Source organism: Sanguibacteroides sp. AM78-02pH3A (assembly GCF_027666085.1).
Lineage (GTDB): Bacteria > Bacteroidota > Bacteroidia > Bacteroidales > Marinifilaceae > Gabonibacter > Gabonibacter massiliensis.
Map to the genome: position 1 here is coordinate 230,839 of NZ_JAQEHX010000001.1, position 115,343 is coordinate 346,181.

The following is a 115,343-nucleotide window of genomic DNA, read 5'->3' on the forward strand; positions in this document are numbered from 1 at the left end:
AATCATTAACTATTCCCTCAAATTGAGCATCATAATTACTCTTAGCTCTAATATACGTTTCCTTTTCCTGCTGAACTTGTGCCTGGGTTATTGAGTTCATATTTTCTTTATCGGCTGGCAATTTTTGATAAAGAGATTTGTAAGTTTTCTCTTTATTCCGCAACTCAATCGTAAGTGTATCAAACGTTGATTTATCATTCCTAAGAGATTCAATTAAATCAATATACTCTTTCTGAATGTCAAATTCCGTTGCGAAAGAATCGACTTTATCATCACTGTCATAATAAAAATTCAAATCGTAACTATATGACTGATTGATTGCAAACAGTTGAGCAATATCTGACAGTAACGTAGCATCGTTTTCGATACTGCTTAATAATTCTTCGGCTTTCTTGACTTTTGCAGGTAACTTTTCGAGAACTGACTTACTTTCATTTTGTGCATCAATAGCCTCTTTATATTTTTGTTGGGCTTGTTTGTATTCCCTTTCAATGGCATCTTTCCGTTTCAAACAATCCAAGTAAGATTGAAATTTTTCCACGCTTATATCCAGCAACTTCACTTCTTTGTAATTTGTCAATTCTTTTTTTCTCTGATATACCTCAATAGCATTGGCAGCATTGTTTAGTTCTAAAAAAATATCATTTAGGCAATTAAGTTGCTTCCGTTCATCTAGCAGTTGCTTTTTCTGTTGTTCAATATTTTGCGATTGTAATTCGAAGTACTTATTTATTACATCTTGGTCAATCGTGTTAAATCGCTGTTCGGAAACATATTCAACGTATTCCCAAACTCCATTTAAGTCAATCCAGAATCCGTTCTTTTTTTCTTCAACTTTAGGCTTGTCAAATAATGCGGAAGGTAAAGGTAAATAGCGTTCTCGTTTAATCGGATTTTCCGGTTGATTACGTTTTAATGTTTGAAAATGTAACATCAAACTTTCCTCTATTTTCGTCAACGGACGATTGAGTGAAATAGCCCATCGTACCAATGAATCGGGATTATTGATATCGGTGTATTCCGACAAAAGTTCAAGATTTTCCAAACTTGACTTTATCTCATCGATTCGCTTTGCAAAATACTCATTACCAATCTTTAATCCTTTCATCCATTCAGATTGCTCGAAGAATGATTGTATATTTTTATTTGATAGTTTTGATATGAATTCTTGAAGAATAGTATTCCGCTCTTTCAATCTTTGGTAGTCCTGATAAACTATTTCAAGAGTTTTCTCATCAATTCTTAAATCATCAATCAATTTTCGAGCATCATTCAATGTAGTATATCGCTGCTTAGTAGAAAAATGAATATCAGACCTTCTTTGTACATCTTCATCAATACTACTTTTTGTTTTTTGCATTTGAATAATATCCTTCGTTGCGGCATTTATCAACTGTTTTAAGCAGTAAGAGGCTATCAGTATTTTTTCTGAATTTGTTGATATTTTATCTGATAAACGTTTATACTCTTCACGATGGAATAACAATTCTGAGGTAAGATATTCTTGTTCCTTGTTGTTTTTAGTTTCTAACAATGATTTTAAAGAACATATCCGCTGATATTTTCTTGTCAATAGATTAATGGCATCCAAATTCTGCCCATAAGAAAGGATAGTACTTTCAAGATCTTTGACTATCTGAACATATTTATTGTGTAATTCTTTTCTTTTTTCCTGCCCGAATAAAAAATCTAGAAGGCTGTTGCTTTCTTTTGTGTTTAAGTTTTTTCCGCGAGAAAAAGACTGAATAATTTTTGCGTAATCACTCAACGACTTATCATTAGCGGACAAATCCAAAGGAAGGATATTATTGTTGTATAAAATACGATGGTATGCACTAATTCGTTCCCATTTTTTGAATACCAGTTGTTTTTCCTCCATTGCTTCTATTAATTCATCTAAATCCAAAATCGTATCCCCATTTTTAAAGTCAGATGCTTTCAAAGGAACGTGCATCGAAACCAATTTCTCGTTTTCAATTTCCGTACTCGATTGTATGATAAATGGCTTTGTATGTTTGCTTGTACTTTCAAAATAGACTCCAATAACAACAAATTGTTCACTGGCGGTTTCAATGTTCAGAAATGCATAAGCTATATTTGTTCCTTTTCCCGAAGTCGTTAAAACCAATCCATCCGGGTCGCGTCTTTCTTTCAACGTGGCTGTTGCCGATTTGAAAGCTGTCGAGCCAACAAATATCAATTGGAGTAAATCGGCAATAATGCTTTTGCCCGAAGCACTATCTCCCATGAAGTCAGTTCGTGTCGGATGAAACTCATAATCGTTCTCCTGATGATGAATGAGTCCTATAGTGGATAAACTATGAATTCGCGGGTAATTTTTCATCCTGACTTTCTTTTAATATTTCGTCGATATTGTTAATATAGGGGGCAAACTCACGTGTTAGCCTGCGAAATGAAGGTAATATCTCAAAACTATCGCCATCCATTTCAATCCATTTTATTTTGCTGAATTCATCAAAGGCATTTTTGATACAAGCATCTATTTTTTCGTCATTAAATTGTGTTGCCTTTTCTTTCTTTGCTTTGGCCAAAGTTTTTATTATGCCAGGCTTCAAATCGGGGTAATCGAGTTTTATTATTCGTTGAAACTTACTCAACGAGTTAAGCTCAATATTGCAATCATTATAGTAAACCTTGTATAGAAGTAAGCCGACAATGATATTTTCTTTTGACATGAGATGTTTGTGGTTTGTCGGAATTCCATTCTTCAAATCAGGACAAAATTTGAGATAAAAATATGTTTCGGAATCATTGCCTCCTTGTTCGAGTTCAAGTCCCCAAAACTCACGATAATATTGTGCCAATGTCGGATAAAACCGTCGTAAGTATGAGCACAGCTCTTTCTGTTTCCCGTACTCCTGAATATGCACTCCGTCTTTTAATGCAAAATCAAGCAATGCAAAAAGTTCTTTACCTTGCTTACAATCCAAAAAATCGTATGGATTTTTTATTTCTGTTTCATCCAAATATCCCATATCGCGTATTTATATTTTTCTTCCTGAATCATTTTTTCCGGGTTAATCTCAACCTGCCATCTGTCATGCTTATCATAATAGTCGATTGCCTGATATATAATGCTGACAGCCAGTTGCAAATCTTCATTATGAAATTCCAGTATTTTGAAAAAAATATCAGACAGATGATATTCTTTGGTATGCCGGGATTCTCGTTTTATCCTTTCCAACCATTGGTTAATATGGCTTTGCCTAACCAGAATCATGTTACTTTGTTGATGTGCAGCAGCTTCCTTTATCGGGTCATTGATATATAAAGGGGATTGGTTCCGCTTTCCGGTAAAGAGTTCATCTCGTCGTTCAACTATTGTAAAATTCGAAGGTGAAAAACGGGTAACAAAACTTTCGCTCGCAACAGGAAGTATTAATTCTCCAAGAACAACCTGACTTTTATCTAGTAAATAGGTTAGAAATTTTTCAACTTTTGTGTCAAATAAATGGCGGTTCAACGAACCAAAGAATTGTTGTATTTTAGGTTGTATTTTATCAATCCGGGAATCAACCATGTTAAGCAGAGTCCTGACGCTCTCAAAGTAATTGATTACATCGGATACTTTGTCATCAATTTCGGCATTTTCTCTTGCTGGATGTGCCATTAAGATTGATTTTATACGGTCTATTTCACGAAATGCACCACGTAATTCCCCATTTTGCTTGCGTATTTCATCCAGTTTATTCTCAATATCTCGTAGAGCGACAACCAAAGAATCATTATTGTTCAGTTTGGCTTTTTCGCTTAGTTCTGCAACCGACTTGTCAATTTGTTGATTTAAATAATCAATCTGCTCTTTGAGATGCGATTTGGCTTTGTCAAAATGTGCTTCTAGCCAAATAGTCAGGTCTTTTTCTTCAGTGATATCTTTTAGGTTTGTATACAAGTCTGTGCAAGTAATTTCAATTACAGTAGGATTAAATCTGTCGGAAAGCATCTTAAATACTTTGTCGCATAGGTAAGAGGCATATTCTTTAAACGTGTAAGTCTGGTTTTCTTCATCGTACAACAGGAAAAATTCCTGCAAAGCCATGATTTGAGAATTGTAATATTCCCACTGTTGCCGTTCTCTTTTTTCCTTGTTTATTGTACTTGCTTCGTCAAATGCATTTCGGATATCTTTTTCCTTAAATACTCCTTTGTCAAAATATCCGTTTTGCACTCTCTCATACAACCATATAATAGCCAACCCTTGCTCTTTCTTGGGGAAGAACAGCTCATAGGTATTCTCTATTGCTATATGGTCGAAGATTGATGACATAAACTATTTGCTCTTATGTCACCAAAGTTACAACTTTTATTAATATTTACGCTAAATTAGTGATGATTTATACAAAACCGGCAGATTTCATCAAGCGGTTAAAAGCATAAACGGGGCATTTACATGTATTGTCTAATTTTTAATATGCAAAGGGTACCTTTAGATTGACGGAAGTTATTCTTATGCTCTGGATATTCTCGCTGAATTTCATCTTCACAAACGGCTGGGAAGCGATGAGTGCGAAATAACCGGAAAGGCATGGGAAATACTTGTAGAACTTTAAATATATTTGTAGTAATCTTCCTTAGTATTAATGTTGCAATATTTTTCACATGTTTTTGCATGATTAATTATATATCCGCTATATCCGACATATTTTAGAATTAATGAACTTATGAGAGTGTATAGTTTGCCCGACGCATACATCATGTAGTTATTAATGTCACATGTTTCAGTTCTAGTGCTATTAGCCAAGTGTGTATTTCCATGTAATAAATCATTTCGATGCTCAATCATAGCAATATCCTCCGGTGTTAGCTCAATACCCAATTGTTCAAATGGCTGAATCAGTTTTTCTATATTACTTAATTGCTTCATATTCTTTATAGGCTTATTTAGCTCGGATAATCGCCTTCTAAGTTTCAGAACATCATCATCGGATTCAAATTCTGTAGAGTACGAATCAATTATGCTTTCCAGCTCTTTCAAGATTTTTTGGAATAATTTCTTGTTTTTAATTGGCTTTTTTTCTTCCACTATAGGAGTACATACTATTTTTGAAAGTGATTCCAATATAATTGCGTAGATGCTAGGTATTAACAGCAAAGAACGGATGCTCTCACTCTCAATCATCATTGTTACAACAGACGAAAAACGCTCATTAGAATAAATCAATGACACCAGATTTGAAAAACATTTTGCTGACATAACGTTCAATTTGTCTAAATAATTCTCAGCAGGGGTTTTTCGAAATTGTATGAAGTTGTATGGATTTGTATGTATCGGATAATACAATGATGTCATTGCCAGTCTAACGTGATTCGTGTAATAATAATCTTTATTGCCTGAGAAATAGAAGATTTCACCACCCGGCATATATCCCATTACAAATCCTAATGCTTGTTGAATCGCATAACAATAATTGGCAAAATCATCAAAGGACATATCCTGAAAAGCCTCGATAACATAGTACCCTTCATTTTTCTGCTTAATTTGTAGTACATTAAATTGAAGGTCTTTAAAATTTATACGAACACACTGAGCACTATATATTTTCTCAGAATCACTATACCTTATCGTTTCTAACTGGAAACGATAAGTATTCAATTTTGAAAGACTTGTTGGTATGAAACATCGGAACTGCGAGGTAAAATCAGGAGAGAATGTATCTTCTCTCAAATATCGAATCGAACATAAAGTATTAGAAAAAATACCATCTTTTCCAACCTTCATATCTCGCATATCCACATATAAAGTGGTAAAAATACGTTGTCCTAATTCAGTTTCTATTATAACGTTCTCAAGACAATCTTTTTCAATGCGAATAGGCAATTTCAAAGACAATTTATTTCCCTCTTTAAGTAAAATTCCCTCCGACAGAAATTTATCCCCTTCAAATACGGAAACAGATTTTGATATTAGCACATCCAAATCGTTTATTATTTCTAGTTCATTAGCAAAGTCTTTTATGTTATCCTTGTTATCTTTCATAATAATTCAAGACTAAATATTTTTAGCAAAGATACATATAGATATGTCCGCAATCTTTTTGCATAACTAGAATTATTTATGAAAGTCTTGGTTCTTGTTTCTTCTTTTTCTTGGGTTTCAGTGGTTGTTGCTCATCCATTGGACTGACATCCGTAGCTGATGAAAGTATAGAAAACAAAGAAGATAACCACTTTCACTTGTTTGTTGGTGTATTCATTGATTTACAGACGTACTAATTTGTTGTTGTATTGAAGCATCTGAAAACGTTTTTAAATTTGTGTTTGTTTGCATTTTTACATTTTCATCTGTTTGCATATCAATAATCGTTTCTTTTCATTGGCAAAAAAACTCATTTTTTTGAATTCTTATTTGCTTATTTCATTAGCCTATGTCGATTTTCAGATAGATAAGTGTGGACACTGTAAATTTGTTATTTGTGGTTCTTGTTGTCATATTTTGTTTACTATTTTGCAAGACGGGGTAAATTTATTTGTTGTCATGTTTTGGTTAGAAGGAAATTTTGTAGCTGAAATTCGGTACGATTGCTTTTACGGATAATTTTTCGACAGCTTGTAATTTTTCGTTGTAGATATACCCGTGTTGGCCGGTGTTGCCGCTGATATTGAGGATTTTTAATGAAAACTCGTGGGAGGTTTTGCGCTTGTTTATTTTGTAGCTGATTGTAATGTCCGAGGTTAAAGCTGAAGGGAATTGTTTGCTGAAAGCTTTTGTTTCATCGAAGACAATATCATGTTTGTTTTCCGAAGCGTTTATATCGATAGGGGTAAAACGGTCTCCTCCCTGGTAGCTGAAGCGGATGTTGCCGCTAAATATGTTTTGTTTGAACTTACCGATCATCCATTCTTTACCGATCAAACCGTTGAAAATGTATCCCCGATTGAATCTCGTGTTGCGCCATTTTCCATCGCCACCCGTGTATTTGGAGTCGAAAACAGAACCGGATACTAACCAATAGTATCCTTTATCCAAATAGCGTTCCAAGGTGATATCTATCCCGTAGTTTTTACCTTTCCCTTTATTAACCAATGCTTTGTCTAAATAGTAATCGTCGTAATTGATAATGGAAAACGATGTGCCGTTTTCTACTGGAACGTGGAACAAAAATTGATAATAAGGTTCGATTTTCAGGTGAATGTTGCTTGATATTTGCCAATCATAGGATAACACAAAATGGTGAGCTTTGGCAAGATCCAAATCCGTATTCACTGATTTATCGTCGATTTTCACGTAGTAGTAATCTAATTTTTCTCGACGACTATGTAAACCGTATGCGGCCGATAATACATGTTCGGGAGCCACTTTGTATTTGAATCCGATTCTGGGTTCTACGGACCAGTTTTGATTAAGCGTAAATAGTTGAACCGTAAATCCCACGTTTGCCGTTAACTTGTCGGAAAGGTTAAAGACGGAGTTACTGTACGCTGAAATCATCGCGCTTGAACCGTTGCCTTTTACAATTTGCCGTATGGGAGAAACCGGAACTAAAGAGTCGCTAAGCTTGAAATCTAAATCGTAAAAAAGTCCGGAAACCGTAATCCCTGTCCGGTTTGTATGACGATTTCCGAATTTCTTGTTTATGTAAGAGCTAAATACCAGGTTCCAATCTCCATTCTGTATATCGACAATAGGGGTAGCGGGTGTGTTGACACTATTGTCGAAAATCGTAACGTGTTGCTTGATTTTAGAATAAGTGATTGCCAATGAATTTTTTAAATAGGTACCTTTCCCGAGAGAAATTCGGTGATTGATTCCTCCTACTAATTTTGCCAAATTGGTTTCTATATTTTGTCTGTCCGAAACACTTTTCCATTTGTCTTTTTCTAAAGAAGCTTTAACATGATTATTGTCCAATAACCCGAGTCCCCAGATCGAAAATGTACCTGATTTACGAGTCGGGAAATTGAGTTTAAAAGATAAATCTTGGTATTTCAGGTTTAAATCACCGATAAAACCACTAATTAATCCTGTTGCGGAGTAACGATAATTGACAATATAGGAGCTTCTTTTTTGACGGTTTATCGGGCCTTCCGAGGCTAAGTCGAGTCCTAATAGCCCTAATTGAACCGTGTGTTCATATTTTTGATTGTTGCCGTTACGGATTGACATATCAAATACTCCGGATAAGGCATTACTGTATTCAGCCGGAAAGGCCCCGTTAAAAAAATCGGAATTTCCCATCACCTGACTGCTTAACGCGGTAAAAATACCACCGCCTAGTCCGGTCATGTCTGCAAAATGAGTGGGATTGGGAATCTCGACTCCCTCTAAACGCCATTGCAGAAATTGAGGAGAATTACCGTGAATGGAGATACTATTAGTTGCTAAATTCCCCGCTATACCAGCGAAGGAAGAGACTAATCGGGCCGGGTCGTCAAAACCTCCGGCGAAACGGTTGGTTTCTTCTACGCTGAACATTCTTGCCCCGGCAAGAGCCATCGGGTTAAGCGGTTGTTCTTTATTGATAGTCGGACTGACAACCACTTCCTCTAATTTTAAAACCTTTTCTTGCAAAGTGATCTCGTTGAAGCTCTCTTTTGCCGAGGTAAGTAACTGTTCCCTGATCACAAATGTCTCGTATCCTAAAAATGAAGCTTTTAAATCGTACCTTCCTATCGGAACATTTTTTATACTGAAACATCCGGTGGAATCGGTTGTCGTGCCTTGATTCGTGTTGCTTATTATAACGGTTACGTGTAGAAGAGGTTCTCCGGAATTGGCATCCTTGACAATCCCGCGTACCGTTTGTGTCGGTTTCCCGTTCGTCGTTTCTTTTTTTTCTTTGATTTGGGGAATGATTATAACGTGGTATTCGTTTATTTTGTACGTGAATCCGCTTCCTTTCAGCAATATGTTCAATACCTTTCTTAGTGGTTCGTTTTTTATATTTATCGTGATTTTACGTTTCGCATCGAATGTTGTAGAGTTGTATGCGACGGTATATCTACTTTGTGTTTCAATCTGTTCGAAGGCTTTTTTAAAGGTTATGTTATCTCCTTTAATCGTTACTTTCTCCTCTTGTGCCATTATCGTGACCGAAATAAATAGTAGTGCCATTAAGCTTAAATAGTTCTTCAAATTCTTCATTTTATGATTATCGTTATTGTTTTACCGTTAGTCGTGTAGGTGAAATTTCCTGTTACTTCCTGTAACACACTCAAAATTTGGTTTAATCCTTCTTTGTTGTTGAATTTTATCGAATACCTGTCCCCGGATAATATCGTTTGTGAAAGGGTGAACTTCACGTCGAACCGACGTTCTAATTCTGTTAAAATCTCACGCAGGGTAAGTTCGTTAAATAGTAGTGAACCGTCCCGCCAATAAGCGGGATTATTTGAAACCTCTTGTATGGAGGTATTTTTATCGACAGTGTTATAAACCAATTTTTGATTCGGTCGTAACATGTATTTTTCCTCGGGTAACGATACCGCTACCTTTCCGCTTATCAGGGTTGTCGTTATGGATGTGTCTTCGGGATAGGCTTTTACGTTGAATTGTGTTCCCAAAACTTCGACACTAATGTCTTTAGTGGAAACCTCGAAACGTTTGTATTCACTTCGTACCACGGAGAAATAGGCTTCTCCGGTTAACGTTACACGACGAAGTGTATCGTTGAATTTTTCAGGATAACTGATTTTACCGCATGCATTCAACCATACGGTCGAACCGTCGGGCAGTTTGATCTCTTTTTGTTCCCCGGCAAGAGTTATGACCTCAATCGTTTTTATTTGCGATGATTGATAGATCAATATGCCTGTTAAAACAAATAGAGGAACAAGTACGGCCGCGACACGCCGGGTGAGGTGTCTTAACGACCGACCTCGGGAACTTCTCATCCCGATTTTTGTATTTACCTCTTTCAGCGATTGATAAACCGCGGCATTCGCCTTGCCGTCGATTTGTTCCCAGATATGGGACAACACTCTGTTTTTTGGCCGTGTATGTTCACCTTCGATCAACCACCGCTGAATCTTCGTCTCGATATCGGGATCATGCCGTTTGTTGAAAAATTTCGTTATGAGTTCATAAATATAATTCTTCATGATTTTAAAATTTTACGGAGACGTTTCCTCCTGATTGATAGCTCCATTTCTCTTTTTTGTTATCATATAGGTATTGGGATCCGATCCCGATTTGTGAACCGCCGCCGAGGTTCAATATTATCGAAGTTTCTATTCCGCTTCGTGGAAAAAGAAAATCCACGGGAGTATTTAAAGCAGAACCGATAAAATATTGTCCCCGGATTCTGCATTCCAATCGGTCGGTTATGGAATAATCGAGATTAAATCTTATGCCCGAACGGTCGGCTCCATAAAGGGAGGCGTTTGTAAATTGTTTTATCGCGAGCACCCCGCCCGTCAGGCTTAATTTATTGTTGAGTCGCCATCCTAAAGCCATATAGGCCAGATTATAACTTGCGAGATTTAAATATTGCTTTTGCTCTCCCGCCAAAAAAACAAACAGTCGCTTGTTGAACGAGTATAAACCTGCATGTCTATAGTTTACCGGGAAAAGTCGAATATCCTCTTTTCCGGTAGCTCTATTGTAGAAAATTGTTTTGAGGCCTTTGTGATCAGTCGGGAATAATTTATGACTGCTTTTAATTAATGAAATAGGCTTGTTCATCGTCGTTTTTTTCTCTATCGAGAGAATCTCTTTCTTTTTTTCATTTTGTGCCATTGCCTGAATTGTCATCAACACACACGCTATTATAAAAAGTATTTTTCGTTTCATATTGCACTGTTTTGTCTGTATTACAATTTACAGAGGCAATACTCCCGACCTGTTTAGAGAAAAAATAAGAGAAATAAAGAAATTATTTTACGGAGTTCTTGTAATGCCAGACTGAGTTGATTCTCTACCGTCTTTTTGGTTATTCCTAATTTTGCTGCAATATCGCTATTCGACATCCCTTTCTCCCTGCTCAGGATGTAAATCCTGCGTCGTTGTATAGGCATTTCGTTTATTGTCATTTCAATAAGCAGACTTATTTCCCGTGCAAAAAGTTCATCTTCCGGAGTGGAGACTTTGCTTCTCGCCGGAAAATTATCTGCGTATGTCTGTTTGACTAATTTATGTTTAAGAAAATTGAAGGCCGTATTTTTCGCGATAGTATAAAGGTATGCGCCGAGAGGTTTCTCGACATTTAAAGTTTCACGGTTCGTCCATAGCTTGACAAACACATCCTGGGCCAATTCTTCCGCATCTGCTTCCGATTTGATAATTCCACCGATAAAGAGTTTCACTCTTTTAAAATAATCGATGAATATGTCCTCGAAAGCCTTGTGGTTGCCATCACGCAACGCTTCAACTTTTGCTTTTTCCATCTTTTGTAATATAATACAACTAAGTAAGGAAACACACCCGGTCTGATTTGTAAAATTCTTCTTTATTTTTTCAGATCACTTACTGATAGCTCTATTTTTTATTTGCGAAACAACTAATATTGTAATGTAAGGAGTAATATAAGCAGATTTATTTGATTGTTTCTGAATAAACGTGAAATAATAAAGGTTTGATCGTTTCTTTTGTTTTCGGGTGAAGATGTGTTAATAAATGAAAATTCATGACCCGAAAATTCTCAATTTCTAAATTCTAAAATCGTAGAATCTATAATCAGAAATCTACATAGAAATAACCCATTGCACCCGTCCCTGTGGGTTACCTTAAATTCAGCACAAGGGAATAGACTACATTGATAACAATGTGTTATCTCTTTCTCTATGCAACAGAGATGAAATGTGCTACATTTATCACATCGCACTCTATTCAATTCTGCCCCCTTACAAGGCTTTTTCTCGCGTGTGTAGGTTGGGCAGCCACCGCAAAATACTCCACAAGCAGGAACCCGACCATCATATGGTTTTTATTATTCTCATCTCTTTTGCCATCCAGAAGTTGGTCAAACAGAGTTTATTTGCTTGTCGCTTTTGCTCTGTCGTTACAATATAGCCTTGTTTCTCGAAGAATGGACGTGCGGTCAAACTTACTTCTGATGTTATTTTTGTGATTCCATTCTCTTTGACAAATTGTTCTATATCATTTAATAACAAAGTAGCTATTCCTTTGCCTTGAAAGTCTTTGTGAACAAACATCGAGTGTAAATAACCTTGCGATGTAACGGATGAGAAGCCTACAATTTGTGATGATCGATTGATAGCTACAATAAAATAGTGAGACTCTATCATCTCGCTTATTTTGGAAATATCTTCTCCGCAGGATGCCCAATCTTCCACCTCCTCTTGGGAGTAATCACGTCCGTTAATGGTCAATACGGTACTTTTAAATAATTCCTTTATTTCTTCAATATCGTCGTGCGTGGCTTGACGAATGGAAAATGGACACAGCTTCATTCTAAGTATCGGAAACGGATTTCCTTGTTCATCCAACTCGGTGCGTTCAAACACTTTAAATCCGATATGGCTGTAAAACCCGGTGGCTTGCGGATTTTGTTCGTTTACATCAACGTACCGTACTTTATATTTGGCAATGGCAAACTCGATCAACTCCCTGCCGATTCCCTTGCCGAAGCAGTCCGGTGAGACAAAAAGCATTTCTATTTTGCTGCCTTGAATGCCCATAAATGCAACCTGATTCTGGCCGTCAGAGACTATGATGAGATTTTCAATTCCATTTAACCCCATCTTTACCTGACGTAAGTTTTTTAATATCCTCTTCTGTCAGAAAATGGTGTGTAGCACGTACGGATGCCTGCCACAAAGCGGTCAAGGCATCAATTAATATGTCTGTTCTGGTTGGATTTACGGTAATCATTTTTTATCCTTTCAAAATTTCAAATAAAACATTTTCAAAGATATTGTTTACAGGCTTCTTTCGTGCTGGAATTCATTCTTTATAATCGCTTTGGAATGCTTGAATAACTCTTTACCTCCATATTTGCCGTGTCCGGGAATTACATATTTCACATCGGGAAACCGTTGTTCAACCCTGCTTATCGTTTGTAACCATTCATCAAAAGGAGCCGCATCCGAAGTATTACCGATGTTCTGAGATGTTATATCTTTAAGTATACATCCGGCAAACAAAATCTTTTCAGATGGAATCCATACCACAATATTATCGGTAGAGTGCCCTCCTCCCAAATAATACGCCTCTACCTTTATGTTGCCTACTTTAAAAGATAACGAATCCGAGAAACTCACGATTGATTGTTCAAATCCTTTGGATGCTAATATTTCATTGGTCAGATGATTCGCGTACGTCTTTATCCCATTTCGATTCAGCCAGGCTAATCCGCCTACACAGTCGCTATGCCAATGTCCGGGAATAAATGATTCGAATTTTACGTCTAAATTTTTATCAAACCACCACGCTAATTCTACCGTTTGCGATTCAAGAGTGGGAGAGTCTATCAAAAGTGCTTTCCCGTTACGAACCACGATCAACCCATTAGAACCGACACGCCCCCCACGTCCCATATCAGCCCAAGCCGTGTACAAGAAACAGTTTCGTGTAAGTTTGACTAATTCCAAATCACTATTTATCTGAATATACTTTTGGTTAGTTATGTCCGAGTATCTTGTTACAAAGCCATTCGCGTAATGGGCTATTATTTTATTATCCTTATCGGTAACAAATCCATTAGCATAATGATAAATTGCATCTGTTTGGAATTTCTTTAGGGTCGTACAGCCTGTTAGCATTCCAAACATCAGGAATAATCCTACCTGCTTTAATATTTTTTTTAATAGCATATCATTCAAAGTTTGTATATGAATCACAAAATAATAGCAAAAGTAGCTTATAGTGATAAAAAAAGCCTTGAATCAATTCAAGAGTTTCAGTTTTGCCGCAATTTTCTACGTATATGACTAATGGTTTCAGGAGTAACACCAAGAAAGGAAGCTATTTCTTTTAGCGTTATATATTGAGGTAAATTTGGACAGCGTTGTAATAATGTAATGTAACGTTGTTCCACCGTGTCGCAGTAGAAATCAAGTAGTCGTCCATATAGCTCTATAAAAATCTCTTCTGCGACTAATCTCCCGAAGCGTTGTGTAACCATATTTGTTTCCCAGAAATCATTCAACTCTTTCATAGATAGTATATATACAGAACAGGCTGTTACAGCTTGAATATGGGTTAATGATCCTGTACGTTTAATCAGCGATGGGTAATCACATACAAAATCCTCCGTAAAACTATAACCGACAACATGTTCGTTACCATTATTATTGATACGAGTATATCTAAAAATACCACTTTCAACAAATCCCACAAACTTACACGGCTCATTTTGTCTAACAAAATAATCTTTCTTTTTAAATTCAATAGATTTTCCTTTTTCTAAAAAAAACTTTTTGAACCCTGAAAAATCGATCTCATTCATGTATTCATTGAAATTTATCATATCACGTTATATTATATTAGGAAATCATACAATATTATATTAATTATAGGAGATGTACAAGTCTATATCTCAATAATAGGCTTCAATATTCGGTATCAGCCTATTTACTGAAGTTTATAACATATTCAGGGAAACCGTTTCTCGGATATATTGCTTCATTATTTTGGCTTGTTTCTGTTCTATGTTATCCATTATTCGAAGCTCTTTTGCTGAAGGTTGATGCGGGAATATCACTTAATATCATTTGGACTTATAACTTTAAACCATTCACGTATTAGTTCCGTTTCATGAGTGAGTTTCTTTCCAATTTTTCCTAATAATCCGGAATAATATTTTGTATGTATTTTTAACCAGTTTTCTAAATTACCGTCTTCTTCTTCTTCTATGGCAAATGTTTCTGTTATATTTTGAAATTGTATGATTTTAATTTTTTCTATTCTTATAATACATATTTCGTTTCCGAGTGAATCCAGTACGGAGGCGTAGTCATTTACTTTTGATATCTTTTTCAGATTTAGACAATAGTGATAATATAGGGATGAAGTTGCGGTCTTTATTTCGAATAATACTTTTTGAGCTAATTTATCCGTTTGATCTCCGAATTGAATTTTAGGTTTTATTTCTATAATATGAATTTTAGGTTTGATTAAATAGAACGGATGGTTTTGTTACCCTTAAATAACATTTGTACAATAAAAAAGAGAATCACTTTCGTGACTCTCTTTTTGCGTGGTGCCACCAGGAATCGAACCGGGGACACAAGGATTTTCAGTCCTTTGCTCTACCGACTGAGCTATGGCACCAGCTTTCATTGCGGGTGCAAATATAGAGGTTTTATTTGAATTTGCAAGGGTGTTTTAAGAAAATTTCATTCTGGGTCTAAGATAGCGGGTGTAGATTGTCAAATAGATCATCCAGATAATGATAAACAGTGTCGAAGGTAAAACAGCCGGAGTCAGAAAGAACCAGCTGATCAGTCCGATGATAAGGAACCCTAAGTAAATCAATAGGTAGTTGCCAATTAACGGGGGAGTGTGTTTCCGGGCAATAAAAAAGGCTGCAATCAGGTTGAGAGGGTTCGCCCATAGGATATTGAAGTTCGGGAATGTGGTAGGATGTTTCGTGAAAAAGCCTAAAAAAACGATCAGGCATCCGATTAATCCGGTTACCGCGAAAAAGAGTACGGACAAGCTTCCGAGGAGGCGAGTTCTTTTGGCTTTTTGGTAGATGAAAATCAATACTCCCATGCCGATGAAAAAGACGAAGAAAGGAGATAGAAACCAAGGGGTCGCATGATCCTGTTCCGGTGCCTGGTAAAGGATTTCTATCGGCTGGGCCAAACGGGTCCCGTCGGGATAATATGCCGAGTCGAGGGCATACATCAGGTAGTCGGGCAAAAACATCTGCTCCCGGTTCGTGGCGTCGGCATTGGCCGGGGAACCGAGGATGGTATGGATTCCCCATTGGGTCCAGGGCGAACGTTGCAGGTATTCGTCCAAAAGATTCCAGAAACTTTTGTCCTGTTCCAGTGTTTTCCACGTGATCTCGTTGTCCAAACTTTTTTCAATGATATCCCGGACCCGGGTAGAGCAATTGTCATACAGGAAATTATACAGGTAAGAGCGGTTTTGCGGCTCGTAATTTTCTAACAGAAGATTCATCAACTCTTGTTTCTGTATGGAATCGAGGTTAAGGGTTTGAGAATAGATGCTTCTTTTCTGTTTGTCGTATGCACTAAGGAAACCGTAAGGTCCGTAATAGTTGCTGATGGAAAGTTGATAGGGAAGTAATCCCCGGGCGAATTTCAGATAGAAACCCTGGGTATCGAAGTCGAATGTCCCGTAGTTGAACACGACGTCGATCCGGTTGGTTGGATCTGTTACCCGTATACCCGTATGTCCGAACAGGGAGTAGAGTTCATTTCCCGGAGCACAGGTCAATATGCTGATGGTAGCCTTTTCGGAGAGCGTGATTTTCTCTTCTGAAGCTGTGGCCGGAAAGGAAAAACATAGGATCAACCATAAGGTCCGATAGAGTGTCAGGATATTTTTCATAAAGTCTTGTTTAGCGTTTTAAAAGATCGGGGTACTCGATGCCACAAAGGAAAAGAGCGTTTCCCGGAACGGATGTTCCGGCATTTCCCCTGTTCCGGGATTCGATGATCCGGCGAAATTGTTCCGGTGTAATTTTATGTTGTCCTACTTGCAATAAAGTACCGACAATGGCACGTACCATGTTGCGAAGAAAGCGGTCGGCTTTTATGGTAAATACCAATTGACCGTTCTCTTCTTTCCAATGAGCTTCCATGATTCGGCAATTATTGGTCTTCACGTCCGTATGGAGTTTCGAAAAACTGGTAAAATCATCGTATTCGAACAGTATCCGGCAAGCTTCGTTCATGCGGTCTATATCCGGTAAAGGACGAATGCGAAACGTGAACGGATAGGTAAATGGATCTTTTGCCTTGTCGATATAATATTTGTAAGTACGGGAGAGGGCGGAGAAGCGGGCATGAGCCTCCTCTTTTACCGGATAAATTCGTTTGATGGCAATGTTTTTATTTAGAAAACGGTTCAATTTATCGGTAAGAACCGATACCTCTTCGATCGGGGTACGACTGTCGAAGTGAGCCACGAAAAAAGAGGCATGTACTCCGGTATCCGTTCTTCCGGCTCCAGTAACGTTAACCTCTTGTCCGAGAAGGAGAGAGAGGGCCCGGTTTAGATCTTCCTGGACAGAAGGGGCGTTCGGTTGTATTTGCCAGCCGTTGTACTCTCTCCCGTTGTAAGCTAATTCAATAAAATACCTGCACATACTCAGCTCCTGTTTTTGGATTTGTGTTTCAAAAGTAGTACAAATCCCTGAAATAATCCGAATGCCTTTTATATTTTGTCGATAGTCGATAACAAATTATGATCTTTTTACGCTATATTTGTGAATTCATAGTTCGTTTGGAATGTATAATTGAAATGAGATGAGCGATATTAGTGAGCATTTGAAGCAGGTATTGAATAATTTACCTTCGCGGGTGAAATTGATTGCGGTTTCCAAAACAAAACCGGTAGAAGCGATCGAAGAGGCTTATAAGGTAGGACAAAGAGTATTCGGAGAAAACCGGGTGCAGGAGTTAGTCGAGAAGTACGAGGCGCTTCCCAAAGATATAGAGTGGCATTTGATCGGTCATTTGCAGACCAATAAGGTGAAGTACGTGGCTCCTTTCGTTGCCATGATTCATGGAGTGGAGAGTTTAAGGTTACTGGATACGATCAATAAGGAGGGAGAGAAGAACGGACGGGTGATTCCCTGTTTATTGCAGTTCCACATCGCGGAAGAGGAGACTAAATTCGGTTTGGATGAGGCGGAGGCTAAAGAGTTGTTGGAGAGTGAAAACTATGGCCGGATGAAGAATATACATATCGTGGGTGTGATGGGAATGGCTACTTTCACGGAGGACAGGAAACAGATTCGGAAAGAGTTTCATCATTTGAAAACGATTTTCGATGATTTGAAACAAAACTATTTCTCCCATGATCCGGCATTTAAAGAGTTGTCCATGGGAATGTCCGGGGACTATCCGATTGCCGTGGAAGAGGGTAGTACCATGGTCAGAGTAGGGAGTTCCATTTTCGGGTATCGGAATTGAAAGAAGTAACATACATTATTAATTAAATATTGTTCATATGGCAAATTTAAAGACGAAATACATGGGGTTGGATTTGGTAAGCCCTATTGTCGCCGGTAGTTGCGGTTTGACCTCGGATATAGAAAAAATGGTAGAGATGGAAAAAGCGGGAGTCGGAGCTGTTGTTTTGAAGTCCATTTTTGAGGAGCAAATCAACGAGGAGAGCGTGGGAATATTTAAGTCCGGTTACGGTATGGGAGATGCCTATCCTGAAGCGGAAGATTATATTAAAGCCTATATTCGTTCCAACACGATTCAAAAGTATGTAGAGTTGGTCCGTACGGCTAAAAGTCGTTTGACCATTCCGGTAATAGCGAGTGTCAATTGTTTTAGCGGGGGAGAGTGGGTTACTTTTGCCCATCAATTAGAGTTGGCCGGTGCGGATGCCTTGGAATTGAATGTCTTTATTTTGCCTGTCAATGAGTTTACGGAGAGTGCCGAGGTCGAAAATATTTATTTCGATATAGTGAAATCCATTAAGAAACAGATAAAGATTCCGGTATCGGTGAAGATCAGTCATTATTTTACTAATCTTTCGGCTTTCGTGGATAAGCTTAAGGCATATGGTGCGAATGCCGTAACGATGTTCAATCGTTTTTACGAACCGGATATCAATATAAACACGATGACAATGGGAGCGGCTTCCGTATTCAGTACGGCGAACGAGCTGAGAACGACTTTAAGATGGACCGGAATCTTGGCCGGGAAAGATAAACAATTGGAGATTTCGGCTTCCACGGGAGTGCATAGCGGAGAAGCTGTGGTTAAGATGTTACTGGCCGGGGCTACTACCGTGCAACTTTGTTCCGTGCTTTACGAAAAAGGCCTTCCGGTGATCGGGGAGATCAATCAATTCGTATCGGAATGGATGGAATCCAAAGGTTTCCATTCGGTAGAGGAGTACAGGGGACAGCTATCTTATTCCTCCATTGAGAATCCGGATTTATACGAGCGGGCTCAATTCATGAAATACTTTAGCAACAAGCAGTATTGAGATGAAAAGGATCTGCTGGATCGTGTTTTGTTGTATCTGCATGGCTTGCAGCAAGTATGACGGTGTACCTGAAAAATATCACGCTTTGTTGGACGAGGCTTTGGCGAAGGCCGATTCGAATCGGAGCGAATTGGCTTGGGCATTGAAGCAGGCTTCCCCGGAGATGAAGGAGGGAGTGGCGTTTTTAATCGCGTATATGCCGAAACGGGATCTACTCTCCATGAAAGGAAAATTCCTTTTGGATAATGTGGAGTCAGCTTATAAGGCAAGGAATCGTTTCGAATGGGCGAAGAGCGTACCTGATTCTATTTTTTTGAACGAGGTATTGCCTTATGCTTGCTTGAACGAGGAACGCGATGATTGGCGTTCCGATTTTTACAATCGTTTTACTCCCTACGTGGAGAATTGTAAGACCTTGAAAGAGGCCGTATGGGCTGTTAATAAACATATACGGGATGAGGTGAGGGTCGATTACAATACGAACCGGGAAAAACCGGACCAGAGTCCTTCCGAATCCATGCGTCAGGGAATGGCTTCCTGCAGCGGTTTGTCGATCTTGTTGACAGATGCTTTTCGTGCGGTCGGTATCCCTTCCCGTATTGCCGGAACTCCTAATTGGCATGATAATCGCGGTAATCACAATTGGTGTGAGGTTTGGGTAGACGGAGAGTGGTATTTCACGGAGTATTATCCGAACGAACTGAATCGCTCGTGGTTTTTAGCGGATGCGGGTAAAGCCGATCCGGAAGACCGGGAGCATGCTATTTTTGCTTCTTCCTTTAAGTCCACGGGAGAGAGTTTTCCGTTGGTTTGGGATGAGAATATTACCTATGTTCCGGCATGGAACGTGACTCAGCGTTATATAGATCTCTACAAAAAAGTAGCTGATAAACAATTATCGGACGGTAACCACGTGGCGATGCGGGTCATGATGTTTAAAAATGCCGGATGTTCGCAAAAATCGGAAGACAGAATTGCCGGCAATATCGATATTTTTTGCGGTTCCGATCAGGTCGGCGGAGGACGAACGGCCGGTCCGACTCGGGATATGAATGATGTTTTGGAGTTTATCGTCGAAAAGAATAAAGGATACACGTTGAAATATTGGGATGATGAGGGGAAGGAATACGAAAAAAGGGTAGAGGTGAAGGACGATCCCGTGGAGGTGAGGTTATTCCGGTAACATATGAAACGAAACCCGCCATCGTTTCAGAACAATGGCGGGTACAAAACAAAGAAATAACGAAATACCTTAATCTACTTTTGCAAAAGTAAGGGGATAGGGAGGTAGTAGCAATCCCTATTTGTGGGGATATTTTATGTTGTACTCCTCATCGGTAGGGATAGGTTTTTATGGAAATGCAGGTTGACGATTGCAGATAGTGAATGATAGGGTGAAATTAAAATACTCCGCCGAATTTCGGCGGAGTATTTTGATTCATGAATACATTAATTACAATATATTTCCCTCGGAGTCCACCACGACTTGAAGCTCTTCTTTTCCTTTTTCCAGTTCGAAAAGATAAACGTTCGTGCCGTTTGCTTTCTCTTCGTAATCGATATCATCTATAAGATAATCGGCATAGCGGGAACGGATCAGGTTTAATATATCTGCCGGTACTTCATTTTCCCGAATTTCCCAGGTCGTGAGTTGCCATTTGTTGTCTTTGGCCGCGAATATTACCTCTTTTTTCCGATTGTTATCCCATATTTCTACTTCGATAAAACCGAGCTCGATTTCCATATCGATGATAGGTGCGTTATCGTAGGTTTGATTGATAAAGTTTTTTATCTCTTCGGGGAGAGAGGTAGGCAGGTAATTATCGGAATCGTTATCCGGTACGGCTTTGAATAAGTTCCCGTCTTCCGTGTAATAGAGATCCATCTCCTGATTTCCTTGTTCTACCTCTATTACGTAAATGGTTTCCATGTCCGCTCTTTCCACTTTATCCACATCTTCTTTTCTCCATTGGGCGTATTCGCTGGCGTTGAAACTCGTCTTCACTGCTTCCGGTAAACTCTCAAACGGAATATCGCTTTCGGTCATGTACCATATTCCGGATGAATTGATCCAAGTTTCGGTTTTGATTCCGTTATTCCGGAATTCGGCTACATTGTAATTGTTTTTTATCTCCCATTCGACGTGTTGAGCATCGGGATACTTAGAGTTGAACGTACCGATAACTTTTTCATTCGGCCGGTAGTTGTTATCGTCATCCTTGTCACAACTCGTGGCGGTTAATGTTGTAGCCAACAATAGAATTAAAATAGTGAATCTTGTTTTCATAATGTTATTATTTTAGTGATTTGCTTATTTAATCATCGAAACGCAGAAACTTTTCATTTTTGTCGAATTTCAGTTCCGACCCATTGAGTAATTGGATTTCATAACCTTTATCCTCTTTTTTTATGGAAACGATTGTTTGGTCTTTAAAATTTGTTTTTACATACTGGTAAATCTTTTTCGGAATGATATCGACAGGAACGGGTTGTCTTTGACAATCCACCTCCGTCCATCTTCCTTTGTAATCGAATTCCAGATCGAAACCATCCGTTAAAATAACTTCGTATTTTTTCCATAACCAGATTCCGTCCTCTTCTTCCATGTGCGAAATATCGGACCGGGGGAAATGTTTCTTTATGAAATTTCGAGCTTTTACCGGCAGAGCATTCGTGTCGTTTACTATTTTATCATTGTAAGCATAGGTTCCGGTAAACCATAGGATACAGATGAGAAATACAATAATTTTTTTCATATCTTTTGCTTTTAATTTTGATACAAAAAAACAATTGAATTTGGGAAAGATTTGGGAAAAACGTGTTTTTCCAATTTTTTTTGAGGACAAACGGTAATTTATTATTTCAACTACAATTTCGGCGAGGCCATTGCAATTTGAAATGGTGTTTACCGTCGTATCGGTACGAAACTTGAATCCGGTACAGGGTAGCGATGGATTTAATAATGGATAGCCCTAATCCTGTAGATCCTGTTTTTTTACGTCCGGAATAAAACCGCGTGAAAATTTTTTCCCGGTCTAAAGGTCCGTCCGTATCTTCATTGGTGAACCGTATGCTGTTATCGGTTACGGAGATTATTATCTCACTTTTTTCGGGAGAATGAAGAAAGGCGTTTTTTAGCAAATTGGTGATGAGTGTGGTGGCCAATGATTCGTTCATGGGACGGATTAGTTCTGCCTCTTCGTTTACGTTTGTCCGGATAGATTTATTCGCGTAGATTTCGGAAAAATCTTCTATCGTATCTCGAATCAAGGTATTGAAACAAACCTCTTTCTCTTCATGGAATTGCCCGTTTTCGATACGTGAAAGTAATAAAAGCGATTTATTCAATTTTACACTTCGTCCGATATTCTTTTGTATCTCCTCTATTTCTTGCAGCATCTCTTCGTTGCCTTCTGTTTTTTCTGCCAACATCTCTAATTTGTTCTGACATATGGCCAATGGGGTTTGTAGCTCATGAGAGGCATTTTCAATGAACTGTCTTTGTTGTGCATAAAGTTCTTCATTTCGGCGGGTCATCTTTTCGATGGTGGTGTTCAGTTGTTTGAACTCTTTGATTTTAGTCTGATTGTCTAAAGGTTTGCAGTTCGTTCCCAAGGTGAAGGAATCCAGCCACTTCAATAATTTGTGGAGAGGGCGTAGGCTCTTGCGAAAAACGATCTCCGTAACGATAAGGATCGTAATCAATAGAGAGACGTATAAAATAATGATCCATTGAATCATGGCTTCGATCATGTCGTCCTGCTCCAAAGTCGAGATCATGATTGTCAGTTCATAATAACGGTTTTCTTTGGATTTGAAAGAAGTTTTGAGTACCCTTACCGGATCGTCTTCGAGTTCTACTTCGTAAAAGCGGGTGGAATTGAAATAGTGTTCCTTGTAGTTTTCGGCCTCTTGCGGGGATATTTCCCTGATGGAATAATGTGTCATCACGTCCTTATGCTCGCCGGTCACGACTCCGTTTCGGAGGGATTGTTTAATGATCAGTTCCTTTGTGTTTTCGAGGGTATCGTCTGTTTCATCCATTATTTCATCTAAAATATTCAGATAGAACAGGTAAGCCCATACGGAAAGGATTACAATCAATAGGACAGAAAGACGGGCAAGCGTGTGGTGAAGTAATTTCATAGTTCTTCCGGGTGAGTGGTTAGTTTGTAGCCGAATCCGTAAATAGCTTTTATTTCGGGTATCGCTCCGGCATGTTTCATTTTCTTGCGTAGGTTTTTCACCTGTGAATAGATAAAATCCAAGCTGTCCGCCTGATCGATACGATCGCCCCATACGGATTCGGCTAAGGTGGTCTTGTTGATCAACCGATCGGGGTTGGTTACGAAATAGTAGAGCAGATCGAACTCTTTCCGGTTTAAAGTCAGCTCCGAACCGTTGACCTGAACGGTATGCCGATCGGGGTACACGTTTAAATTTGCCAGTTCTATGCCTATATTCCCGTCTTGTTGATTGCGACGGATGACCGATTTAACCCGCGCATTGAGTTCTGCCAGATGAAAAGGTTTGGCTAAATAGTCGTCTGCGCCGAGATCCAATCCGGTAACTTTGTCTTCTATGGAATCCTTGGCCGATATGATAATAACGCTTTCTCTTTTCTTGTTTTTCTTTAGTTCTTCGAGTAAAGTAAGTCCGTTTCCATCCGGTAGCATAATATCTAACAATATGCAGTCGTAATCGTAATCATTGATTTTTAATAATGCGGAATGGTAATCGGGAGCCTGTTCCACGACAAAACGCTCTTTTTCCAACGATTTTGTCATGACTTCCCGTAAATTCTCTTCATCTTCAATAATTAAGATTTTCATGGTATACGATATATTATTCAAACAAAAATAGTGAAATATTTTGGAAAGAAACTGGAAAAGAAGAGTCGTAAATCAAAAAAGATTCTGTGAGTGTGACGAATAATCATTCATATTACATCACTTAATCACAGAATCCTCTAATCACCGGGTTTCCTAACCGGATGAATTTATTTTACGATTTCGTAATCAATACCTTGGAGGTAGTAGATGGAGTAAAAATCTTTATTGTTTTTTTTCATCCATTCCCTCATTTGGGTAATGTTATTGCTTTCAGAATCACAATGTTCTCCCTCTTCCTCTTTTTCCTTGATCTTTTTTTCCCAATTGTCTATGTATTCCTGGGAGAGACGTTGTTCTTTCACGATTCCGGTGACTTGTATCTCCGAACCTACCAACTCTTTGTTAAAGCCTTTGATATTACCGGAGGCTTCTACCCGGAGGGTGGTTTCTCCGCTCGGGTTGGTAATGAAGCAACGGCGTCCTGAATTGCTGCAGGTATGTTTTACCTTTCCCTGTAAAACGATCGTGTCGTTTACTTTCTGTTTTGCCACTTGTAGTAAACTATCTACATTCAAGCTCGTTTGGGTTTGTACGCTTGTTGTTGCTTGTTTAGTCTTTTGACTTTCTTTGCAGGAGGTTAGAGAATAAGAAAGAGTTCCTGCCAAAATTAAAATAGCGATTGTTTTTACCATAGTATGATTTATTAGATGAAACATTATTTTTTTCGTTATTTAATAAGGTTATCGTGATGAATCTGACGATTCCCGTGAAGAGAACGATTCCGGGTCTTGGGCGAATAGAAGTCCTCGAGCGACCAGAGAACTTTGTCCGCATGACATATGTAATATTTTTGCATTCGATTACTTTTTCCATGTATAATATTTTAAAAAGTGAGTCCTCCCTTTATCTGTACACCGTCGTTGTGGATGGAATTAGCGTGGAAGTGCTTGCTGTATTGCAGAGAAATAAATATACCTTTATCTCCGGCAATGGGATGATCCCAACGTATGGAGGTCGAACCGTTTTTTCCATTACCTGACAGATTGGAATGGTTGATTTGTAGTGGGTAAAGCATTTTTTGTTTTTCTTCAATCTCCGTCAGTTGCAGATCGGAGTTATAGGTGTAATTGTATTCTCCTTCCAAATGAAATTGGAAGATGGATTTTTTGTATAGGGCAGATAACCGGAATTCCACTCCTCCCGAGAGGAGACAGAGTCTCATCAGGCGATGCGGATCCGCGTATTTCATCTCCGTGTTATTCATCCCCAAACGGGGTAAGATAAACCATTGGTACCGCTTGCTTTGAGAAAGTTTGCCGTATGTCGCTTCCAGTGCTACATGATAGTTTTGGAGGGTGAATTGTTTGGCTTCTCCGATTTGAGGATAGATATTACTGGCTGCATCTCCGAATAAGTTCTCAATCCCTTTTTTCGATAATAGCTTCCCTTGGAGTTTGACACCCCATTCCCGGTTTCCCCGTTTGAACCGATAACCCATTTCGATATCTCCTTTATTTTCGTTCAATTGATTGAGAGGTAGTTCATTCAGGTCCGAGATAATTTTTTCGAAGGTAAAATAATCGTAGGAGGCCGTGATAAAGATTCCTTGTTTTGTTTTGGGAAACAGAGAGAGACTGCTACCGTATCCCCAGCCTTTATAATAAGAGTTGGTATTGTTGCCAGAGAAACGATTGTAATCCATACCTAAACCACTGGCATGAAATATTTTAATACCTCCTAATTCGCTAAAGAACTTAATAAGATTCGTTTGTTTGTACTTCCTTACATGCAGTGCGATTCCCCCGGAATAACGGGATTTTGTTTTTAAGGTGATACCGACGGAAACGTTCAGATCCGAAGTCGTGTTTTTCGGTCGCGGATCTACCCGGCGATACTCCATCAGAGCTCGGTAGTTTGCATAGATACCCCATACTATTTTTCGAATTTCCTGGGCATAGCCTCCCGCAAAGAAATACTCTTCGTAAGTGAGATTTCCTCCTAACGTATCGGCTGAAATATAAGGGTATGTAATGTCTATATCAGAGCTCTCGTTGTAAGTGATGTCTTTTTTCTTACCGGTATAGAAATGGGCTTTTCCCCACACCTTGCTGTTCTTTTTTAAGGAGAGATAGGAAAAGGCGTTAAACATGAAGCTTTCATCTCCATTCCCCTTTTGAAGTATAAGCGGTTTATTGGCTTTTTCGTGTTTCCATCCCAAGCTGAGTTCAGAAAAGGTTATATCCCTGAAATAATAATTTGTGGCCGGATTACGATATATTTGCGATGCAAAGTCCTCTCCCGGAGAGAAATATATTCGAATCCGTTCAGTCGGGGGAATAGAATCTTTTGCCCATCCTGTAAGATAGCAAGTGAGTAAGATCAGAATAAAACTTAAACGAGAGCTCATGTTCATCTGTTAATTCCTTTTTAAGGTCGGTGTAGCTTTGGCTTCGAAATCGTTGGTCGAATTATTCGTGTCTTTTAGAATCTTTCTTCCGTCCGAGGTTGTACTTAATGTCTTTCGTTTGATACTTTTTCCGTATCTGTCATTGTCGTTTTTGATTTCGGCACAATAGGTCCATCCCGTATCCAAAGTCGGGGCCGTGACATTCCATACGTATTGGGACACGTTACTTACGTTAACGGCGTCAATGATCCATTCGTTCGGAATTTTATAGGCGCTGTTACTCATGGGATAGGTTCCGCCGGGCAATACCATCGTGTAGTTGTAATCATATTTATAACCTTGCAGGAAAGTCTCCTTGTCTACACCTAACCGACCGATGGCATATGCCTTCAGACCTTGTTTATGCATGGTCCAGATGGTTTTCGAGGAGCAATAGATCTTTTCCATATTCGGTACGGGAGTATCCACATCGTTTGTGCCCTCGTCAAACCATTCGAAATCGGCGTTGCTCAGGTCGAATGAATTGGGGTTCGTTTGTGAATGATTTTTACCGATATCGCAGATCAGGATCGATTCTCCTGGATTTACGGGATGTTCGTTCCCGTTTCCCGGAATTTTATAGACTGCCGTGACGGCAAAATGGGTAGACATAATGTCCGGATCGTATTCGTATTTCGTCGAGGTCAGGAATGCCGATTCCAGGATAACCAGACCGTCGGCATAGAGAATAGTATCGGAGTTATTATAAATCTTGAGGTATTGATCCCCGTCGTATACATCTCCTTCCGGTGTAATATTTCCAACGAAGAAAACCTCTTCTATCACGAAGTTTGCTTTCGCATCGTGCAGGAATAGAGGAAGAGTAGCTTGATTCGTCTCTCCGGCGATATAAACCGATTCTTTGTATCCTTTTACCGTACCTTCCATTACTTTCTGATCCATCGTATATTGGATTTTACCTTCAACGGAAACGGTATATAATCCTTCCGGTAATGAAAGGGTGATTTTATTTTCTGTAAAATCACCGCTTGTTATCGTTCTGGTCGTGTTCGTGTTTTTAAACGAGACGTTGAGATCCGATAACAGGGCGTCGTTTAATCCGTCAGGGGCGGTTAAACTTAAGGTATATACAGTCGTTTTTATATTATCGTCCTTATCGCACGCGTGGAGTCCGAAAATACAGCTTAAAAGTAAGAGATAATAGAATGTTTTGTTTTTCATGATTTTATCGATTGTTGGTTATTGTTTCAAAGAAGGGGTTGTTCCGTGTATAAAATCGGCACTGGAATTATTGGTATCCTGTAGAATTTGCCGTCCATCTTTTTGGGTTGCGGAGACTTTCCGTCGGACGCTTTTCCCGTAGCGATCGTTATTACTTGCGTTTTCGGAAACATAGGTATATCCCATGTCTACGGAGGGGGCGGTCACGAGCCATTCGTACTCTTTGGAGGGACAAAGATTGACGGCATCGACTATCCATTCGTTAGGGACTTGATAAGCACTGTAATTGTTTACTAAGGTCCCTCCGGGATAGACATAGGTCCAAGTATAATCGTGTTTATTTTTTTCCAGGAAGGTTTCGGCGGATACGGGTAAGCGGACTATGGCGTAAGTCTGATTCCCTTGGTTGTTGAGCATGAAGAAGCCGTAAATATTGATCATGTTGGGAACGCCGGGGTTATCGACATCCCCGTCGTAACTTCCGTCCTGGTAAAATTCAAAATCGGCATGACTCAGGTCGAACGAATTGCCGGTTGCTTGGCTATGGTCGATGCCGTCGGTTGCAAGAATTATTGACTCACCAGGTTCAACCGGATATTGTTTGCCGTTTCCCGGAATAACGGCAAGACACTCGACGGCTAAACCCGTGGAGCGAATATCCGGTGAAATATCCTGTTTCATGTTGTTGTAAAACGTGGAGGCAACGACGGCCAATCCGTCTGCGTATAAGATTTCATCCGAGTTATTATATATTTTGATATACTGATCTCCGTAGTATTGTTTGCCTTCATTGGTTAATGTTCCGGAAAAGAAGATTTCAGAAATCACAAAATCGGCTTTTGAGGTGTGAAGAAAAAGCGGGATAGTCTCGACTTTCTTTTCACCCACGATACTTACGGATTCCTGATACCCTTTGATGTCGGAAGTTAACGATTGATCTTCCCATGTATAACTTACTTTTCCTTCTATAGTCACGTGATACAAACCTTCGGGAAGATCAACGTTTATTTGATTGTTATTATAGACGCCTCCCGTGATTTTTTTACCGGTATTTACGTTTTCAAAGGTAGAAGTAATACCGGACAGGGTCGCTTCTCCCAGGTTTTCGGGAGTGCTTAGGCTGATTGTAAAGCTCGTGATTCGGGCATTATCGTCTTTCTGGCAGGAAGATACTCCATAGATGATGATAATAAGTAATAGATTGATAAATTGTCTCATAATTTATTATTTAAAGTTTAAGATTTAATTCCATTCCGAAATAGGGGGTAACATTTCGACGGACTTTAATTCCGTTGGAGGTATAATCCGGGGTATAGTCCAACATCTTGTTCACGAAAAGGGCCAACCTTACTCTTTCCTTGAACGTTTTGGTCGCTTTGAAATTGACGTAAAAATAGAGCGGTTCCGTCTGTTTTTTCCACAAGATGTCGTTATAGTTGACGGCCAGCCATTGACGTTCGGCGTGAGTTTTGTCGGCTTCGGTATAGTCGTGTTCTATACCTTGTATATCGATGTATTTTATAGGAATCCCGTTTTGTTTCATATTCCGTTGATTAGAAAACCACATACATTGTACGGAGGTGGCAAAACTGAGTCCCAACGAAGGTAAATAGGTGTCGAAAGTAAAATTGGTATTCAGTTGTTGTTTGTTATATCCGCTGTCGTCTTTATAGAGTCCGACGTAGGGAAGTTCTTTTCCCCCGAGGATGACCGACGGTTTGCTGTATATGGGCTGGCTATTTCGGTAGATGGATTTGAACCAGGCTCCGTTTATCGTTATTTTGGTTTGGATAAAAGGGATTCGTTGGGAAGAGTATTGAAACTCGATACCCTCTTTGCGTATGGTACTTCCGTTTGTTGTAATAGTGTAAGACGATATAACGGTATCAAGTATATAACTTACTTTATTCAAATCCGGGGGGCCTTGTAACTGGGAGGCATCGACCGAGTTGTTATCGTATTTTTTATATTCGAATGTACGAAACCGGGATGAATTCCGGAAGCCTGAATTTAATTGTTCATGAAAATAGGTGACGGATAACAAGTGTTGTCGGTAGGAGAGGTCTGCCCGTAATTCTATCTTTTTATTTCGGGCGGGTTCCAGCTCGTAATTCGTGGGATCTATTTTGTAAGTCCGGATGTTTATTCGTCTGAAAGTTTCATTCGTGTGGTAATAGTTGAATTGGACGAAGTCCCTGTAAATCAGGTTAGGGTAAAGGTCAGCCAGTACCGGAACTTTAGTATGCCATCCGATACCTCCGGCTATTTGTACCTTTAAGGCATCTCCTTTAATAAAGAGGGAGGGAAGGCTCCATAAAATATTGATTCTCGGATCCCAGTATAATTTTCCGTGCATTCTATAGGTACTTTTCAAGTTTAATGAGGAGAGGGAACGAATACCGGCCGAGATCGTCAAATCATGGTTCTTGATGGGCATGTATAGAACATCCTCAACAAAGAAAGAGAGTTCGTGACCAGCCGGGATATCCTTATAGGGACGAGGTCTTGCACTCATCGAAGGATAGAGAGGTTGTGCAAGGTCATATACTTGTCCTCGACCCAGATTTTTGTCCATACTCCACTCGATACCGGCCTTTATGTTATGGGTAATCTGATAAGTAGAGAGTTGAAAATTACTTGTTGCTTTGGCATACGCATTTATCGGTTGTCCATCTACCAATAAGTTGGCTGTGTATTGATAGGGGAGGAATACCCCGTCGTATTCACCTTCTTCGTCATGGGTAGGAATAGGAGTATCCCGGTTTAAGGAGACGAATTTGGTTTGTTTTATTTGATCTTTTTGATAATTCACGGCTGTCAGCAGGGAAAATGAACGAATAAAAAGTTCTTTTTTTGTCTTCCATTCTACCTGGTTGGAGATAGCCATGCGATTATAGGTAGATTTATACCGATCTACTTTTTGATAACTGATATCCGGATCACTTTTCTGATTATCGAAAGATCCTCCATAGTCCAGATTTAAGTTATAATTGACCTCGTGAGAAGAGGTTTTCCATTGTTTATAGATTCGCAAAGATGTGGTGAATCTCTTGTAATTTTCCAGGTTATTCCGGGGATCGGGTTTGGCGTTCAGGTAATCGATTCCTATATTGAAATTCCAGTTATTCGAAGTAGAAAATCCTTTCCCGACATAAAATAGTTTACTGCCCGGATCTGCTTTAAAGCGAGCTTCCCATTCGGTATATCCTGTTTTACGTTTTATTTTAATCAATCCACTGGTCAGATCTCCGAACTCTACGGAAGGAATACCCCGAATGATTTGCACCGTTTCAATATCGTCGGTGGGAATGGTTCGCATATCGACACCTTTTCCCGTGATGTTGAGACTATGACTCTTTTCACTTTGTGAGCTTCCTAACACGTATTGCATATTGGCATCCGTGCTGATGGGAACCCCGTCGATCATAAAAGAAGTTCCCAACGAAGAGGTATTGTATTGTTCGGAAGAAGTGCCTACTTCCCTGAGTCCGATTAGGTTTACTTTTCCCAGGGCCGGATCTTGGGACATATGTCCGGGTATCAATGACAGAATATCCGAGAAACTGGAAGGTTGTAACAGTTCCATGGCTTTGCGATCTATTCTGGAAGAGCTTGTCAATCCCCTCGATTCGGAAGCCGTGACTATGATATCTTTTAATTGTGTTGCGGTGGGTGTCAGGAAGAGGGTCAGGGATGTGTCTCTGTCCAGCACAAGAGAAAGGAGCAGCTTTTGATAACCTATGAACGAGATGTGAAGTTGGTATTCGCCTTGTGGGATGTTTTTTAACCGGGACATACCTTTGGTATCCGTAATCGTGGAAAATTGTCTTTTACGAATTGAGTCCCGAAGGGATACCGTGGCAAATTCCAATTTTTCGTTTGTCCGCGCATCTGTTACCGTCAGTTGCAAACTAAACTCACCACTGTCTTTTTGTGCGAAAGACAGCAGTGAGAAAAAATGTACATGCAGAAGTAACAAAAACACCTTAATAAACCATAATCTATGAATCATCCTATGTACTATTTTTAGTATGGACAAAAATAGACCGGATCTAAGAGGCGGGCAATCGCTATTTGTGGGGATTATGATAGATACGAATCCCTATTTATCGGGATAAAAAATATTCCGGAAGATATGTTGTCATCCCCCGGAATACATGAAAGGTTTTTTACTAAAGTCAGTAGTATTTGAATTTATCGTTTAGGTATATTTGAAATAACTTCGCCATTTGCCGCGTTGAGCGTGAGCTTAATTTCATTATTCCCTTTTTCCAGCTCGAATATATAAACTTCAGAACCGTTATTTCTCTGTTGAAAGTAGATGTCGTCTATCCGGTAATCTTTATAACCCATTTTTTGCAGGGTATTCATGACAGATGCGGGGACGCTGTTTTTACGAACCTCCCAGGTTGTGGTTTGCCATTGATCCTGAACATTGAACACTACCTCTTTTTTTATGTTGCTGTCAAATATTTCCACCTCGAGCATGCCTTTTTCCCGGTCTATTTCAACGATCGTCGCTTGAGGATATTTTTGTTGTATAAAAGTTAAAACGGCTTGTGGGAGAGTATCCGGTAAATGCTCCTTCATGCTGTGGGACATTCTCTTCAAAAGTATTCCGTTTTCAGTATAATAAAGATCGATCTCTTCTTCTCCTTTTTCAATTTCCAAAATATAGATTGTCTCCATGCCCGCTCTTTCGATCTTTTTTACATCCTCTGTTTTCCAGGTAGCGTATTCGCTTGTAACGAAATTGGTTTTAATTATTTCCGGCAATAAGTTATAAGAAAGTTCGCTTTGGGTCATTTGCCACACTCCTTCTTGAGTAAACCAGGCTTCGGTCTCAATATTCCCTAAGTTAAACTCGGCGATATAGTAGTTGTATTTCGTTTCCCATTCCACGTGTATAGCATCGGGATATTTTGCATTGAATGCTTTAACTATTTTCGGGTCAGGTACACGGTGTTTATCGTATGTGGTATTTGCCGCGGCTATCATGGTAGCCATAAAAACGATTATAAGCGATAATGTTGTTTTCATATTTTTTTCTGTTTATGTTTTTATATGTTTTACTGTAATGGTTGTAAAAAGTTGCTTTTTCTGCTTTTTTTAAGAAGGATTAATTTATAGTGATGGGTTAAGACACGCGGACTTACCCTGAACATTTTTCTGTTTTGCTTTTTTGACCTTCGACAATCAATTGGATTGCTTTTGTTCTTCGAGACATAAATTATATTTTTGTCTCGTTAATAACGAATGGTTGTATGAAAAGAGAGATTCATTTTATTCCTTCAGCTGAGGTTTGTTCGAAGGAGATTCTTATTGAATTGGAAGATGATAGAATTATTCGCGTGTGTTTTACCGGAGGATGCCATGGAAACACACAGGGAATAGCTGCTTTGTTGTGCGGAATGCAGAGGGAGGAAGCTATTCGGAGGTTGCGGGGAATATGTTGTAAGCAGAAAACGACATCCTGTCCGGATCAATTGGCAAAGGCTTTGCAGGAGATAAATCCGATAAATGGTATTTAACAGTTTTAAGATATTTCCAAGAAATAATTTGGATAAATAAAAATATTGTTATATATTTACTGGAAAGAAAGGATCGGAGCGAGAGATGGATATTTGATATACTTAATTCGAAAGGACTATGAAATTAAAAGGAAATCAAATGTTTATCGTGATCTTTTTGCTGATCGTCATTACGGGTATCGTTGTTTACACTTGGATGGGATGGGCGGAGATGGTTTGCGGGTTTTGTCACGCGGTACGGGAAGTTTTGGCATCCGGTAAAATGATTGGTTTATAACATCGAAGTGAAGAGAGACTTCTACCGGATAAGTCGGGTTGAGGAGTCAAACAGGAAAAAGTTCATCGTATTTCCTGAAAAATAACAATTGTGATCTCCTTTTTTCATGCTCTGTTTTATTGACCTAAACGGTTTTCTGAACAGTAAATTTTAGTTGGCCTGTTTTTTGTTTGGATAATTTTATATATTTGCAACGCTTATCCATGTGTTTATTGCATAGGTAATTGATATTCAAAATAATAAACCAAACAAATTATTAGAAAATGAAAAAATTAGTATTGATGTTGGTGGTAGCGGTTATGTTGTGTGGTACAGTAAACGCTCAAAGTATGTTTAAGTCAAGAGTGGAAGGTGTTACAGGAACTGAATTCTATTTCGGACCGAAATTCGGCTTTAATCTGTCTAATGTCCATAATTCTGAAATGGATAATAAATTCAGTTTTCATGTAGGTGCGTTTGCGGAGTTTAAATTCAATGACTTTTTCGGTTTACAACCCGAGTTATTGTACTCCAGGCAAGGAGCTCGCGATAAGGTTGGGGGAGTGAAAATAAAATCAAGATTAAATTATTTGAATATCCCGGTGTTAGCAAAATTCTACGTGTTGGAAGCTCTCAGTATCGATTGCGGTCCTCAATTGGATCTCGTGTTGAACGGGAAGCATGTGGCTAAGCAGGGAGGAACTACCGTGAAAGAGAAAATCCGGAAATTAAATACGGTCGGACTGACTTTTGCTCTCGGAGCTACTTACCATTTCGATATGGGATTGATGGTATCGGCCCGTTATAATTTAGGGTTGAGCAACGCGATGGACAAAGATACGTTTGGAGATAACAACCAGAATAGATTGTTTCAACTCTCTGCCGGTTGGAGATTTTAATCGGGAACGAGATAAACAGGAAAACCGATCCGTCGAGATCGGTTTTTTTATTGCCTCAGATTTCTTCGGGTCAATATTTCCGGAGTGTGCAAATACGAGGGAAGATACTCTTTTCTATTGGCCCGGGAGGGACATATGTCTATGCCTCCGCGACGAGTATATAAACAACTGACGGAAAGTATTTCCGGATGAAACAGGTCCCACAGGCGTTTATAGGTCATCTCGCATATCTCTTCGTGAAAATGGTTCTCGTTTCGTAAAGAGACGATGTATTTCAACAGGGAAACGGGAGAGGGCAGTTGTTGCGCCTTTATCCAGACGTACAAGGTTCCCCAGTCCGGTTGTTTGGTAATCTTACAATTGCTTCTTAACAGATTGCTATATACTTTTATCTCTCCCCCGGGTTGGATTGTCTGTCGAAGTAAGGCAGGAGCCTCGTTGTATTCCGTAAACTCTGTCTCCTGATTTAACGGAATTTCTTCCAGTAGAGTATAACCTTCAAAATCAAACGGTATGCGATCAGGAAGTTTTTCATGAAAACAGACTTGAACGGAGGTGTTCAACAATTCTTGCAGGTCGGATTGAACGGTTTGAGTAAATAACCTGATCCCCTCGGAAACGTTCTCTCCCAAACGAGCCATATTAAAGGAGTTCAAGTAGAGCTTCAGGGACTTGCTCTCCACCAATTTTTTGCTGGTGGAAGGGTATACGATTTTAAGCACGCCACAAACGGGAAGTCCTTTTCGGGTGATGAAACCTGCTTCATAAGCATGCCAGGTATCGTAACCGCAAAAAAGTTCTTCCGGTTGACGAATGTCATACATTTCCCGGTTTAAGCTACGAGGAACAGGGACGAGTATCGACGGACAGTAATCCGTGGGATAAGCGACCTGTTGCCCCAGTACTTTGGCTTCAATTTCCATGATCAGAAATTTTGCATGTTGTATAGTTTGGCGTATACGCCGTTTAGGGCGAGCAATTCTTCATGGCGTCCCCGCTCTACGATCTCTCCCTCATGGAATACGCAGATCAGATCTGCATTTCTGATCGTGGAGAGCCTGTGGGCAATAACAATAGATGTTCTGTTCTTCATCAGGTTATCTAACGCATCCTGAACCAATTTCTCCGATTCCGTGTCTAAAGCCGAAGTCGCTTCGTCCAAAATCATGATCGGAGGATTTTTCAGAACGGCTCGCGCAATGCTTAACCGTTGCCGTTGACCTCCGCTTAGTTTACATCCCCGATCCCCGATTACGGTTTGATAACCTTGTTCGGTTTGTAGGATGAAATCGTGAGCATTGGCTATACGGGCGGCGTTTTCTATCTCCTCTCGCGTAGCCTGTTCCACCCCGAAAGCGATATTATTGTATATCGTATCGTTAAACAGAATAGGGTCTTGGTTGACATTTCCCATTAATTCCCTCAGGTTGTGAAATGTCAGATTGCGAATATCGATGCCGTCGATAGTTATGGCTCCGTTATTGACATCATAGAATCGGGGCAATAAATCCACGAATGTACTTTTCCCCGAACCGGATTGACCGACGAGGGCAACCGTTTTGCCTTTGGGGATGCAGACATTGATATTTTTCAGTACCTGTTTGCTGTCATTGTAAGAAAAACGGACCTGTTTATATTCTATGCTCGTTTGAAACTCTTCGAGTCGTTGCGGTTCTGCCGGTTCTTGAATAGAGGGTTGAGTGTCCAGGATCATATCGATTCGGTCCATGGCGGCCAAACCTTTTTGTACGCTGTAATAGGCGTTCGTTAAATTTTTAGCCGGATTTATGATGGAGTAGAATAAGGCGATATAGGCGATAAAGGCTTCTGCATCTAAGGCTCCCCGGTGCTCTAATACCAATGATCCACCGAACCAAAGGACGATAACAATGACGATGGTACCTAAAAATTCGCTGACCGGATGGGCTAATGACCGACGGCGCATCAGCCGGTTTTGGATACGACGGTAGGACTCGTTCTCTTCCGAGAATTTGCTTTTCATTTTTTTCTCCGCACTGAAGGCCTTGATGATACGTAATCCCGATAAGGTCTCTTCCATTAATGATAATATTTCTCCCATTTTGTTTTGTCCTTCCCAGGAGTGACGCTTGAGATTCTTACCGATTTTACCGATCAATCCTCCCATGATAGGGAGTAAGACAAAGACAAACAGGGTCAATTGCCAACTCATGATCAGCATGGTTGTTAAGTATACTATGATTAGAATTGGACTTTGAAATAGCATATCCAAGGAGCTCATTACGGAAGCTTCCACCTCTTGCACGTCTCCCGTCATACGGGAGATGATATCCCCTTTGCGTTCTTCCGAGAAAAAAGGCAGAGGCAGGGATAATATTTTGCTGTAAATTTTACGGCGAATGTCTCTCACGACGCCGTTTCGGATATAGATCAATTCGTAGGCTGCCAAATAAGCAAATCCGGTTTTTAGAGCAGTCGCTATTACGGCGAGAAGACCGACAAAAATCAAGGTCGTCGAAGGGCCGAAGGCGTGTTTGATTTGCGTGATGTAATAATAGAAATTATTACTGACGGCCTCCTTGGTGAGCGCATACGGAACAAGCTCGTGTACGTCCTTTTGATTGTCGAAAATAATTCCCAATACCGGCATAAGCATAGCGATAGCCAGACTACCGAAAAGGGCATGCAGGAAATTGAAAAGAATACTTTTAGTCAGCTTCAGTTTATAGGGAGGAATAAACCTTTTGAATATAGTGAGTAGATCGTGCATATTTACGGAGTTATATATTACCGGATTCAATCCGGTAATATGATTCAGATTCCTGTATAGTTCGAAGGAGTGATTCGTTTTAGCTTCTCTTTCAATTCCGGAGATACCTCTAAGGTATCGATAAATTCGGCAATCGATTGTTGTGTCACCTTACTATTCGTTCGCGTCAGGGCTTTCAGTGTTTCATAAGGGTTCGGATAGGCTTCGCGGCGCAAAATCGTTTGTATGGCTTCGGCAACGACCGCCCAGTTTTCCTCCAGATCAGCTTCTATGGCCGTCTGGTTGATAATCAGTTTGTTCAATCCTTTAAGGGTGGATTTGAATGCGATAACCGTGTGGGCTAACGGAACACCGATATTCCGAAGGACGGTGGAGTCGGTCAGGTCCCGTTGTAAACGGGAAATCGGTAATTTATTGCTCAGGTGGTCCAGTATGGCGTTGGAGATTCCCAGATTCCCTTCCGAGTTTTCAAAATCGATAGGATTCACCTTGTGAGGCATAGCCGACGATCCGACTTCTCCTGCTTTTATGCGTTGTTTGAAATAAGCCATAGAGATATAGGTCCAGAAATCCCGGTCCAGATCGATGACGATATTATTGAGGCGTCTTAAATTATCGCACACGGCAGCGAAATTATCGTAGTTTGAAATTTGAGTTGTATATTGTTCTCTTTCTATTTTCAATTTTCCGGTCAGGAATGAATTGCCGAACTCCGTCCAATTGATTTCGGGGTAGGCGATGTGGTGGGCATTGAAATTGCCGGTAGCTCCTCCGAATTTTCCCGAACAAGCGATTTTTTTCAGCAGATCCAGTTGTTTGGTCAGACGATAAACAAATACTTTAATCTCTTTTCCCAAACGGGTAGGAGACGCCGGTTGACCGTGTGTTTTGGCTAACATGGGAATCTCTTTCCACTCTTCGGACAGCTCTTCCAATTTGGCGATCAGTTCGTCGATCAAAGGATAATAGATATCGTGTACGGCGTCCCTGAATGAACAGGGGACGGCGGTATTGTTAATGTCCTGGGAGGTCAATCCGAAGTGAATGAATTCTTTGTAATGTTGTAAATGGAGTTCGTCGAATTTGGATTTGATAAAATACTCCACGGCTTTCACGTCGTGATTGGTTACTTTTTCGATCTCTTTGATTTGTTCCGCGTCTTTAACGGTAAAATTCAGGTATATCTCTTTTAAATTATCGAATAACGTGTGATCAAAGTCTTTTAATTGGGGAAGAGGGAGTTCGCATAAAGCGATGAAATATTCGATCTCGACCATTACTCTGTAGCGAATTAAAGCGCTTTCAGAAAAATAGTTTGCCAATCCTTCTACTTTATCTCTATATCTTCCGTCAATAGGTGAAATCGCTGTTAATGATTGCATAGTATAATTTATTTTTAAATGAACACATCTATAATGGAATTGAGGAAAAACTCTTGAATGCAAAAGTATAAAAAAATGGGAATTGTTGCTTGAAAATAGAGAATAATCAAAAAAATAGCATAGATTTACGGTAGTTTTTTAAGGATTTTGAGCGTATGGCTTTTTTTCAAGGGTTATGGTTCGGTATAAAAAGTTACGGCGCAGCGGGACGTATATTATTTAGCCGTCCGTTCCGTTGGTTTATGGTTTTTCCTTTGGCCGCAGCTTTTGTTCTATTTCTTATCGGAAACTATTTTGCGGTCTCTTGGGGGGAGAGTTTATCTGATATTGTACAACGGCAAGTTACCGCTTGGATTGCCGGAATTTCCTGGTTGGACTGGTTGAACAAAGGGGTCGGTTTTATCATTCGCATTTCGATCCGGTTGTTCTATTTCTTTTTGTTTGCTGTCTGGGGAGGGTATATCGTCATGGTTGTGATGTCTCCGGTGTATTCCTGGTTATCGGAACGCGTCGAATCCCGCCTTTCCGGAGTTCGTTATTCTTTTAGCTTTAAACAATTGCTGTGGGAAATCGGGAGAGGAATATGGGTTGCCGTGAGGTGCATGTTGTTTCAAACCGTGTTGATGCTCTTTTTATTTTTCGCGTCGTTTCTTCCCGTAATCGGTTTGGTTACTCCCGTTTTGACCTTCATCGTGTCCGCTTATTTTTACGGTTTTGCCTTTATGGATTACGCGATCGAGCGGAAGCGTTTCAAGGTAAGGGAGAGTATGTGTTATATGAGACAAAATGCCGGGGTCGTTATCGGGATCGGGGCTATTTTTGCATTATCGTTGGCGATTCCTTTTTTACGGGTGATCGCTTGCAGTATAGTTTCTATGTTTTCCGTGGTTGCGGGGACCGTTGTGGTTGAAGAGTATATAAATACTGGAAATCGAATAAAAGGCAGGTAGCCTATTTTGAAATTTATAATAATGAATGATGAGAAAATTCGTATTGATTATCGGTTTGTTGTGTTGGTTCTTTTCCGGTATGGCAGAAGAGAAGAAAAGTATCATTTTTAAAGTGGATATAAAGGATGAGATCGGGCCGGGGGTATGGCGGTTGGTAAAGCGTTCCTACGAAGAGGCGGACAAAGCGAATGCCGATTATATGTTGATACACATGAACACCTATGGCGGAATGGTTGTTTATGCCGATTCGCTGCGGAGCCTGATACTGAATGATAAGCGTCCGAGCTGGGTTTTTATAGATAATAATGCGGCTTCGGCAGGAGCTTTGATTTCGTTGGCTTGCGACCGGATATACATGCGGGAAGGTGCTAATATCGGGGCAGCTACGGTCGTAAATCAAACGGGGGAGGCTATGCCCGATAAATATCAGTCTTATATGCGTTCCATGATTCGTTCTACGGCTCAAGCACACGGTATGGATACGATTGTGAACGGAGGGGATACGGTCGTGCGTTGGAAACGGGATCCCCGGATCGCGGAAGCTATGGTGGACGAACGGATTGCGATAAAGGGGGTAACCGATAGCGGTAAGATTGTGACTTTTACTCCTCACGAGGCGATAAAATTCGGTTTTTGCGACGGAATTGCGGAGAACGTAAGCGAGGTCGTTAGGAGCGAGGGAATTTCCGATTACGAAATAAAGGAGTATCATGCGACGGGAATGGACAAATTGATCGGTTTTCTGATCCATCCGATCGTACAAGGTATTCTGATTATGATCATTATCGGAGGAATTTATTTCGAATTGCAAACTCCGGGAGTCGGTTTCCCTTTAGTAGCGGCTTTGGCGGCCTGTGTACTCTATTTTGCTCCTCTGTATTTGGAGGGATTTGCCAATAACATCGAACTGATCATGTTCGTAGTCGGGGTGATCCTGCTTTTGACTGAGATTTTTGTCATTCCCGGGTTCGGAGTTGCCGGCATATCGGGGATCGTCTGCATAATAGCCTCTTTGGTATTGGCCGGGATCGATGACGTATCATTTGATTTTTTCCATGATTTCATTCGTGCGATTATTCGTTCCATCTTTTTTGTCATAAGCTGTTCTTTGATCTCCTTGTTCGGTAGTATATGGTTGAGTCGTAAATTATTTGCTTCCCGGAGGTTGGGATGGTCTTTGCAGGCCGAGGAGACGACGGATTCCGGTTTTGTCGGGGTGGATATGACGGCGAAACAGGAGTTGGGTAAGGAGGGCATTGCCGAAACCGATTTGCGTCCGGCGGGTAAGGTGTCTGTCGACGGTGAGCAATACGATGCGGTTTCCAATTTGGGGATGTATATCCCTAAGGGAAACCGGGTAAAGGTCGTGAAATACCAGGCAGGACAGCTTTATGTGGAGTCGGTGAAAGAATAAATCTTCCTTGTCTTTTTTTATTTTCACATCATACTGTTTCAATCCTTCGCAAGTCATGAAGATAATTGAAAATAATACCGGAAATTAATTTTTAAATATATTAAACGGATAACCGATGAAAACAAATCGGCAAGAACATTCGTTTCAGATGCTGTATCGGATGATGAAGCGGAAGCTTTTGTCTGCCGCGACAGCTTATTTTCGATCGTCGATACTTTATTGAAAAGAGGAATTCGATAATGGGGGAGACAATCCGTAGTTTTACTCCTTTAAGAAAAGCTCTGAGTTGAAATACAAAAACGAGGTTCTGCGGAAACCTCGTTTTTTTGATTAACGGTATTTAAAATCAGAATTGCAGCAAAACGGCACCGCAGGAGTATCCTCCGCCGAAAACGGTAAGGGCTACGAGATCACCGGTTTGAACCCGGTGCAGGTTTTGGGACAGGGCGATGGCGCAGCTCGGACATCCCGTGTTACCGATCTCTTCTATATTGGAGAGGATACGCTCTTCAGGAAAATCTATTTGACGGGCGATGCTGTTCATGATTCGTTTATTGGCCTGATGGGGAGAGATAAAAGCCAGATCGCTTATCTTCTTTCCCTGACTGGATACGATCTCTTGGAGAGACTCTATCATATAATGGCAGGCGTTGATGAATACGTCTCTTCCTTCCGGCATGCCGATGCCTCCGTGCCGGGGCCGGAGGTAAACGGCCGTATCGGCTTTGCTTATATCTCCCATACCGCAGGTATATATATTCAATATCTTTGCATCTTTCCGGTTGTAATTATTGGGGGAGATGGCTATGGCAACGGCTCCGTCTCCCCAAAGATGACCGCTTTGAGGACAGTTTTCGTTACTATATGCCGTATTGTGCTCGGAAGCGATAATCAGGGCCTTGGATGCTTTCTTCATGGCAAAGTAGCCTTCTGCTATTTCCATAGCGTTGATAAAAGAGGAACAAGCTGCAGTAACGCTTAGACATCTGGCATTGTGTATTTTAAATTCCCTCTGTACCATATGGGCTGCTGTGGCTACCGTATCATAGGGTGAATACGTGGCGGCAACGATCAGATCGACCTCTTCAATCGAGTAAGGAAGGGTTCGTTGTAGGTTCCTGACGGCTTCAATCGCCATGGTATTCGTGTTCTCCGCCGCGTTTGCCTTGCTTCGGTTTTTTATCCCTGTTCGAGTATAAATCCACTCGTCATCCAAACCGTTTACAGGCTTGAAATAAGAGTTGGGAACTCTTTCCGTAGGTATATAATGTGCAAAATTGTTGATAAATAATTCCATGTAAAATAATTATTTCTTTATGATACCGTAAAATAGAATACGAGTATATTCATTAATAATCCGATCTATAGGTTCATGTTCATATCTTCGGATAAAACCGAATTCGAGACTTTTAAGAACGGGTTGTAAAAAAGCGGCAAATGTTTTCGAATCGCTAACGTTAAAAATTTCACTTTGAACCCCTTCCTTAAAAATATCTTCTAATAATTCCAGCTCCTTTGCATCTATATTTTTCCTTAAAATTTCAATTCGACTGTTGTTATATAAAAATGTTTTTTTGATGTATTCACTATTACACATTAATTCGGCGATCAAATGAAATCTTTCTTTAATATATAACTTTAGTCTTTTATCGGCTGGCAAGGCCGTTGCTGTTGCCTTTATCAACTTTTGATGAATCATTTCTATTTTTTGATTGACAATCTGATTGAAAATATCCTCTTTGCACTTGTAATAAGTGTATAGCGTGCGGCGACTGATCTTAGCGGCACTTGCAATATCTTTCATTGTTGTTCGATAAAAACTTAATTCTGCGAACAACTTCTGTGCCACGTCGATGATTCTTGCTTGAGTTATTTTTAATCTCGATCTCAATTAATACACACTTTTGATAATGTGTGCAATTATAGCTCTTTTTTTGAAGATATAAATAAAAAAAATGGGGAAATATTATTTTTCTATTTGAGATAATTTCCTTACAAGGTATGACAAAAGTCATGTTTTTGTAGAATTTCGCCTCCTATATTCGCGGCCTGATTTAGAAGGCGCTGTTTTTTACAGGCCGTGATGTTTGTAGTAGTATAATTAAATTAAAAATTCGAATGGCATTTTCGTTGATGAAAGAAAAACCTTTCACGAAAGAATGGTTTAAAACGTATGCTTTGTTAGTCGGCGGAGCATTTGTTTTGGCATTGGGATACAGTTGTTTTATGGCTCCTTACAAGATTGTCCCGGGGGGAATATACGGTATTACCATCGTATTGCAGCATATGTGGGGATTCCCGATCGGTATGGCGGCACTCTGTTTTAATCTGCCGTTGAGTCTGTTGGGGATGAAAGTTTTAGGACCGCAATTTGGTGTTAAAACGTTTGTCTGTTTTATTTTGGTGGCTGTATTTGCCGACAGTATACCGGCTATACTTTTGACGTTGATGGGAGAGCCTATTCCGGTTAACGGATTGTTGGATCCGTTTAAATTGGGAGATGAGGTTCTGTTAGCTTGTATTTTCGGCGGTGTCGTTATGGGAGTAGGAGTGGGAATGATATTGAAAACCAGGGCCTCGAGCGGGGGTACGGATGTGCTTTCGAATATATTGCACAAGTGGACGCATCAGCCGTTAGGGCAACTTCAGATGACCGTGGACTCCTGTATTGTCGTGTTCGGTTTCCTGATGTTTCAGGATTGGAAGGTACCGATGTATTCTTGGTTAGCTATATTTCTGATGGGTAAAACGATAGACGTCGTGTTGCAAGGATTTGCGAATGAAAAGACCTTTTTTATTATATCGGATAAAGTAGAAGATATCCGTCATTTTATTTTGACGGATATCAAACGCGGGGGATCGATCGTTCCGATTCAGGGCATGTATAACCGGACGGAAAAAGAGATGATCATGACTATGGTTAACCGTCGTGAAATGGCGACTCTGCAACGGGCTATTTACCAAATCGATCCGAATGCTTTTGTGACGATTCTGGATGCGAAAGAGATATTGGGAAAAGGATTTAAGAAATTGAATTCCGAGTCGTAAAGTTTTTGTAAAAAAGTACGAATCAGTATAGAAACGTCGTTTTTTATGGAAAAACGACGTTTCTTTTATTTAGGTCCATCTCGTGCGTTCCGGATAATCCGTTTTGGAGGCTTGTTGTGTCTGGTATAAATGATCGGATCACTCCTGTACGGATTTTGTTTTAGTTAAAATTATTTTTTGCTTGTAACTATTCACGATATTTGTTCGTCATAGGATTGAATTAAAATAAAGCGTATGATGAAATCAGGAGTATTGATCGTATTATTCGTCTGTATGTGGCAAGGGATACGGGCCGGAGTGAATGAGGTGAGAATATTCGGGGAGGTTACCACGGTAACCAATAGAAAGGTTGTGGGATATATTTCTTGGGGGAAAAGTAACTTATACTGGGTGGATTTATTCACGGCCATGAAAATAAATAATCCGTATACCTCTTATTTTAGAGGAAAAGATTCTGTTTTATTAAAAAACGAGGTCCATGCAGAGCCGGGGATTCATATTTTCTCTTGCCGTTTTGGTAATATAAAAAGTATTCGTCCGACAGCTAACGATCGAATTGAATTGCAAATAAAAAATGGAAATATCATCGAGTTACGAAAAGGTTCGTTTCACGATATAGGAGAGGATATCGGGATTGAGAAAAAGAACGGAGAGTTCGAGATTCTTTCTTGGGAATTGATAAGTGAAATTAAATTCTATGCGGCTCCGGAAGATTTTTCGGCTCCCCGGGATGTGCCTATTGCCGGTATTGTAACGACCCCATACGGAAAATTTAAGGGAATCGTCCGGTGGAATAGAGATAAAAATTCTTTAAGACAGACTATTAGCGGGTTGATTGGAGAGTATGGCGCAAGAGTCGCTTTTTCCAATGTCGTGTCTGTTCGAAAAACGGGTTCGGTAAGTGTCGTAAGTTTAAAAAGCGGCAGGGAGATAAGTATGTGGGGGGAAAGTGATGTGAATGATGAAAATAGGGGAATTTTTATCAATATGGCATCTGTAGGACAAGTACGCGTGGAGTGGCCTGATTTTGTCTCTTTCGAAACGGTTGCTTTGGAAGATATAAAACAAATGGAATATGAGGATTTCTCGGAACCTGTTCGATTGAGAGGAAGTGTAAAAGATCGTAACGGTAGGATAATAGAGGGGATTTTGGTGTATGATTTGGACGAAGCGATGGATTTTGAATTATTGGAAGGAAGGAATGGGAATACGGTTTACGCGTTGCCTTTTCGTTATGTGAAAAAGATTGAGCCGAAAAATTATGAATACACTTGGGTGGAGTTAAAGAACGGGATAAAATTGATCTTGGGAAAATATAGCGATGTGAATGCTAATAATGAAGGTGTATTACTTTTCAGAAAAGGAGAGAAACCGGAATATTTTCGCTGGCGAATGATAAAGCAGATTGATTTGTGGGGAAGCGGTATACCTGAAATGAAGATGAAATGACAAGAGTAGAGTATAATCGATCGGTAGATGATATTTCGGATGGTTTGTTCCGTTTTCTTTATAAGGCATGTCGTTCGAAGGAGATGGCGCAGGATATCGTGCAGGACAGTTTCCTGAAATTATGGGAAATGCTATCTGTGATTGAAAAGAGTAAGGCGAAATCGTTTCTTTATACTACGGCTTACCACCGAATGATAGACCTTCTTCGGCGAGAATATAAATATGGCGATATTGAAGAGATCGGTAGTCGGTTTTCGGAAGAGAGTAATAATCCGCCCGATTTACAGGATGTATTGGATTCGGCGTTGGCGAAACTACCTACCATACAAAAGACGGTGGTGTTATTGCGGGATTACGAATCCTATTCTTATCAAGAGATTGCGGAGATTACGGGATTGAACGAGACGCAGGTGAAAGTATATATATTTCGAGCCAGAGCTTATATGAAAGAGTTTATCCGTAGACCTGATTTGGTAATTTAAGGAGGGAGATATGATAACAAAAGAGAATTACGAGAGTTACTTTATTGACTACCTGGAGGGCCTATTGCCGGAGGCATTACAAGAAGAATTGGACGATTTTTTGTTCAGGCACCCGGACTTACGCGAGCAGATGGAGGGAATAGAACAGGTAAGATTAACACCTCCTTTGTTAAAATGGGAGAAAAAATCTGCCTTGAAACAAGAGAATCGGAACGGGAGGATGGATTATTATGCTATTGCTGTTTCCGAGAATGTTTTAACTGAGGATGAACGGAAAAGGGTTGAGAAGGAGATGGGTGAAGAGAAGTTTCGTGAGGTAGCGGCTGTTTATTCTCGATTAAAAATGATTCCGGATCTCTCTATTCGTTATCCGGAAAAGAGAAATTTATACCGGTGGTCCGGGTGGCTGTACGGAGTGGTGCGTTACGGGGGTGTTGCTGCCCTTGTATTGATTCTGTTCGGGATTATATTTTATTGGATGGGAGAGGATAAAGCGGGAGAAAGTCACTCTTCTCCGATTGTTGCTCGTTTGGAGAGTAGAGAAATTGCGCATAAAGCGCCCGCAATACCGGCTATACTTAAAGATAGTTCCTTGGCAAAGCCCGAAGCGACGGTTCCCGTCCGGTATTTGCAGAAACGGACCCCTCCATCTGTCGATAAACCGATACAAACTGTTCAGCGGATTGTGGCCATGTCGACAATTCCGGCTGATGGAGATATAGCTATTGGCCGGGAGATCATTTTGATCCCTAAGGCGGATTTGCAGGCTATGAAACCTGGGATTACCTTCGATCAAATTGCAGAACAGGACAAAAAAGACTACGCGTTGACATCGGATTTGAAAATTGAGGATAATTTTCTGACTAACTTGATTCGGGCGGGAAAAGACTGGAAGGAACGTTTCAAGAATAAGGATCGGAAAGAGTATGTTTTGTGGTAGATAACACGATTATAAATAAGATAAAAATTTGAATTATGAAACTGATAATTATTGTCTGTGTGTTTTTGTTGGAGTGTATTACGGCTTCTGCTCAAAAAGATTCCGTTGTGATACGTGATTCTTGGCATAAGAGAGATTCGGTTAAAGAGAGAAGTCAATCCAAAGATTCGATCGGGAAAGAGGAGGAGATGATCGTTTGGGATACACTCGTAAGGCGTCCCAAAGAGAGTGTTCGGGTCTTTGGAACGACCTATGAAATAGAGATGTTTGATGATAATCAAAATGACAATTCTCGTTTTACCGGGCATTGGAGAGGGTTTTATTTCGGGTTTGTAAATTTTGGGAATACCGATTATTCCGAATACGGAGGGGATCGTTTTCTGACGTTGGATTGGGCTAATTCATTTACGATGCAATTTAATCTTTCTCAGTTTTCATTGCCGGTGAATTTGAATTTCGGTTTTGTTACCGGTTTGGGTTTAGAGTACCAGCGCTTGCGTTTTGACCGTAACATTACCCTGCATAAGGATGAAATGGGGCAGTTACAACCCCTTCCTCTATCGGAGTTAGGAATCGATCGTCCCAAGAGAAGTACATTTAAAATTTTATACTTGACCTTGCCTATCCTGATGGAGTATCAATATCGTCTGAAAAATAAAAATATATTTTACGTGTCTACCGGATTTATGGGGGGACTTCGGCTTCACTCCAAGACTAAAATCGTTTATAAAAGCGATAAGGGAAATAAACGGATACGAAAAGATTCGGGAAGTTACGGAATGGCTCCGGTTAAGGTGGACTATGTGTTGAGAATGGGTTTCCGGGGGATCAGTCTCTGGGGCGGTTATACTTTGACTCATTTGTTTAATACCTCTACGGCTCCCGGGGTTCATCCGTATTCCATCGGATTTGGTTTTATATTATAATTGTAGCGATTCTTTCATATTAAAAATCGGGAAGTTTTTCAATTTCCCGATTTTTTAAATACCTCTATGGCCCGGTTAAAGATACCGTGCAGGTAGGCGATGGTCATGCCGTAATTACTGACCGGTATTCCAGCGTCGATGGCGGGTTGAAGTCTGTTTTTTAATTGTTTACCGGTAATCATACATCCTCCGCATTGGATGACCATGGCGTAGTCCGTGACCGGCCGAGCGATGTTATCCAATCCCGCGATAAAATCAAAGGTAAATGTTTTACCGGTATAGGTTTGTAGCCAGTGCGGGATTTTATGGCGTCCGATATCCTCGCAGGAGACATGGTGAGAACAGGATTCCAGCATGAGTATGCGGTCTCCTTCTTTCAGATTCTCAATTTGTCCCGTTCCTTGCAAGTAAGCTTCGAATTGCCCCTTATGCCGGGCCAAGACTATACTGAAACTGGTCAGGGGTATCTCTTCGGGTACGATGGCTGCTACTTTTTTAAAAACCTGGCTGTCTGCGATGGCTAATCTGGGACGTATCCCTGTTTTTTGTAGAAAAGTGGCAATCTCCTCGGGTTGTAAAACAATGCTTGTACAGTGGTTATCCAAGATATCCCGGATCATTTGTACTTGCGGTAAGATTAAACGCCCGGCCGGAGCTTCGGAGTCGATAGGTGTTATCAATAAAACGACATCTCCGGGGGAGAGTAAATCCCCGATTAAAGATTCCGGTCCTTGTTGTTGACTTTTCCACACCTCTTTCAAAGCTTCGATAACGCGATGATTTTGCCGGGAAAGCGTCGAAAAATCAATAACAGGGCAGCGATATGCTTTTACTAATTTGTTTTCAAGTGCGGGAAGCAGGGATTCTTCATCACTTTTGTTATGGAGAACGATAAAAGGTATTTCTAACTTTTGTAAATCGTTGATTAACGACTCTTCTTCCTGTCCGAATCGGTTATGGGCGATTACGACTATGGCGATATCGGCTTGAGTAATCGCGTTTCGGGTTTTTTCTACTCTTTTTTTTCCGAGTTCTCCGGAATCGTCAATTCCTGCCGTATCCATAAAAATAACGGAGGCGAAATCCGGAATTTCATAACTTCTTTTAACCGTATCGGTTGTGGTTCCTGCAATTTCAGAAACAATAGCTATCTCTTGTCCCGTTAACAGGTTAATGAGAGAACTTTTCCCATTATTTCTGCGTCCTAACAGGACGATATGTAGTTTATTTTCTTTTCCCATCATGTTTTATTACCTATACATCTCAACATCTTCTTTGGTAATGGTCTGACCGCATAAAATGATCAAACGTTCTACGACATTGCGTAGTTCCCGGATATTACCCGTCCAATCGCATCCTTTTAAGGCTTTTATGGCATCCGGGGTAAGCGTTTTGGTGGCAATACCCATTTCCGAACAGATCTCACTGATAAAATAATTGGTTAAGGGCTCGATATCTTCGATTCTTTGGTTCAACGGCGGAACGTCTATGATAATGACACTGAGGCGGTGGTACAGGTCTTCCCGGAAATTTCCTTTTTCAATTTCCTGCTTCAGATTCTTATTGGTAGCGGCAATCACCCGTACATCCACATTGATATCCGTGTCTCCTCCGACCCGTGTGATCTTTTGTTCTTGCAGGGCACGTAGTACTTTTGCCTGGGCACTTAAGCCCATATCACCTATTTCGTCCAGGAACAGGGTTCCCTCGTTAGCAAGTTCAAACTTTCCCTTTTTCTGTTTTATGGCAGAAGTGAAGGCTCCTTTTTCGTGTCCGAATAATTCGCTTTCGATCAGTTCGGAGGGAATTGCGGCACAGTTGACTTCGACAAAGGCGTTATTCCGGCGATTACTGAGTTCATGGAGTTGACGGGCGACCAGTTCTTTTCCGGAACCGTTCGGACCGGTAATTAAAATCCGTGCATCCGAAACGGCTACTTTCTCGATCATCGAGCGAACATGATTGAGAGCTTCGGAATTTCCGATCATCTCGTATTTTTTACTGACTTTATTTTTCAGCGTTTTGGTTTCGTGTATAAGCTGATGCTTGTCGGTCGCGTTTTTGATCGTGATCAGTAGACGGTTCAGATCCAAAGGTTTCTCGATAAAATCATAAGCGCCTTTTTTAATCGCCTCGATGGCTGTGTCTATCGTACCGTGTCCGGAGATCATGATAACGGGGGTATCGACGGAAAATTCCTTGATGCGTTCCAAAACCTCAATCCCTTCCATCTTCGGCATCTTAATATCACAAAAAACGATGTCCGGTTTTTCCGATTTCACGGTTACCAGTCCTTCCATGCCGTTTTCTGCCAAAAGAACTTCATGTCCTTCATACAGTAATATGTCTTTCATTGAATTCCGAATGCTACGTTCGTCATCAATTACCAATATTTTTGTCATATTTTTCCTTATTTTTTCCACAGTCTTGGCAAAAATAACGAAATAAAACGAATCGCCGGTAAAAGCCTTTTTATTTTATTGTAAAAATGTAAGGATAAATATTTACAGGTAGATTTAATTTATGAGTGATGGAATGTTTTTTAACCGGGTACGATGGTGAATTCAGGAGAAATAACTACATTTGGGAAGATTGAACGGAGGGGTAATGGAAGGCTGAATTAAAAATGTTTGTATGAGACGATTGTTATTGTTGCTTATCGTTTTTTTTGTTGTAATGGATGGGAATGCCCAACGTAAAAAGGTGGGTTTGGTATTGAGTGGAGGCGGTGCTAAAGGTGTGGCTCATATTGGGGTACTGAAAGTGTTGGAAGAGGCCGGGATACCGATAGATTATATTGCGGGAACGAGTATGGGGGCTATCGTGGGAGCTTTGTATGCCATCGGGTATGATGCTCATATCATGGATAGTTTGGTACGGAAGCAAGATTGGATTTTTTTATTGAGTGATAAGGTATATCGTTATAATTTGCCTTTTTCTGAGAAGGAGGTAAATGAAAAATATTTGATTTCGATCCCGATTAACAATAACCGGGAGATAAAAATGCCTTCTGGTTTTATTAGCGGACAAAATATTTATAATCTTTTTTCCGATTTGACGATCGGTTACCATGATTCGTTGAATTTTGACCGGTTGCCGATCCCTTTTGCCTGTGTAGCCAGTAATTTGGTGGACGGTAAGGAGGTTGTACTGGATAGAGGTAGTTTGCCCTTATCTATGCGGGCAAGTATGGCTATTCCCGGTGTTTTTGCCCCGGTACTTAAAAATGGTATGGTATTGGTTGACGGTGGAATCTCCAATAATTTTCCGGCAGATTTGGCTAAGCAAATGGGGGCTGATATTTTGATAGGAGTGGATGTACAAGCCGAGTTGAGGGATGCTGAAGGGTTGGAATCCGTAACGGGTATTATCGATCAAATGACCTCTTTTTTGGGGATTCAAAAGTACGAGGAGAACAAGAAGTTATTGAACGTGTATATAAAACCGGATGTGGCTCCTTATTCGGCGGCGAGTTTTTCCCGGGAGGCTATCGATACGTTGATCATGCGCGGGGAACGGGTTGCCAGAAGTCAGTGGGATGAGTTGATTGCTTTGAAGAAAGAGATAGGAATAGGGGAAGAGGCAAAGGAGGAAAAAGAGATAGAGAATAAATTACTTGAAAGCGATACGATTTGGGTGAATCGGATTGTCATTAAAGGTATTGATGAACGGGATGAAAAATGGCTGAAGAGAAAAATACGATTGAAAAATTATACCCGTATTACTACGTGTGATATACATCAGGCTATTGCCGAGTTATACGGGACGGGAGCGTTCGCTCATGTCAGTTACCGTATAACCGATGCTCCCAATTATAATTTGGAATTGATTCTAAAGGAAAAATCCATGAGTTCGTTGAATCTCGGATTCCGTTTCGATACGGAAGAGATGGCGGCTATTTTATTGAATACGACCATCAGCCACCGGACCTTGCGAGGCTCTCGTCTCTCTTTAACCGGTCGGCTGAGTAAAAACCCGTACGTACAATTGGATTACTCTTTAGGGAATACTTTTTTAAGGCGTTTTAATATTTCCTATATGTTTAAATACAATGATTTGAACATATATGTAAAAGGAAAGAAAGCAGATAATATAACTTATACGTTTCATCGGGGAGATTTGAGCATTTCGGATATCTATTTTAAGAATTTAAAGTTTCAACTGGGTTTGCGGTATGAATATTTTGATTATGACGCCTTTTTGTACGCGGATCGGGAGCATAACATAAACGTGGAACCGGAAGGATTTTTCATTTATTACGGGCTGGCTCACGTCGAGACTTTTGATAAGCGCTATTATCCCACGAGAGGGAGTTCTTTAAAGGTGGATTACTCTTTTTACACGGATAATTTTGTGAATTATAATGGCGGGACTCCTTTCTCCGCTTTGGGGTTTGATTTTACTTCGGTTATTTCAATTACTCGACGGGTAAAGATGTTACCTTCTATTTATGGTCGGATTTTGATAGGAAAGAATGTTGCTTATCCCTATATGAATGCCATGGGGGGAGAAGTTGCCGGAAGATATGTCGCACAGCAATTGCCTTTTTATGGAATACAAAACTTGGAGCAATTCGAAAATTCGCTTGTCGTGGCTAAATTGCATTTCAGGTATCGTTTGGGAATGAATCATTATGTTTCTTTGATTGGAAATTATGCCAAGCAAAAAGATAATTTCTTTGATATTTTGAGTGGTGATGATATATGGGGTGGCGGGGCCGGTTATTCTTATGACAGCATCGTGGGACCTATAGATGTCACTTTTAGTCTGTCAAACTGGACGAAAAAATTAGGTTTTTACTTTAGTTTAGGATATTATTTTTAATGGAATAAAATGAGGAACTGGATATTGATTGTCGGATTCCTGTTGGTTGTCGTCGGTTGTCGTCATCAGGAATACAAATTTATGGAGGGGAAAATATACGGGACTTATTATTCTATCTCTTACGAGAGTGTGCTGAATTACGATACTGTTATCATAAAAGAGATGGAACGGGTAAATTATTCTCTTTCTATGTTTAACCCTCGTTCCGTGATTGCGAAGATCAATCGCGAAGAAAGCGATCGGGTCGATTCGCTCTTTGTCAGGATGTTTATTCAAGCTCAAAAAGTGTATGATGCGACGGAAGGAGCCTTTGATATTACCGTGGCTCCGTTATCCAATGCTTGGGGATTTGGATTTAAGAATGAGCGTTTGCCTTCGGCAGAGAAAGTGGATTCTTTATTGCAATATATCGGAATGGATAAATTGACTTTGAATGGTATGCGGCTTATCAAGGCCATAGAGGGGGTACAGCTTGATGCAAGTTCTATCGCTAAAGGATTAGGGGTCGATTTGGTGGCCGATTTTTTAGATAAAAAAGGAGTAAAGAATTACATGGTCGATATCGGAGGTGAAATCCGGGTACGGGGAATAAGCAGTAAGAAGCGTGCCTGGAGGATAGGAATAGACAAACCCGTGGATGATGTGAGTGCTTCCACGAGGGAATTGCAGGCTGTGGTCGCCATAGAGAAGGGAGCTTTGGCAACCTCTGGCAATTATAGAAACTTTTATGTGGTAGACGGGAAAAAATACGCCCACACGATCAATCCGAAAACGGGTTATCCGGTTCAACGGGATATATTGAGTTCTTCCGTGTATGCTCCCACCTGTATGGAGGCGGATGCTTATGCTACGGCTTTTATGGTTATAGGGAAAGAAAAAGCTCAAAAAATCATAGAAAAAGACACAGAATTGGAAGCTTGTTTCGTATATTTGGACGACAAGGGAAAACAAGGAGTGTGGATGTCCGATGGGTTTAAAAAATTGATCGTCTCGGAGTAAATTTTCAGAGAAAAAGGAGTAATGGTTAAGATTCTGATTTTGGTGTTAGCGTGTGTAGCGGTCGTGGGGCAAGGTCATGCACAACCTTCGTCGGAAAATGTTCGTGTGGAGAATAAGATTTGGCGGGATACAATCGCGGAGAGCGGTGTGTTTCAACCGGATAGTCTGATCCGGGATACGCTTCGCTACGAATATACGAAAATAAAGAATGCGGCTTATCGTTGGAAATGGACGAAAGAGTTGTATAAAATGATTTTTGTTAATCCCAAAAAATATAATATCGATGTTGTACAATCGGAAAATAGCGAGGATCGGTATAAGAAGTACAGGGGAAAAAAAATTCGGGAGATTGATGTTAAGATTCTTCCGCCATTCGGGACGAGTGTCAGGGACACGATATATGAACGGGATAGTTTGGATTGGTTGCGTATGATGGGTAATAATGTACACCAGAAAACTTCGGAATGGATCGTGAAGAAACAGTTGACCGTAAAACCGGGCATGACGGTAGATCCTTTCGAGTTAGTAGAGAATGAAGTTTTATTAAAACGTCTTTCTAATATCGACGACGTTTTAATCGAGATAGAGGAGATACCGGGAAATACCGATGAGGTGGATTTGTTGGTTATCTGTAAAGATGAATTTTCTTGGACGGGAGAGGTTTGGAGTAATTTTTTAAATGCGGCGGATATCGGTATAGAGAGTAAAAATTTATTTAGAAGGGGACATCAGGTACATTATCGGGCCAGCTATCGGGGGCGGAAAGAACAACGTTGGGGTAACCTTATCGAGTATCAGGTTGATAATTTGTTTTCTACCCGGGTGGATTTTTATGGCAGTTATGAGAATACTTATGTCCGGGATATGTTGACCCTCTCTTTGAATAGATCTTTTCAAACCTCTCGCACAAAGTGGGCGGGAGGTGTCGGTTATAGTCGGGTATACTCTTCGTCGACTTTGGTAGACCGAGATATTACGAAGCCTGTGGAGTTGTTCAATTATCGTTTATTCGATACATGGGTGGGGAGATCTTTTTATTTGGGAGAAAAATACAGTTTTACTCGTAATCTTTATTTGACCGGTCGATATATGGGGACGCAATTTGTCAATCGACCGATTGTGACCAGCGATTCGAATTCTTACTATTATAACCGAAATACTTTTATCGGGGCAATCGCTTTTATGAAATTGAAATATTTTAAAGCTAATCTGATTTATGATTTCGGTCGGACGGAGGATATTCCTTCCGGTTTGTATGGAGCATTGCTTTACGGATACGAGAGAGGCGATTTTACAAAAAACGGTTATATAGGGACGGAGTGGTATTATTCCTGGTTTAATAAATACACGAATCGTTTTTACGCGTTTCATGCGGCTTTGGGATCTTTTATGGACGGGTACGATTTTGAAAGTGGAGTTTTTAAATTAGGAGCCAGTTATTTCAGTCGTTTATATCATTTGTCCAAACACCGTCTGCGTTTTTACAGCAGTATGGAGTATGTGAAAGGAATCAAGCGCAGCAACGATGATTACATCTATTTCGAGGATAGTAAGATTACAGGTTTTGATACCGATACGTTAAGAGGAAATCAAAGGCTTTCCGGTTCTTTGTCGGCAACGCTTTTTTTGCCTTATATCAAGCGGGGATTCCGTGCTTCGCTTACCGGTTTCGTCGATGCCGGCGCTTTGGCAGAGGGAAATAAATCCATTTTGAAAGCTCAGACTTATTGGGCAGTCGGGGTTAGTGTGAATTTGCGGAACGATAATCTGATATTTAAAAATGTGAGTATTCGTTTAACCTATTATCCTAAAGTTCCACCCGGTTTTCACTCTTTTGATGTAGATATTTCCAGTCGACGTAGAACCGGATTTTTCGATTACCGTATATCTAAACCGGAGACTATTAAGTATGAATAGCTAATGTTTAAGTTTTATCAATATTTGTTATTTATATTTTCAGGCTCTACTGTTTTTAAATTATCAGCTTACGTGGAGGATTTCATTATCTTCGCGTGGGTTAAGAGGAATTATGTAATATATTGACCGGATGAAGAAAGTTTTTTTGTTTTCTGTTTTTTTGTTGTGTGGTTTACTGCTTTCCCAGGTGTTACCTCCGACGATGGGGGCGACATATGGGATAGTATCAGGAGTTTCCAAATGGCTCATGTTTATATGCCTTGCTTTTATCATGATCAATGTTGGAAGGGAGTTCGAGTTAGATAAAACCAGATGGAAATCTTATACTGCCGATTATTTTATTGCGATGGCTACGGCTGCTGTTCCCTGGATTTTTATTGCTATCTATTATATCTTTTTTCTTGATTCCGGTTTGTCCTGGGATAAAAATTTATTGATCAGTCGATTTGCAGCTCCGACTTCTGCCGGAATTTTGTTTACTATGTTAGCGGCTGCCGGGCTAAAACAAGAATGGATTTACAAGAAGACACAGGTATTGGCTATTTTCGACGATTTGGATACCATATTGTTGATGATTCCTTTACAGATATTGATGATCGGTTTTAGATGGCAATTGTTTGTTATCATATTGGTCGTTTGTCTTCTGTTGATTTTCGGCTGGAAGAAGTTGAGTTCTTTGGATATTCCACAATCCTGGAGGGCGATCGTGATTTATTCCGTTTGTATTGTGGCCGCTTTTGAGAGTATCTATTTGCTGACGAAGTATTTGATGGGACAGGATGGAGCCATTCATATCGAGGTTCTATTACCGGCTTTTGTGTTAGGTATGGTAATGAAGGCCGTACATCACACCTCTGTTATCGAGGTGCGAGTTTCCAGTTTTATCTCTTATCTTTTTATGTTTTTGGTGGGGTTGAGTACGCCGTTGTTCATAGGATTGGATACGGGCGGAGAGGCTATGCCGGGTTGGGGAGTGCTGATTTTTCATGTAGTCGTTGTTACTTTCCTTTCCAACCTGGGAAAGATGTTTCCCTTGTTTTTCTATCGTGACCGGAATATACTGGAACGTTTGGCTCTTTCCGTGGGAATGTTTACCCGGGGAGAGGTCGGTGCCGGGATCATCGTTATTGCTATGGGCTATCAATTGGGCGGACCGGCGTTGATTATCTCTATTCTCAGTTTGGTATTGAATCTTGTATTGACGGGGTTCTTTGTCGTGGCGGTAAAATATCTATCCCAGAGAGTGTATGGGGTTAGAGAATGAATTGATTTTAAATTGTAGATTTACGATTTTAGATTTAAAGATAGCAATATCTGAATGTTAATTATAAATCATAAATTACTTTCAGATGATATAGATGGGTACAGTGTGCTATAAAAAAGAGCTTATGAGGTTAGAGAATAACAATATAGGGATTTTGTGATTTAGTGATTTACGATTTAAAGATGGCAATATTGGAGTTTTAATCATAAATCGTAAATCATAAATTAATTGCAGATTCTGTGATTCAAAATCAATCACTCAATCATCTAATCGTTTAATCTCTGAATTATTGGATTGTCAGTTTTTGATGCGGATTTTTTTATCGTTTTGGTAACGGGACATATCCGATACGATGACTCGGTCTCCGGTTGCCAGACCGTTGATGACTTCGATTTGTTCGAAACTGCCTTCTCCCAATATCACTTTCTTTTTGATTGCTTTACCCTCTGAAACAATCCATAAATCGTATTCTCCCGGACCTGTATAGTACGACCCGTTTCCGATCCGCAGAACCTCTTCTTTGAGAGCATGGGTAACATAGGTATCTACCTTTAGGCCGGAACGTAGTTTAGGATGATTGTTTTCCGCGAGTAAAACGGAGAATTTGATCATGCCGTTTTTTACGGATGGAGTAACATTGCTTACGGTACCGGAGAGTTTATCGCTTCCTATTTTTACGGTGACCCGATTTCCTGAATTGATTTTATCGGCATATCCGTCGGCTATTTCGGCTTCTATTTTGAAGCGGGTAAGATCGGAAATGATGGCTACGTCCGAACCTTGATTGACGGAAGAACCGACCTGATCATTGATCCAGGTTAAGGTGGCGGAATGCGGTGCTCGTATTTGGGCTTCGCCCAAGGTCTTAAACATCAGATCGATGTTTTTTCGGGCAATTTTATAGTCTAACTCCAAAGATTTGATCTCGGCTTCCGAAGTCCGTTGTTGATTGGCGAATTTACGTTTGAATTGTTCTAACTGCATCTGCTTGACTTTATAGTCTAATTCCGTCTGTCGGACTTTGTCGGCGGTGCTGGCCCCTATACTGTCCAAGTATTTTTCGTTGTACAACATTACCTCCGATCGTTTGAGCTGCATCTCGTCAATTGCAATCTGCATTTGCATTTCAGAGAGTTGGTTTTCAAGAGTAGCTTTCTGGAGTTCCAATTTGTTTCTTTTCATTTGAAGCTCTTCCTGTTTGGTTTCGTATTCTGTTTTTATGGTTTCCAGATCGAGTTTTAGCAAGGCTTCACCCTTTGTTACCTTTTCTCCCGCTTTTTTATATACTTCCAGAATTTTGGAAGACACGGGGGAGGTAATAACCTGTTCTTCTTGAGAGACTATTTTTCCGACGGCATAGACCGATATCTCTAAGGGGCCTTTATCGACGGCATATATCCGTATATTTTTAGCTGCAATGCCGGGTTGAAACAAATACATCAGAGAATAAAAGCCTATCCCGGTAAAAAAGGAGATTACGGCGATCTGTAGTATCAGTTTCTGTTTTCGTTGTTTTTTTATTTCGGGTGAAATCGCTCTGTCCATGATTAGAAATTTAAGGTTTTAAATTCGTCGTAGATAATGTCTTTATTTAATTCAAAATCAAAAAGGGTCAATTGCCTGAGGGTATAAAATTGAGTCCACGAAGAGGATAGTTGATGGATGTAATTGCGTTTGGCATTATCCCTTTCTACTTGTGCCGCGTTAATGTCCAATACGCTTATTTGTCCCATCACGAAGGTTTCGTATGCTGTTTTATAGCGTTGCTGGGCTATGGTATCTGCCAACTGGACAATTTCATTTAGTCGTCTTTGTTCCTGGTATTGCCTGACGATGGTAATTACGTTTTGTTCGAAATTCAGTCTTGATTGCTGTACCTCGTTTTTCGTAATCTCTTCCCGGGAGCGAGCCAATTCGATTTTGCCTTTTCGTTTTCCCCAGTTTAGAATGGGGATGCTGATCCCTAAACTGACAGCTTCCCGGTTTTGGAGATTTTGATACGTTCTTTTAAAAGTCGTATTGCTTCCAGTATATCCGATTGTCGCGTATATGTCTGCCTGAAAACCGCTTTCGGCTTTTGCTTGGGCTATTTGTTGCTTGGCCTCCAATAATCGGCAAACAATATCATAACGGAATGGATTATTTTTATTTGCTATTTCCATTACTCGTTCTATGGAAATCTCGATATCTGGACATGCGGCAGGAATTTCCGGTTTAATATCGATTTGTTCGTTATAGCCGAGGTAGTTGCGAAGAGCGAACATTTTTTGTTCATACTCCTGCTGGGTCTGTATCAATGCGGAGGAAGCATTCAGCTGATTCAGTTTTAATTGCAATAGTTCGTTATCCGAAATAAGCCCCATGTTTTTTTTACTTGAGGCAATCTTTACTAATTTAGAGGAGTGTTCCTGATTTTGTTGGGCAATATCCACGTTTATTAAGGCTAACAAAAGATTGAAATAATGATTGATTGCTTGAATCGCTACCTTTTCCATCTCTACCGCGAATTGTTGTTTGGCCTGTTTGAATCTTTCCGGTTCAATGCGTTTATCCCATTTTAACGGATGAGAAGAGATCAGGGGTTGATTTAAAGAGATACTGATGGGAATACTCATATAAGTGGTCTTTTTTTCTCCGTCTAATTGATCTACTCTCTCTAATTCGGATTGAAGGGAGATACGCCCTCCGGTCAATGGAATATTCTGAGAAATAGACAACGAGAGCTGCTCGGACAGGGAATTGTTGGAAATAAAGGTCTGACTGCCGTCTTCTTTTAAGTAACTCGATAAAGTACGGTTAAAACTCGGAAAAGTACCTTTCAGCATGATATTAGGTAATAGATCTGCTTTAAAATTCCGGTATTGCCAGTATGCAGCCTGAAAACGGTTTCTAACAATCATAGCATCAGTAGATTGGCTTTTGGCTAACTCTATGGCTTCGGATAAAGAGATTACCTTGGTTTCCTTTTGTCCCATGGAAGAGAGACAAAGAAAACCGAATAATACGGTCCATATTGTTTTCATAGTATCAGATGTTGTTATTCATAGTGTAAGGTTTCCGCGGGATTTATTTGGCTCACCGTATAGGCCGGATACCAAGCACTGAATAGGGCAAACGTTAACATGATGCATACCGTGATTCCCATGGTGAACAAATTGCCCGGGGTAAAATCCGAGATATAACAGAAGAGGATTAAACCGGGTAACATAGCCAAACAAGTGATAACCAAGCTTTCCATGATTACGAGATAGATCATTCGGAAACGAGTGGATCCTATCGCCATGCGTAGTGCGTATTCGGATTTTCGTTTTCGGGAATGGACCCAAAACAGGCCGAAAGTGCCGATAAAGGCAAAGACCAAAAGAAAAAGGGTCGGAATAGCCTGTAACGAGACCGATATGATCGTTTCTAATATTTCACCTATTTTCCATTGTTCGATCCGGTCTATTGTCGGGGTGTCAAGAGGATCTGGAAACTCTTTCCGAAACTCTTTATATAAATCCTGAACGTATGTATCGATATCGCTATCTATGATTTTAACATCGAATCCGCCAAAGCTTGCATCTTGTTTATCGTTTATCGGCAAAACGATTGTAGGGGTCGAAGGGGTAAATGGATTGTTTTTAATCCCGGAAATGACTCCTGTGACGGTATAGGTATAGTTACCGTACTGGATTTTTTTCCCGATAGGATGCTTTAAACCTGACTCTTCCAAGAATTGCCGGCTAACGATCAAAGGTAGGCTTCCGTCTTCCGGAAAATTACCGGAAAACCATTCTCCTTCTTCTATTTGAGGCTGATAGACGGCCAGGCCGTTTTTGTCGGACCTATAGATTTTGGTGAGTATTTTGCGATTGTCCACGACGACAGAGTCTCTCTTTGTGAATTGTCCTCCGTTTAAATAGGGGGTTAAATCTCCGTATGATATGATACTGGAGGGATATTTTTGTCTCATCTTCGAAACAAGACTTTGTATCTTTTCGCCCACCTCCTCGGGAGAGTGATCGTTTGTGTTGTTCAACCAAAAAATAATGGTATTTTCCGTATTTAAGTTTCCGGGAGATAAGTAGAGACGGACTTTTTCGCTAAAAGAAAGAATACAGATAGTCAGGATGATAAAAACTAAAACCTGTTCGATGAAAATTCCCGTGTAGTGCTTTCTTTGATTCCAGATTAATTTAAGGATATGTGCGATCATTTTTTACCTCCTTTCAGCGTTTCCGCTATATTACGTTGTGCAACCATATAAGCCGGCAAGCCTCCGGCAAGAAAACTAAAGACGATGGACAAGGGTAATACTTGAAATAGAACGATGCTTATGTTCAATTCAGGAAACAGAATGCTTCCTTCACAGACGAAAGCCGTCAACAAAGTGCTGTTGATAGCATTGAAAATAGGGTATACGATCAATACTCCCCATAGTGTTCCCGTTAACACGAGAAGAATATTTTCAGTCATGATTTGTAGGAAAGCAGACATTTTTCCGGCTCCCATGGCTCTTCTGATACCGATTTCTTCCGAGCGGTTTGCCGTATTGGCGATGTTAAGGGTAACGATGTTTACGGCCGGAATAACCAATAGAAGAAGAATCATGAGGTAAAGCTCATAATCCATGCCTGTTATGCCTTTACTGTTTGTTCTACCGTTTAGTACCGTGTTAAAATCTTCGGGGTAGATTTCGATTTCCCGGTTTCGTTCTTTATTATAGGCAATAAAAGCGTTGGCCACGTTTTTACGCATTTGGGATTCCGGCATCTCCCGCGGAAACATGATGTAAAGGTCATAAGATCGGGTTCTGTTAGGCCAAAAATGGTTGAATGTATAAGGAGCCCAGATCGTGGCGACCGGGTTCACGACGATGAAAGAGAAATCTTTCACAACTCCGATGACTTTGTAAGTTATCCCTTGTGCTTCCATCGTTTGATTTAGGGCAGAACCGTTTTTGAAATAGAGTTTGGCGCAACTCTCGGTAATGACTGCCACGGGAGTCTGGAGTTCTTTTTCCGTGAAAGGACGTCCTTCTATGAATTGAAATTGATAAATGTTCCAAAAATCATGATTCACATAGTTTATATAGTTTGATTTTAACTGGTCGTTGATCAGAAGATTCAACGGCTGTCCCTGAGTAAAAGAATACGTCTCGTACCCCTTCACGTGTTTCATGATATTCGGGATCTCTTCTTTCGTGAAATATCCCAGGTATCGACCTTGATGATCTTTTTTCCAGCAGGAGACCATGACGGTACGATCGACATTGACACCCGGAGGCGTGTTATTGAGAAAGGTATTTCCGAATTGCAATATGATCGTTACAAAAATAAAAGTTAGTGCCGTACCTAATATGCAAAATAAGGCATAGACCTTGTTTTGTCCTATATTATAGAGTGCCGACTTCAGGTATAGGGTTATTTTCTTTTTCATATGATTTTACCGTCGGAGAATTGAACAATGCGATTGGTTTTTTGAGCGATCTTTTCATCGTGGGTAACCATAACGATAGTCATCCCGTCCTTGTTTAATTGTGTAAGTATATCTATGATTTCAGCCCCCATTTGACTGTCGAGATTGCCCGTGGGTTCATCGGCAAGTAAAATTTCCGGTCCGCCGATCAGTGCTCTTGCGATGGCAACCCGTTGACATTGTCCTCCGGATAGTTGGGTAGGGAAATGTTTTAACCGATGGGATAACCCGACTTTTTCCAATACTTCCATGGCCTTTTTTCGTCTTTCCGAAGAGGTCGTACCGTTTCGATAAAGCAAGGGAAGTTCGACGTTATCCAACACATTCAGAGCTTGGATCAGATGGAAATTTTGAAAAACAAATCCCAACTTTCGGTTTCTGAGTTTCGCTTTCACCTTATCGGATAGCCCTGTCGTTTCCACCTTTTCAATCAGCAATTGACCGCAGGTAGGATTATCAAGTAAACCGATAATATTCAATAACGTACTCTTACCGCAACCGGAAGGTCCCATAATGGAAACGAACTCCCCTTTTTCAATGGAAAGATTCACGTTTTCGAGGGCTTGCGTTTCGACCTCTTTGGTCCTGTAAATTTTATTAATATCGACGAGAGTGATCATAACCTCATTTTTTGTGTATTTATTATTCTTTATCTTTGTCCCGGGAGAGATATTGATTATCTCCGGTACAAATGTGCGGTATTTTTTCGGATAGTCCGGTAAAACAATATAGTAAGAGTGTAGTAAATTTTTAAAAAGGGTAGGATGGTTATTAAAAAATTGTTCGGAACGATAGGTGGAATCGTACTCGTTATGTTGCTTCTGCTTATGGTAAATCAAATTATTATTTGTCACCGTTTGTATCGGGCCGAAAGACTGCATTGGGGGGGAGAAGTAACGGATATTTTGACGCAAAATATAGATTCACTCGTTTGTATTGTTAATAAACAACTTTCTACTGAAGCTTGTCGTTATTCGGAGCAGACGGAGGCAACGTTTTTTTTCTCTTCTTTGGATAGTTTGGTAAGAGAAGAATTGCCGGAAAATTTGAAGGGAGTGGAATTTTATTATGTGGCTAAAAAATTAACGGGAGAGCTGACATCATTTTTTCCCGATGAGAAAAAGAATACGGCGAATAAGGTAGCTACTCCTGTTTTTTTATCAAAAAAGGGGGAGGTATTTACGATCTATTTCGATCTGCCTTTGGCTCTGTTTTGGGAGCGCTCTTGGCAACAATTGGGAAGTATTTTTATTTCGTTTTTATTATTGTTGTTTCTTTTGGCTGGAATTGTTTATCTGAATCGACGGCAAAGAAAATTGGTTTCTTTGCAGGAGGGAATGATGCAACAGATTGTTCATGACTTTAATACTCCTTTGAATAGCGTGAGTACCTTACTTGAGTTACTTCGGGAAAATACGAAAGGGATTGTTTCGGAAGGGGAACGGAAAAAATACGACCTTATGGAGTCGGAAATGAACAATATGCGACGAGCCAGTACCTCTTTATTAAGTTCTTTGAGTCAGATTTGCGATACCGATATCGAAAAGAAAATGTTCGATTTGAGGGAGGGAATCTCTTTGTTGATAGAGGAGCAACAATGGGCGAACAGGAATAAGAAGGAGGTGCGTATGGAGTTGGATTATCGTATACCCGTTCCTATGATTTACGCTTCCCCCGTTCATCTGTTTTGTGTCATTCGGAATCTTTTGGATAATGCGGTAAAATATTCGGATGGAATCGTCGATGTTACTGTACAATGTTATGTGAAAGGCAATGGAATCGTGATCGCCGTTTCGGATAAGGGAAAGGGAATACCTAAAAAATGGCAGAAAAAAGTGTTCATGAAGTATTACCGAGGGGAGGATCGCAAAAGACGGGTAAAGGGTTTTGGTTTAGGATTGGCTTATGTGAAGAAAATCGTGAAAGCACATGGGGGAAAAGTGGGGTTGGAGAGTATACCGGGAGAGGGATCCGTGTTCAGTATTTATTTGAATGAATGGTAAATAAGCAATTGTAGTAAGATTGTAGTAATTTCACTTCTTATAAAAAAGAATTTCTATTTTTGTCAGGAATATTCTGTTTAAATGGAAAATTATGGAGAAGAGATGGAGAATGTTGTACGCGGAAGATGATTTGGTAGCGGCCGTTGCTTATACCGAGGTTTTTGAAAAAGCGGGATTTGAAATACATACGGTTCGGGATGGGGATGAAGCTTGGGAGGTTTATCTGAGTGCGGGTTGGGATATTTTGGTGTTGGATATGGACTTACCCGGCAAAGACGGGTACGAGTTGATTAAATTGATTCGAGAAAGGGGTGATGTCGTACCTATTGTTATTTTGAGCTCCTTGAATCATTATAATGCGTTGTACGAAGGGGCAGATGAATATTTGGTGAAAGGAATGCGCGTGGAAGAGATCTGGGCCAGGTTGAATAAGACTATCGAACATGCCAGGCATAAAAAATCATCGAAAGAATTAAGTATATGTGCCATTTCGTCCCGGACGACCTTTGACCATATGACTCGTCTGTTGTCCATATCCGGAGAGGAGTATAAATTAAAGGCCACCGAGAGTCGGGTATTGCGTTTACTCTCTATGCGTTTGAACGAATTATGCCCTAAACAGGAGATGTGTGAGAATATTTGGGGGGTACATAACGACACCAAAGAGCGGGAGTTGGCACGCTATATTTCAACGTTAAGGAAAATTCTTTCTGTCGATTCTTTTGTTGCGATAGAGAACGATTATGCTGACGGTTACCGTTTGACAGTTAAGGAAAAACGTCATTGACGTCTTCTGAACCGACCGACTAAAGCGTAGATTCTCCACCATAGGTAAGCGATAAGGAGTACCGTGAGGGAGTAATTAACCCACGCGTTTACGCGTATATAGCGATTGAACATGTAGAATACGCCTTTTACCGTATTCCAAGGATTGATTCCGGTCCAACTGAAACGTATGTCGGCCGGAGAGGTAATCATGGATATGATACTAAAAGCGATAATCAAAACCAGGAGAGCGATAAGAGTGGTTATTTTATTTTTGTTCTTCATGGGACGGGGGATTAATTCTTATTTTTCTTTTTAAACAAATTGCCGATGCGTCGGAAAAATCCTTTTTTCTCCTTTTGGGGCGTAACCGTATCGTTTCTTTTTATTTTTTCAATTTTTTGATTGGCAATCCTTTCCAAGATGTTCATGTGATCTTTGAATATAGGCTTTTCAAGTTCTTCTTTTTTATACAATACGGGCATGGGAAAACTCGTTTTTTCCCAATAGGCATATGTATTGCTCTTCAGACATTTTTGCATGAACAAGCCGAAAATGGGCAGAGCCATATTCGCTCCCTGGCCTAACGCGATAGAATTGAAGTGAATTTGGGCGTTGTTGGCCCCGACCCGGATACCCACGACAATCCGCGGATTGTAACCGATAAACCATCCGTCCGCTTGATTTTGAGTCGTACCTGTTTTTCCGGCGATCGCTAGGTTTAATCCGTAGTTTGTAATTAGTCTTCTTCCCGTTCCTTCCCGTATGACGTCCGAAAGCATATAGGACATCAACCGGGCTTCCTCTGCCGATATGACTTCTTCCTTTTCCGGTTCGGGGGCTTTGTAAATAAGACGTCCTTCGCGGTCTTTGATCTCTTGTAAATAATAGGGAGTGACTCGTGTCCCGTTGTTCGCGTAACATATATAAGGCAAAATCATTTCGTTAAGCGGGATATTCGCTGTTCCGAGTGCAATGGATGGGACGGCGGGAAGATCACTTGTTATACCGAGCCGGCGGGCATGCCGGATGGTATTCTCCATACCTGTTTGTAGCAGAACTTCAACGGCAATGGTATTGATGGATTGGCTCAGTGCTCCTTTTAACGTGTAGAAACCTCCGTATTCATTATTGGAGTTACGGGGTGTCCAATTGCCGTAGGCCGGGTAACTTTTTTGTTCGTTTTTATAGTAAGCGTCTATTTGTGCCCCCTGATGGACGGCTGCGCTATATACGACCGGTTTGAAAACGGAACCTACCTGCCGTGGGGCGAGTACCTGATCATACTGGAAATACTTAAAGTTCAATCCTCCTATCCATACTTTGATTTTGCCGCTTCGCGGTTCTACGGCGATGACTCCCGGATGCAGAAATTTTAAATAATGTTTTATGGAATCGATCGGCGAGATCTCCATCTTCGTTTCACCCTGGTATGTACTGTAAATAATCGTGGGTCTCTTTTTACCCATCTCTTTTAAAATCTCCTTTTCAGATAATCCCTGTTGTTGGAGGGATTGATATATTTCGCTTTGTCGGATGGCATTGTCCAGCACCGATTTATCTTTGTACCAAGGCTCTTGCTTTCCCCAATGGGTATAAAAATCATTTTGAAGGTTTTTCATATGTTGCAGAACGGCTTCTTCGGCGTAACGTTGCATCTCCGCGTCTAACGTGGTTGTGATTGTTAAACCGTCCTTGTAAAGATCGTAAGAGGTTCCGTATGTCTCGTTGTATTTTTTGATGATTTGAGCCGCATCTTGTCTGATACGCTCCCGTAAATAGGGGGCAGGTCCGGAATAATGGTTAATGGGTCTGTATTCCAGTTCCAATTTTTCTTTCTTAAGATTATTTCCTTCTTCTTCAGTAAGATAATCGTATTTAACCATCTGGTTGATCACCGTGTTGCGACGTTGTAAGGCTCTTTCGGGATGGAGACGGGGATTGTAGTAAGAGGGTCCCTTTAACATCCCGATCAATGTTGCGGCTTCCGGGAGCGTTAGATGCATTGCTGTTGTTGAAAAGTATTTTTGAGCGGCACTTTCAATACCGAAACTATCCTCTCCGAAAGAGACGGTGTTCAAATAAAGAGTCAGTATTTCGTCTTTTGAATACAATTTTTCCAGGCGATGAGCCGTAATAATCTCTTTGACTTTGATGACGGGAAGCATAAAACGGCTTTTGGAGTCTCTCGGGAATAGGTTTTTGGCTAATTGTTGACTGAGGGTGCTGCCCCCGCCCGAGCTGCGGTCTCCCAATAGCAGAGTTTTGACGACGACCCTTAACATGCTGATTTTATCAAAACCGTGATGTTCGTAAAAACGAACATCTTCCGTGGCAATCAATGCATTGATCGCGTACGGGGATATGCTGTCAAACATGACATTCGTTCGGTTTTCGATGTAGTATTTGCCTAATAACTCTCCGTCGTCGCTATATAACGACGAAGCTTCGTAATTTCGGATTGCTCGTAAGTCCCGGTAATCCGGAATTTTTCCCCACGTTCCGAAATAGACGCAACAGATAAATAAAGCTAATAACATTCCGCAAAATAGAAAGGCAAGAAAAATATTTTTGAGAAAACGAGCTGAATTGCTTTTCTTTCTTTTGGGTGGCGTTGTTTTGCGCTTTACTTTTTGGGGGCTCATATCTCTTTATTTTTGCGAACAAAATTACGAAAAAAAAGCTATCTGCAAGGTAGTTTGCAGTGGTAAATGTTTTGTTTTGTCATTACTGTTTTGTTTAGAAATTAATACTAAAATATTTCCGAAATCGTGTTCGGTAATTTAGATTAAAGTATACCTTTGTACACGGTAAATTATGTTGTAATCAATTAATATATTAATATCATGTTAAATATTGCTTTGTTTGGCCCTCCGGGTGCAGGTAAAGGAACTCAGGCAAAAAAGATGGTGGAGAAATACAATTTGGCCCATCTTTCGACGGGGGATATGATCCGTAAAGAGATCGCCGCTGGCTCGGAATTCGGTAAAATGGCTGCCGGAATTATTAATAAGGGAGAGTTGTTATCCGATGAGTTTGTGGTAGCGTTGATCGAGAATAGCATTGCTCATATTGATGGAGTGAACGGATTCTTGTTCGATGGTTTCCCTCGTACGGTAGCGCAAGCTGAGATTTTGGACGAAATGTTGGTTAAGACGGGGCACCCTTTGAATGCATTGATCAGCATAGAAGTGCCTCACGATGAGTTAATGCGTCGTATGCTGGAAAGGGCGAAGATTGAGGGACGTGCCGATGATAACGAGACGGTAATTGAAAATCGTTTCAGAGAATATCAGGCAAAGACGTTACCCGTTGCGGATCATTACAAAGCATTGAAAAAATGTTATTCCGTAGATGGTCACGGCACCGTCGAGGATGTGTTTAAATCATTGACGGAAATCATTGAAAAAATAAAATAGAGAAAAAAGATTTTCTTGTAAATCGACCGTAAATTCATTTTACGGTCGATTTTTTTTCGTTCCTATGGTAAATCAGGTCGTTGGAAATAAATAGTTATATCATTTTTTATGAAAAAATGATAATTCTTATGGTAAGAAGTACCTCTGTGAAAATAAATTTAATTACCTTTGTATTTGTATAAATTTATGCTATATAGGATATAAAAGGATTTCTTTGTGTGAAAATTTTTTTGTCAAAATCAGAATTTATTGTTTTAACGGCTAAATCTATGAAGAAGAATTTATTCTTACTATGCTTGATGATACTATCGATATCCTGTATTAAGGAAAAAAATATGGGGTCTAAAACTTCTCCCCAAGATATTGATGTCAATCATTTTATTACGAGCGAATCTTATGAGGTTCCGGTTCGAGAGGGACATGTTACTGTGGTGAAGTGTTCTGGTGTGACGATTGCGGAAGCCAATACTCCGATGACAATATGGGTTCCTAAACAGTCTCGGGCTAAAACGGGCAGTATATCCACTTCTTTTGTACCTGATAACCAATATCCTAATTTTACCGAGAATAAATCCCAAATGTTTCAAGTGATTTGTTTCGAGGATTCCAAAAATGCGGATTATGATTATAACGATCTGGTGATTCATGTCCGCTATCAAACGAAAGGTTCTATTTTTGCTTTCGGTGTGCAACCGGTAGCTCTCGGTTCTACGAAACCGATAAAGTTGGGATGTGTCGTGTATAAGGGTGAGAAGCAGGTGTTTAAAGGGTTAATTACTCCCGTGGGGGCGGATTGTCGTTCTCAGTATTTCAAATCACAAGAAGGGTTCATCAATACGGTTGGAACGACGAGCAACCAAAAAGGGGAAAAAAATGGATATCTGGGGTCGACCATACGGAACTGGGATATATCTAAAATTGAAGGCAGTGGGCTTATGCGGGTTGAGTGGTATATTGAGGTGGATGGCGGTACGGAGTTGTATGCGATTTCGACCGATTATTTGAGTCAGTCATTTGATAAAAACGGATTACCTTACGGTTTGGTAATAACAACTACCGGAAGCGAATATACGGCGGAAGAAGGATATGTATGTGGTTACGATTGGTTTAATTATCCGAAGGAAGCTAAACATATTAAGGACGTTTATCCTGAGATATGGGTGTGGTTGACGACCGATAGTGTTTATGATTTTGCCAGTATTTACGATGGTCACAATCCGCCGAGGAATGCTTTTCCCGCGAGTGATCTGGGGTTATTTGAAGCCAAAAGTTTCGATATGACAGATGAAAAGTATAGAGTAAAATAGAAAGGAAGACGATAGAGAGAATACCTCCCCTGGAAAAATAAAAATTCCGGGGGATTTTTATTTTTTATAATACCCTTCAAGGATAAGAAAGGAGAGGCCTGGGATAAAGATAATGGCAGCGGTGATTTGTAGGGCCACTGAGAGAGAGTAAGCATCGTTAAGCCATCCGACAAGTGGAGCTATGGCTGCAAATAGGAGACGAATTACAAAATTACGGATAGAGAGTACCGTTGCTCTCATTTCCGAGAAGGTGATTTGATTGATATACCCTTTCAGTATAGGGGTAGCAAATCCTCGTACGATGTAAAACGCGAAGAGAAAAACGAGGGCGGTATAATCGATACGCGATGAAACGGCTACATAGCCTCCCACGATGAAAAAGAGGATGAAAGCGTACATTTTACGTGTTCCGATACACCTATCCAGTTGATCTGAATAGAGGGCCGCTATACCTACCGTGAGATTGAGTACCGTCCAGATAATTCCGAACCAAGAAGTCGGGGTTGCGAGTTCGATCAATAGGGGTTGAACAAACCAAGCCATGGTTAAAGTTGCCGCCCCGATGATTCCGGAGAACAGGATGTTGTAACAGAGTTGTCGATTCGTGAATAGGGAGTATCGTATGATTTTTGAAATGTTGGAAAGAGAGTTCGTGATTCTGGTTTTAGCGGCGTATTCGGTAAGAGAGAATGCCGCCGGAATCCCGATAAAAGCGACAAAAGATTGAGCGTAAAAAGGAAAGCGTAGGGAGTAGGCTGCCAATAAACCGCTGAATACACCCGCGAAGGCCTCCGAAAAATTGCCGATCATAGTCACTCGTCCTTCGTATTTCAAATAGGATTCTTCTTTTCTATAATGAATCATCGTGTCGTATAGCAGGGCCGAGTCCGCTCCCGATACGAGACTTTGGCCGAACCCAAGCATGACCTCAGCCATGAAAAAAGCTGAAAACGTATCGGAAAAAGAGTAGCAACTGAATCCGCCGAATCCTAAAATGGTACCTGCGATCAAACAGTTACGTCTTCCCCAAACATCCGCAAGGTAACCTGTCGGAATTTCCAAGGAGACCATAGCGATTGAATAGATGCTTTTAAGAGTAAAAATATCCGTCATATCCAAACCGCAATCCTTGTAAAACAGCACGATGACAGGCATGACAAGGGTAAACCATTTGGAGATTTTAATGAGATAAAGAGCGATTATATTTCGTTTGAACGACACGTTACGATACACTTCTTTTATTTCATCACAAAGGTATTTTTTTATTGTGAAATTTGAATTTGGGGGACGCAGAATTTAAAAAGAAAACTCCTGATTGTCGGGAAGCATTTCCGTATTTTCAATTTCTTATTAAAATGCTTCTTTTTGTTTCTGTTTCTCGTAAAAAGAGTTACTTTTGCTTCCAAATTAGAAAAATACATTCACAGAACTAAAATTTTATAAGTTATGGCAATAACTAAGATTGATGACATTTACGAATTATTGAAGGGTAATACCCGGAAAAAACGGTTGGTTGTAGCTTTTGCTAATGATAGCCACTCTATCGAAGCCGTTCATAAGGCAGTTGAAATGGGAATTGTTGAGGCTACGTTGTGTGGTGACGAAAACGAAATTAAAAAGGTATGTACAGAGCACGGATATGATATTTCACAATTTAAAATTGTTCACGAACCGGTAGATACGAAGGCTGCAGCCTTGGCCGTAAAGATGGTGCGGGATAAGGAAGCTGATATTATCATGAAAGGGCTGGTAAGTACGGATAAGTATATGCGTGCTATCCTTAACAAAGATTGTGGATTATTACCTCCGAAGGCAACGTTGTCTCACGTGGCAGTTATGGAGTGTCCGAATTATCATAAGCTATTGATCGCAAGTGATGCCGCTATTATACCGGCTCCGGATATGAATCAAAAATTGGCTATCGTGAAATATGTAAGTCAGATTGCCAATGCGTTAGGAATAGCTCGTCCGAAAGTAGCCTTGATTTCCGCTACCGAGCAGGTTTTGCCTAAGGTGGAATCGACGATGGATGCTGCCGTGATTGCAAAGATGGGAGAGAGGGGGCAATTAGGAAATATTGATATAGACGGACCTTTGGCATTGGATGTCGCTATCGATAAAGAGGCTGCTCAAATAAAGAAGATTACTTCTCCCGTAGCCGGAGAGGCCGATTGTTTGGTTTTCCCGAACATTGAGGCTGGTAATGTGTTTTATAAAACCAACACTAAATTGGCAAATGCCCGTCAGGGAGCAATCTTGGTAGGTGCTACCGCTCCGAGCGTACTTTCATCCCGGGGAGATAGTGTGGATGCTAAATTGAATTCCATCGCTTTGGCTGCTATTTTTGCAAAATAAGTGAGGTGCTGATCGATATAAGTAAATAGCCGAAGTCTCTTACGAACTTCGGCTATTTGATTTATTTAAAAACAACTAACTATTCCTCGATGATTACGATTTTAGTGATCACGTCTCGGGGACGAATGGCATCGATCACCTCCAATCCCTCGTACACTTTCCCGAAACAGGTATGTTTTCTATCCAGGTGTGCGGTATTTTGGCGGTTGCAACAGATAAAAAATTGAGATCCGCCGGTGTCCCGTCCTGCATGGGCCATGGATAAAACTCCCCGGTCGTGGTATTGATTATCCCCATCAAGTTCACATTTAATCGTGTACCCCGGTCCTCCGGCACCCGTACCGTCTGGACACCCTCCTTGAATGACAAAATTAGGAATTACCCGATGGAATGTCAGTCCGTCGTAAAACCCGGATTTGGCCAGTTTCACAAAATTGGCAACTGTATTCGGGGCATCTTTTTCATAAAAACGAACTTTCATAACTCCTTTTTCTGTGTGTATTTCTGCTCTGTACATACGTAATTAAGTTTGATTTTTCATGACAAAAGTAGAGGAATAAAAAGAGGCTCGCAAATCTATTTCGGTATTTAACTCTTAGAATGGCATCTTATCGAATTTTCATTTTTACCGGGAAAAACGGAATAGAAAATTAGTTATTTTTGCGACGAAAAGTAAGTTGAATTATGGAAGTGAGAAGAAATATTGAAGTTTTTGTGGCGAAATTACCCCGGATTATTTTATTGTGTGTGGTACTGTTTTTAATTTCTCGCAATTTTAAAGAAGAAAAAAAAATAAATAACGGTTCGAGAGAAGAGAAACAAGAGATTAGGATTCCGGAAGATTCCATACGAAAATATTTTCCTCGTTATACGGGATTGGAACGAATCTCTCCGGTGGAATACGATGTAAAAGAGGGAGAGAAAGAAGTGGGGAAACTAATATTGACCACGCCCGTTGCGGATGATCTGATCGGCTATGCCGGCCCGGTACCTCTATTTTTGGCGGTATCCGACGAAGGTATCGTATCGGGATTGACTTTATTGGAGAATAATGAATCCCGAGGTTTTGTGAGACGTTTGGAGAAAAGAGGTTTTTTTGATAGTTGGAATGGGAAGCGGATAGAAGAGGTAGGAAAAATGGAGGTTGAAGCCGTTAGTGGTGCGACCTTAACCAGTGAGGCCGTTCGAATGGGGGTCAAGAGAGCCGTGGGAGAATATTTGAATGAACAGGATCATCGGGGAAATGACAACGTGTTGACTTTATTGCGTCACGTGTTAGGAGGAGTGGTCGTACTCTTTGCTATCGTCAGTTTGTTTCGGGGAGCAAGCATGAAAAAATACAGATCGGCTTTACAAGTTGCGTCTATTTTAATACTTGGTTTTTGGAGCGGTAGTTTTATATCTTTGGAACTGTTATACGGTTGGTTGTTGAATGGAATTCCGTGGGGGGTACGCGTGTTGCTGCCGGTAATTGCGTTGTTAGCGGTGATATGCCCGCTATTTTTTAACCGCTCTTATTATTGTGCTTATCTATGTCCTTTCGGGTCTGCACAGGAATTAATGGGGAAGGTACGGAGAAAAAAGATAACCTTCGGGAGAAGAGTGAAAATGGTTTTAAAATATACCCGGATCACATTCTTTTTGGGAATTATGGGCTTATTGTTGTGGGGTATTCCGTTGGATTTAACCTCTCTTGAACCGTTTTCTGCTTTTTTGGTATCGGTGGCATCAGGAGGAATGATCGCTTTCGCGCTGACTTGTCTGTTAATTTCAGTCTTCATTAGCCGTCCTTGGTGTAACTATTTTTGTCCTACGGGGGAATTTTTGGATATTTTAAGGCGAACTCCGGGAAAAGAAGGGGGGAAACAACGAAGGGAGACGTGGCAGGAATGGTTGTCTGTCACTGTTTTCTTGCTTCTTTTATGGTTTGTATTAAGCTAAGAAAAAAAATAGAAACTTTTTTATCGAAACATTTGATAGTTTGAATAAAAAGTGCGTTATTTGCATCCTGTTTGGAAAGCGTTTATAAAAATATTGAGAGATGTCAAGAATTTGTCAAATAACCGGAAAAAAGGCGATGGTTGGTAACCATGTATCTCACTCTAAAAGAAGAGTTAAGAGAACATTCGCGATCAACTTGTTTCAGAGAAATTTTTATTGGCCGGAAGAGGATAGATGGATACGTTTAAATGTATCTGCTGCCGGATTGCGCCTGATCAACAAGAAAGGCTTGAGCCATTGTTTGAGAGAGGCTACTGCCAATGGTTTAATTAAGAACGTATAAAATTAAAAGAAATGGCAAAGAAAAGCAAAGGTAACAGAATACAGGTGATTCTGGAGTGTACCGAGCAGAAAGAATCCGGGGTTCCGGGAATGTCTCGTTATATCACTACCAAGAATAGAAAAAACACCACCGAGAGATTGGAATTACGTAAGTACAATCCCTATTTGAAAAGAGTAACTTTACACAGAGAAATAAAATAATAGACTATGGCAAAGAAGGTTGTTGCAACATTAAAGACAGGAGATGGTCGGGGATTTGCAAAAGTTATCAAAATGGTAAAGTCTCCCAAAACCGGTGCGTACACGTTCAAAGAACAAATGGTTCCTAATGAACAAGTAAAAGATTTTTTAAAGAAATAAATCTTTGTGATTAATATATAAAAAAGAGCATTCGTAAGAATGCTCTTTTTTGTTGACGGAATGAAATGGCTTGTCTGTGTTTTTTATGAAAAAATTGTGAAATCAATTTGAGGTATAAACATAATACTTTTAAAGAGAAATATTTGGTGTTTATAATCAGTTAGTTATTGGTCGGTAAGAAAAAAAAGAGTGTTTTTCTTCATTTTTTTCCCTTGAAGCTGTAACCTTTAACGCTTCGATTCCGTTAAAGACGGTATATTAGATGATGATATAAGACTTATGATTTATTTTTAGCTGTTATTAGATTGAATCATCTAGCATAAGAGAGGGGATAGCTTTGACGGAGGTTTAAGCTGATTTTCCGATTGAGTTCTTGAAAATACTGAAATATATACCACGGGACACCACGCACACACACCACACACACACACAGACGCACGCACACACACATACAACATCTTTTCGTCAGTCCCATTATATTTCATTTCGAGAGGAAACGGAAAATCCCTCCCATTTTTTTATTTCCCATAAATATAGAAATCTTCCATTTATTTACGATTAAGCGGTCAAAAAACATTGCGATCGGCTGATTCATTTAAAATTTACAATCTACATTTAGAATTGTCAATTATCACTTATTCTTTTCCTTTTTCAATTGTTTCCTGTATTTTTGTAAGTTATTTATATTGGAGAGCAAGTATGGGATATAAAGAAGAAGGCGAGAATATAGTTATATACGGAGCGCGGGAACATAATTTGAAGAATATAGATGTAGTGATTCCCCGTAATAAATTGACGGTAGTGACGGGCTTGAGTGGGAGTGGCAAGTCTTCCTTGGCTTTTGATACGATATACGCGGAGGGACAACGACGTTACCTGGAAACTTTTTCTGCCTATGCCCGTCGTTTTTTGGGCGGGATGGAACGTCCCGATGTGGATAAGATAACGGGATTGAGTCCGGTTATCTCTATCGAACAAAAGACAACCAACAAGAATCCCCGCTCTACTGTGGGGACGACTACTGAAATATACGACTTCTTCCGGTTGTTATTTGCCCGGGCGGGAGTAGCTTATTCTTATGCCACCGGTAGTAAGATGGTAAAATATACGGATGAGCGGATTTTGGAATTGTTGCAGCAGGATTTTGCCGGAAAAAGAATTCTTTTATTGGCTCCGGTGGTAAAGGGGCGTAAAGGACACTACAAAGAACTATTCGAGAATTTAAGGAAAAAGGGATTTATTTCTGCACGAGTGGACGGGAAGATTATGGAGATTCTTCCTGGAATGAGTGTGGACCGTTATAAAATTCATGATATCGAGATCGTTGTCGATAAAATCGTTATGCAGGATGTCGACTTGAAGCGTCTGAAGGCTTCCGTGGCGACAGCAATGAAAAATGGAAAAGGAGTCATGACGGTGAAGGACAATGAAAGTGACGAATTAAAATATTATAGTCGTCATTTAATGTGTCCTGACACGGGAATTTCTTATAAAGATCCGGCTCCCCACACGTTTTCTTTTAATTCTCCTCATGGTGCTTGTAAAAAGTGCAAAGGCTTGGGGTACATTAATTCTGTTGCGATAGAGAAGATTATTCCTGATGATTCGCTGTCTATCTATGCCGGGGGAATATTGCCCTTAGGAAAATATAAAGGATCTTTGATTTTTTATCAAATCGATACGATTTTAAAAAAACACGGTGCGGATATAAAACAACCGATTCGCGAGCTTCCAGAGGAGGCTTTGACTGATATATTGTACGGTTATCCGGGACAGTTCCGTTTGGAAAATACGGAAATCGGAGTCTCTTCCAATTTTTTAACCACCTACGAGGGTATTTTAAAATACGTCACGATACAGGAGGAGAATGCCACCTCTAAAAAAGCAAATAAATGGGCAGAGCAGTTTATTTCGGTAACGACTTGTGATGTTTGTAACGGTCAGCGTTTAAACCAGGAGGCTTTGCATTTTTATATAGGTGGGAAGAATATATCGGAGTTGGCCAATATGGAATTGGATGATTTGTACGTTTGGGTATGTAATGTTGAACAACATCTGGAATTAAAGCAAAAACAGATTGCCGGAGAGATATTGAAGGAGATACGGACTCGTTTGAAATTTATGTTGGATGTCGGGTTGGAATATCTTTCTTTAAACCGTCAGTCGATGACTCTTTCCGGAGGTGAGTCCCAGCGTATTCGATTGGCCACACAGATCGGATCTCAGCTGGTAAATGTACTTTATATTTTGGACGAGCCCAGTATCGGCTTGCATCAGAAAGATAACAGGAAATTGATTCGTTCTTTGCAAGAGCTGCGGGATGCGGGGAATTCGGTGATCGTGGTGGAACATGACAAAGAGATGATGGAAAATGCCGATTATATTGTGGATTTGGGACCTAAAGCCGGTAGAAAAGGGGGGGAGATTATGGCGATAGGTACATTCGATGATATTAGGAGAAGCAGTAGCCTCACGGCTCAGTATCTAAAGGGTATTAGAGAGATTACCGTACCGTCTGAACGTCGGCAGGGAAACGGGAAAAAGATCAGTCTGAAAGGGTGTACCGGAAATAATTTAAAGAATGTGGATGTCGATTTCCCTTTAGGGAAGCTGATCTGCGTTACCGGGGTAAGCGGTAGCGGAAAGTCCTCTTTGGTGAACGGAACGCTTCATCCCATTTTGAGTGCTTATTTTTATCATTCGTTAGCAGAGCCTTTGCCTTATCGTGCTATTGATGGCATAGAGAATATAGATAAAGTCGTGGTGGTAGACCAAAGTCCGTTAGGAAAAAGCCCCCGATCTAATCCGGCGACCTACACGGGTATTTTCACCGATATCCGAAAGATATTCGAAAAATTACCGGAATCTCAAATCCGGGGATATACGGCGGGCCGCTTCTCGTTTAACGTGAGTGGTGGGCGTTGTGAAGCTTGCAAGGGGGCCGGGGTAAAAACGATAGAGATGAATTTTTTACCGGATGTTTACGTGCATTGTGATGAATGCGATGGAAAACGGTATAATAAGGAGACTTTAGAGGTTCGTTATAAAGGGAAGTCTATCGGGGATGTATTGAATATGACCATCAATATGGCGGTGGAATTTTTTGAGAATTTGCCTCATTTACAGGCCAAATTGAAGGTTTTGCAGGATGTCGGTTTGGGATATGTTCAGATCGGACAACCTTGTACTACGTTAAGCGGTGGTGAATCGCAACGAATAAAATTAGCGGCGGAGCTGTCTAAAAAAGAGACGGGAAATACGTTGTATATATTGGATGAGCCTACGACTGGCCTGCATTTTGAGGATGTAAATATTTTGTTGGGAGTATTGCAGAAATTAGTGGATAAAGGAAATACCGTGATTGTGATCGAGCATAATCTCGATGTAATAAAGGTTGCCGATTATTTGATCGATATGGGGCCCGGCGGGGGAAAAAACGGGGGGGAAGTGGTGGTTACGGGGACCCCGGAAGAGGTGGCTTTAAGCCCGGACTCCGTGACAGCTCCTTTTTTGCGGAAAGAACTACATAGTAAGGAATGACTGTTATAAATGAAAAGATTCTGTGATTCCGGATTTCTTGATAGGAGGATTATTTCTAATAACTTAACAGTTATGTAATTGAATCACAGATTCTTATCCTGTTTTATGGATTCAATATTTGGGGTTTACGATTAAATCAAGGGTAAAATCCTTCATATAACGATTTAATTCATCTTCGGCTTTTTCAAGCGAATCAACTCCCCATCCGGGTTGTGTATAGTCGTGGTCTCCGTATTTTTTGTACCAGTGACTCAATATAACACCGTAATGGTTTTCGTCTCGTTTTAAAATCTTGGCTTTGATTTTATGGGTAAGGTCTTCCACCGTATATTCGAATTCCTTTATTACCTCGGCTTTTTCTATCTTAAGCATAATTCTTGTTTTATTTAGGTGATCCGTAATTTTTTATTTATCGGTCTTATGTATGATCGCTTTGATAAAATATACGCTTTGGAACTTTTAAACGTTTCGTTTTGTTTGTTTATTTTCAAGCGGAATGAAAATTATTCTCCGATACGAAGCTTATTATTTAAAAAGTCATATATATTTGTATTTCAATGGGGGATTGACGATCTGGTAGAAGGAGCTTTTAAAACGGCAAGCTTGTCCGACGAAGATAAACAGAATCTGTTGACCCGTCATTAGGTTGTCGTTCTAAAATAGGTAGGCTTACGGGTTAATTCCTTGGCGGTAAAGAATATAAATGGAAAAATCAGTCGGATGCAGACATGAAGAGTTATGAATTAAGGCCTTGGAGATTATCCGATTGCCGGTCGCTGGCCGAATATGCCGATAACATACGTGTATGGAATAATTTGCGGGATGGTTTTCCATCCCCTTACACGGAGGAGGATGCCCGGGAGTATATTGAAAGTACTTTATCGAAGGGGTGCGTGCAGGATTTTGCTATTGTCATTGACGGGAAGGCTATTGGCGGTATCGGTTTTATTCCGCAGAGTGATGTGGAGCGATACAGTGCGGAGATCGGATATTGGTTGGGAGAGCCTTACTGGGGGCAAGGAATAATGAGCGGGATCGTATTCCGGTTCGTGGAGTATATTTTCACAACAACGGAGTTGGTGCGCCTATATGCTTCCGTTTTCGATTATAACACGGCCTCCCGGAGGGTATTGGAAAAGTGTGGTTTTCGATTGGTGGGAATTATGCGTAAAGCGGTTCGGAAAAATGACCGATGGGCGGATATGTGTTGTTACGAGATGCTTAAGTCTTCGGAAAAGTAAGCCCGAAAGGACGGTTCCCGGTACGGAACGAGTGATTTAGGATTGTTTTTCAGGAAGATATCTCCAGAAACGGGCAGGTAGATTCCTACGATGTAGCTTGGGATTCAATCGTTCTTTAATTGTAATCGATTTAAAGTACTCTTTCCAAAGGCGTTGGAATAGTTTTTCGTCCCGGTCCATCAGGTTTTCATCCAGGATGCCGGTAAGCAGATGGTTTTCTTTGGTATCGAAACGCACTTCGGTAACGGTAGTCAAGTCGTAGTAGTAGCCGTACTCTCTTTTCAGATCGTAGATCAGCCATTTTTGATCGGAAAAACGGTCTTGAAGGTGTTTTAAGGTTAATGAGAGTACGTTATAGAGCGGTTTTAAGGCCGCAAAGAAAGTGCCGTCTGCGGCTTTTTGAAATCGTAAGAATTGAACGACTCGAAGGCGTTCATTGTTTACTTTTTTGGCATTTTTGGTTATTTCCAATACATCCGGATCGCTGAAATTTAATTCGATGGAAGTGGGTGCATCGATAGCCTTGTGTATATAGCGGAATAGTAAAAGGTCGATTTCCGGTAGTTCGGACAACCAGTTCATGACTAATGTCGATAGGGCGGGAGCGGAGAGTTTCTTTTGAAGGGCATTCCATACCCGATTGCTTCTTTTTTCATCGGTAACGACGGCATAGGTCTCGTCGTAAAACAAGGGTAGGGGCTCACCTTCTCCTTTTAGCATGTCGGGGAACGAACGTCTGCTGTAAGCGTCGAATACGGCGGTAAGAAGGCCTTCGAATGTTTTATCGTATATATAAATAACCATTTCTAATATTGAAAAGGGATCACTAATTGGCGATCGTCTATTTTACGGTTGGACGGCCGGGTTAAAATACGTCGTACGGTTTCTGGTTGTATTTCATGGATGGTTTGTGTCGGCAACTCATGGCAGGTAATGAAATATTGAGCTTTTTTCATCACGACTCCGATTTGTTTCAGATGAGTGGCTCCCAACCGGGAGTGGCGTCGTGCCGCAACAATCATTTGAGCCGATTTGACTCCTAAGCCGGGAACCCGGAGTAACATTTCATAGTCGGCCCGGTTGATGTCGATAGGGAATACTTCCGGATGACGTAAAGCCCACGATAGTTTGGGATCAACTTCCAGATCCAAGTCAGGATAGGCATCGTTGACGATCTCGTTAACGGAGAAGTGGTAGAAACGAAGCAGCCAGTCGGCTTGATACAGACGATTCTCCCGTACCAATGGAGGCTGTTTTAACATGGGAAGCCGATTGTCGTAACTGTTTACGGGGACATATCCCGAATAATACACTCTTTTCATCGTGGGACGTTTGTACAAGGCGGAAGAGAGATAGAGGATATCTTTGTCGCTGTCGTCTGTTGCCCCGATAATCATTTGCGTACTCTGTCCGGCCGGGGCAAAATGCGGCGCGTGGCGAAATTTTTTTCGTTCTTCTGCGTGCTGGAGTACTCCCTGCTGGATATAGCGCATGGGAGTGAAGACACTTTGAAAATCTTTTTCCGGGGCTATAATCTTCAGACTCTCTTCTTTCGGGATCTCGATATTTACACTTAACCTATCGGCATAGAGACCGGCTTCGTTTACCAGTTCTCGACTGGCACCCGGGATACTTTTCAGATGAATATACCCGTTGAATCGGTATTTTTGTCTCAGATCCTTGACTACTCTCACCAGACGTTCCATCGTGTAATCGGGATTACGGACGACTCCCGAACTAAGAAAAAGTCCTTCAATATAGTTTCTCCGGTAAAATTCTATCGTTAGATTCACAAGCTCCGTGACGGAAAAAGTGGCCCTTTTCAGATCGTTGCTGCGACGATTGATGCAATAAGCACAGTCGTACATGCAATTATTCGTCAGCATGATCTTCAATAGAGAGATACAGCGTCCGTCTTCCGCAAAACTATGACATATCCCCCAACCTTCGGCACTTCCGATCTCTCCTTTTTTGTGCGAGCGGGAGGTACCGCTGGATGCGCAGGATACATCGTATTTGGCAGATTCTGCCAGTATTTTTAGTTTTTCGAGAACACTTTCCTCCATAATAACGGTTTTCTATCTCCGGTTGATCTTTTACAAAGATAAATGCTTACCGTTATTTCGGTAGATAAAAAGGAAGAATTAACGTTAAAATAACCCACAGGGACGGGTACAAAGTGCTATTTAATTGTAAATTAAAAAATTCTGAGATTAGGAGATTGAGTGATTTTGTGATTGGAGATTTGTCTTGTCCTAAAAAAAGTTTACATTTTAATCTAAAATTTTTCTTTTATTTTTCATCGTCCTACAATGACTTTACACGTTATAATCTGTCGCTATCTAATCCTATAATAGTTTGTCACGTGTGACGTATCTGCCTATACATATCTCTTGAATATTTAGCTATATGATATATTCGTGAAAATAATTTTAAATAACAAAATGATACATAATCCCCGGATGTCTACTAAGGAAATCACAATCACGAAAAAACGAAGACTTTTCAATTGTTCCAAAATAACCGAATGGAGAACAATTCCTTTGTTAATATGCAAAATCTTTTTCGGTGTGACACAGGCTATTCTTCTTCATTCTTTTCATTAATTACCGATAGTGTCCCCAAAAGTGTTCAATCCAGACGATACTTTTCAAATCGTAACAGACTGATTCAATAAATGTTCCAATGTACTTTTGATAAAAATGTGTGAAGAATATTGAAAATACACCAATTTAGTTCTATCTTTATAGCAAGAAGTGATTTCGGAGGAGAATGTAAATATATAAAAATAATGAATATGAGAGCATGGCAAATCGTTGTGGCTTACGAGAGTAAGCTGGTAAAGAGGAACTGGTTGTTCCGCCTTTTTATCGTGGGAGTATTGGGCTACATTTTGGTGTCTCTCGTCCCGTGGGACATTCGGCGGGAAATATGGAGAAATATAGCGTTCGCATCCTCTCTCCCGACGAGAGGGGTTTATTTCCTGAACTTGTTCCAGTCTTTGGTCGTGGTGCTCCTAACTTGTGATATGCAGAGGAAAAGGAATAAAGCGGAAAGCCGGGAAATACTTTCAGTGAAGCCGTTAAGCAACAGCCAATTTTTTTGGGCGGAATTAGCGGGTATGGCACTCCCTTTTTTGATCGCGGATGGCGTTTTCATGGCGTTTTGCCTGTTCATTCATTTGATGATTCCAGATTCACCGGTGAACCCGTGGGTGTACTTGTCCTTCTTGTTGAAAGACGTGTTGCCGACATTCGTGTTCGTGACGGGACTGTCGTTGCTGGCGAATAGGATTCTGCGACATCCTTTCGTGAGTTGGCTCGTGCTGACCGTGTTCCTTTGCACGTCGTATGCTTACCTGACAAAACCACTTCACGGGATACTGGATTTCCGGGGAAGCCTGTTGCCGGAATCTTTTTCCTCGATCGTGGGGTTTATGCATTCCGACGTGTGCCTGTTGCAACGGGGAATGTTCTTGTTGCTGGGGCTGGGATTGTTGTGCGTGGCAGTTCCTTTCACGAGGCGGTTGTCCGAAATGCCGGGACGAAAAGTGTTTTACCACGCAGCAGGTTGTTTGTTGCTGATGTCAGCCGTGGGGACGGGATACGTTTATATCGATAAGTTCCAGACCCGCCGGGAGAACCGGGAAGCGTACCGGGAGGTTTTCTCCCGTTACGAGGCTTATCCCAAGGTGCGAATCTTAACACACGGGATTACGTATGTGCCGGGAGAAGAGGATTTCTCTGCCACGAGCCGGATGACGGTGGTGAACCGGAAAGCAGAGAGGATGGAGCAGTTGATCTTGTTCTTGAACCCCGGGTTGGAAATCAGCAAGCTGAAGTCGGGGGAAGAGAAAGTGCCCTTTCGGCGGGACCGACAGGCAGTGGTGGTCGAACGATCGCTGGCTCCCGGGGATAGTGTGGTGCTGGAGATAGAGTACGGCGGATGTATCGACGAGGATATTTACCAGGTGGACATCGATGAAGAGGATTATTTTGCTCCCGAGCGGCCATTGACAAAGGTGGATCGGTACGGGAAACGTTCCGCGTTCGTGTCGGGGGATTACACGCTACTCATCCCGGAGGTGTTGTGGTACCCGGCGGCAGTGGCCCCGGTAGCGTTGCAGCCGTCACGAGAAACGAATTTCACGGATTACACGCTGTGCGTGAAGAATCCCGGCAGGCAGGTAGTCTTGTCGCAGGGCATCCCGGAGGAAGTAGAGGACGAGGTGAGATTCCGTAATTTGCAGTCGTTGACCGGTCTGTCGCTTTGCATGGGAGATTACGTGAAGCGGTCGGTGACGGCAGACTCCATCACGGTAGAGTTCTACACGTACCCGGGCAATGATTTTTACTTGAAGCCGTTTGACGGTTGGATGGATGAAATCGCAAAATACCCGAACGCAAAGGAGTACCGGAAGGAGTTGGTGAACAAGTGCCGCAATCGCATAGAGGGAAGCATGCCTAACCCGTACCCGTTCAGGTTTCTTAAATTAGTGGAGGCTCCTTCCTCTTTTCTTTACCAGCATTCATTCCATAATAACATCCAGCCGGAAATGGCGTTTTTCGGGGAACGGATGTTGGAAGAATCTTATAAACCGGGAGCCCCTTCCGTTGACAGATTAAGAGATATGAATAAACAGGAATACCTGTTATTCAATGATTTTCCTTTTTTCCTTGACGATATACACGCAGATCGGCTTTTCTCTGATTTCCACTGGAGCGTTGCTTCCGACAGGTACGCGGGGATAGACATGTTGTTCGGTAAAATGGCAAATCCGTCGCTTGACAAGTTGATTTTGTTCCCGTCGATGCTGGATAGTATCACGAAAGGAGGATTGGAGGGACTAATCCGGAGAGGGTATTCGCGGGGATACGATAAATTGATTAGCATGAAAGTTTCGCAGTTGCTGGCTTATCTGACGACGATTACCGGCTGGGATTCGTTGAGGGCATACACCCGGGAGTTCTATGAGAGTGCCCGTTTCCGGGAAGTGGATTTTGATTTGTTCATGGAGGGGTTCCGCGAGCGTTTCGGGCGGGACATCAGGCCATTCGTGGATGACTGGTACACGACGCGAGAGATACCGCGGCTGGTGATAAAGGACTTGACATACCGGCAAACGGGGGAGGTGCAGGCAGTCGATTTTAAAGTGGGCAATACCGGAGAGGTAGACGGGTGCGTTTCGGTAATTGAAGCTTTTTCTGATGATTACGGGAGGTGGATTATTGGCGATTGGCGGAGCTTCCCGGTCAAACCGGGGGAATACAAGCGGATCGTGGCCCACGAGGTTAACGGATACTCTTTTTTCTTGTCCACCAATTTTTCGAGACGCGTCCCCGAACGTATTGAGTTCCATGGCACCTCGTTATGGAAGGGAGACATTCCCGCTGAGCGTGTCGTCCCGCTTGACAAGAACCAGTTTTATCCTCCCGGTGAAATTATCGTCGATAACGAGGACGAGGGTTTTCATTTGATCGATTCTTCGGGAAACAGGTTAAAACGACTGGCGGAACAGTTGGCAGAAGACAATATGAAAGATTATAATTATGGCATTAATGCTAAGAAGCACACGTGGGGAAAGCCATGCATAGAAGTTGAATTTTACGGGGAAGAGGTCCATAGCGCCTTTACCAAAGTTGCCGGGAACGGAAGTTTTAAAGCGGAATGGATAGCGAATCTTCCGGAAGCGGGCAGGTACGAGATTTTTGTTTACCTGCCTGATGTTAGAGATGTAGACGCTCTTTATACCTATGAATCGAAGTACCCGGGAATGAAGAATTATTATACCGTCGATACCGCCGGAGGAAGTGAAAAAGTCGCGCGGGAGGTGGCAAAGGGAGATGCCGATTGGGTGTCTCTGGGTACGTTTGTTTTACCGGCGGGGGAATCCCGCGTTGTTTTGGATGACCGGGGTGTTCCTCCAGTTGATGATGAAGAGTATGCCCGGGAAGTAGTTTCAATTGGTGGTGACAAGCATGCCCAGTTGGTCGTGGCGGATGCGGTAAAATGGGTAAAAGTAAAGTAGGTCGGAAAGAGTATTATAAAAAGCCAACCATGAATTAGTTGGCTTTTTATAAATGATACTTTTTTGAAATAGTATTACCTATTGGAGTAAGACCATTTCACTCGGTTTGGATGGCTCACCTTCTCCTTCAGCGTTTATGGCACTAACACGAAATTGAACATTTTTTCCTTCTAAAAGACCCACTAACCTTACTCTGAACAATTTTGCCTTAGAAGTCCACACATTCCATAATCCACCTTTATATCTATAACTAATGCGATAACGCATTATCGCACAACCGCCGTCATCATCCGGTGCAGTAAATTCAATTGTGCACCAATCTTTCCCAAAGTCAACGATCTCGGGTGTTCCGGGAGGTCCGGGAGGCCTACATACTGTTGCACTTATAAGTGTTACAGTCATTAAGCACAAACAGACAAGCATGGATGGCTTAAAAAAGTTTCGATTAATTTTCTTCATAGCTTGTTAATTTAATATGTTTATATTGCACAATATATAAAATTTATTGAAAATTTGCAAACAATATAATTAAAAAAAATACTACAATTAATACAAACTTATATCCATAAATATGGTTTATTTTAATTATACTTCATTTTTTTATTTTTCAGGTCACGCTTTTTGGGTAGTTACGGATTTCGAAAGTGCAAAACTGAAACAATGCCAGCACACTTTCCGATCTCCATTCCCTCCGAATACTTTCAGGAAACCCGAGATGGTTTCAGCAACTCTTTGCATTTGACCGACTGATATAGCAGTAGAAGATTCAAACGTGTTGAGGCTGTAATCAACGTGAAACTCATCCTTGTCCGTGTACAGATCTATATTCTTACTGATACTGATGTCATATTCGTCATAGACTTCAACTTCACATGTAAAAGGAGCTTTCTCTCTCTATGGAAGCACACGGGGCCGGGGTAGTCATGTTCGGAAGAAAAAATTTAGTACAGATTTGTCTTTTTGTATATCTTCTTTTTTTAGTAACCCACAGGGACGGGTACAATGTGCTATTTAATTGTAAATTTTAGATTGACAATTGTAGAGTAAAAAATTCTGAGATTAGGAGATTGAGTGATTTTGTGATTGGATAGTCATAAATTGTGACCATAAACCTAAAGGGAAGGGGAAAGGGAAAAAAACGGAGAGGCATAAATAATGAACAGCGAACTGATAATTATAAATTGTGGATTAAAAGAATTCAACGATTTTGTGAATGGGATTGTAAAACACCTTGATAGCACTTAGGGACGGGGCAAAAGTGCTATCAAGGTGCGTTTAATTATTCGATTGCTATAACTGCAATCGTTAATCTACAATTGTCATTTCTTTTGGGGATATCCTACCGGGTTATTCATCAGAAGCAGTTGATGCTCCTTTAAGTTGAGGACTTTTTTCAATTTATCTTTGTCCATAGAGGCCCGGGGAACCGTAACCAAGTTGTTGGCTGCACAGAACAGATTGATATTTTGTGAAACGATTCCGGCATCCATAGCTGCCATTAACCGGATTTGTTCGTTATCGCCCATTCCGAAGCGGGAGATATCCGAAACCAAGATAAGGGAAACGGGAGCTGTTTGGACGAAATCCTGCTGGCCTCCGACTGCGGCCCGATGATCTCCTTCCGCTACGGGTTTTAAACTGTTTTTTTCCGCATCGTATAGATAAATTCCCTCGGGAAGGCAAACATAGATATCGACATCTTGTTTATTAAGAGCCGATGGGGCGGTACGTTTTTTTGAATCCGGTCTGTTGATGCCGTTAGCGGCCCATAAAAGATCGCTTAAATCCTGAGTGCTTAACGACTTATTAGAAAATTCCCTGACGGATTCCCGATCGTTCAAAGCTTGCATTAGGCTTGCTCCCCTTGTTTTATTCGGGGCATTTAGTTTAATCTCTTTCATGTTTTGGGCGTTTAGCGTGTTAGTCATGAATAAAATACCGATAAAAAAAAGATAATGTTTCATATTTTAGGGTTTTTAGTTAGGTAAAATAAAGCCGGACGGCTACGATAAGTAGAATCACAAGTAGAAAATATCGAATGTATTTCGCTCCCCATTTTATGCTGAAACGAATTCCGATCCAAGCTCCGAGCATATTTCCACAAGCGAGTATCAGTCCTGTTTTCAGATCGACCAATCCGTAATAGAAAAAAATACCCAAAGCAATGATGGTATAAAAAAGAACGATGAATAATTTGATCGCGTTGGCTTTTAACAGATCATAACCGCATCCTAATACCAATCCTGCCAATAGAAAAAAGCCTATTCCTATTTGAATAAAGCCTCCGTATATTCCAATGATGAAGAACACGATATGGCGTAGCCAGGGATTTTTTACTTTCGCCCGCTCCGCGTTGGCTTTTACCCAAGAGTTGGGATCCAACCATAGCATAAAAAACATAACGATCAATAGCCCGGCAATTACTTTGCGGAATATCTCCTCGTTGATATCCACGGCAATGAAAGCTCCTACAATGCTACCGAGAGCCACGGGCAATAAAAGTTTGGAATCGGTTTTAAAGTCGAGAATTTTTTTTTGTTTGAAGCTACCCACGGATACTATGTTTTGAAATAAAATAGCGACACGGTTTGTCGCGTTGGCCACATTGGCCGGCAGTCCGATGAAAATTAAGAAGGGAACCACTAACATGGAACCTCCCCCGGCGAAGGTGTTGATAAATCCTGCTGCCGTACCGAGTAAAATAGTAATCAAAGCTTCCGTCAGACTCATGATCATAGTATTTACCATACAAAGTTAGGATTTTCCGGGGAAAAGAATTAATAATTCGAGGGTATTATCAGATAGGTTTGAATCTAAAGAGAAATCGAAAGTTTTATTCGAACGGTATTAAAAGACCCGTTTGACAATTTCTTGAATATTGTCCGATTTTCCCATGGTATAGTAGTGTACCGCCGGTGCTCCTTGTCGGATCAGTTCCTGGCTTTGGGCAATACACCATTCGATACCTACCCGGTAGACCTCTTTATTCGAACGACATCGCCGGATGGCTCGTTCTAACTCTTCCGGAATATCGAGATTGAAAGAGCGGGGGAGGTTTTCCAAGTGTTTAAAGGAGGAGATCGGCTTTAGTCCCGGGATAATGGGCACCGAGATGCCGATAGCCCGGCATTTTTCGACAAAAGAGAAATAGTTGTCGTTATCGAAAAACATTTGCGTAACAATGTAATCCGCTCCAGCGTCTACTTTTCGCTTGAGGTTTTCGATATCACTGACCGGATTAGGTGCTTCGTAATGTTTTTCAGGATAGCCTGCCACACCGATGCAAAAATTGGTGGGGACGGCATCGGTAAGCGTGTCGTCCAAGTATTTCCCTTGATTCATCCTTGCGATTTGTTCTACCAGTTCGCAACTGTATTTATGTCCGTCTTCTTCGGGAGTAAAATAGCGTTGTCCGGAAACAGGATCTCCCCGTAGAGCCATAACATTTTCAATATCGAGAAAATTTAAATCGATCAAATCGTTCTCGATCGAATGACGGGTAGCTCCCCCGCATACGATATGAGGGACGACTTCCACGGGATAGCGTTTCATAATGGCCGCGGATAAAGCAACTGATCCCGGGCGTTTGGTGACTGTTACCTTCACGATGGAACCGTCGGCTCGTTCCCGGTATTCTTGCTCGTCCCGGTGAAAGGTTATGTTGATAAAAGGTGGAGCGAATTTTATCAATGGTTCAATGGCTTCGTATATTCGGTGTATGTCTCCGCCTCTGAGAGGAGGTACCAGTTCAAAAGAAAATATCGGGCGGTCCGATTTCCTGAGTATATCAATGACTTTCATGGTCGTATTATTTAAGGGTTGAGATGTCCCTTTGGAAGTAATCTTACATTTATCATTCGTAAGATCGCTTCTCAAAAGAATTCAAAATAGATTACGTTACGTTTCTTTCTTTTTATACGTTTATCTGTTCAGTAATTTTTTGCCTTCTTCGAGTGAGATCCCTCTACGTCGGCAATAGTCCGCGAACTGATCGTCTCCGATTTTACCGATACTGAAATAACGGGCTTCGGGATGGGCGATCAGTAATCCGCACAGACTTGTCGTAGGGTTTATGGCATACGAAGAGGTCAGGTGAACTCCGATCTCTTCGGTTGCATTCAGTAGTTCGAACACATCTTTTTTTAGCGAGTGGTCGGGGCAAGCCGGGTAACCGAACGCGGGGCGAATCACATGTAATCCTTCGTTAAGTTGTTCCTGCATCCATTCCGCGCAGGCTTCCGCGATTCGTGCGGCCAGACTTTCCCGCAGCAATTGCTCGAACTCGCGACACGAACAGGAGGGATGTAAATCGGCCACCTTCAAACAGAAGAGTCCGATACTGTTTTTCCCCTCGGCTTTAGGCGTAATAAAATCGGCAAGGGAGATGCATTCGCTTCGCGGGGCCTGTTGGCGTAGCATCGGGAGACGATGTCCACCGTCTAAAACAATGTCGTCGTTTTCCGAATAAGCATCGTAAAAGCGTGCGATTAGGGAGACATCAAACTCTTTTTTAACGATAATTTCTTCCAACATCTTCATGGCTGCCTCGTAGGTTTTTTCAGCCTCTTCATTGGTAAATAGGATTTCGGGATATTTCCCTTTGAACCCCCAGAAATGAAAGAAAGGGGTCCAATCGATGCGGTTGACGAAATTTTCCACGTTTATGTGTTTTCCGGTCAAATGGTGTTCTCCGAATTCCGGTGGAGGATAAGAGTTCCTGTCAAAGAGCGGAGCTTTTCCTCTGGCCTCCTGCAAAGATAGTAACGGGGCGGATTTCGAATTATAGTGCTGTCGTATCTCTTCCTGCTTTTCTTTAATTTTTGCTATTGTTTTCTCCTTATCTTTTAGGAGTTGTTTTAGGATGGTTACCGTGCGGGAGGCGTCTCCGCCTTCCGTAACGCAATAATCGTATAAAGGTGCTAATTTCACCGCCGTGTGTACCGATGAGGTAGTTGCTCCCCCGACGATTAGCGGTATTTCCAATTGCTCTTTTTGCAATAGCTTGCATAACTCTTCCATCTCTCCAAGGGAAGGCGTGATCAATCCGCTAACCCCGATAAAGTCGGCTTTTTCTCGTTTGGCAGCTTCCACGATGGTAGGGTGATCGATCATAACTCCCAGATCGATCACATCGATGTTGTTGCAGGAGAGTACGGTATGTACAATATTTTTACCGATATCGTGTACGTCTCCTTTCACTGTCGCGAGTATAATCTTAGGTTTCCTCGCGGATACCCGGGTATTATTCGTGTTGTAACGCTCGATTTCCGGTTGCAAACGGGCGACGGCCTCTTTCATAACTTTGGCGGATTTTACGACTTGGGGTAAAAACATTTTACCTTCCCCGAATAATTGGCCTACCCGTTCCATTCCGTTCATCAAGGGTTTCTCTATAATTTCTATCGGAGAAGTATAGCAACCGATAGCCTCTTGAAGGTCTTCTTGTAAATAGTCGGTAATTCCTTTACTTAAGGCATAGGCCAAGCGATCTTCTAATGAATGGGAACGCCACTCTTTTGCTTCGTGCTGTTTGATTGTCGTGTCTGACATTTTGTACTTCTCCACAATGGAAATCAGGTTTTCTGTGGCTTCCGGTTTCCGGTTTAGTACCACGTCTTCTACTGCGTTTAAAAGTTCCGGCTCGATCTCGTCGTATACCCGTAACAACGAGGGATTGACAATCGCCATATCCAATCCTGCTTGAACGGCATGGTAAAGGAAGACCGAATGCATGGCTTCCCGGATCGGATTGTTTCCACGAAAGGAGAAAGAGAGATTGGATATTCCTCCGGAAGTATGAGCTCCTCTTAGATGATCTTTTATCCATCGTACCGCTCGGATGAAATCCACCGCGTAGTTGTTGTGTTCCTCTACTCCGGTTCCGATAGCTAAAACATTGACATCAAAGATAATATCTTCAGGAGGAAATTGTAGTTGTCGTGTTAATAAACGAAATGCTCGGTCTGCGATAGTAATTTTCCGTTCGAAGGTGGTGGCCTGTCCGGCCTCATCGAAAGCCATAACAACGACTGCCGCACCCAAGCGGTGTATTTCCCGTGCTTTGGTTAAAAACTCGGTTTCTCCCTCTTTCAGACTGATGGAATTGACAATGCATTTCCCTTGAGCATTCTTTAATCCGGCCAGAAGAGTATACCAATCCGAAGAGTCAATCATAAAAGCAGCTTTGGCGACATCCGGTTCGTTACCGATGATTCGAACGAAACGTTCCATCTCGGTAACACTGTCGAGTAGAGCATCATCCATGTTGATATCGATCACGGAGGCTCCGTCGGCGATTTGCTCACGGGCGATAGAAGCGGCTTCCTGGTATTTTTTCTCCCGGATAAGGCGGGCAAACCGGGCCGATCCGGCCACATTCGTACGTTCGCCGATATTGGTAAAATTAGTTTTGGATACATCGATCGTGACGGAATCCAACCCGCTAACCTTAAGGAGGGGATGTACTAATGGCGGTTTTCTGGGAGGAACTGTTCTCAGTGCAGTGGCGATAGCCCGGATATGCTGCGGGGTGGTTCCGCAACATCCACCTGCAATATTGATTAGCCCTTCTTCTGCCATTTTTCGGAGTTGCTTGGCTGTATAGTCCGGCGATTCGTCATACTCACCCGTTTCGTTCGGTAGGCCTGCATTCGGATAAACACTCAGGAAACAGGGAATCTTGTTGGCCATTTCCTTTAAAAAAAGATGCAGGTCTTTTGCCCCGAAAGAGCAATTCAATCCGAAGCTTAGGATCGGGTAGTGGGAGAGGGCGATGAAGAGAGCTTCTATGGTTTGTCCGGTTAAGGTTCGTCCACTGCGATCGTTTACGGTAGCTGAAAGCATGACCGGAAGTTTACTCCCTTTTTCTTCTTGTACTTTCTTGATGGCATAAAGTGCTGCTTTGGCATTTAATCCGTCGTATATGGTTTCGACCAATAACAAATGCACACCACCGTCAACGAGTCCTCGTACCTGGATCTCATAAGCGGCTGCTAAGGTATCAAAATCGATACTCCGGAATTCGGGTTGTTCGGGATCAGGCGATAGCGTTAAGGATTTTGAAGTAGGACCGATACTTCCGGCAACGTAAATTTTCCGTTCCGTGTGGTTCCTTGCCACCTCGACCGCAATACGTGCTCCCTCCGCGTTGAGTTGATATACCCGGTCCGAGCACCCGTAATCTTCCTGCGATATGGCGTTCGCATTAAAGGTATTGGTTTCAATAATATCGGCTCCAGCCTCTATGTAACTCTCGTGTATTTCTCGAATAATATCCGGGCGGGTAAGGTTTAGGATGTCATTGTTGCCTTTTAATGGAAGCGGATGATCGGTGAATAGCTCTCCCCGAAAATCTTTTTCACTCAAACGGTATTGCTGTAGGGCAGTTCCGGTTGCTCCGTCCAGTATCAGTATTCTTTTATGTAGTTCTGTTCTTATATCCATGATAAAGAATGGTTTATTTGCATGAAGCCAAAGAAACGGTCAGTATGGTCGAACATGGCCTTAGCTTTTTAAATTTTGTTCTTCCTGTCTTCAAATTTACATAAATTTATTGGTTTATGATGTCTGTAAAGCCAATAAGGCTGTTCTGTTTAGACTTATAGACTTAGCGAACCTCATTTGTTTTATTTCCAAATTTTGAAATCGAATTTTCCCGAGATACCGATCTGTGTATCCTTGATGCAGATTGCTGCCAAAATCTTCGGTATATCTCCGATTTTTTCAATGCAAGGTTCTATATCGGCTGTCGTTTGAATTTGATTGGCAAACGCTGTGGCATAGGTGTCAGCCAAAGCGCAATCCTGACAAACGATCATGACGGCATCCGCTTGACCAAAACTTAGGGAAGGCCCTACCGTTCCCGATGAAGTACAAATTCCCAAGGGAGAACGGTCGGCACGAATCGTGAATCCTACTTTCTCGGATAGCGGAGAAGATCCTGCGAATACGGCGATATCGATATCCTCGTGAATATCTGCATAGATATCGCCGCCGTTTTCGATGATGATTTCCCGGATGGGAAAAGCCGTCTTCAGTTCTGCTGCAATTTGTCCGGCAACGGCTCCTGCAACGGCACTCATCGGGCCGATCCCTGAAACGTCGGAAACCTCCGCCATCTTTCGGATAATGGCGGGAGCTTCGGTTCTGGGCGTGTAAGGGATCAAAGCTTTTCGGTACTCGGGATCTTGGTTTAGATAAGTATCCATCTCTTGTCGCAATCGTATGACACGGGAGAGGGCGTAGGCTCGTATCTCCTCCCGGTAGGAAGCCTTATCGATGCCGATCCATAAATCGGTTTCCTTATGGACGATCGTGAACGTACACCAACGCTCTTGTCTCAGATGTTGTCGGTAGGTACGATTCGTGTATTCCCTGTTGTTCATGGTCATTGGATTTCGGAAAATTCAATTTTAAAGAGCTTCAAAGGACAAGCCTTCAGACATAGTTTACAGGCAATGCACTTTTCAGGATTAAATCGGAGTTTCCAGTCCGGAGCTCCGATTGTCAACGCGTGAGAGAAACAGGCGGAAACACAATTTCCGCAGTTCAAACAACGATTTTCGTCGTGTGAAACTTTGCTGGAAACCGGGTTTACCGTGACCCCGTTTTGGTTCAAATAGGCGATGGCCTGATCGATTTTTAATGTGTCGGCATCGAATTCAGCCAACAAGATTCCCGTTTTCCCGGGGTGGATTTCAGCTTTCAATAGGTTGATTTTTATATCATAGATGCGAATAAGATCGTATACCAACGGTCTGTCTGTGGCATCAACCGGAAACGATAGTATTAATTTTTGGGCCATAATTTGTTTTTTTGTCTGTTCATACTTGCTATTCTTGTTCTTTCAGGCTTTTTAATGAAGTGCCGACAGGCATCGGACGAACCGGTTCTGTCAATAGAAAATCGCCTTTTCGAATCCATTCTTTTAGTATGTTAGCGATCTCAATAGCCTTGGAGAGACTCGAGACGGGGGCTGTTCGAATTTTCTGTCCATCGATTTCGATCTCTCCGGATTGTAAGGCTGCATAATTCGTTTTTCCCAGTATTTTATTACCGTTTCCATAATCAACGATAGTGGTTTCGATTTGTTCGTTTCGGATGGAAACCCGCCGGGCCATATCTTCGTCCAAAATCGGTATGGGAATGCCGATTCCCACGAAAAGGCTTACCCCGTATTTCTCGTAATAAACACCTCGTAGAAATTCGGTACTCATGTTTTTCAGGTCTCCGATAACGGCTAAGGTTCGAGCGTTACTTGTCGGTATTCCGTAATCATTCACTTCTTTCGTGGAATGAAATTGTGTACCATTCCAGGCAACATAGCCTTCTGTTCCGCAAAGAAAAATACGGGTTCCCAAGCCGATGGTACGACATTCCGGATCGTTTATCAGGGGAGAGAGCTCTCCGGCCGTACTATAGGCTGCATTACGTAACTTGGGTAGTAACGTACCCATATAGGTATATTTGATTTGATCCGTTGAGTTTGTGGCTACATTATAATTTTGATAAGCATTTCTCGGGTTATAGAGATATGCTTCGTTAACGGTGTCCTTTGTTACCTTGGTTTTGATGTGTTTTCGAGGGTAACAATCCGTACCTTTTCCCCACGCTTCCAATGTAATTTCTTTTCCGGCAATAAGATCTTCTATCAGATGTGCTCCTCCGTAAGTAGGATTCTCCGGATTGCAATCTGTTGCCCCGATATAGGTATCTACCGCGGCCAGTCCTCCGCAGACCCGTATGCCGTTCAGTTCTATTTTTTCCATACGAATGGGAGGATCGGCGTGTCCGAAATTCAGGAATGCGCCGGAAGAACACATCGCACCGAATGTTGCCGTGGTTACTACATCTACTCGTTCCGCAATTTCTTTAGGCGAACAGGTTTTTGCCAATTCTGAAACTTCTTTTGCAGTCAGTACAACGGCAGTTCCGTTTTTGATTTTTTCGTTTATTTCCGTATATGTTTTTGTCATGATGGATTCTTTTATGAATTGTTAGAATGAAACAAAGATTTCCGGGTAAATGCCTTGCAATTACCATGATTACAGGTGGTAACGAATAGTTTGCGGTAGGGAATCCTAACGGGAAGTTGTCGTTTAACTTCCTGTTGAAAAACTTTTCAATACTACCTTGAAATCAAAAATCAAAAAAAAGTCTGGGGTAAAAGAATATTAGCGCATGCAGCGCATACGCATAGACATGACGAAAAGAGGAGAGAAGGAACTTTTACTGTTAGGAGCGATTCCGTTTCGATACTGATTTTTCTTTTCTGCTTTCATGTTTTTGGTTTTAAATTATAACTCCTGCTTTCAGGTCGGGTTTTGGCACCTTTCGAATTTTCGCAGGTTGCCGGAGTTTCTATGAGCCCGTTCTCTCTACTCCTCTTTATAATTCAAATAATCTTTTGAAGATTGAATTGATGTGACAAAGGAAAAGATAAAAAAAGAATAAAGCAAATCTTTTCGTGGTTTTTAATGGAAGGAATTAAATGATTCTGTGATTTAGAGATTCTGTGATTTAGAGATTCTGTGATTTAGAGATTCAGCGATTTAGAGATTCTGTGATTGGGTGATTAGTAAAATGAACGTAGAATTTTTAATGATGTTTTTTTATTAGAAAACACACTGCCTGTTATTATTTCAGGCAGTGTGTTCTTTTTCTTTTTCATTATATGATTTTGAAACCGAGAGTCAGATTAACCGTACTCGGAGCTTTTACTCCGTCACCGAATTTTTTTAAACCGAATTCGTAATCCACATCGAAGGTCACTTTCCATACATCGACTCCGGCTCCGACCTTTCCGTTCCACATCATCTTATCGGTATCGAAATAATCTTTAGAAAGTCCTTTAATCTTCACGTCTTTGGTTATGAATGAAGCGACCGGACCTACAAATCCACGTAACTTCACGACGGGCAACTTTAGAAGATAATAACCGACCATGACAGGAATATCTATGGATGAGTATTTTAAATTCCGTTTCTCATTCGTTGCCTTGTCCTTTGCCTGCGTTTCCTTGTGTGCAAAATTTAAAGCCGGTTCCAAGTAGATTTTTCCGAAATTGACTCTTACAAAGGCTCCAAACATATAGCCACCATGAGATTCAACTTTTAAGTCTTTTACTTTAATTTTCGTGTCGTTCCAACCTCCATGAATTCCGATACTGATAGGAAGCGATTGTGCCATTGTCACTACACTGAAGAGACAAAATAAAGATAATACTACCAATTTTTTCATATTGCATTTCATTTTAGTTCCGGTGTAAAAATATGAATAATTTTTAATTTTTAAATCTGTTTACGTTTAAATTCAGATAGAATAATACCGGTGGCAACACCTACGTTTAGGGATTCTGTCGAATAAGTGCCATCAGCAAAACTGGGTATGGTCAATTTCCGGCTTACGAATTGTTCTATTTCGGGGGATATGCCTTTACCTTCGTTTCCCATCACGATAAACCCTCGCTCTTCCAAATGGGAGTGGTAGATGTTTTCACCGTTGAGGAAAGTACCGTAACATTTGAAATCATCTTTCACGAACTGAGGGATAAAGGAAAGCAAATCCACGTAATAAACGTTTACGCGAAAAATAGCTCCCATACTGGCTTGAACGCATTTGGGATTAAAAATGTTTGCACAATCGTAATCGCAAAATACGGAATGGATGCCGAACCAGTCACATACCCTTAGGATGGTTCCCATGTTACCCGGATCTTGTATACCGTTTAATATCAGAGAAAGTGTGTTGCTGATTTTTTCCGGTTGATACGTTTTATCGGGAATTTCAGCCAAAGCAATCACTTCCGGTAAAGATTTGAAATTGGATAGAGGCTTCATTTCAATCTCGTTTACTTCTATAGTCCGGCATTGTCTTGGGATTCGGGGATGACGATCTATCCATTCCGGATAAGCGACAATGGTATCGATTTTCAGATCGGACAAAAGTAATTCACCTACTAATTTTTCACCTTCTATTTTAAAGAGATTATATTTATCCCTGAATTTCTTTTTTTCGAGGTTTTGGATTACATTTGTTAGATGTTTGCTAAGCATATTTTAGGCTTGCTGGTTAATAAAATACAAACATAATATTTTTTTGAGATTTGAGCATGGGTGCGGTGTGTAAGATAGGTATTATTTTGTCTATATTTTGTTTTTTCTATTCTTGTTCTCCGACCAAGTATGTGGGAAAAGATGAGTATTTGTTGGATCGGGTACGGGTAAAAGTGAGCGGTCACCGGGCGAACAGGAGTGATATTAAGCGGAATATACGTCAGAAACCGAACACCCGTATATTAGGGGCAAGTCGTTTCCATTTGGGGTTATATAATTTAAGCGGACGAAACGAGAAGAGATGGCTTAACAGGTTATTGCGTCGTATAGGAGAAGCTCCCGTAATTTATAATCCTTTTTTGACGACCAGAAGTAACGAACAAATTAGTTTATATCTCCGTAATAAAGGTTTTTACAAAAATCAGGTGAAAGATACCGTGTACTATAAAAAGAAAAAAGCCATTGTAGAGTATCGGATAAACACGGGTCCGCAGACGAAAATAGACGATGTCTCTTTTTTGCAAAAAGAGGAAAGGAACAATAAGGAACTGACAGGGGAGAGCAATCTGGTGGAAATGTATTATCAGGATACGCTGAAAACCTTATTGCATAAAGAGATGCCTTTGGATATGGATGTGCTGGATAATGAAAGGGAGCGAATAACGCGTATGTTGCGGGAAAAGGGATATTTCAATTTCTCCAAAAATTTTATTCAGTTTTTTGCCGATACCTCTTCGGTCAGTCGGGCCGAGACTGCAAAATTGTTTGTCCATATCATTCAAACGGTTGCGGATAGTGCTGCCTTTCAACGTTATTTCCTGAGAGATATTCATTTGGATTTCGATTACGATCCTTTGTTGAACGTGGGTGGGAGAGACTCCTCTGTCAGGCATATGGAATACGACGGATACAAAATTACCTACCGGGATCGGCTGAAGATAAAACCTAAGGTCATTACGGAGACCATTCAGATGGAACGCATGGAATTGTATAATGTGCAACGGGTGTTGGAGACTTATTCCCGCTTGCAAGCGTTGAACTTATTCAAATTTATTAATATAGATTTCAAGGAGGTCGAGACGGACGACGAGGTAAAAACCTTGGATTGTTATATTCAATTGTCACCGGTCAAACGGCAATCCTATAATGTTTTTTTGGAGGGTACCAATAGTTCCGGTAATTTGGGTATCGGGGGAAATTTCACCTATAATCATCGTAATCTTTTCAAAGCAGGAGAAAATTTTTCCGTAAGCGTATGGGGAACATTGAAAAAGGAACAAATTGACGAAAAAGGAAAGATTTTTAATACGAAGGAGATCGGGGCGGAGATCAAGTTCGTTACTCCCCAGTTTTGGATGCCTTTTTTCAAAATGAAGGATTTCAGGCGTAATTTTGCCCCGAAAACTTCTATCTCTTTTTCATACGGATATGAATATACGCCTTATTATACCCGTTCCGTCGTGAATGCCCGTTTTGGTTATCTCTGGAGGCTTTCCAATAAAAGATGGAGGTATAATTTCGATTTAATCGATTTGAATTACGTGTTAATGAAGAATGTAAACCGGAGTTTTGTCGATAGTTTGAAAAACGAATACATTAAAAATACGTATACCGACCATATGATTTTTTCAGCTGTTTTTTCAGCGACCTACACGGATCAGATCGTTAATTCAAAGGAGATGAGTTACAATTATTTCCGGGCTAATTTAGAGTCTTCGGGTAATTTGTTATGGGGTATCGACCGATTGTTCGGGGAGAGGAGAAAGGGAGAGAATCTGGATGATAAATATTACAAATGGCTGGGTGTACGTTATGCCCAATTTGTAAAGGCGGATGCCGAATACCGTTACCACTGGTATATTAATCGGGCCAACTCGATCGTTACACGGTTGTTTATAGGTTGTGGCTATCCGTACGGAAATATGAAGGTATTGCCTTTCGAAGAGTCCTATTATTGCGGGGGGGCAAGTGATATCCGGGCGTGGCAAACCCGGACGTTAGGACCGGGCTCTTACGATTTAGGGAATAAATATCCCAACAGCGTGGGAGATTTTAAGTTGGAGGCCAATATAGAGTATCGTTTTAAGTTAATTTGGTTGTTGGAAGGGGCATTGTTTGTGGATGCGGGCAATATCTGGAATATAAATCCTAAAGAAGACAGGCCAGGGGCGCAATTGAACACGGAATTTTTTAATCAGGTTGCCATCGGCACGGGTGCGGGGTTGAGGATCAATGCCAATTTTTTCCTCTTGCGTTTTGATTTGGGTATTAAAGTGAAAGACCCGGCGTTGCCTGCCGGGAATCGTTTTGTGATGTTTAATTCGAAAGGAGGGTTCAGGCGTTCCGTGTTTAATATCGCTATCGGTTATCCTTTCTGATGGAAAGTGTAGATTATTAATTGAAATATAAAAGGTAATGGTTTCTCAAATTGTGGTTTATCTCTCTCTGTTGTTTCAGGTCGTGGCTATGGGTTTTGCCATTAGTTTGTTCAAACGGACTAAATTCAATGCAGCCTGGATTCTTATTTCTACCGGTTTTTTTCTGATGACGATTTATCGGGTGATCGAATTGTTCCCTTCCATGAGACGAGGCGAATACGAGGAGCTTTATTTGACGAAAGTATGGTTGTCGTTTATAATCTCTTTAGCCTTTGCTATCGGTGTATTTTATATCCGTAAGGTTTTTCAGTTTTTACGTCGTTTGGACGAGATCCGGGACGAATCAGAAAAGCGGGTGGTTTCGGCGATCATTCGTACGGAAGAACAGGAGAGACAACGCTTTGCCAAGGAGTTGCATGATGGATTGGGACCTTTATTGAGTGTCATTAAAATGTTGTTATCCGGGTTTAATACCCAGAATAAGGAAGAGGTAAACGAACGGATAAAAAATAACCTGAAGCAGGCAGTTGACGAGGCAATCGTGAGTGTTCGGGAGATATCGGCCAATATCAGTCCTCACATATTGAATAATTTCGGATTGAAGGATGCAACGGACTCTTTTATTCGTAAATTGCGTCCTGCAGAAGGAATCGATATTCAATTTAAGACCAATATTGCCGGAAGACGATTTACCTATAACGTGGAAGTGATCATGTATCGGGTGATTTGTGAATTGATAAATAACACGTTACGTCATGCGGAAGCTACTAAGGTTCGAATCGATCTTCGATATAGAAATGATATGCTTTATTTGGAATACGAGGATAATGGCTTGGGATTTGATATGCAACAGATCGAGAATGAAGGAGGAATGGGGTTAAGCAATATGCGTTATCGCTTGAATTCGGGAAATGGAGATATAGAGATATTCAGCTGTCAGGGAAAAGGGATGAAAGCTACTGCTTTTATTAAATGTAATGTGTAAGACTATGGATAAATTAAGAATATATTTGGTCGACGATCATAAATTATTTCGGGAAGGGTTGAAATTATTGCTTTCCAATCAGGATTTCGTACATCATATTTATGAAGCCTCTAACGGTAGGGAATTTATAGAAAACTTGTCGTTTGTGGATTGCGACGTGGTATTGATGGATATTGAAATGCCGGAGATGAATGGGATCGAAGCTACGATTCAAGCCATGAAAATGAAGCCGGAGCTGAAAATTATTGTACTTTCCATGTACGGAGACGAGCAATATTACTATAAAATGATTGATGCCGGAGCTAAGGGGTTTATGCTTAAAAATTCCGGTATCGATAAGGTCGTAACCGCTATCCAAAAGGTTTCCGAAGGGGAGAGTTTCTTTTCCGAGGAACTTCTTGTGAATATTCTGAATAATATGCGTGATAATAAAGCGGACAGTCACGACGTGGTTGATAATGACATATCCGAACGGGAATTGGAAATTCTTTACCAGGTATGTCGAGGATTATCTAATCAGGAGATTGCAGACAAGCTGTTTATCAGTAAACGAACGGTGGATAAGCATCGGGCTAATTTATTGAGTAAAACGGGATGTCGGAATACCGCGGCTTTAGTCATGTACGCGATTAAAAATAAATTGATTCAGGTGTGAATATACAGGATAACGGTTCTTTAAATGGCGATTATAATGAATGGAATGATATTTGCGGCAGGCTTGGGAACTCGTTTGCGACCTTTGACTAATGATCGGCCTAAAGCGTTGGTGGAGATTAACGGAAGGACTCTATTGGAACGGGTTATCGGGAAAATGAGGTCGGCAGGAGTGGAGCGTTTGGTCATTAATATTCATCATTATGCGGATCAGATTGAAACTTATCTGAGGATACATAATTGTTTTGACATGGATATCCGCTTGTCGGACGAGCGGGAGTTATTGTTAGATACGGGAGGAGGGGTTAGGAAAGCCCGTGAACTGTTTATTCCGGAAAAAGCGGTATTGATTCATAATGTGGATATCCAGACGGATGTGGATCTTTTGGAATTGATCGCTCAACATGAAGACCGGAAAGCGTATGCGTCTTTAGTGGTACAAAAAAGTGAAGCCGACCGGGTGTTGAAATTCAATCGGGAAGGAATACTCAAAGGATGGGAAAACAAGAAAACCGGAGAACAAAAGATTGTTGACGATGATTTCTATTGTTCCCAAGAGTATAATTATTGCGGTATACAAATATTAAGTCCGGAGTATTTGGATCGTATGATTCATACGGGCGTATTTTCTATTATAGACGAACATCTGGAACAAGCGAGATCATATTCGCTCCAAATGTTTTTATACGAGGGGCGATGTTTGGATCTGGGAACGCCCGAGGCTATCCGGCAGGCTTCTTTGTCAGAGCTTTCCGCTTCCCGGAATTAACTTGATCTTATTGGTATCTTCGAAGAATTTGAAATACATGTAAAGCTTGTAATTGAAATCGAAGCCGTAATCAATCCTCATACTGTAATCGATGTAACTATTCACGCGAGGATCTCCGCTTGCGTACCTGCGATTCCATTCCTGGGCGTAACGATAATTGGTGAATTGATAGTATTCGTTGCTGTACTGATTTACGATGCTTTTATGGGTGGCCATCCAATAATCGAAACCGGGGTCGAATACAATAAGTTCGTAACGTGTAGAATCTTTGATTCCGAGACGTCCCGTTTTATTCGTCATATGCTGTCGTGATGCACAAGAGAAAAAGAGTACTGTTAATACAAGAATACCTAACGTTTTCATCGGATAAAGATTTAATTTATAAATTATGATCTCCTAAGTTACGAATTTTATGTAATATAACCATAAAAAAGGGGAACAAAATATTTTGTTCCCCTTTTTTTCCTGTTCCGATAGAATTATTTGACCGCGATGGTTTCAATTTCAACCATGGCTCCCATCGGAAGGGCTTTTACGGCAAATGCGGCTCGTGCGGGACAATCTGTCTTGTAATATTTAGCGTATATTTCATTCATATCCGCAAAATAGGACATATCTCCTAATAAACAAGTGGATTTGACCACGTTTTCAAAAGTATATCCAGCCTCTTCGAGAATATAGCCGATGTTTTTTAAACATTGTTCTGTTTGTTCCTTAACTCCTCCTTCCACGAACTTTCCCGTGTTTACATCAATGGGAAGTTGCCCGCTGATATAGAGTGTTCCGTTTGCTTCAATAGCCTGACTGTATGGACCGATGGCTTTGGGAGCCTGGGCCGAATTAATTACTTTTTTCATAATGATTATATCCATGTTTATAAATTACTGTAATATACGCGAATATACATAATTTGTTTAAAAGAAAACGAAGCTATCGGAAAACCCTCCGACAGCTTCGTTTTTTAATGATAAAGGAATATCAATAGTTATTCTTTTTCTCTTCAAAATAGGCTTGTGGATGGGCACAGGCGGGACAAGCCTTGGGAGCTGTTTTGCCTTTGTGGACATAACCGCAGTTCCGGCATTGCCATAAGATCTCTTCCTCTCTTTCAAATACTTTTCCGGCTTCAACCCTTTCCAATAGTTTCCGGTAACGGGTTTCGTGTTCGGCTTCTACAGCAGCGATATTACGGAAAACAGCGGCGATAGCGTTGAATCCTTCCTCTTCGGCTACTTTTGCGAATTCAGGATACAACTCGGCCCACTCTTCGTTTTCCCCTTCTGCGGCAGCTTTCAGATTTTCTGCTGTCGTTCCGATTTTTCCGGCGGGATAGGAGGCTGTGATTTCAAGCATTCCGCCCTCTAAAAATTTGAAGAAACGTTTCGCGTGTTCTTTTTCCTGCTCGGCTGTCTCTGTAAATACGGCAGCAATCTGTTCAAAACCCTCTTTTTTAGCTACACTTGCGAAAAAGGTATAGCGATTTCTCGCCTGTGATTCTCCTGCAAATGATTTCAATAGGTTTTGTTCTGTTTTAGTTCCTTTAATACTCATAAATTTTTTGTTTTGGTGTTTTTGATTCTATTTTGATGATACAATTGTACAATAAAATACAATGAAAAACAAATCTTTATTTTTTATAAATGAATAAATAAAATCTATAAACATGAAACTCTTTTCGGAGGCAAAAGCAATGTCCCGAAAGGTACGCACTCTCCGCGTATCTGAATAATATCGGATATATTCGTCAACTGTTTTTTTGCATGGAATAGTTTTCTATACCCAAACTCTCATAGGTTTTCTTGAGCTCCTCGTCATTGTCCGTGATCACGAGGAGTTTATCTCCTTCGTGGAGCTTTGTTTTGCCTTTGGGAACGCAGAAAGATCCCTCTACCCGTTTGACCATCACGATTAACGTATTATCAGGTAAGACAAGGTCCATGAGGAGTTCTCCTTTGGCAAGCATCGAAGGGGTGACTTCGATTTCAGACATGGCCGTTTTGATATCTTCGGGAAGTTCCAGATTGAATGCCGCTTGCTCCGGCTCGGGAGTCGATAATCCTAAGAATTTTGCCATATAGCTGACGGTAGTTCCTTGAATAACTAAAGAGAGGATGGTGATAAAGAACACGACATTGAATATTAAAGAGGCGTGTTGAATATTAGCGATTAGCGGATAGGTCGCGAAAATGATGGGAACGGCCCCTCTTAGACCGACCCATGAAACGTATACCCTGGACTTGGTGCTCATCTTCCGGAAAGGAAGCAGGCAAAGGAATACCGTTAAAGGGCGAGCCATGATAATCATGAAAATACCGACCAATATACCTAATCCGGCTATCGGTATCAAATCGGCGGGATTTACCAGTAGACCCAACGTGAGGAACATTACGATCTGGAAAAGCCAGGTAAAACCGTCAAAAAAGGTCATTAAACTCTTTTTGTGTACCATCTTGTGATTTCCGACCATTAATCCGGCAATGTATACGGCTAAATAACCGTTTCCCTTTAATAAATCTGTAAATGAGAATATAAAAAATACAAATGCTAACAGCAATACGGAATATAACGACTGGTTGATATTGATCTTATTGATCGTGAAACGAGCTAAATGCCCTAATAGATAACCGGAAACGGCACCGATGCTCATTTGCATAATAAATTGCAAGACCGTACCGCTTATACTGGATTCCCCGGATTGAATGACCTGTATCAACAATATCGTAAGCATGTAGGCCATGGGGTCGTTACTACCACTTTCCAACTCTAAAAGGGGGCGAAGATTCTCTTTTAGTCCTTGCCGTTTGGATCTTAGAATCGAGAAAACGGATGCCGAATCGGTAGAGGACATGACTGCGGCCAATAAAAGAGATTCGGTAAATGTCAGAGAGATAAAGTCGTTCGTAAGTCCTGTAATCTGGTATATAAAATAACCTGTTATAAGTGCAGTTATCATCACTCCAAAAGTGGCCAACACTATGCCTTGTCCTACCACGGGTTTTATTTCGGACATTTTGGTGTCCATACCACCCGAAAATAGAATGATACTTAAGGCGATAACTCCGATAAATTGAGCGATTTCCGGGTTGTTGAACTGGATACCGAGTCCATCATTACCGAATAACATTCCGACTCCTAAGAAAAGTAACAGTGCAGGTACTCCGAACTTGAATCCGGCTTTCCCGGCGATTATACTTGTAAATAATAAAATGGATCCGATAAGTAAGATATTTCCTGCATTGAGAATCATAAGGTAGTATTTTTAAGGATTAGTGATCGAGTTCGGGTTATCTTTGCGTTTCGAGAAATTTTTCTTTTTTACGAAAGAAGGTTTCTGGGATTTACGGTTGAATTGTTTTTTAGGTTTGCCTTCAAACGCCTGCGGGTTGTAGGTAGGTGCTTCACCCAATTCGGAGGGGAGCGGAATCTTGTATACTTCTTCTTCTATGAATTCTTCGATTCGGTGGAATTTGCCCTGCTCTGAATCGGAGACAAAAGTAATGGCCACACCATCTGCACTGGCTCTTGCCGTACGGCCTATTCGATGAATATAATCCTCCGGATCGTGGGGTACATCGAAATTGATGACCAGACCGATTTCATCGATATCGATACCCCTGGCGACGATATCGGTGGCAACCAGCACGTCTGTTTTACCGTTTTTAAAGTTCAACATAACCGATTCCCTTTCGGGCTGTTCTAAATCCGAATGCATGGCCGCCACGTTAAATCGTTTGCGTTTAAGGGTATATGCCAAGTCTTTTACTTTTTGTTTGGAAGAGGCGAAGATGATTGTTTTGTTTTTCGTGGGTTTATTGAATAACTCTTCGATAATCCCCATTTTTTGTCCTTCGTGACAAATATAGGCAGCCTGTATGATGGCTTCGTTCGGTTTTGAAATGGCAACATTGATCTCTTCCGGATTCCGTAATACCTTTTGTGCCAATTGTCTGATCTTCGGTGGCATGGTCGCTGAAAACAAGACTGTTTGCCTTTCTTTGGGAAGCTTTTCGACGATTTGCATGATATCGTCAAAAAATCCCATATCCAACATCCGGTCGGCCTCGTCCAACACGAAATATTCCACTTTGGAGAGGTCGATATCACTATGTTGAATATGTGAGATTAAGCGCCCGGGAGTCGCAATGGCTATGTCTGCTCCTAACCGGAGTCCTTTCTTTTGTTGTTCCCACAAGGCTCCGTCGCCTCCGCCGTAGACGACCACCGTGGATACGGGTAGAAAATAGGAAAATCCTTCGAATTGAATGTCGATTTGTTGTGCCAACTCTCTCGTCGGAGCCATAATGAGTGCTTTCACTACATCTTCGGGGTGGTCTTTTTCGGCCAACCGATTCAATATCGGTAGAATATAAGCCGCTGTTTTTCCGGTTCCGGTTTGTGCACAGGCAATCAGATCTTTCCCTTCCAGTATGACGGGTATGGTTAATTCTTGTATAGGCGTTGTCTCTTGAAAATTCATTGCATCAAGTCCCTCTAATACAGGGGATGCCAGTTCGAGCTCATCAAATCTCATCTTCCAATAGTTTCTTTTGTTTTTATATGCTTTCTTGCATTAAATTAAGTGCTAACCGATAATTGGTTAATAGTTAATATTAAACACCTTAAATTTCTAAGCAAAGTTAATAAAAAAATTATTTTTTTGATTATTTATTAATGTAATATCATTGCCATTCACTCGTAGAATCTTTTAATTCCGGAATACTCTTTGATTTGAACGCGGGGCTATGTATGCCGGATTTCTTTTGCTGGTGATAATCCTTTAAAGCTTTAAGGGCTATTTTGCCGAGTAACACGATTGCAATCAGGTTAATAATTGTCATGACAGCCATCGCCAAATCCGCCAAATTCCAGACCAGATCCAAAGCGGCCCAAGAACCGAAGAGTATCATGAGTCCGACGGCTACCCGGTACAATTGCAGGTAGATCCGTTTGGGAGAGATAAATATCATGTTCGTTTCACAGTAGGAGTAATTACCGACAATGGAGCTGAAGGCGAATAGTAGAATACTGATGGCGATAAATTGTCCCCCCGCGGGACCTATTTGATGGGAGAGGGCCATTTGTGTCAATTGAATTCCCTTGGTCGTACCGTCCAAGGGAATGTCCGAGAGGAGGATGATGAAAGCCGTACAACTGCAGATAATGATGGTATCCGTGAATACGCTTAAGGATTGAATTAATCCTTGTTTGACCGGATGGGAGACATCGGCGGTGGCTGCGGCGTTCGGGGCGGAACCCATACCGGCCTCATTGGAAAACAGACCGCGTCGGATTCCCTGCATGATCACGACTCCTAAACCTCCTCCGGCGAATTGTTCGAAACCGAAAGCATCGGCGAATATGGTGGTAATAAGATGAGGTATACTCCCGGCGTTCATGAATAGGATAAAAAGCGCAACCAATATGTAAGCAATGGCCATTAGGGGAACAAGTATACCCGATATGACGGCAATCCGGTGGATTCCTCCGAAAATGACTAATAGAGTGAATATCGTTAATAAAATGCCTAACCAGGTACGGTCTATACCAAAAACCTCGTGAAAGGCAAGTGTAACCGTGTTGGCTTGTACGGAATTAAATACAAGTCCGAATGTGATGGAGATAATAACGGCAAATAAAATACCCATACCCCTTTTTTTCAATCCTTTCTCCATGTAGAAGGCGGGTCCCCCGATGAAGGTACGTTCTCCTTTGGTTTTGTATATCTGGGCTAATGTCGATTCTATAAATGCCGAGGCAGAGCCGATAAGGGCTATCAGCCACATCCAAAAGACAGCTCCCGGACCCCCTAAGGCTAAAGCCGTTGCGACGCCGGCTAAATTTCCGGTTCCGACCCGGGATGCGGTGGCGATGCAGAATGCTTGAAATGAAGATACCGAATTTTTACTTTTTCCGCTTGTTATGCCTTCTCCCAAGAGTCGAAACATCTCCCGGAAATTCCGGAACTGCACGAACCGACTGAGAAATGTGAAATAAAGCCCGATGGCGATTAAGGGAACGATCAAAAAATAGGTCCAAATAAAATCGTTCGAAAAGATAATCCAATTGTTAAGTTTATCCATAATCATTATTTTTCTTACGGATATACGTAAACAAGTGTAGATCGGTTGTAAAGTAGTCTTATTTTTATGGATTATCCATTCCCGTACGGGTTCATTCCAAAAAGAGGTCGTACAACTCTTGCAAACGGGAAGATGCTTCCGATCCGAAAGCCTCTATCTCCTTGCTGATTTGTTGAACGGATTTTTCCCGGGTTAAGTCTTTACTTTTAGAAAAGAATTTGTCCGCTAAACATATTAATTTTTCTTCTTTACTTAAAGGGAGCATCTCCCTTTCCGGAAGCGGAAGATGTCGTTCCCGAATCATTTTCGAGCTTATTCCGGATCCGGTGTGGCGTTCGCACACTAAAGCGTGCCGGGGAAATCCTTCCTGGCGTAGCAATTCGGCTCCTAAATAACCGTGGCATATGTAAGGTTTATCACCGTGGCAACCGATCTCCGGAGCATATGTGAGAAAGATGCCGATATCATGCAGCAGGGAAGCCTCTTTAATAAATGACGTATCCAACTCCATTTCTGGGTGGAATCCGGCGAGTTCCAAGGCTTTTTCCATAACGGCTTTACTGTGAGAGTACAAAATAGAGTAAGCCTTGGAATTCGGATCGTAATATTTATGAAGTAATTCGATGGGATTCATGATCTGCTTTTTGTTTTGACAAAAATATAAAATCCATCGATAATTATTACAGATTATTTATCGTATCTGCTTTTGACGGTATTCCAATCTATAATGGTCCAGATTTTTTCGATATGGTCTGCCCGTTTGTTTTGGTAATCGAGATAGTAGGCGTGTTCCCATACGTCGATGCCTAATAGTGGCGTATACCCTTTGGTAATCGGATTTCCGGCATTGTTTTCCTGAAGAATGAGCAGTTTCCCGTTTTTGTCTTTGGCTAACCAAACCCAGCCGGAACCGAATAAGGATGTTGCTGCCGTTGAAAATGCCTTTTTAAAATTGTCGAAAGATCCCCACTCTTTTTCGATAGCAATTAAAAGTGCTCCGGAAGGATATAGGGTTGCATGTGGCGAAAAGGTATTGAAATAGATGATGTGATTCAGTGTTTGTGCCGCATTGTTAAAAATAGCTCCGTTTGAGTTTTTGACAATGGTTTCCAGATCGCTGTTTTCAAATGGGGTTCCGATGATTAATTTATTCAGGTTCGTAATATACCCCTTCAAATGTTTTCCGTGGTGAAGGTTCATGGTCTCTTCACTGATGACGGGGGATAGAGCGTTTGCTTTGTAGGGAAGCGGAGGTAGTGTAAAACGTTCTGACGTCTCTTTTTTCTGTGTTTGTGCCTGTATATACGGATTTTCGTTCAGTAATACGGTGAAAATCAGAAAAAGAGCAAAGCGGTAATAATGTGTAGCTTTCATTTTGTAAACTTTTGGTTATGGATTAAATATTATTCTCTTTTGTTTACGGATGAGCCGCGGAATTGGTTGCCGGAGTAAGAATATCTCTATCGATTGAATCGATTTTATAAAATATTGTTAAAGAACTAAACTTTTTAATGAGGTGATTCGTTTCTTATGAACAAAACTAAAAATAGAAGAAATGAAACACGCAAATGTAAAATTACTGTTGGGTCTGGGAATCGGAGCCGCGGTAGGAGCTGCCATAGGATATTATATGGCATCGGATAAGGGTAAATTAAAAGAAGATGTTCGTCATGCGGTAGATGAAGTGAAAGAGGGGGTCAAATCCGCTTATTCAAAAGTCAAAACGAAAGCTGAAAACATCCGGGAAGAGATGACGGACAAGGCTAATGAAGTTTCCCGCAAGGTAGCAGACAAGGTAGAAAACGTGAAGGAAGAGGGAACGGCTAAAAAACAATAGTCATTCATGGAAAAAGCTGCTGAAAAGATATTCGCGAGGTTGAAGGAAGATCTTTTAACTTATGCGGAGTTGAAGCTGGAACTTTTGAAATTACATACCTACGAGAGAGTCTCTAAAGTGATAGCGATTCTTTCGTACGGTATCGTATTGATTTTGCTCGCTTTTTTTACCGTATTGTTTTTATTCTTGGGATTAGGTTTTTATTTGGGAGAACTTTTAAATAGTACGGCGCTTGGATTCATTGTGGTGGCAGGAATATACCTGATTTTTTTTGTGATCATCGCCTTTTTTAAAGAAAGGATTCGAATGAAGGTGGTGAATGAGATATTAATATCAATGATGGCTAAAGACGATAAAGATGAAGATGACGAAGTTGACACCTCTGGAAGAACTGATAGCTGAGAAAAAGGACGTGCGTTCCCGGATTCGGCTTCAGGAAAAGAAATTGGGTGAGGATTTTTCTTATGTTCGACGACATGCTGGAAGTTTGTTCTTGTCCGGGCTTTCCCTGCTGTTTTTTCCTTCTTCATCCGATGATACGAAGAAAAGCGACTCTCCTTTCAATGGTTATTTTTCGGCTTTAAAGTCGGTTATGCCTTTTATTTGGGACGTGACCTTACCGATACTTATCCGTTGGTTTGTAAAAAAAATAGTTTCTCTCTTTCGAAAATGATCCGGTGCTACTTCTAATTAATAAAGCTTTTTATCATCCCTTTCAAAAGAGAAGCCTGTATGGGTTTGGTGATGTATTCGTTACATCCGGCTTCTAAAGCTTTTGTCCGATCCTTGTCGTAAGCGAAAGCTGTTAAGGCGATAATCGGTACGTGTATATGTTTTTTCCGTATCCGTCTGGTAGCCGTCAGACCGTCCATATCCGGCATTTTTATGTCCATAAGAACCAGATCGGGATGTCTCTCTTCCACCATCTTTATTGCTTCCAGACCGTTCAATGCCCTGAGTACGGCGTATTCTTTCTTGAGGATAGTTGAGATCAATATATAATTGCTATCCGTGTCTTCTGCTACTAAAATAGTAGGTTTATTCAAATTCTTTTCCGGTTGTATTGTATTGGTTAGCGTGACTTCCGTTTCGGTCGCTTGTGACGGAATGTAAGGTATGGTAAACCAGAAACGCGACCCGACTCCTTTTTCGGAGTCGACGCCGATAGTGCCTCCCATTTGTTCCACGATGCTTTTGCATATGGCTAATCCTAATCCGGTCCCGTGGATGAACGTGTCTAATTGCACGAAGCGGTCGAAAATAGAGTGGATGTGTTCTTGGTCTATACCGATACCTGTGTCCTGTACATAAAATTCTATTTGGTCGCGAGTAAAACGATAACCTAACGTGATGCTTCCCCGAGAGGTGAATTTTATAGCGTTGTTGATGAAATTGGATATGACTTGATGTAAACGATTCCTGTCACTGAATAGATGGCATCCCGGTTGATGATCCCCGAAAACGAGTTGGATGTTTTCCGGTGTTTTCAGTCGTGACGAACGAATGATTTCCTGACACAACAGATTCACGTCTACATCACCGTTTACGACTTCAAATGTGCCGGCTTCTATTTTAGAGAGGTCGAGAATGTCAGAAATAAGTTGTAATAAGAGATCCGTATTTTCTTGTATGATATTTATGTATTGTTGTTTCTCGGCTTGTTCGGAGGTATCCAGAAGAAGATTGGAAAAGCCGACGATGGCATTTAAAGGTGTCCGGATCTCGTGGCTCATATTGGCCAAAAAAGCGGATTTTAACTTGTCTAATGTTTCTGCCTTAATTTTGGCTTCCGTTAATTTGGCTTCAATTTCTTTCATCTCGGTGATGTCGAAATTGATACCGGTCAATTCAAGATAACGTTTGTTTTCCAACGCTCTCGAAGCAATGTCGCTTCTGATCCATTTCCATTTACCGTTATCGTCTTTTACCCGTACCTCTTTGTGCATCCGGTTTATCTTTCCGCTCAGGAGATCCCGGTATAATTTTTTTATTTCCGGTCTGTCTTCGGGATGGACGTGCGGATATACCCCGATGATATTTTCGAATTGAGAATCTTCGGAAGCCCCCCAGTTCTTAAACCATTGACTGATGGCAAATCCTTTTTGTTCTTCTTGATTCCAACGGCAATAACCGATTTTTGCATAGTCGGCGATGATGGAAAAGAAATTTTCAAACTCTTTAATTTTATTGTGGGCTGTCAAGATTTCCGTGTTATCGATAACGATAAAGAGATAATTCTGAAAGTGATCGTTATTATCGTATAGAGGAGTTATTCTGATCAATAAATTCTTTATCGCGTTTTGATAGTTGGTCTTGTAATATTTGTGAAGGTTGACTTTAGAGAAATCATACCTGACAACATAATTCACTTCTTGCCTGGCCAGAACCTGGGCTTTGACCTCTTCCGTGAAGTTCGGATTATCGAGGAAATTGACCCCCAGAACATCCTCTTTACGGGTTAATCCGAATATCTCCAGATCTTTGTTGTTGATATCGATGGCAATCCCGTTTTTATCATAGATCTCTATGCCCACGGGAATGTTTTTATATATGTTTCGTAACATTTTTTCGCTCCGATCCAGCGCTTCGTGGGCATTTACGGTTTCTGTGGTATCGGAGAATAGAGCGACGATCTCTTCTTTACCGGGAGAATAGATGATGGTGCGGCAATATTTATTACCGTTATTTACAGAATAATTGGCCTCGTAATAATTTTTTACGGAAAGAATATCGGTTAATTCTTTTAAAGAGGGGCGGGAACTTATCGGAAAGTTTAAAGAACTGGCGTTTTTACCGATAATATGATGACGATTTTTACCCGTGATTTCTTCAAAAGCCGGATTGGCATCAAGGTAAATGTAGTCTATAGGAGTTCCTTCGCCGTCGTATATCAATTTCATGCGTATGTAGCCTATGGGCATGTATTGATAGAGATTTTCAAAATATTCTCTTTCCTTATGTGCGATTTGCTCGGAACGATATAATTGTATACAAATGCTGATGATATTCCCCATGGAAGCAAACCATTGATAATCTTCATTGCTCCAGGAACGGTACTCCTTCATTATATTGATGCCCAAATAGCCCCATACCCGGTCTTTGGACAGCATGGGGACCATCATCATGGATTTTATATGCTGGGCATCCCAGCGCATTTTCTCTTTTGAACCTTGTTGTGGAATTTCATCCAGGTTAGATAATATAATGGGAATGGAATTCATCAATTGCCGGTTCTTCCAAGGAGTTTCGTCAATATGCAGAGAGAGGTCGGCCTGTTGATTTTGCGGTAGTCGATCGTTTAAGACTTCATACAAACAATGTTGGGTCATGTCTTTCTGGTCGTATTCGATAATGTATACCCGATCCCCGTTAAATTGTTCCTGGATGTCGTATAGTATTTTTAGAATGACACTTGAAATTTCTTCGGTTTGTAAAAATGTGAGTAAGGAACGGGAAATACTGTTTTGTTGGTATAATAGGTGATTGACCTTGTTTAATGCTTTTCTGTCTGTGTCTTTTTCTTGGTCTTCAATACATTGCAGAAATCCCCATGCGACGAGATGCCCTCTCTCGTCTCTCTCTTTTAAACCTAATTGGGAGTGAACCCATCGTATACCGTATTTGGTATGAATGGGAAATATTTGTTCGTACACGTCTTGGGCCAAAATGAAAGCAAATTCATTGGTGATACGTGCTTGATAATCTTCTCGTATAAACTCCTTGAAATCATAGAAAGGGAGGATATCGGCTTTTAGGTCCAGTAAATCTATGATGAAATTGGAACAGGTATATGTTTTGTCATGAAAATCGGCTTTCCACCATCCCCATTTTGCCATATTTAAAAGAGCTTTCAGCTTATCCGGTACAATTTCGTTTTCTTTCATATCACCTTTATATAATTTCCCGACTAAAATAGGTAATATTCGGGAAATAATGAGTCCGTTTTCCTGTTATTTTCATTACCTTTACATGCTCTTTTGGATGATCGTTTCTTGAATATCCAAATACTTTTCAGATTCGAAATATAAAAATGAACATATGTCAGTGACAAGTACTCCTCACATATTGGAGACCAAACCGATTGGTAAGCTACTATTACAATATTCAATTCCGGCAATTATCGGAATGACGGTCACGTCTTTATATAATATTATAGACAGTATATTTATCGGGCATGGGGTAGGCCCTTTGGCTATTTCCGGATTGGCGATTACCTTTCCGTTGATGAATCTTGTCATTGCTTTTTCTACTTTGGTCGGGGTCGGGGGAGCTACGATCACCTCGATTTATTTGGGACAAAAAGATGTAGATAAAGCAACTCGTGTCTTGACTAACGTATTGTTGCTTTGTACCATCAACGGATTTTGTTTCGGGGGAATTACCTTGTGGCTTTTAGAACCTATTTTGCATTTTTTCGGGGCGAGTCAGGATACGCTTCCTTATGCCAGGGATTTCATGCAGGTGATTTTGCTTGGAAATCCTATATCTTTCGTTTTTATCGGTTTGAATAATATCATGCGGGCGACGGGATATCCAAAGAAAGCCATGCTCTCGTCTCTGGTGACGGTATTTGCCAATATCATTCTGGCACCCGTATTTATATTCCATTTCGATTGGGGAATTCGTGGGGCGGCGACAGCCACGATCCTTTCGCAATGTTTGGGATTAATCTGGATTTTAAGCCATTTCCTGAATAAATCGAGTTTTATTCATTTTAAGTCCGGTTATTTTAAGTTGCAGAAACGGATTGTCATGAGTATTTTTTCTATCGGAATGTCTCCTTTCCTGATGAATGTTTGCGCGAGTACCGTGGTCATTATTTTGAATAATAGTTTTAAGACGTACGGGGGGGATTTAGCAATCGGGGCTTACGGTATTGTAAATCGGGTATTGACTCTTTTCGTGATGATCGAGTTGGGCTTGACACAAGGAATGCAACCTATCGTGGGGTACAATTATGGAGCGAAGCACGGCGATCGGGTGAAAAAGACGTTGAGAATCGCTTTGTATGCCGGAGTTTCCATTATGACCTTCGGATTCCTGATGAGCGAAATTTTTCCTCATGCGATCGTGGGGATGTTTACCGGTCATGAACAGTTGATCGAACTGGCTAATGCGGGATTGAGAATTACTTGTCTTATGTTTCCCTTCGTGGGAGCTCAAATCGTTATTACGAATTTTTTCCAGTCTATCGGAAAGGCTAAAGTTTCTATTTTCCTTTCCCTTTCCCGTCAATTATTGTATCTATTACCCTGTTTGTTGATCTTACCCCG

The 115,343-nt window shown here is 41.0% G+C and carries 100 protein-coding genes, 1 tRNA gene, 1 pseudogene and 1 riboswitch (2 of these 103 only partly in view); of the genes and pseudogenes, 38 read left to right on the forward strand and 64 right to left on the reverse strand.

The genetic code is table 11. The annotated features are described in order from the left end of the window. The 16 genes and pseudogenes from PGR74_RS00985 to truA all read right to left on the reverse strand — a co-directional run. Positions 1-2,344: the 5' portion of a hypothetical protein gene (locus PGR74_RS00985; RefSeq protein WP_270516596.1), read on the reverse strand. Its footprint begins 914 nt before the window's first position; only the first 2,344 of its 3,258 coding nucleotides appear in the window; the start codon lies at positions 2,342-2,344; its stop codon lies off the left edge, out of view. Next, the gene (locus PGR74_RS00990; RefSeq protein ID WP_270516597.1) at positions 2,319-2,996 is read right to left on the reverse strand and encodes a condensin complex protein MksE; all 678 of its coding nucleotides are present in this window, start codon (positions 2,994-2,996) and stop codon (positions 2,319-2,321) included. Before PGR74_RS00990 ends, PGR74_RS00985 begins: the two co-directional genes overlap by 26 nt. Beyond that, a complete protein-coding gene (locus tag PGR74_RS00995) occupies positions 2,969-4,288 on the reverse strand; it encodes a hypothetical protein (RefSeq protein WP_270516598.1) in 1,320 nt (439 codons plus the stop codon). Before PGR74_RS00995 ends, PGR74_RS00990 begins: the two co-directional genes overlap by 28 nt. Positions 4,289-4,567: 279 nt before the next feature. Beyond that, positions 4,568-5,998, reverse strand: coding sequence for a hypothetical protein (locus tag PGR74_RS01000; RefSeq protein ID WP_270516599.1), 1,431 nt, complete (start codon positions 5,996-5,998; stop codon positions 4,568-4,570). Positions 5,999-6,505: 507 nt separating this feature from the next. Next, positions 6,506-9,103: a carboxypeptidase-like regulatory domain-containing protein gene (locus tag PGR74_RS01005; RefSeq protein ID WP_270516600.1), complete on the reverse strand. Its 2,598-nt coding sequence runs from the start codon at positions 9,101-9,103 to the stop codon at positions 6,506-6,508. Beyond that, entirely contained in the window at positions 9,100-10,059 is a 960-nt protein-coding gene (locus PGR74_RS01010; protein WP_270516601.1) for a FecR family protein, read from the reverse strand. Before PGR74_RS01010 ends, PGR74_RS01005 begins: the two co-directional genes overlap by 4 nt. Before the next feature lie 4 nt (positions 10,060-10,063). Continuing rightward, positions 10,064-10,750, reverse strand: a complete 687-nt coding sequence (locus PGR74_RS01015; RefSeq protein WP_270516602.1) for a hypothetical protein — start codon at positions 10,748-10,750, stop codon at positions 10,064-10,066. A gap of 53 nt (positions 10,751-10,803) precedes the next feature. Continuing rightward, positions 10,804-11,343 carry an RNA polymerase sigma-70 factor gene (locus PGR74_RS01020; protein ID WP_270516603.1) on the reverse strand — a complete coding sequence of 180 codons (540 nt, stop codon included), beginning with the start codon at positions 11,341-11,343 and terminating at the stop codon, positions 10,804-10,806. A 254-nt stretch (positions 11,344-11,597) separates the two neighbouring features. After that, positions 11,598-11,801: pseudogene (locus PGR74_RS14105) on the reverse strand (DUF3795 domain-containing protein); the annotation flags it as partial. 70 nt (positions 11,802-11,871) lie between these two features. Next, the gene (locus tag PGR74_RS01025) at positions 11,872-12,660 is read right to left on the reverse strand and encodes a GNAT family N-acetyltransferase (protein WP_270516604.1); all 789 of its coding nucleotides are present in this window, start codon (positions 12,658-12,660) and stop codon (positions 11,872-11,874) included. A gap of 177 nt (positions 12,661-12,837) precedes the next feature. Next, a complete protein-coding gene (gene bla / locus PGR74_RS01030) occupies positions 12,838-13,731 on the reverse strand; it encodes a subclass B1 metallo-beta-lactamase (RefSeq protein ID WP_270516605.1) in 894 nt (297 codons plus the stop codon). An 86-nt stretch (positions 13,732-13,817) separates the two neighbouring features. Then, positions 13,818-14,387 carry a Crp/Fnr family transcriptional regulator gene (locus PGR74_RS01035; RefSeq protein ID WP_270516606.1) on the reverse strand — a complete coding sequence of 190 codons (570 nt, stop codon included), beginning with the start codon at positions 14,385-14,387 and terminating at the stop codon, positions 13,818-13,820. Positions 14,388-14,617: 230 nt separating this feature from the next. Beyond that, a complete protein-coding gene (locus PGR74_RS01040; RefSeq protein WP_333492317.1) occupies positions 14,618-15,034 on the reverse strand; it encodes an ASCH domain-containing protein in 417 nt (138 codons plus the stop codon). Positions 15,035-15,117: 83 nt separating this feature from the next. Continuing rightward, a tRNA-Phe gene (locus tag PGR74_RS01045) sits at positions 15,118-15,190 on the reverse strand. 54 nt (positions 15,191-15,244) lie between these two features. Next, the gene (locus tag PGR74_RS01050) at positions 15,245-16,441 is read right to left on the reverse strand and encodes an Lnb N-terminal periplasmic domain-containing protein (protein WP_110688377.1); all 1,197 of its coding nucleotides are present in this window, start codon (positions 16,439-16,441) and stop codon (positions 15,245-15,247) included. Positions 16,442-16,451: 10 nt separating this feature from the next. Then, positions 16,452-17,201 carry a tRNA pseudouridine(38-40) synthase TruA gene (truA, locus tag PGR74_RS01055; protein WP_041503857.1) on the reverse strand — a complete coding sequence of 250 codons (750 nt, stop codon included), beginning with the start codon at positions 17,199-17,201 and terminating at the stop codon, positions 16,452-16,454. A gap of 160 nt (positions 17,202-17,361) precedes the next feature. On the opposite strand from truA, the gene PGR74_RS01060 reads away from it, so the two are divergent. From PGR74_RS01060 to PGR74_RS01070, 3 genes are read left to right on the forward strand one after another with little or no spacing between them, the layout of a single operon-like run. Next, on the forward strand, positions 17,362-18,030 hold the full coding sequence (locus PGR74_RS01060) for a YggS family pyridoxal phosphate-dependent enzyme (protein ID WP_041503856.1): 669 nt from the start codon (positions 17,362-17,364) through the stop codon (positions 18,028-18,030). 37 nt (positions 18,031-18,067) lie between these two features. Then, positions 18,068-19,063, forward strand: coding sequence for a dihydroorotate dehydrogenase-like protein (locus PGR74_RS01065; RefSeq protein WP_041503855.1), 996 nt, complete (start codon positions 18,068-18,070; stop codon positions 19,061-19,063). A 1-nt stretch (position 19,064) separates the two neighbouring features. Then, a complete protein-coding gene (locus PGR74_RS01070; RefSeq protein ID WP_041503854.1) occupies positions 19,065-20,246 on the forward strand; it encodes a transglutaminase-like domain-containing protein in 1,182 nt (393 codons plus the stop codon). A gap of 270 nt (positions 20,247-20,516) precedes the next feature. On the opposite strand, the gene PGR74_RS01075 is transcribed toward PGR74_RS01070, so the two are convergent. The 10 genes from PGR74_RS01075 to PGR74_RS01120 all read right to left on the reverse strand — a co-directional run bounded on the left by PGR74_RS01075 (position 20,517) and on the right by PGR74_RS01120 (position 32,563). Beyond that, the gene (locus PGR74_RS01075; protein ID WP_270516607.1) at positions 20,517-21,350 is read right to left on the reverse strand and encodes a PepSY-like domain-containing protein; all 834 of its coding nucleotides are present in this window, start codon (positions 21,348-21,350) and stop codon (positions 20,517-20,519) included. Between the two features lie 28 nt (positions 21,351-21,378). After that, a complete protein-coding gene (locus tag PGR74_RS01080) occupies positions 21,379-21,819 on the reverse strand; it encodes a PepSY-like domain-containing protein (protein ID WP_041504078.1) in 441 nt (146 codons plus the stop codon). Between the two features lie 106 nt (positions 21,820-21,925). After that, positions 21,926-23,209 (reverse strand): sensor histidine kinase, encoded by a 1,284-nt coding sequence (gene porY, locus PGR74_RS01085; protein WP_041504962.1) that lies wholly within the window; start codon positions 23,207-23,209, stop codon positions 21,926-21,928. Continuing rightward, positions 23,206-23,895: a response regulator transcription factor gene (locus tag PGR74_RS01090; protein ID WP_041503851.1), complete on the reverse strand. Its 690-nt coding sequence runs from the start codon at positions 23,893-23,895 to the stop codon at positions 23,206-23,208. Before PGR74_RS01090 ends, porY begins: the two co-directional genes overlap by 4 nt. Before the next feature lie 167 nt (positions 23,896-24,062). Next, positions 24,063-24,587 carry a hypothetical protein gene (locus PGR74_RS01095; protein WP_270516608.1) on the reverse strand — a complete coding sequence of 175 codons (525 nt, stop codon included), beginning with the start codon at positions 24,585-24,587 and terminating at the stop codon, positions 24,063-24,065. 191 nt (positions 24,588-24,778) lie between these two features. After that, positions 24,779-26,308 carry a DUF6850 family outer membrane beta-barrel protein gene (locus PGR74_RS01100; RefSeq protein WP_270516609.1) on the reverse strand — a complete coding sequence of 510 codons (1,530 nt, stop codon included), beginning with the start codon at positions 26,306-26,308 and terminating at the stop codon, positions 24,779-24,781. Positions 26,309-26,311: 3 nt separating this feature from the next. Continuing rightward, positions 26,312-27,523, reverse strand: a complete 1,212-nt coding sequence (locus tag PGR74_RS01105) for a DUF4876 domain-containing protein (protein ID WP_270516610.1) — start codon at positions 27,521-27,523, stop codon at positions 26,312-26,314. An 18-nt stretch (positions 27,524-27,541) separates the two neighbouring features. Beyond that, on the reverse strand, positions 27,542-28,741 hold the full coding sequence (locus PGR74_RS01110) for a DUF4876 domain-containing protein (protein WP_041503847.1): 1,200 nt from the start codon (positions 28,739-28,741) through the stop codon (positions 27,542-27,544). A gap of 10 nt (positions 28,742-28,751) precedes the next feature. Beyond that, positions 28,752-31,535 (reverse strand): TonB-dependent receptor, encoded by a 2,784-nt coding sequence (locus PGR74_RS01115; RefSeq protein ID WP_270516611.1) that lies wholly within the window; start codon positions 31,533-31,535, stop codon positions 28,752-28,754. A 182-nt stretch (positions 31,536-31,717) separates the two neighbouring features. After that, positions 31,718-32,563 (reverse strand): PepSY-like domain-containing protein, encoded by an 846-nt coding sequence (locus tag PGR74_RS01120; protein ID WP_041503846.1) that lies wholly within the window; start codon positions 32,561-32,563, stop codon positions 31,718-31,720. A gap of 224 nt (positions 32,564-32,787) precedes the next feature. Between PGR74_RS01120 and PGR74_RS01125 the strand changes: the two genes are divergently transcribed. The 3 genes from PGR74_RS01125 to PGR74_RS01135 all read left to right on the forward strand — a co-directional run bounded on the left by PGR74_RS01125 (position 32,788) and on the right by PGR74_RS01135 (position 34,209). After that, positions 32,788-33,054, forward strand: coding sequence for a TIGR03905 family TSCPD domain-containing protein (locus PGR74_RS01125; protein ID WP_270516612.1), 267 nt, complete (start codon positions 32,788-32,790; stop codon positions 33,052-33,054). A gap of 118 nt (positions 33,055-33,172) precedes the next feature. Then, a complete protein-coding gene (locus tag PGR74_RS01130; RefSeq protein WP_154665525.1) occupies positions 33,173-33,331 on the forward strand; it encodes a hypothetical protein in 159 nt (52 codons plus the stop codon). A gap of 263 nt (positions 33,332-33,594) precedes the next feature. Beyond that, complete coding sequence (locus PGR74_RS01135; RefSeq protein WP_041504960.1) at positions 33,595-34,209, forward strand: porin family protein; 615 nt, start codon at positions 33,595-33,597, stop codon at positions 34,207-34,209. Positions 34,210-34,256: 47 nt separating this feature from the next. On the opposite strand, the gene PGR74_RS01140 is transcribed toward PGR74_RS01135, so the two are convergent. From PGR74_RS01140 to purB, 3 genes are read right to left on the reverse strand one after another with little or no spacing between them, the layout of a single operon-like run. Beyond that, positions 34,257-35,132 carry a 7-cyano-7-deazaguanine reductase gene (locus PGR74_RS01140; RefSeq protein ID WP_041503843.1) on the reverse strand — a complete coding sequence of 292 codons (876 nt, stop codon included), beginning with the start codon at positions 35,130-35,132 and terminating at the stop codon, positions 34,257-34,259. 2 nt (positions 35,133-35,134) lie between these two features. Next, positions 35,135-36,958, reverse strand: a complete 1,824-nt coding sequence (locus PGR74_RS01145) for an ABC transporter ATP-binding protein (protein ID WP_041503842.1) — start codon at positions 36,956-36,958, stop codon at positions 35,135-35,137. 44 nt (positions 36,959-37,002) lie between these two features. Continuing rightward, positions 37,003-38,340, reverse strand: coding sequence for an adenylosuccinate lyase (gene purB / locus PGR74_RS01150; protein WP_041503841.1), 1,338 nt, complete (start codon positions 38,338-38,340; stop codon positions 37,003-37,005). A 155-nt stretch (positions 38,341-38,495) separates the two neighbouring features. On the opposite strand from purB, the gene PGR74_RS01155 reads away from it, so the two are divergent. Further along, positions 38,496-39,290, forward strand: coding sequence for an EI24 domain-containing protein (locus PGR74_RS01155; RefSeq protein WP_041503840.1), 795 nt, complete (start codon positions 38,496-38,498; stop codon positions 39,288-39,290). Between the two features lie 25 nt (positions 39,291-39,315). Beyond that, complete coding sequence (locus PGR74_RS01160) at positions 39,316-40,704, forward strand: NfeD family protein (protein WP_236684954.1); 1,389 nt, start codon at positions 39,316-39,318, stop codon at positions 40,702-40,704. Between the two features lie 346 nt (positions 40,705-41,050). Here the strand turns inward: PGR74_RS01160 and PGR74_RS01165 are convergent, their stop codons facing one another. Both PGR74_RS01165 and PGR74_RS01170 read right to left on the reverse strand, forming a co-directional pair. Then, positions 41,051-42,001 carry a 3-oxoacyl-ACP synthase III family protein gene (locus PGR74_RS01165; protein ID WP_041503839.1) on the reverse strand — a complete coding sequence of 317 codons (951 nt, stop codon included), beginning with the start codon at positions 41,999-42,001 and terminating at the stop codon, positions 41,051-41,053. A gap of 9 nt (positions 42,002-42,010) precedes the next feature. After that, a complete protein-coding gene (locus PGR74_RS01170; RefSeq protein WP_160289147.1) occupies positions 42,011-42,553 on the reverse strand; it encodes a TetR/AcrR family transcriptional regulator in 543 nt (180 codons plus the stop codon). A gap of 269 nt (positions 42,554-42,822) precedes the next feature. On the opposite strand from PGR74_RS01170, the gene PGR74_RS01175 reads away from it, so the two are divergent. The 5 genes from PGR74_RS01175 (at position 42,823) to PGR74_RS01195 (ending at position 47,549) form a co-directional block, all read left to right on the forward strand. Then, on the forward strand, positions 42,823-43,752 hold the full coding sequence (locus PGR74_RS01175) for a YitT family protein (protein ID WP_041503837.1): 930 nt from the start codon (positions 42,823-42,825) through the stop codon (positions 43,750-43,752). 234 nt (positions 43,753-43,986) lie between these two features. Continuing rightward, positions 43,987-45,201 (forward strand): hypothetical protein, encoded by a 1,215-nt coding sequence (locus tag PGR74_RS01180; RefSeq protein WP_041503836.1) that lies wholly within the window; start codon positions 43,987-43,989, stop codon positions 45,199-45,201. Beyond that, on the forward strand, positions 45,198-45,683 hold the full coding sequence (locus tag PGR74_RS01185) for an RNA polymerase sigma factor (RefSeq protein WP_041503835.1): 486 nt from the start codon (positions 45,198-45,200) through the stop codon (positions 45,681-45,683). The genes PGR74_RS01180 and PGR74_RS01185 overlap by 4 nt, the downstream gene beginning before the upstream one ends. 10 nt (positions 45,684-45,693) lie before the next feature. Continuing rightward, positions 45,694-46,623 (forward strand): hypothetical protein, encoded by a 930-nt coding sequence (locus tag PGR74_RS01190; protein ID WP_270516613.1) that lies wholly within the window; start codon positions 45,694-45,696, stop codon positions 46,621-46,623. A 35-nt stretch (positions 46,624-46,658) separates the two neighbouring features. Next, on the forward strand, positions 46,659-47,549 hold the full coding sequence (locus tag PGR74_RS01195) for an outer membrane beta-barrel protein (RefSeq protein ID WP_041503833.1): 891 nt from the start codon (positions 46,659-46,661) through the stop codon (positions 47,547-47,549). 38 nt (positions 47,550-47,587) lie between these two features. On the opposite strand, the gene hydF is transcribed toward PGR74_RS01195, so the two are convergent. Both hydF and PGR74_RS01205 read right to left on the reverse strand, forming a co-directional pair. Then, entirely contained in the window at positions 47,588-48,793 is a 1,206-nt protein-coding gene (hydF, locus tag PGR74_RS01200) for a [FeFe] hydrogenase H-cluster maturation GTPase HydF (RefSeq protein WP_235375082.1), read from the reverse strand. 6 nt (positions 48,794-48,799) lie between these two features. Next, the gene (locus PGR74_RS01205) at positions 48,800-49,951 is read right to left on the reverse strand and encodes a sigma-54-dependent transcriptional regulator (protein WP_270516614.1); all 1,152 of its coding nucleotides are present in this window, start codon (positions 49,949-49,951) and stop codon (positions 48,800-48,802) included. A 232-nt stretch (positions 49,952-50,183) separates the two neighbouring features. On the opposite strand from PGR74_RS01205, the gene PGR74_RS01210 reads away from it, so the two are divergent. From PGR74_RS01210 to PGR74_RS01225, 4 genes are all read left to right on the forward strand, one after another. Next, complete coding sequence (locus tag PGR74_RS01210; protein WP_041503830.1) at positions 50,184-52,373, forward strand: patatin-like phospholipase family protein; 2,190 nt, start codon at positions 50,184-50,186, stop codon at positions 52,371-52,373. Positions 52,374-52,382: 9 nt separating this feature from the next. After that, entirely contained in the window at positions 52,383-53,372 is a 990-nt protein-coding gene (locus tag PGR74_RS01215; RefSeq protein WP_041503829.1) for an FAD:protein FMN transferase, read from the forward strand. Positions 53,373-53,393: 21 nt separating this feature from the next. Beyond that, entirely contained in the window at positions 53,394-55,289 is a 1,896-nt protein-coding gene (locus tag PGR74_RS01220) for a hypothetical protein (protein ID WP_270516615.1), read from the forward strand. A 130-nt stretch (positions 55,290-55,419) separates the two neighbouring features. Next, positions 55,420-56,553, forward strand: a complete 1,134-nt coding sequence (locus tag PGR74_RS01225) for a cation:proton antiporter domain-containing protein (protein ID WP_041503827.1) — start codon at positions 55,420-55,422, stop codon at positions 56,551-56,553. A gap of 297 nt (positions 56,554-56,850) precedes the next feature. Here PGR74_RS01225 and PGR74_RS01230 read toward each other — a convergent pair whose 3' ends face one another. Genes PGR74_RS01230 through PGR74_RS01250 form a run of 5 tightly spaced genes read right to left on the reverse strand, consistent with a single transcriptional unit; the run spans position 56,851 to position 62,633 of the window. Then, complete coding sequence (locus PGR74_RS01230; RefSeq protein ID WP_270516616.1) at positions 56,851-58,098, reverse strand: efflux RND transporter periplasmic adaptor subunit; 1,248 nt, start codon at positions 58,096-58,098, stop codon at positions 56,851-56,853. Between the two features lie 2 nt (positions 58,099-58,100). After that, complete coding sequence (locus PGR74_RS01235; RefSeq protein ID WP_041503825.1) at positions 58,101-59,576, reverse strand: TolC family protein; 1,476 nt, start codon at positions 59,574-59,576, stop codon at positions 58,101-58,103. Positions 59,577-59,590: 14 nt separating this feature from the next. Next, a complete protein-coding gene (locus PGR74_RS01240) occupies positions 59,591-60,751 on the reverse strand; it encodes an ABC transporter permease (protein ID WP_041503824.1) in 1,161 nt (386 codons plus the stop codon). After that, entirely contained in the window at positions 60,748-61,974 is a 1,227-nt protein-coding gene (locus PGR74_RS01245) for an ABC transporter permease (RefSeq protein WP_041503823.1), read from the reverse strand. Before PGR74_RS01245 ends, PGR74_RS01240 begins: the two co-directional genes overlap by 4 nt. Continuing rightward, entirely contained in the window at positions 61,971-62,633 is a 663-nt protein-coding gene (locus PGR74_RS01250) for an ABC transporter ATP-binding protein (RefSeq protein ID WP_041504075.1), read from the reverse strand. Before PGR74_RS01250 ends, PGR74_RS01245 begins: the two co-directional genes overlap by 4 nt. Before the next feature lie 144 nt (positions 62,634-62,777). On the opposite strand from PGR74_RS01250, the gene PGR74_RS01255 reads away from it, so the two are divergent. Both PGR74_RS01255 and PGR74_RS01260 read left to right on the forward strand, forming a co-directional pair. Beyond that, positions 62,778-64,016 carry a sensor histidine kinase gene (locus tag PGR74_RS01255; protein ID WP_270516617.1) on the forward strand — a complete coding sequence of 413 codons (1,239 nt, stop codon included), beginning with the start codon at positions 62,778-62,780 and terminating at the stop codon, positions 64,014-64,016. 91 nt (positions 64,017-64,107) lie between these two features. Continuing rightward, the gene (locus PGR74_RS01260; RefSeq protein ID WP_041503821.1) at positions 64,108-64,803 is read left to right on the forward strand and encodes a response regulator transcription factor; all 696 of its coding nucleotides are present in this window, start codon (positions 64,108-64,110) and stop codon (positions 64,801-64,803) included. Here PGR74_RS01260 and PGR74_RS01265 read toward each other — a convergent pair. Both PGR74_RS01265 and PGR74_RS01270 read right to left on the reverse strand, forming a co-directional pair. Then, on the reverse strand, positions 64,797-65,066 hold the full coding sequence (locus PGR74_RS01265) for a hypothetical protein (RefSeq protein ID WP_041503820.1): 270 nt from the start codon (positions 65,064-65,066) through the stop codon (positions 64,797-64,799). The genes PGR74_RS01260 and PGR74_RS01265 overlap by 7 nt on opposite strands. An 11-nt stretch (positions 65,067-65,077) precedes the next feature. Then, positions 65,078-67,321, reverse strand: a complete 2,244-nt coding sequence (locus tag PGR74_RS01270) for a transglycosylase domain-containing protein (protein WP_235375081.1) — start codon at positions 67,319-67,321, stop codon at positions 65,078-65,080. Between the two features lie 306 nt (positions 67,322-67,627). On the opposite strand from PGR74_RS01270, the gene PGR74_RS01275 reads away from it, so the two are divergent. Both PGR74_RS01275 and PGR74_RS01280 read left to right on the forward strand, forming a co-directional pair. Further along, complete coding sequence (locus tag PGR74_RS01275) at positions 67,628-68,200, forward strand: adenylate kinase (protein WP_041503818.1); 573 nt, start codon at positions 67,628-67,630, stop codon at positions 68,198-68,200. 269 nt (positions 68,201-68,469) lie between these two features. Further along, a complete protein-coding gene (locus PGR74_RS01280; RefSeq protein ID WP_052634698.1) occupies positions 68,470-69,507 on the forward strand; it encodes a hypothetical protein in 1,038 nt (345 codons plus the stop codon). Between the two features lie 57 nt (positions 69,508-69,564). Here the strand turns inward: PGR74_RS01280 and PGR74_RS01285 are convergent, their stop codons facing one another. After that, positions 69,565-70,662, reverse strand: coding sequence for an MFS transporter (locus tag PGR74_RS01285; protein ID WP_052634696.1), 1,098 nt, complete (start codon positions 70,660-70,662; stop codon positions 69,565-69,567). 291 nt (positions 70,663-70,953) lie between these two features. Between PGR74_RS01285 and PGR74_RS01290 the strand changes: the two genes are divergently transcribed. Beyond that, positions 70,954-71,862 (forward strand): phosphate acyltransferase, encoded by a 909-nt coding sequence (locus PGR74_RS01290; protein ID WP_041503815.1) that lies wholly within the window; start codon positions 70,954-70,956, stop codon positions 71,860-71,862. Between the two features lie 79 nt (positions 71,863-71,941). On the opposite strand, the gene PGR74_RS01295 is transcribed toward PGR74_RS01290, so the two are convergent. Continuing rightward, positions 71,942-72,379 carry a peptidylprolyl isomerase gene (locus PGR74_RS01295; RefSeq protein ID WP_041503814.1) on the reverse strand — a complete coding sequence of 146 codons (438 nt, stop codon included), beginning with the start codon at positions 72,377-72,379 and terminating at the stop codon, positions 71,942-71,944. Positions 72,380-72,546: 167 nt separating this feature from the next. Here PGR74_RS01295 and PGR74_RS01300 point away from each other — a divergent pair, with 167 nt between their 5' ends. The 5 genes from PGR74_RS01300 (at position 72,547) to uvrA (ending at position 78,045) form a co-directional block, all read left to right on the forward strand. Further along, complete coding sequence (locus PGR74_RS01300; protein WP_110688378.1) at positions 72,547-73,803, forward strand: 4Fe-4S binding protein; 1,257 nt, start codon at positions 72,547-72,549, stop codon at positions 73,801-73,803. A gap of 100 nt (positions 73,804-73,903) precedes the next feature. Beyond that, positions 73,904-74,146, forward strand: a complete 243-nt coding sequence (gene rpmB / locus PGR74_RS01305) for a 50S ribosomal protein L28 (RefSeq protein WP_041503812.1) — start codon at positions 73,904-73,906, stop codon at positions 74,144-74,146. Between the two features lie 11 nt (positions 74,147-74,157). Then, on the forward strand, positions 74,158-74,346 hold the full coding sequence (gene rpmG / locus PGR74_RS01310) for a 50S ribosomal protein L33 (RefSeq protein ID WP_041503811.1): 189 nt from the start codon (positions 74,158-74,160) through the stop codon (positions 74,344-74,346). A 6-nt stretch (positions 74,347-74,352) separates the two neighbouring features. Beyond that, positions 74,353-74,505, forward strand: a complete 153-nt coding sequence (locus PGR74_RS01315; protein WP_082027486.1) for a DUF4295 domain-containing protein — start codon at positions 74,353-74,355, stop codon at positions 74,503-74,505. 699 nt (positions 74,506-75,204) lie between these two features. Further along, positions 75,205-78,045 carry an excinuclease ABC subunit UvrA gene (gene uvrA, locus PGR74_RS01320; RefSeq protein WP_041505016.1) on the forward strand — a complete coding sequence of 947 codons (2,841 nt, stop codon included), beginning with the start codon at positions 75,205-75,207 and terminating at the stop codon, positions 78,043-78,045. A gap of 111 nt (positions 78,046-78,156) precedes the next feature. On the opposite strand, the gene PGR74_RS01325 is transcribed toward uvrA, so the two are convergent. Next, the gene (locus tag PGR74_RS01325) at positions 78,157-78,417 is read right to left on the reverse strand and encodes a hypothetical protein (RefSeq protein WP_041503810.1); all 261 of its coding nucleotides are present in this window, start codon (positions 78,415-78,417) and stop codon (positions 78,157-78,159) included. Positions 78,418-78,465: 48 nt separating this feature from the next. On the opposite strand from PGR74_RS01325, the gene PGR74_RS01330 reads away from it, so the two are divergent. Both PGR74_RS01330 and PGR74_RS01335 read left to right on the forward strand, forming a co-directional pair. Next, positions 78,466-78,690 carry a hypothetical protein gene (locus PGR74_RS01330; protein WP_041503809.1) on the forward strand — a complete coding sequence of 75 codons (225 nt, stop codon included), beginning with the start codon at positions 78,466-78,468 and terminating at the stop codon, positions 78,688-78,690. An 83-nt stretch (positions 78,691-78,773) separates the two neighbouring features. Further along, positions 78,774-79,286, forward strand: a complete 513-nt coding sequence (locus PGR74_RS01335) for a GNAT family N-acetyltransferase (RefSeq protein ID WP_041503808.1) — start codon at positions 78,774-78,776, stop codon at positions 79,284-79,286. Between the two features lie 36 nt (positions 79,287-79,322). Here PGR74_RS01335 and PGR74_RS01340 read toward each other — a convergent pair whose 3' ends face one another. Both PGR74_RS01340 and PGR74_RS01345 read right to left on the reverse strand, forming a co-directional pair. Next, positions 79,323-80,090 carry a TIGR03915 family putative DNA repair protein gene (locus PGR74_RS01340; RefSeq protein WP_041503807.1) on the reverse strand — a complete coding sequence of 256 codons (768 nt, stop codon included), beginning with the start codon at positions 80,088-80,090 and terminating at the stop codon, positions 79,323-79,325. A gap of 2 nt (positions 80,091-80,092) precedes the next feature. Then, entirely contained in the window at positions 80,093-81,352 is a 1,260-nt protein-coding gene (locus PGR74_RS01345; RefSeq protein WP_270516618.1) for a putative DNA modification/repair radical SAM protein, read from the reverse strand. 731 nt (positions 81,353-82,083) lie between these two features. Between PGR74_RS01345 and PGR74_RS01350 the strand changes: the two genes are divergently transcribed. Further along, complete coding sequence (locus PGR74_RS01350; protein WP_270516619.1) at positions 82,084-85,314, forward strand: golvesin C-terminal-like domain-containing protein; 3,231 nt, start codon at positions 82,084-82,086, stop codon at positions 85,312-85,314. 78 nt (positions 85,315-85,392) lie between these two features. On the opposite strand, the gene PGR74_RS01355 is transcribed toward PGR74_RS01350, so the two are convergent. From PGR74_RS01355 to PGR74_RS01400, 10 genes are all read right to left on the reverse strand, one after another. Continuing rightward, the gene (locus tag PGR74_RS01355) at positions 85,393-85,773 is read right to left on the reverse strand and encodes a fibronectin type III domain-containing protein (RefSeq protein ID WP_041504952.1); all 381 of its coding nucleotides are present in this window, start codon (positions 85,771-85,773) and stop codon (positions 85,393-85,395) included. 860 nt (positions 85,774-86,633) lie between these two features. Beyond that, positions 86,634-87,278, reverse strand: a complete 645-nt coding sequence (locus tag PGR74_RS01360; RefSeq protein WP_041503803.1) for a SagB/ThcOx family dehydrogenase — start codon at positions 87,276-87,278, stop codon at positions 86,634-86,636. Positions 87,279-87,294: 16 nt separating this feature from the next. Further along, on the reverse strand, positions 87,295-88,062 hold the full coding sequence (locus PGR74_RS01365) for a sulfite exporter TauE/SafE family protein (protein WP_235375080.1): 768 nt from the start codon (positions 88,060-88,062) through the stop codon (positions 87,295-87,297). Between the two features lie 99 nt (positions 88,063-88,161). Continuing rightward, positions 88,162-89,115, reverse strand: coding sequence for a methylenetetrahydrofolate reductase [NAD(P)H] (metF, locus tag PGR74_RS01370; protein ID WP_041503802.1), 954 nt, complete (start codon positions 89,113-89,115; stop codon positions 88,162-88,164). Between the two features lie 120 nt (positions 89,116-89,235). Then, the gene (gene metH / locus PGR74_RS01375) at positions 89,236-92,757 is read right to left on the reverse strand and encodes a methionine synthase (protein ID WP_270516620.1); all 3,522 of its coding nucleotides are present in this window, start codon (positions 92,755-92,757) and stop codon (positions 89,236-89,238) included. Positions 92,758-92,939: 182 nt separating this feature from the next. After that, the gene (locus PGR74_RS01380) at positions 92,940-93,698 is read right to left on the reverse strand and encodes a UPF0280 family protein (RefSeq protein ID WP_041504072.1); all 759 of its coding nucleotides are present in this window, start codon (positions 93,696-93,698) and stop codon (positions 92,940-92,942) included. Between the two features lie 2 nt (positions 93,699-93,700). Then, a complete protein-coding gene (locus tag PGR74_RS01385) occupies positions 93,701-94,117 on the reverse strand; it encodes an NIL domain-containing protein (protein ID WP_041503800.1) in 417 nt (138 codons plus the stop codon). A gap of 28 nt (positions 94,118-94,145) precedes the next feature. Beyond that, positions 94,146-95,288, reverse strand: coding sequence for a homocysteine biosynthesis protein (locus PGR74_RS01390; RefSeq protein ID WP_041503799.1), 1,143 nt, complete (start codon positions 95,286-95,288; stop codon positions 94,146-94,148). Between the two features lie 318 nt (positions 95,289-95,606). Beyond that, positions 95,607-95,709: riboswitch (SAM riboswitch) on the reverse strand. Positions 95,710-95,982: 273 nt separating this feature from the next. Beyond that, a complete protein-coding gene (locus tag PGR74_RS01395) occupies positions 95,983-96,552 on the reverse strand; it encodes a porin family protein (protein ID WP_041504071.1) in 570 nt (189 codons plus the stop codon). Positions 96,553-96,602: 50 nt separating this feature from the next. Next, positions 96,603-97,367: an RNA methyltransferase gene (locus PGR74_RS01400; RefSeq protein ID WP_041503798.1), complete on the reverse strand. Its 765-nt coding sequence runs from the start codon at positions 97,365-97,367 to the stop codon at positions 96,603-96,605. A gap of 56 nt (positions 97,368-97,423) precedes the next feature. Here PGR74_RS01400 and tamL point away from each other — a divergent pair, with 56 nt between their 5' ends. From tamL to PGR74_RS01420, 4 genes are read left to right on the forward strand one after another with little or no spacing between them, the layout of a single operon-like run. Further along, a complete protein-coding gene (tamL, locus tag PGR74_RS01405; RefSeq protein WP_041503797.1) occupies positions 97,424-99,745 on the forward strand; it encodes a translocation and assembly module lipoprotein TamL in 2,322 nt (773 codons plus the stop codon). Between the two features lie 37 nt (positions 99,746-99,782). Then, a complete protein-coding gene (locus PGR74_RS01410) occupies positions 99,783-100,730 on the forward strand; it encodes a sensor histidine kinase (protein ID WP_041503796.1) in 948 nt (315 codons plus the stop codon). A gap of 4 nt (positions 100,731-100,734) precedes the next feature. Further along, positions 100,735-101,385 (forward strand): response regulator transcription factor, encoded by a 651-nt coding sequence (locus PGR74_RS01415; protein WP_041504070.1) that lies wholly within the window; start codon positions 100,735-100,737, stop codon positions 101,383-101,385. A 36-nt stretch (positions 101,386-101,421) separates the two neighbouring features. After that, positions 101,422-102,153, forward strand: coding sequence for a nucleotidyltransferase family protein (locus PGR74_RS01420; RefSeq protein ID WP_041503795.1), 732 nt, complete (start codon positions 101,422-101,424; stop codon positions 102,151-102,153). On the opposite strand, the gene PGR74_RS01425 is transcribed toward PGR74_RS01420, so the two are convergent. From PGR74_RS01425 to PGR74_RS01460, 8 genes are all read right to left on the reverse strand, one after another. Further along, a complete protein-coding gene (locus tag PGR74_RS01425; RefSeq protein ID WP_052649366.1) occupies positions 102,127-102,516 on the reverse strand; it encodes a DUF6146 family protein in 390 nt (129 codons plus the stop codon). The genes PGR74_RS01420 and PGR74_RS01425 overlap by 27 nt on opposite strands. A gap of 116 nt (positions 102,517-102,632) precedes the next feature. Continuing rightward, positions 102,633-103,010: a RidA family protein gene (locus tag PGR74_RS01430; protein ID WP_041503794.1), complete on the reverse strand. Its 378-nt coding sequence runs from the start codon at positions 103,008-103,010 to the stop codon at positions 102,633-102,635. Between the two features lie 121 nt (positions 103,011-103,131). Then, a complete protein-coding gene (gene rbr / locus PGR74_RS01435; RefSeq protein WP_041503793.1) occupies positions 103,132-103,704 on the reverse strand; it encodes a rubrerythrin in 573 nt (190 codons plus the stop codon). A 193-nt stretch (positions 103,705-103,897) separates the two neighbouring features. Continuing rightward, the gene (locus PGR74_RS01440) at positions 103,898-105,400 is read right to left on the reverse strand and encodes a potassium/proton antiporter (RefSeq protein WP_110688381.1); all 1,503 of its coding nucleotides are present in this window, start codon (positions 105,398-105,400) and stop codon (positions 103,898-103,900) included. 12 nt (positions 105,401-105,412) lie between these two features. Next, on the reverse strand, positions 105,413-106,684 hold the full coding sequence (locus tag PGR74_RS01445) for a DEAD/DEAH box helicase (protein ID WP_041503791.1): 1,272 nt from the start codon (positions 106,682-106,684) through the stop codon (positions 105,413-105,415). Positions 106,685-106,832: 148 nt separating this feature from the next. After that, positions 106,833-108,233, reverse strand: a complete 1,401-nt coding sequence (locus tag PGR74_RS01450) for an alanine/glycine:cation symporter family protein (RefSeq protein ID WP_041504951.1) — start codon at positions 108,231-108,233, stop codon at positions 106,833-106,835. A gap of 91 nt (positions 108,234-108,324) precedes the next feature. Beyond that, the gene (locus PGR74_RS01455; protein ID WP_041504950.1) at positions 108,325-108,867 is read right to left on the reverse strand and encodes an HDIG domain-containing metalloprotein; all 543 of its coding nucleotides are present in this window, start codon (positions 108,865-108,867) and stop codon (positions 108,325-108,327) included. A gap of 53 nt (positions 108,868-108,920) precedes the next feature. Then, positions 108,921-109,607, reverse strand: a complete 687-nt coding sequence (locus PGR74_RS01460; RefSeq protein ID WP_082027483.1) for a superoxide dismutase — start codon at positions 109,605-109,607, stop codon at positions 108,921-108,923. Positions 109,608-109,788: 181 nt separating this feature from the next. Between PGR74_RS01460 and PGR74_RS01465 the strand changes: the two genes are divergently transcribed. The 3 genes from PGR74_RS01465 to PGR74_RS01475 are packed head-to-tail and all read left to right on the forward strand — an operon-like array spanning position 109,789 to position 110,743. After that, the gene (locus tag PGR74_RS01465; RefSeq protein ID WP_041503788.1) at positions 109,789-110,070 is read left to right on the forward strand and encodes a YtxH domain-containing protein; all 282 of its coding nucleotides are present in this window, start codon (positions 109,789-109,791) and stop codon (positions 110,068-110,070) included. Between the two features lie 6 nt (positions 110,071-110,076). After that, complete coding sequence (locus PGR74_RS01470; protein ID WP_041503787.1) at positions 110,077-110,472, forward strand: phage holin family protein; 396 nt, start codon at positions 110,077-110,079, stop codon at positions 110,470-110,472. Beyond that, positions 110,429-110,743 (forward strand): hypothetical protein, encoded by a 315-nt coding sequence (locus PGR74_RS01475; RefSeq protein WP_146216406.1) that lies wholly within the window; start codon positions 110,429-110,431, stop codon positions 110,741-110,743. The genes PGR74_RS01470 and PGR74_RS01475 overlap by 44 nt, the downstream gene beginning before the upstream one ends. 13 nt (positions 110,744-110,756) lie before the next feature. Here PGR74_RS01475 and PGR74_RS01480 read toward each other — a convergent pair whose 3' ends face one another. Next, positions 110,757-113,954 (reverse strand): ATP-binding protein, encoded by a 3,198-nt coding sequence (locus PGR74_RS01480; protein ID WP_041503785.1) that lies wholly within the window; start codon positions 113,952-113,954, stop codon positions 110,757-110,759. 154 nt (positions 113,955-114,108) lie between these two features. On the opposite strand from PGR74_RS01480, the gene PGR74_RS01485 reads away from it, so the two are divergent. After that, positions 114,109-115,343, forward strand: the 5' portion of a protein-coding gene (locus PGR74_RS01485; protein ID WP_041503784.1) for an MATE family efflux transporter. The gene runs 121 nt beyond the window's last position; only the first 1,235 of its 1,356 coding nucleotides appear in the window; the start codon lies at positions 114,109-114,111; its stop codon lies off the right edge, out of view.

Bases quoted from the DNA above. Each gene is read 5' to 3' on its own strand.
- PGR74_RS01195 (WP_041503833.1), top strand. From the start codon at position 46,659: ATGAAACTGATAATTATTGTCTGTGTGTTTTTGTTGGAGTGTATTACG.
- PGR74_RS01115 (WP_270516611.1), bottom strand. From the start codon at position 31,535: ATGATTCATAGATTATGGTTTATTAAGGTGTTTTTGTTACTTCTGCAT.
- PGR74_RS01335 (WP_041503808.1), top strand. From the start codon at position 78,774: ATGAAGAGTTATGAATTAAGGCCTTGGAGATTATCCGATTGCCGGTCG.
- PGR74_RS01240 (WP_041503824.1), bottom strand. From the start codon at position 60,751: ATGATCGCACATATCCTTAAATTAATCTGGAATCAAAGAAAGCACTAC.
- PGR74_RS01125 (WP_270516612.1), top strand. From the start codon at position 32,788: ATGAAAAGAGAGATTCATTTTATTCCTTCAGCTGAGGTTTGTTCGAAG.
- uvrA (WP_041505016.1), top strand. From the start codon at position 75,205: ATGGGATATAAAGAAGAAGGCGAGAATATAGTTATATACGGAGCGCGG.
- PGR74_RS01220 (WP_270516615.1), top strand. From the start codon at position 53,394: ATGGTTAAGATTCTGATTTTGGTGTTAGCGTGTGTAGCGGTCGTGGGG.
- PGR74_RS01165 (WP_041503839.1), bottom strand. From the start codon at position 42,001: ATGGAATTATTTATCAACAATTTTGCACATTATATACCTACGGAAAGA.
- PGR74_RS01105 (WP_270516610.1), bottom strand. From the start codon at position 27,523: ATGAAAAACAAAACATTCTATTATCTCTTACTTTTAAGCTGTATTTTC.
- PGR74_RS01225 (WP_041503827.1), top strand. From the start codon at position 55,420: ATGAAGAAAGTTTTTTTGTTTTCTGTTTTTTTGTTGTGTGGTTTACTG.
- PGR74_RS01315 (WP_082027486.1), top strand. From the start codon at position 74,353: ATGGCAAAGAAGGTTGTTGCAACATTAAAGACAGGAGATGGTCGGGGA.
- PGR74_RS01385 (WP_041503800.1), bottom strand. From the start codon at position 94,117: ATGGCCCAAAAATTAATACTATCGTTTCCGGTTGATGCCACAGACAGA.
- metF (WP_041503802.1), bottom strand. From the start codon at position 89,115: ATGAAAGTCATTGATATACTCAGGAAATCGGACCGCCCGATATTTTCT.
- PGR74_RS01445 (WP_041503791.1), bottom strand. From the start codon at position 106,684: ATGAGATTTGATGAGCTCGAACTGGCATCCCCTGTATTAGAGGGACTT.
- PGR74_RS01275 (WP_041503818.1), top strand. From the start codon at position 67,628: ATGTTAAATATTGCTTTGTTTGGCCCTCCGGGTGCAGGTAAAGGAACT.
- PGR74_RS01290 (WP_041503815.1), top strand. From the start codon at position 70,954: ATGGCAATAACTAAGATTGATGACATTTACGAATTATTGAAGGGTAAT.
- PGR74_RS01100 (WP_270516609.1), bottom strand. From the start codon at position 26,308: ATGAACATGAGCTCTCGTTTAAGTTTTATTCTGATCTTACTCACTTGC.
- PGR74_RS01140 (WP_041503843.1), bottom strand. From the start codon at position 35,132: ATGGAAATTGAAGCCAAAGTACTGGGGCAACAGGTCGCTTATCCCACG.
- PGR74_RS01160 (WP_236684954.1), top strand. From the start codon at position 39,316: ATGATGAGAAAATTCGTATTGATTATCGGTTTGTTGTGTTGGTTCTTT.
- PGR74_RS01325 (WP_041503810.1), bottom strand. From the start codon at position 78,417: ATGCTTAAGATAGAAAAAGCCGAGGTAATAAAGGAATTCGAATATACG.
- bla (WP_270516605.1), bottom strand. From the start codon at position 13,731: ATGCTATTAAAAAAAATATTAAAGCAGGTAGGATTATTCCTGATGTTT.
- PGR74_RS01300 (WP_110688378.1), top strand. From the start codon at position 72,547: ATGGAAGTGAGAAGAAATATTGAAGTTTTTGTGGCGAAATTACCCCGG.
- PGR74_RS01260 (WP_041503821.1), top strand. From the start codon at position 64,108: ATGGAGAAGAGATGGAGAATGTTGTACGCGGAAGATGATTTGGTAGCG.
- PGR74_RS01065 (WP_041503855.1), top strand. From the start codon at position 18,068: ATGGCAAATTTAAAGACGAAATACATGGGGTTGGATTTGGTAAGCCCT.
- PGR74_RS01460 (WP_082027483.1), bottom strand. From the start codon at position 109,607: ATGAAAGCTACACATTATTACCGCTTTGCTCTTTTTCTGATTTTCACC.
- PGR74_RS01235 (WP_041503825.1), bottom strand. From the start codon at position 59,576: ATGAAAACAATATGGACCGTATTATTCGGTTTTCTTTGTCTCTCTTCC.
- PGR74_RS01035 (WP_270516606.1), bottom strand. From the start codon at position 14,387: ATGATAAATTTCAATGAATACATGAATGAGATCGATTTTTCAGGGTTC.
- PGR74_RS01155 (WP_041503840.1), top strand. From the start codon at position 38,496: ATGGCTTTTTTTCAAGGGTTATGGTTCGGTATAAAAAGTTACGGCGCA.
- PGR74_RS01295 (WP_041503814.1), bottom strand. From the start codon at position 72,379: ATGTACAGAGCAGAAATACACACAGAAAAAGGAGTTATGAAAGTTCGT.
- PGR74_RS01120 (WP_041503846.1), bottom strand. From the start codon at position 32,563: ATGAAAACAACATTATCGCTTATAATCGTTTTTATGGCTACCATGATA.
- PGR74_RS01265 (WP_041503820.1), bottom strand. From the start codon at position 65,066: ATGAAGAACAAAAATAAAATAACCACTCTTATCGCTCTCCTGGTTTTG.
- PGR74_RS01180 (WP_041503836.1), top strand. From the start codon at position 43,987: ATGATGAAATCAGGAGTATTGATCGTATTATTCGTCTGTATGTGGCAA.
- PGR74_RS01415 (WP_041504070.1), top strand. From the start codon at position 100,735: ATGGATAAATTAAGAATATATTTGGTCGACGATCATAAATTATTTCGG.
- PGR74_RS01455 (WP_041504950.1), bottom strand. From the start codon at position 108,867: ATGAATCCCATCGAATTACTTCATAAATATTACGATCCGAATTCCAAG.
- PGR74_RS01395 (WP_041504071.1), bottom strand. From the start codon at position 96,552: ATGAAAAAATTGGTAGTATTATCTTTATTTTGTCTCTTCAGTGTAGTG.
- tamL (WP_041503797.1), top strand. From the start codon at position 97,424: ATGGGTGCGGTGTGTAAGATAGGTATTATTTTGTCTATATTTTGTTTT.
- PGR74_RS01425 (WP_052649366.1), bottom strand. From the start codon at position 102,516: ATGAAAACGTTAGGTATTCTTGTATTAACAGTACTCTTTTTCTCTTGT.
- PGR74_RS01090 (WP_041503851.1), bottom strand. From the start codon at position 23,895: ATGAAAATCTTAATTATTGAAGATGAAGAGAATTTACGGGAAGTCATG.
- PGR74_RS01185 (WP_041503835.1), top strand. From the start codon at position 45,198: ATGACAAGAGTAGAGTATAATCGATCGGTAGATGATATTTCGGATGGT.
- PGR74_RS01080 (WP_041504078.1), bottom strand. From the start codon at position 21,819: ATGAAAAAAATTATTGTATTTCTCATCTGTATCCTATGGTTTACCGGA.
- PGR74_RS01360 (WP_041503803.1), bottom strand. From the start codon at position 87,278: ATGAAACATTATCTTTTTTTTATCGGTATTTTATTCATGACTAACACG.
- PGR74_RS01075 (WP_270516607.1), bottom strand. From the start codon at position 21,350: ATGAAAACAAGATTCACTATTTTAATTCTATTGTTGGCTACAACATTA.
- PGR74_RS01470 (WP_041503787.1), top strand. From the start codon at position 110,077: ATGGAAAAAGCTGCTGAAAAGATATTCGCGAGGTTGAAGGAAGATCTT.
- PGR74_RS01060 (WP_041503856.1), top strand. From the start codon at position 17,362: ATGAGCGATATTAGTGAGCATTTGAAGCAGGTATTGAATAATTTACCT.
- PGR74_RS01465 (WP_041503788.1), top strand. From the start codon at position 109,789: ATGAAACACGCAAATGTAAAATTACTGTTGGGTCTGGGAATCGGAGCC.
- PGR74_RS01440 (WP_110688381.1), bottom strand. From the start codon at position 105,400: ATGATTCTCAATGCAGGAAATATCTTACTTATCGGATCCATTTTATTA.
- PGR74_RS01380 (WP_041504072.1), bottom strand. From the start codon at position 93,698: ATGAACAACAGGGAATACACGAATCGTACCTACCGACAACATCTGAGA.
- PGR74_RS01255 (WP_270516617.1), top strand. From the start codon at position 62,778: ATGGTTATTAAAAAATTGTTCGGAACGATAGGTGGAATCGTACTCGTT.
- metH (WP_270516620.1), bottom strand. From the start codon at position 92,757: ATGGATATAAGAACAGAACTACATAAAAGAATACTGATACTGGACGGA.
- PGR74_RS01215 (WP_041503829.1), top strand. From the start codon at position 52,383: ATGAGGAACTGGATATTGATTGTCGGATTCCTGTTGGTTGTCGTCGGT.
- PGR74_RS01365 (WP_235375080.1), bottom strand. From the start codon at position 88,062: ATGGTAAATACTATGATCATGAGTCTGACGGAAGCTTTGATTACTATT.
- PGR74_RS01345 (WP_270516618.1), bottom strand. From the start codon at position 81,352: ATGGAGGAAAGTGTTCTCGAAAAACTAAAAATACTGGCAGAATCTGCC.
- PGR74_RS01175 (WP_041503837.1), top strand. From the start codon at position 42,823: ATGGCATTTTCGTTGATGAAAGAAAAACCTTTCACGAAAGAATGGTTT.
- PGR74_RS01390 (WP_041503799.1), bottom strand. From the start codon at position 95,288: ATGACAAAAACATATACGGAAATAAACGAAAAAATCAAAAACGGAACT.
- PGR74_RS01430 (WP_041503794.1), bottom strand. From the start codon at position 103,010: ATGAAAAAAGTAATTAATTCGGCCCAGGCTCCCAAAGCCATCGGTCCA.
- PGR74_RS00995 (WP_270516598.1), bottom strand. From the start codon at position 4,288: ATGTCATCAATCTTCGACCATATAGCAATAGAGAATACCTATGAGCTG.
- PGR74_RS01135 (WP_041504960.1), top strand. From the start codon at position 33,595: ATGAAAAAATTAGTATTGATGTTGGTGGTAGCGGTTATGTTGTGTGGT.
- hydF (WP_235375082.1), bottom strand. From the start codon at position 48,793: ATGATGGGAAAAGAAAATAAACTACATATCGTCCTGTTAGGACGCAGA.
- PGR74_RS01350 (WP_270516619.1), top strand. From the start codon at position 82,084: ATGAGAGCATGGCAAATCGTTGTGGCTTACGAGAGTAAGCTGGTAAAG.
- PGR74_RS01145 (WP_041503842.1), bottom strand. From the start codon at position 36,958: ATGCACGATCTACTCACTATATTCAAAAGGTTTATTCCTCCCTATAAA.
- truA (WP_041503857.1), bottom strand. From the start codon at position 17,201: ATGTGCAGGTATTTTATTGAATTAGCTTACAACGGGAGAGAGTACAAC.
- PGR74_RS01110 (WP_041503847.1), bottom strand. From the start codon at position 28,741: ATGAGACAATTTATCAATCTATTACTTATTATCATCATCTATGGAGTA.
- PGR74_RS01450 (WP_041504951.1), bottom strand. From the start codon at position 108,233: ATGGATAAACTTAACAATTGGATTATCTTTTCGAACGATTTTATTTGG.
- PGR74_RS01250 (WP_041504075.1), bottom strand. From the start codon at position 62,633: ATGATCACTCTCGTCGATATTAATAAAATTTACAGGACCAAAGAGGTC.
- PGR74_RS01285 (WP_052634696.1), bottom strand. From the start codon at position 70,662: ATGCCTGTCATCGTGCTGTTTTACAAGGATTGCGGTTTGGATATGACG.
- PGR74_RS01270 (WP_235375081.1), bottom strand. From the start codon at position 67,321: ATGTTATTAGCTTTATTTATCTGTTGCGTCTATTTCGGAACGTGGGGA.
- PGR74_RS01330 (WP_041503809.1), top strand. From the start codon at position 78,466: ATGTATGATCGCTTTGATAAAATATACGCTTTGGAACTTTTAAACGTT.
- PGR74_RS01475 (WP_146216406.1), top strand. From the start codon at position 110,429: ATGAAGATGACGAAGTTGACACCTCTGGAAGAACTGATAGCTGAGAAA.
- porY (WP_041504962.1), bottom strand. From the start codon at position 23,209: ATGAAATTACTTCACCACACGCTTGCCCGTCTTTCTGTCCTATTGATT.
- PGR74_RS01210 (WP_041503830.1), top strand. From the start codon at position 50,184: ATGAGACGATTGTTATTGTTGCTTATCGTTTTTTTTGTTGTAATGGAT.
- PGR74_RS01025 (WP_270516604.1), bottom strand. From the start codon at position 12,660: ATGGGGTTAAATGGAATTGAAAATCTCATCATAGTCTCTGACGGCCAG.
- PGR74_RS01050 (WP_110688377.1), bottom strand. From the start codon at position 16,441: ATGAAAAATATCCTGACACTCTATCGGACCTTATGGTTGATCCTATGT.
- PGR74_RS01355 (WP_041504952.1), bottom strand. From the start codon at position 85,773: ATGAAGAAAATTAATCGAAACTTTTTTAAGCCATCCATGCTTGTCTGT.
- PGR74_RS01245 (WP_041503823.1), bottom strand. From the start codon at position 61,974: ATGAAAAAGAAAATAACCCTATACCTGAAGTCGGCACTCTATAATATA.
- PGR74_RS01190 (WP_270516613.1), top strand. From the start codon at position 45,694: ATGATAACAAAAGAGAATTACGAGAGTTACTTTATTGACTACCTGGAG.
- PGR74_RS01420 (WP_041503795.1), top strand. From the start codon at position 101,422: ATGAATGGAATGATATTTGCGGCAGGCTTGGGAACTCGTTTGCGACCT.
- PGR74_RS01010 (WP_270516601.1), bottom strand. From the start codon at position 10,059: ATGAAGAATTATATTTATGAACTCATAACGAAATTTTTCAACAAACGG.
- rbr (WP_041503793.1), bottom strand. From the start codon at position 103,704: ATGAGTATTAAAGGAACTAAAACAGAACAAAACCTATTGAAATCATTT.
- PGR74_RS01410 (WP_041503796.1), top strand. From the start codon at position 99,783: ATGGTTTCTCAAATTGTGGTTTATCTCTCTCTGTTGTTTCAGGTCGTG.
- PGR74_RS01000 (WP_270516599.1), bottom strand. From the start codon at position 5,998: ATGAAAGATAACAAGGATAACATAAAAGACTTTGCTAATGAACTAGAA.
- PGR74_RS01015 (WP_270516602.1), bottom strand. From the start codon at position 10,750: ATGAAACGAAAAATACTTTTTATAATAGCGTGTGTGTTGATGACAATT.
- PGR74_RS01400 (WP_041503798.1), bottom strand. From the start codon at position 97,367: ATGCTTAGCAAACATCTAACAAATGTAATCCAAAACCTCGAAAAAAAG.
- rpmB (WP_041503812.1), top strand. From the start codon at position 73,904: ATGTCAAGAATTTGTCAAATAACCGGAAAAAAGGCGATGGTTGGTAAC.
- PGR74_RS01230 (WP_270516616.1), bottom strand. From the start codon at position 58,098: ATGGACAGAGCGATTTCACCCGAAATAAAAAAACAACGAAAACAGAAA.
- PGR74_RS01280 (WP_052634698.1), top strand. From the start codon at position 68,470: ATGAAGAAGAATTTATTCTTACTATGCTTGATGATACTATCGATATCC.
- PGR74_RS01070 (WP_041503854.1), top strand. From the start codon at position 19,065: ATGAAAAGGATCTGCTGGATCGTGTTTTGTTGTATCTGCATGGCTTGC.
- PGR74_RS01005 (WP_270516600.1), bottom strand. From the start codon at position 9,103: ATGAAGAATTTGAAGAACTATTTAAGCTTAATGGCACTACTATTTATT.
- PGR74_RS01480 (WP_041503785.1), bottom strand. From the start codon at position 113,954: ATGAAAGAAAACGAAATTGTACCGGATAAGCTGAAAGCTCTTTTAAAT.
- purB (WP_041503841.1), bottom strand. From the start codon at position 38,340: ATGCAATCATTAACAGCGATTTCACCTATTGACGGAAGATATAGAGAT.
- PGR74_RS00990 (WP_270516597.1), bottom strand. From the start codon at position 2,996: ATGGGATATTTGGATGAAACAGAAATAAAAAATCCATACGATTTTTTG.
- PGR74_RS01205 (WP_270516614.1), bottom strand. From the start codon at position 49,951: ATGACAAAAATATTGGTAATTGATGACGAACGTAGCATTCGGAATTCA.
- PGR74_RS01340 (WP_041503807.1), bottom strand. From the start codon at position 80,090: ATGGTTATTTATATATACGATAAAACATTCGAAGGCCTTCTTACCGCC.
- rpmG (WP_041503811.1), top strand. From the start codon at position 74,158: ATGGCAAAGAAAAGCAAAGGTAACAGAATACAGGTGATTCTGGAGTGT.
- PGR74_RS01130 (WP_154665525.1), top strand. From the start codon at position 33,173: ATGAAATTAAAAGGAAATCAAATGTTTATCGTGATCTTTTTGCTGATC.
- PGR74_RS01095 (WP_270516608.1), bottom strand. From the start codon at position 24,587: ATGGTAAAAACAATCGCTATTTTAATTTTGGCAGGAACTCTTTCTTAT.
- PGR74_RS01020 (WP_270516603.1), bottom strand. From the start codon at position 11,343: ATGGAAAAAGCAAAAGTTGAAGCGTTGCGTGATGGCAACCACAAGGCT.